General features: G+C 37.3%; 74 protein-coding genes, 3 pseudogenes and 3 riboswitches. Of the genes and pseudogenes, 43 read left to right on the plus strand and 34 right to left on the minus strand.

All coding sequences use genetic code 11. The annotated features are described in order from the left end of the window. The 4 genes and pseudogenes from CD118_RS03320 to CD118_RS12190 all read right to left on the minus strand — a co-directional run. Positions 1–563, minus strand: a pseudogene (locus tag CD118_RS03320) (hypothetical protein); the annotation flags it as partial. Between the two features lie 84 nt (positions 564–647). Further along, positions 648–1,196 carry a hypothetical protein gene (locus tag CD118_RS11900; protein WP_142380856.1) on the minus strand — a complete coding sequence of 183 codons (549 nt, stop codon included), beginning with the start codon at positions 1,194–1,196 and terminating at the stop codon, positions 648–650. Positions 1,197–1,385: 189 nt separating this feature from the next. After that, positions 1,386–1,736: a hypothetical protein gene (locus CD118_RS12185; RefSeq protein ID WP_142380857.1), complete on the minus strand. Its 351-nt coding sequence runs from the start codon at positions 1,734–1,736 to the stop codon at positions 1,386–1,388. 222 nt (positions 1,737–1,958) lie between these two features. Then, the gene (locus tag CD118_RS12190; protein ID WP_103356244.1) at positions 1,959–2,609 is read right to left on the minus strand and encodes a hypothetical protein; all 651 of its coding nucleotides are present in this window, start codon (positions 2,607–2,609) and stop codon (positions 1,959–1,961) included. Positions 2,610–2,619: 10 nt separating this feature from the next. On the opposite strand from CD118_RS12190, the gene CD118_RS12095 reads away from it, so the two are divergent. The 8 genes from CD118_RS12095 (at position 2,620) to gtfB (ending at position 15,494) form a co-directional block, all read left to right on the plus strand. After that, the gene (locus CD118_RS12095; protein WP_103356245.1) at positions 2,620–4,935 is read left to right on the plus strand and encodes an LPXTG cell wall anchor domain-containing protein; all 2,316 of its coding nucleotides are present in this window, start codon (positions 2,620–2,622) and stop codon (positions 4,933–4,935) included. A 106-nt stretch (positions 4,936–5,041) separates the two neighbouring features. Beyond that, positions 5,042–6,250: an accessory Sec system protein translocase subunit SecY2 gene (gene secY2 / locus CD118_RS03340; RefSeq protein WP_240621899.1), complete on the plus strand. Its 1,209-nt coding sequence runs from the start codon at positions 5,042–5,044 to the stop codon at positions 6,248–6,250. A gap of 10 nt (positions 6,251–6,260) precedes the next feature. Further along, complete coding sequence (asp1, locus tag CD118_RS03345) at positions 6,261–7,811, plus strand: accessory Sec system protein Asp1 (protein ID WP_103356247.1); 1,551 nt, start codon at positions 6,261–6,263, stop codon at positions 7,809–7,811. Beyond that, positions 7,801–9,348 (plus strand): accessory Sec system protein Asp2, encoded by a 1,548-nt coding sequence (gene asp2, locus CD118_RS03350; protein WP_103356248.1) that lies wholly within the window; start codon positions 7,801–7,803, stop codon positions 9,346–9,348. The genes asp1 and asp2 overlap by 11 nt, the downstream gene beginning before the upstream one ends. Beyond that, positions 9,332–10,243: an accessory Sec system protein Asp3 gene (gene asp3 / locus CD118_RS03355; RefSeq protein ID WP_060829320.1), complete on the plus strand. Its 912-nt coding sequence runs from the start codon at positions 9,332–9,334 to the stop codon at positions 10,241–10,243. The genes asp2 and asp3 overlap by 17 nt, the downstream gene beginning before the upstream one ends. Next, positions 10,243–12,627: an accessory Sec system translocase SecA2 gene (gene secA2, locus CD118_RS03360; RefSeq protein WP_103356277.1), complete on the plus strand. Its 2,385-nt coding sequence runs from the start codon at positions 10,243–10,245 to the stop codon at positions 12,625–12,627. The genes asp3 and secA2 overlap by 1 nt, the downstream gene beginning before the upstream one ends. Before the next feature lie 16 nt (positions 12,628–12,643). Continuing rightward, positions 12,644–14,152, plus strand: coding sequence for an accessory Sec system glycosyltransferase GtfA (gene gtfA, locus CD118_RS03365; RefSeq protein WP_060829321.1), 1,509 nt, complete (start codon positions 12,644–12,646; stop codon positions 14,150–14,152). Further along, positions 14,145–15,494 (plus strand): accessory Sec system glycosylation chaperone GtfB, encoded by a 1,350-nt coding sequence (gene gtfB, locus CD118_RS03370; protein ID WP_103356249.1) that lies wholly within the window; start codon positions 14,145–14,147, stop codon positions 15,492–15,494. The genes gtfA and gtfB overlap by 8 nt, the downstream gene beginning before the upstream one ends. Positions 15,495–15,613: 119 nt before the next feature. On the opposite strand, the gene CD118_RS03375 is transcribed toward gtfB, so the two are convergent. The 10 genes from CD118_RS03375 to CD118_RS03420 form a co-directional block, all read right to left on the minus strand. Then, positions 15,614–16,801: a thiolase family protein gene (locus CD118_RS03375; RefSeq protein ID WP_103356250.1), complete on the minus strand. Its 1,188-nt coding sequence runs from the start codon at positions 16,799–16,801 to the stop codon at positions 15,614–15,616. 24 nt (positions 16,802–16,825) lie between these two features. Further along, on the minus strand, positions 16,826–19,087 hold the full coding sequence (fadB, locus tag CD118_RS03380) for a 3-hydroxyacyl-CoA dehydrogenase/crotonase FadB (RefSeq protein WP_103356251.1): 2,262 nt from the start codon (positions 19,085–19,087) through the stop codon (positions 16,826–16,828). A gap of 81 nt (positions 19,088–19,168) precedes the next feature. Next, positions 19,169–20,380, minus strand: a complete 1,212-nt coding sequence (fadE, locus tag CD118_RS03385) for an acyl-CoA dehydrogenase FadE (RefSeq protein WP_103356252.1) — start codon at positions 20,378–20,380, stop codon at positions 19,169–19,171. A 39-nt stretch (positions 20,381–20,419) separates the two neighbouring features. Next, positions 20,420–21,949 (minus strand): long-chain-fatty-acid--CoA ligase FadD, encoded by a 1,530-nt coding sequence (gene fadD, locus CD118_RS03390; RefSeq protein WP_103356253.1) that lies wholly within the window; start codon positions 21,947–21,949, stop codon positions 20,420–20,422. 30 nt (positions 21,950–21,979) lie between these two features. Continuing rightward, on the minus strand, positions 21,980–23,545 hold the full coding sequence (gene fadX / locus CD118_RS03395; protein WP_060829327.1) for a fatty acid degradation protein FadX: 1,566 nt from the start codon (positions 23,543–23,545) through the stop codon (positions 21,980–21,982). Positions 23,546–23,885: 340 nt separating this feature from the next. Next, a complete protein-coding gene (locus tag CD118_RS03400) occupies positions 23,886–24,926 on the minus strand; it encodes an acyl-CoA dehydrogenase family protein (RefSeq protein ID WP_103356254.1) in 1,041 nt (346 codons plus the stop codon). A gap of 19 nt (positions 24,927–24,945) precedes the next feature. Further along, a complete protein-coding gene (locus CD118_RS03405; RefSeq protein WP_050345106.1) occupies positions 24,946–25,713 on the minus strand; it encodes an ABC transporter permease in 768 nt (255 codons plus the stop codon). A gap of 5 nt (positions 25,714–25,718) precedes the next feature. Next, positions 25,719–26,672, minus strand: a complete 954-nt coding sequence (locus CD118_RS03410; RefSeq protein ID WP_103356255.1) for an ABC transporter substrate-binding protein — start codon at positions 26,670–26,672, stop codon at positions 25,719–25,721. Between the two features lie 12 nt (positions 26,673–26,684). After that, positions 26,685–27,425, minus strand: coding sequence for an ABC transporter ATP-binding protein (locus tag CD118_RS03415; RefSeq protein ID WP_103356256.1), 741 nt, complete (start codon positions 27,423–27,425; stop codon positions 26,685–26,687). Between the two features lie 205 nt (positions 27,426–27,630). Further along, a complete protein-coding gene (locus CD118_RS03420; protein WP_050329836.1) occupies positions 27,631–28,143 on the minus strand; it encodes a DUF4242 domain-containing protein in 513 nt (170 codons plus the stop codon). 311 nt (positions 28,144–28,454) lie between these two features. Here CD118_RS03420 and CD118_RS03425 point away from each other — a divergent pair, with 311 nt between their 5' ends. Further along, on the plus strand, positions 28,455–28,910 hold the full coding sequence (locus CD118_RS03425; RefSeq protein ID WP_060829331.1) for a P-loop NTPase family protein: 456 nt from the start codon (positions 28,455–28,457) through the stop codon (positions 28,908–28,910). A 149-nt stretch (positions 28,911–29,059) separates the two neighbouring features. Here CD118_RS03425 and CD118_RS03430 read toward each other — a convergent pair whose 3' ends face one another. Next, on the minus strand, positions 29,060–29,575 hold the full coding sequence (locus CD118_RS03430) for a peroxiredoxin family protein (RefSeq protein WP_060829332.1): 516 nt from the start codon (positions 29,573–29,575) through the stop codon (positions 29,060–29,062). A 329-nt stretch (positions 29,576–29,904) separates the two neighbouring features. Between CD118_RS03430 and rbsK the strand changes: the two genes are divergently transcribed. The 19 genes from rbsK to adcA all read left to right on the plus strand — a co-directional run bounded on the left by rbsK (position 29,905) and on the right by adcA (position 50,624). Then, positions 29,905–30,789, plus strand: coding sequence for a ribokinase (gene rbsK / locus CD118_RS03435; RefSeq protein WP_103356257.1), 885 nt, complete (start codon positions 29,905–29,907; stop codon positions 30,787–30,789). A gap of 1,712 nt (positions 30,790–32,501) precedes the next feature. After that, the gene (locus CD118_RS03440; protein WP_016425999.1) at positions 32,502–32,936 is read left to right on the plus strand and encodes a DM13 domain-containing protein; all 435 of its coding nucleotides are present in this window, start codon (positions 32,502–32,504) and stop codon (positions 32,934–32,936) included. A 62-nt stretch (positions 32,937–32,998) separates the two neighbouring features. Further along, entirely contained in the window at positions 32,999–33,457 is a 459-nt protein-coding gene (locus tag CD118_RS03445) for a DoxX family membrane protein (protein ID WP_050329840.1), read from the plus strand. Next, positions 33,435–34,121 carry a response regulator transcription factor gene (locus CD118_RS03450; protein ID WP_016426001.1) on the plus strand — a complete coding sequence of 229 codons (687 nt, stop codon included), beginning with the start codon at positions 33,435–33,437 and terminating at the stop codon, positions 34,119–34,121. The genes CD118_RS03445 and CD118_RS03450 overlap by 23 nt, the downstream gene beginning before the upstream one ends. Further along, a complete protein-coding gene (locus tag CD118_RS03455; RefSeq protein ID WP_060829334.1) occupies positions 34,122–35,159 on the plus strand; it encodes a sensor histidine kinase in 1,038 nt (345 codons plus the stop codon). A 342-nt stretch (positions 35,160–35,501) separates the two neighbouring features. Then, positions 35,502–37,436, plus strand: a complete 1,935-nt coding sequence (locus CD118_RS03460) for a BglG family transcription antiterminator (protein ID WP_103356258.1) — start codon at positions 35,502–35,504, stop codon at positions 37,434–37,436. Positions 37,437–37,448: 12 nt separating this feature from the next. Further along, positions 37,449–37,895: a PTS sugar transporter subunit IIA gene (locus tag CD118_RS03465; RefSeq protein ID WP_103356259.1), complete on the plus strand. Its 447-nt coding sequence runs from the start codon at positions 37,449–37,451 to the stop codon at positions 37,893–37,895. Continuing rightward, complete coding sequence (locus tag CD118_RS03470) at positions 37,895–38,182, plus strand: PTS sugar transporter subunit IIB (protein WP_050329844.1); 288 nt, start codon at positions 37,895–37,897, stop codon at positions 38,180–38,182. The genes CD118_RS03465 and CD118_RS03470 overlap by 1 nt, the downstream gene beginning before the upstream one ends. 31 nt (positions 38,183–38,213) lie before the next feature. Further along, positions 38,214–39,560, plus strand: a complete 1,347-nt coding sequence (locus tag CD118_RS03475) for a PTS ascorbate transporter subunit IIC (RefSeq protein WP_050329845.1) — start codon at positions 38,214–38,216, stop codon at positions 39,558–39,560. 328 nt (positions 39,561–39,888) lie between these two features. After that, a complete protein-coding gene (nrdD, locus tag CD118_RS03480) occupies positions 39,889–41,739 on the plus strand; it encodes an anaerobic ribonucleoside-triphosphate reductase (RefSeq protein WP_060829337.1) in 1,851 nt (616 codons plus the stop codon). Continuing rightward, on the plus strand, positions 41,736–42,275 hold the full coding sequence (nrdG, locus tag CD118_RS03485) for an anaerobic ribonucleoside-triphosphate reductase activating protein (RefSeq protein WP_050345115.1): 540 nt from the start codon (positions 41,736–41,738) through the stop codon (positions 42,273–42,275). Before nrdD ends, nrdG begins: the two co-directional genes overlap by 4 nt. A gap of 195 nt (positions 42,276–42,470) precedes the next feature. After that, positions 42,471–42,569: riboswitch (SAM riboswitch) on the plus strand. A gap of 63 nt (positions 42,570–42,632) precedes the next feature. Further along, positions 42,633–43,910, plus strand: a complete 1,278-nt coding sequence (locus tag CD118_RS03490; protein ID WP_060829338.1) for an O-acetylhomoserine aminocarboxypropyltransferase/cysteine synthase family protein — start codon at positions 42,633–42,635, stop codon at positions 43,908–43,910. A gap of 163 nt (positions 43,911–44,073) precedes the next feature. Further along, a riboswitch (SAM riboswitch) is annotated at positions 44,074–44,173 on the plus strand. Between the two features lie 46 nt (positions 44,174–44,219). Continuing rightward, the gene (locus CD118_RS03495; RefSeq protein ID WP_103356260.1) at positions 44,220–45,599 is read left to right on the plus strand and encodes an LLM class flavin-dependent oxidoreductase; all 1,380 of its coding nucleotides are present in this window, start codon (positions 44,220–44,222) and stop codon (positions 45,597–45,599) included. A 10-nt stretch (positions 45,600–45,609) separates the two neighbouring features. Beyond that, positions 45,610–47,106 (plus strand): sodium:solute symporter family protein, encoded by a 1,497-nt coding sequence (locus tag CD118_RS03500; protein WP_060829340.1) that lies wholly within the window; start codon positions 45,610–45,612, stop codon positions 47,104–47,106. Beyond that, the gene (locus CD118_RS12295; protein WP_268768011.1) at positions 47,106–47,234 is read left to right on the plus strand and encodes a hypothetical protein; all 129 of its coding nucleotides are present in this window, start codon (positions 47,106–47,108) and stop codon (positions 47,232–47,234) included. The genes CD118_RS03500 and CD118_RS12295 overlap by 1 nt, the downstream gene beginning before the upstream one ends. Next, positions 47,221–47,610 carry a tautomerase family protein gene (locus CD118_RS03505; RefSeq protein ID WP_050329851.1) on the plus strand — a complete coding sequence of 130 codons (390 nt, stop codon included), beginning with the start codon at positions 47,221–47,223 and terminating at the stop codon, positions 47,608–47,610. The genes CD118_RS12295 and CD118_RS03505 overlap by 14 nt, the downstream gene beginning before the upstream one ends. A gap of 1 nt (position 47,611) precedes the next feature. After that, complete coding sequence (locus CD118_RS03510) at positions 47,612–47,794, plus strand: hypothetical protein (protein ID WP_142380859.1); 183 nt, start codon at positions 47,612–47,614, stop codon at positions 47,792–47,794. A gap of 190 nt (positions 47,795–47,984) precedes the next feature. Beyond that, positions 47,985–48,677 carry a type 1 glutamine amidotransferase domain-containing protein gene (locus CD118_RS03515; RefSeq protein WP_103356261.1) on the plus strand — a complete coding sequence of 231 codons (693 nt, stop codon included), beginning with the start codon at positions 47,985–47,987 and terminating at the stop codon, positions 48,675–48,677. A 291-nt stretch (positions 48,678–48,968) separates the two neighbouring features. Further along, positions 48,969–50,624 (plus strand): zinc ABC transporter substrate-binding lipoprotein AdcA, encoded by a 1,656-nt coding sequence (adcA, locus tag CD118_RS03520; RefSeq protein WP_103356262.1) that lies wholly within the window; start codon positions 48,969–48,971, stop codon positions 50,622–50,624. Positions 50,625–50,805: 181 nt separating this feature from the next. On the opposite strand, the gene CD118_RS03525 is transcribed toward adcA, so the two are convergent. Continuing rightward, entirely contained in the window at positions 50,806–51,702 is an 897-nt protein-coding gene (locus CD118_RS03525; protein ID WP_050329855.1) for a fructose bisphosphate aldolase, read from the minus strand. A 428-nt stretch (positions 51,703–52,130) separates the two neighbouring features. Between CD118_RS03525 and CD118_RS11955 the strand changes: the two genes are divergently transcribed. Further along, complete coding sequence (locus CD118_RS11955; RefSeq protein ID WP_158491199.1) at positions 52,131–52,277, plus strand: hypothetical protein; 147 nt, start codon at positions 52,131–52,133, stop codon at positions 52,275–52,277. Positions 52,278–52,617: 340 nt separating this feature from the next. Here the strand turns inward: CD118_RS11955 and CD118_RS03530 are convergent, their stop codons facing one another. Next, entirely contained in the window at positions 52,618–53,295 is a 678-nt protein-coding gene (locus tag CD118_RS03530) for an acetolactate decarboxylase (RefSeq protein ID WP_050345122.1), read from the minus strand. 508 nt (positions 53,296–53,803) lie between these two features. Beyond that, positions 53,804–54,739, minus strand: coding sequence for a ketopantoate reductase family protein (locus CD118_RS03535; protein ID WP_060829344.1), 936 nt, complete (start codon positions 54,737–54,739; stop codon positions 53,804–53,806). 317 nt (positions 54,740–55,056) lie between these two features. Between CD118_RS03535 and uhpT the strand changes: the two genes are divergently transcribed. Then, complete coding sequence (uhpT, locus tag CD118_RS03540) at positions 55,057–56,436, plus strand: hexose-6-phosphate:phosphate antiporter (protein ID WP_016426018.1); 1,380 nt, start codon at positions 55,057–55,059, stop codon at positions 56,434–56,436. Positions 56,437–56,530: 94 nt separating this feature from the next. Here uhpT and CD118_RS03545 read toward each other — a convergent pair whose 3' ends face one another. The 3 genes from CD118_RS03545 to CD118_RS03555 are packed head-to-tail and all read right to left on the minus strand — an operon-like array spanning position 56,531 to position 59,767. Beyond that, positions 56,531–57,268 (minus strand): response regulator transcription factor, encoded by a 738-nt coding sequence (locus tag CD118_RS03545; RefSeq protein ID WP_016426019.1) that lies wholly within the window; start codon positions 57,266–57,268, stop codon positions 56,531–56,533. After that, positions 57,261–58,817, minus strand: a complete 1,557-nt coding sequence (locus CD118_RS03550) for a sensor histidine kinase (protein ID WP_060829345.1) — start codon at positions 58,815–58,817, stop codon at positions 57,261–57,263. The genes CD118_RS03545 and CD118_RS03550 overlap by 8 nt, the downstream gene beginning before the upstream one ends. After that, positions 58,814–59,767 (minus strand): extracellular solute-binding protein, encoded by a 954-nt coding sequence (locus tag CD118_RS03555; RefSeq protein WP_060830493.1) that lies wholly within the window; start codon positions 59,765–59,767, stop codon positions 58,814–58,816. The genes CD118_RS03550 and CD118_RS03555 overlap by 4 nt, the downstream gene beginning before the upstream one ends. A gap of 649 nt (positions 59,768–60,416) precedes the next feature. On the opposite strand from CD118_RS03555, the gene galU reads away from it, so the two are divergent. From galU to melB, 3 genes are all read left to right on the plus strand, one after another. Next, entirely contained in the window at positions 60,417–61,280 is an 864-nt protein-coding gene (galU, locus tag CD118_RS03560) for a UTP--glucose-1-phosphate uridylyltransferase GalU (RefSeq protein ID WP_103356264.1), read from the plus strand. Between the two features lie 199 nt (positions 61,281–61,479). Then, the gene (locus CD118_RS03565; protein ID WP_060829348.1) at positions 61,480–62,787 is read left to right on the plus strand and encodes an anaerobic C4-dicarboxylate transporter family protein; all 1,308 of its coding nucleotides are present in this window, start codon (positions 61,480–61,482) and stop codon (positions 62,785–62,787) included. A gap of 208 nt (positions 62,788–62,995) precedes the next feature. Then, on the plus strand, positions 62,996–64,348 hold the full coding sequence (melB, locus tag CD118_RS03570) for a melibiose:sodium transporter MelB (protein WP_103356265.1): 1,353 nt from the start codon (positions 62,996–62,998) through the stop codon (positions 64,346–64,348). A 217-nt stretch (positions 64,349–64,565) separates the two neighbouring features. Here melB and CD118_RS03575 read toward each other — a convergent pair whose 3' ends face one another. Further along, positions 64,566–65,501, minus strand: coding sequence for a nucleoside hydrolase (locus tag CD118_RS03575; RefSeq protein WP_060829350.1), 936 nt, complete (start codon positions 65,499–65,501; stop codon positions 64,566–64,568). Positions 65,502–65,727: 226 nt separating this feature from the next. Next, complete coding sequence (locus CD118_RS03580; RefSeq protein WP_050329864.1) at positions 65,728–66,603, minus strand: alpha/beta hydrolase; 876 nt, start codon at positions 66,601–66,603, stop codon at positions 65,728–65,730. Positions 66,604–66,772: 169 nt separating this feature from the next. Here CD118_RS03580 and cls point away from each other — a divergent pair, with 169 nt between their 5' ends. The 3 genes and pseudogenes from cls to CD118_RS03595 all read left to right on the plus strand — a co-directional run bounded on the left by cls (position 66,773) and on the right by CD118_RS03595 (position 71,750). Continuing rightward, entirely contained in the window at positions 66,773–68,263 is a 1,491-nt protein-coding gene (cls, locus tag CD118_RS03585) for a cardiolipin synthase (RefSeq protein WP_060829352.1), read from the plus strand. A 119-nt stretch (positions 68,264–68,382) separates the two neighbouring features. Then, positions 68,383–68,485, plus strand: a riboswitch (TPP riboswitch). Positions 68,486–68,676: 191 nt separating this feature from the next. Further along, complete coding sequence (thiC, locus tag CD118_RS03590; protein ID WP_103356266.1) at positions 68,677–70,413, plus strand: phosphomethylpyrimidine synthase ThiC; 1,737 nt, start codon at positions 68,677–68,679, stop codon at positions 70,411–70,413. A 322-nt stretch (positions 70,414–70,735) separates the two neighbouring features. Then, positions 70,736–71,750: pseudogene (locus CD118_RS03595) on the plus strand (HoxN/HupN/NixA family nickel/cobalt transporter). Positions 71,751–71,884: 134 nt separating this feature from the next. On the opposite strand, the gene CD118_RS03600 reads toward CD118_RS03595, so the two are convergent. Next, positions 71,885–73,063 (minus strand): CynX/NimT family MFS transporter, encoded by a 1,179-nt coding sequence (locus tag CD118_RS03600; RefSeq protein WP_103356267.1) that lies wholly within the window; start codon positions 73,061–73,063, stop codon positions 71,885–71,887. A gap of 108 nt (positions 73,064–73,171) precedes the next feature. On the opposite strand from CD118_RS03600, the gene CD118_RS03605 reads away from it, so the two are divergent. The 4 genes from CD118_RS03605 (at position 73,172) to CD118_RS03620 (ending at position 78,398) form a co-directional block, all read left to right on the plus strand. Continuing rightward, a complete protein-coding gene (locus CD118_RS03605) occupies positions 73,172–73,720 on the plus strand; it encodes an XRE family transcriptional regulator (RefSeq protein ID WP_050329869.1) in 549 nt (182 codons plus the stop codon). A gap of 300 nt (positions 73,721–74,020) precedes the next feature. Further along, a complete protein-coding gene (locus CD118_RS03610; RefSeq protein WP_103356268.1) occupies positions 74,021–74,635 on the plus strand; it encodes a DedA family protein in 615 nt (204 codons plus the stop codon). 350 nt (positions 74,636–74,985) lie between these two features. Further along, positions 74,986–76,305 (plus strand): Nramp family divalent metal transporter, encoded by a 1,320-nt coding sequence (locus CD118_RS03615; RefSeq protein WP_060829357.1) that lies wholly within the window; start codon positions 74,986–74,988, stop codon positions 76,303–76,305. A 488-nt stretch (positions 76,306–76,793) separates the two neighbouring features. Beyond that, positions 76,794–78,398, plus strand: coding sequence for a BCCT family transporter (locus CD118_RS03620; protein WP_050331926.1), 1,605 nt, complete (start codon positions 76,794–76,796; stop codon positions 78,396–78,398). Positions 78,399–78,591: 193 nt separating this feature from the next. Here the strand turns inward: CD118_RS03620 and cudC are convergent, their stop codons facing one another. Next, positions 78,592–79,152, minus strand: coding sequence for a choline uptake/conversion transcriptional regulator CudC (gene cudC, locus CD118_RS03625; RefSeq protein WP_103356269.1), 561 nt, complete (start codon positions 79,150–79,152; stop codon positions 78,592–78,594). 221 nt (positions 79,153–79,373) lie between these two features. On the opposite strand from cudC, the gene betB reads away from it, so the two are divergent. Next, a complete protein-coding gene (betB, locus tag CD118_RS03630) occupies positions 79,374–80,873 on the plus strand; it encodes a betaine-aldehyde dehydrogenase (RefSeq protein WP_103356270.1) in 1,500 nt (499 codons plus the stop codon). A gap of 167 nt (positions 80,874–81,040) precedes the next feature. Next, complete coding sequence (gene betA, locus CD118_RS03635) at positions 81,041–82,735, plus strand: choline dehydrogenase (RefSeq protein WP_050329874.1); 1,695 nt, start codon at positions 81,041–81,043, stop codon at positions 82,733–82,735. Between the two features lie 146 nt (positions 82,736–82,881). Here betA and hisIE read toward each other — a convergent pair whose 3' ends face one another. From hisIE to CD118_RS03680, 9 genes are read right to left on the minus strand one after another with little or no spacing between them, the layout of a single operon-like run. Then, a complete protein-coding gene (gene hisIE / locus CD118_RS03640; RefSeq protein ID WP_103356271.1) occupies positions 82,882–83,511 on the minus strand; it encodes a bifunctional phosphoribosyl-AMP cyclohydrolase/phosphoribosyl-ATP diphosphatase HisIE in 630 nt (209 codons plus the stop codon). Continuing rightward, the gene (gene hisF / locus CD118_RS03645; RefSeq protein ID WP_060829361.1) at positions 83,502–84,266 is read right to left on the minus strand and encodes an imidazole glycerol phosphate synthase subunit HisF; all 765 of its coding nucleotides are present in this window, start codon (positions 84,264–84,266) and stop codon (positions 83,502–83,504) included. The genes hisIE and hisF overlap by 10 nt, the downstream gene beginning before the upstream one ends. Beyond that, positions 84,263–84,967, minus strand: a complete 705-nt coding sequence (gene hisA / locus CD118_RS03650; RefSeq protein WP_103356272.1) for a 1-(5-phosphoribosyl)-5-((5-phosphoribosylamino)methylideneamino)imidazole-4-carboxamide isomerase — start codon at positions 84,965–84,967, stop codon at positions 84,263–84,265. Before hisA ends, hisF begins: the two co-directional genes overlap by 4 nt. Further along, a complete protein-coding gene (hisH, locus tag CD118_RS03655; protein WP_142380860.1) occupies positions 84,960–85,535 on the minus strand; it encodes an imidazole glycerol phosphate synthase subunit HisH in 576 nt (191 codons plus the stop codon). Before hisH ends, hisA begins: the two co-directional genes overlap by 8 nt. Next, positions 85,535–86,113: an imidazoleglycerol-phosphate dehydratase HisB gene (gene hisB / locus CD118_RS03660; RefSeq protein WP_060829363.1), complete on the minus strand. Its 579-nt coding sequence runs from the start codon at positions 86,111–86,113 to the stop codon at positions 85,535–85,537. Before hisB ends, hisH begins: the two co-directional genes overlap by 1 nt. After that, positions 86,110–87,111, minus strand: a complete 1,002-nt coding sequence (locus tag CD118_RS03665; protein WP_103356274.1) for a pyridoxal phosphate-dependent aminotransferase — start codon at positions 87,109–87,111, stop codon at positions 86,110–86,112. Before CD118_RS03665 ends, hisB begins: the two co-directional genes overlap by 4 nt. Beyond that, on the minus strand, positions 87,108–88,364 hold the full coding sequence (gene hisD / locus CD118_RS03670; protein WP_425353200.1) for a histidinol dehydrogenase: 1,257 nt from the start codon (positions 88,362–88,364) through the stop codon (positions 87,108–87,110). Before hisD ends, CD118_RS03665 begins: the two co-directional genes overlap by 4 nt. Then, positions 88,357–88,971, minus strand: a complete 615-nt coding sequence (gene hisG / locus CD118_RS03675) for an ATP phosphoribosyltransferase (protein WP_103356276.1) — start codon at positions 88,969–88,971, stop codon at positions 88,357–88,359. Before hisG ends, hisD begins: the two co-directional genes overlap by 8 nt. 18 nt (positions 88,972–88,989) lie before the next feature. After that, entirely contained in the window at positions 88,990–89,799 is an 810-nt protein-coding gene (locus CD118_RS03680; protein ID WP_103356278.1) for an ATP phosphoribosyltransferase regulatory subunit, read from the minus strand. 310 nt (positions 89,800–90,109) lie between these two features. On the opposite strand from CD118_RS03680, the pseudogene CD118_RS03685 reads away from it, so the two are divergent. Continuing rightward, positions 90,110–90,206, plus strand: a pseudogene (locus CD118_RS03685) (deoxyribose-phosphate aldolase); the annotation flags it as partial.

Genomic DNA, 90,206 nt, shown 5'->3' on the forward strand with positions numbered 1-90,206 from the left:
GTTTCAAATTCAAATCGAGTAGCGAGCGAGTCAGCATCAACAAGTGACTCCGTATCAACATCAAATCGATTAGTTAGCGAGTCGACATCAGTGAGTGAATCAGCTTCTGCATCAGTAGCTAAGAGTGAATCAGCATCAACAAGCGAATCTGTATCAACATCAAATCGATTAGCGAGCGAGTCAACATCGACAAGTGAGTCCGACTCGGCATCAGTAGCTAATAGTGATTCAGTATCAACAAGTGAATCTGTGTCAAATTCAAATAGAGTAGCGAGCGAGTCGACGTCAACAAGTGCATCAACGTCAGTAAGTGAATCAGATTCAACATCTGTATCTAATAGTGATTCAGCATCAACAAGTGAATCGGTTTCAAATTCAAATAGAGTAGCGAGTGAGTCGACATCGACAAGTGACTCCGTATCAACATCAAATCGATTAGTTAGCGAGTCGACATCAGTAAGTGATTCAAACTCAGAATCAGTGGCTAATAGTGATTCCGTGTCTACGAGCGAATCGGTTTCAAATTCAAATCGAGTAGCAAGTGAGTCAACTTCTACAAGCACATCGACGTCAGTGAGTGACTCTGCTTCAATATCAGCAGTTAAGAGTGATTCAGTGTCAACGAGTGAATCAGATTCAACATCAAATCAAGTAGTGAGCGAGTCAACTTCAACAAGCACATCAAAAGCGGTGAGTGAATCAGATTCAACATCTGTATCTAATAGTGATTCAGCATCAACAAGTGAATCGGAATCAAATTCGAACAGAATAGCAAGTGAGTCTACTTCTACAAGCACATCAACGTCAGTAAGTGACTCAGCATCAACATCAGTGGCTAAGAGCGAATCGGTATCAACAAGCGATTCTGTTTCAAATTCAAATCGAGTAGCGAGTGAATCGACATCGACAAGCGATTCAACATCAGTGAGTGATTCAAATTCCGCATCAGTGGCTAATAGTGATTCCGTATCAACAAGCGAATCGGTTTCAAATTCAAATCGAGTAGCAAGCGAGTCGACGTCAACAAGTGAATCAACGTCGGTGAGTAAATCAGCTTCCGAGTCAGTAGTTAAGAGTGCGTCGACATCGACAAGTGAATCGGAATCAAATTCGAATCGAGTAGCAAGTGAGTCAACATCAACAAGTGCATCAACATCAGTGAGTGAATCAGCTTCCGTATCAGCAGCTAAGAGCACATCAACATCAGCAAGCGAATCGGTTTCAAATTCAAATCGATTAGAGAGCGAGTCAACATCGACAAGTGAGTCCGACTCGGCATCAGTAGCTAATAGTGATTCAGTATCAACAAGTGAATCTGTTTCAAATTCAAATAGAGTAGCGAGTGAGTCAACATCAGCAAGTGAATCAGACTCTGCATCAACAGCTCAGAGTGCATCGATTTCGACAAGTGACTCAACTTCAGTAAGTGAGTCAGACTCTGCATCAGTGAACAAAGCATCAGTAAGTGCATCAACATCTGAATCAGCGAGCACGTCAACGTCGGTGAGTGCGTCAGCATCTGAGTCGACGAACAAAACAAGCGAATCAGCATCAACGAGCACATCGACATCAGTAAGTGCATCAGCATCTGAATCAGTGAACAAAGCATCAGAAAGTACATCAACATCAATAAGTACATCTGAATCTGAATCGGCAAGCAAATCAAGCGGATCAACTTCTACAAGTGCATCAACATCGGTGAGTGAATCAGATTCCACATCAGTAGCTAAGAGCAATTCAGCGTCAACAAGTGAGTCAGTTTCTACATCGAATCAAGTAGCAAGCGAGTCCGAATCAACGAGCACATCGACATCAGTAAGTGCATCAGACTCTGAATCGGCAAGCAAATCAAGCGGATCAGCTTCAGTAAGCACATCAACATCGGTAAGTGAATCAGACTCTGCATCAGCAGTTAAGAGTGCATCGGTATCAACAAGTGAATCTGTATCAAATTCAGCTCAAGTAGCAAGCGAGTCGACATCAACAAGAACATCAGCATCAGAAAGTGCGTCAGCATCTGAGTCGGCGAATAAAGCAAGCGATTCAGTATCAGCGAGCACGTCGACATCAGTGAGTACTTCGACATCTGAATCGGCAAACAAAGCAAGTGAGTCGACATCAACAAGTACGTCAACGTCGGTGAGTGTGTCAACATCTGAATCAGTGAACAAAGCGAGCGAATCAGTATCAGTAAGCACATCAACATCAGAAAGTGCTTCGACATCTGAGTCGGCGAATAAAGCAAGCGCGTCAGCGTCCGTAAGTGAATTAACATCTGAATCAGCGAGTACGTCAACGTCGGTGAGTGTGTCAACATCTGAATCAGTAAACAAAGCGAGCGAATCCGTTTCAGTAAGCACATTGACATCAGTGAGCACATCAACGTCGGTGAGTGCGTCAACATCTGAATCGGCGAACAAAGCAAGCGGATTAGCGTCAGCGAGCACGTCAACGTCAGTAAGTGCGTCAGCATCTGAGTCGACGAACAAAGCAAGCGCGTCAGCGTCCGTAAGTGCATCAACATCTGAATCAGCGAGCACGTCAACGTCGGAAAGTGCATCAGCATCTGAGTCTGTAAATAAAGCAAGCGGATCAGCTTCAGAAAGCACATCAACATCGATGAGTGAGTCAACATCCGAATCAGTGAACAGAGCGAGCGAGTCAGCATCGACTTCAGCTCAAGTAGCAAGCGAATCAGCATCAACGAGCACATCGACATCAGTAAGTGCACCAACATCTGAGTCGGCAAACAAAGCGAGTGAAACTGCTTCAGTAAGTACTTCAACGTCAGTGAGTGCTTCGACATCTGAATCAGTGAACAAAGCGAGCGAATCAGCATCAGCAAGCACGTCAGCATCTGAATCTGCGACACATGTGATGACTTCAACAGGCAAATCATTAACAATAGATTTACCAATCGGTGTAATTAGTGAATCAATGAGTACGTCAACGTCTGATAAACTTCCTACTAATGTATCTGAGTTAATCAGTGAGTCTGTAAGTGTATCAACAAGCCAATCTACCGTTGATTCTATGTCAAACGCGTCTAGCGTGAGTCTTAAAGATCAACAATCATTGTCAGCTTCACGTTTGACTAGTGCGTCGATGCGTGCTATGAGCAGTAGTTCAACAAGTACATCCGCTTCTGATTCACAATCAACAGCGATGTCTACAAATCTTGAACTTAAGTCCACTGAACAGTTGAGTGAATCGACAAGTGTATCAGAGCGTAGTTCGTTAAGTCATGCTATGAGTGAGTCTGAATCAATGAGCATGTCAGCAGATCAATCTAATGAAACTGTTGCAACAATGAGTCAGTCTGCAAGTGCAGATAAGAGCACGTCAATCAGCACTTCAACTAGCAATTTGGCATCAATGGCTGCTTCTGAGTATGAAGCAAACTCTGTTTCAACATTAACAAGTGAATCGATGAATGCTTCTCTAAGTGATTCATTGTTTGCACAAATGTCAGAAAAACAATCATTGGCAGAATCTCAATCAGAAAGTGCGTCAGCAAGCACATCAGAATCGAATTCAAAAGTAGATGCTGATAAAACAAGTGTATCCACAAGCGTTTCTGAATTTGGTTTACAAATCCAATCATTATCAGTGAGTGCGTCAACAAGCGTGTCATTGATGTTTAATGACATCAGAAGTCTTTCAGCTAGTGCATCGATGAGCACATCGTTATCAACAAGCGCAATTGAAAGCCACAAAAATCACACACCAAGTGAGATGGCTTCAGCTGAGTCAGCATCATTATCAGCAAGGACTTCGACAAGTGATTCAACAGTCGCTTCTACATCAGCAAGTCAATCGGGTGTATTGAGAGCTTCTGAACAAGCATCCATGAGCCAACGAGTATCTGAAAGTACTTCGATGAAAAATGCGTCATCTCAATCACAAATTGCGTCGAAATCAGAACAAGCATCATTATCTAAGTCAGCGCATCAGTCGGTACAACATTCGACAAGTGATTCAGCATTACTTTCCAAATCAGCAAGCCTTTCAGAATATGAAAAAGCTTCACAAAAAGCTGCAGAAAGTGCATCAACTTCTACTTCAATCGTAGAACAAGCATCAGCAAGTGCATCGATGAGTACAGCTTCAAGTGTATCGATTTCAGTATCGAACTCTGACAAAGCATCGTTAAGTCATTCAGTAGAAGAAGCACGTTTGAATAGTCAATCTATGAGTGCATCATTGAGTGAAATAGCAAGTGCGGAAGCTTCAACATCAACAGATGCATCATTGTCAGCAAGTGTAAATCAAGCTGTATCTGAAGCAGCGAGCGCGTCAACAAGTGCATCGTTGAGTACTTCAACAAGTACATCTGTATCAGAAGCAATGTCTGTAAATGCAGATGAAAGTGCGTCATTATCAGCATCTCGTCATATGAGTGATTCAGTAAGTATGTCTACAAGCGCATCAGATAGCTTGTCAACATACGAAAGTGTATCAATGAGCCTTTCTGTTAAAGAATCACAATCTATGAGTACATCAACGTCCGAAAGTGAATCAGCAAGTACGTCAATGAGTACATCAGTGTCAGAAAGCGAATCAACAAGTATGTCAATGAGCACATCAGTGTCCGAAAGTGGATCAACAAGTATGTCAATGAGTGCATCAATGTCAGAAAGTGGATCAGCAAGTATGTCGATGAGTACATCAATGTCTCAAACTTCATCTGATAGCGAATCGTCTGCTATGAATGCAATGACAAATGCGACACCTTCGATGGATGCGCAAACAATGCAATCATCAGACACGCAAACGCAACAAGCAAAAGCATCGGAACAAACATTACCAGATACGGGTCAAACAACATCACAAAGTGGCTTGTTTGCAGCGATTGCAGCAATGTTTGCAGGTCTTGGATTGTTAAAAAAATCTAAAAAAGATAAAGAGGATGATCACCAATCATCTGAACAATAAAAATAAGTTCAAACATGGTAGAAGGGGCTAGAACAATAAAGTCAAAGGGATAGCCCCTTTGACCCCATGTTTTATATAAAAGAGGGTTAATGTGAGAGGTAATATCATTAAACGTATTTTTAAACAATATGAATACAAAATTCTACACAAAAGAATACTGTTCACAATTCTTATTTTATTGATATACATATTAGGAGGCCATGTTCCAATCATCAGTGCACATGCAATGAAATATCAGGGCAATGGGTTTTATAGGCTAGCTGTTTCTAATATGGGTGGAGATATTTCAAGATTGAATGTTTTTTCACTTGGACTCGGTCCATGGTTAACAGCATTGCTTATTATTAGCTTATGGTCTTACAAAAACATTGAGAAATCGATGAGACAAACACGAGCGGAAAAGCATTTTAAAGAAAAGTTTCTGACTTTAATTTTGAGTATTGTGCAAGGCTGCTTTGTTTTAAATCAATTCGTTTATCATAGTCATTTAAAACAATCCAATGCATTGCTTTTATTATTAATTTTAATTGCGGGCTCAATGATGCTCGTTTGGCTTGCCGATCAAAATGTAAGAAATGGCGTTGCCGGGCCAATGCCAATCGTTATGTTAAGCATTGTGAGATCTATATTTAATCAGCATGGACCTAAATTAAATATAGAAACATACGAAATCATCATTGTCACTGTATTGATTGTGGCAGCATTATTTACTTTATTGCTGATTGAATTAATAGAATACCGAACAAAATATCAAGATATTTTGGATGTTTCAAAAGAAAATACGGTGAATTATTTAGCATGGAAACTCAATCCAGGTGGAAGTCTATCCATCATGATTAGTTTATCTGTCTTTCTACTATTAAATAGTACGTTAAATCTAGCACTGAGTTTGACGATAGGACAGACTGCCCATATTAAAATTTTTTCTTTCGATAATTATATCGGCATCAGTACGTATTTATTGATACAGATCGTATTAGGGTATTTTCTGTCACGATTAATGATTAATACGAAGCAAAACTCGAAAAACTTCTTAAAAAATGGAAACTATTTTATAGGTGTGCGGCCTGGAAAAGAGACATCCGCTTATCTCAATCGTATGGCTACAAGAATATGTTGGTTTGGAACGTTTATTGTTGGGATTATCATTGGCATACCGTTGTATTGCTCATTATTTATCCCACATTTGTCTCAACAAATATATTTAGCCGTACAATTGATTATTTTAGTTTATATTGCGATTAATATTGCAGATACATTTAGAACCTATCTCTATTTCGATAAGTATCAACATGTTTTAAAACAATATTGGTGAGGAGACAATTATGAAATGTTTTATCCCGGCTTGGTATAGCGATGAGAATTGGTGGCAAAGCCATGCCAAACCCATCTTTTTTAAAAAATCTAAAACAGAATTTGATGATTTAATCAGTCTGATGGGCATGCATCTTAAAAATGAGCAGCCATTTGTACTTGTGCTATTAAATTATAGTCCTGATTTACGTACGTTTTTACATCGACATGACTTGTTTGATGCACATTATTGGTCATTATTTGATGAGATTCAAGGTTTTAAACATCAAACGCCGCAATCTGTGGACTATCGACAGCTCAATTGGCCTGAAGAGACAGAATTTATATATATGCCATTTTATATTCGTGCAATCACTTCGGAGTTTCAGTATTCAAATATCTATTTTAGTCAAGAGGGCTATCTCATTTGGATTGAGACATATGAAAACGATGTGAAACGCCGACGTTATATTTTTGATGATCGCGGTTTTCTATCTAGTGTGATGATTTATGACGATAAAGGACAAGTTGATCATCAACTTTATATGACATTTGATGGTGACTGGGTGATGAAAGAAGATGGTGCTACTGGAAAAGTTGAAATTCATCACAAATATCAACCTCTTTTTAATCAAATCACTTATGCACATATGACCGACATTATTCATGAATGGTTCCAACGGTATATAGACCGTGCGGACACACCTATTGAAGCGGCGATTGTTGCATCGGATATACGCCACAATCATTTGGTTGCGGCACACATTCCATGTGAACAGCTCTGTTTTTCCATATTTCAAGGCAGAAAAAGTGCAGAGCCTGAAAATGAGTTTGCTTCAATTAAAAAAGGACGTTATTGGCTTGTAGATACTATTGATAATGAGGGACGTCTTTCGCATTATCAAAAGCAATTTCAAAGTGACAATCAAATGATGCGTATTACGCCTTTTGATGTTCAAGTTCATGCAAATATCAGTAGTCAGCTTCATGAAATGAAGATAGGTGTATGGATAGACGGGATTGATCCGTTACTATTCGAATGCACAATGGCGCAATTGAAAGTGGAAATGCAACAGCATCCACAAGTCCGTGTGGAATTGTTGAGTAAAACACATGATGTGATACCCTCATGGATTAATGAAACGATGCAGCATATCAATCGTGAATTGAGTGGAAATAATTCAACACCTGAAATGATTCGCGATATTGTAGGCGATGAAGCAATCGAATATGTTGTGTTGAAAAAAGTGCCTTTTGAAAATCAACTTGTTGAAGCAATTGCGACGATGCGACTCATTATTGATCTAAGTGACGAGCCAGATTTGTTTCTACAAATTTGTTCAATTGGGGCAGGTTTACCACAGATTAATCTTAACCCCACAGACTATGTACAACATGGTGTGAATGGCTATCTCCTTCATCATATTGATGATTTGGCGATTGCGACAGATTACTTCTTAAATCATTTAAAAAATTGGAACCATGCTTTTGCTTATTCGATGAAGTTAGCCAAACATTATGCATCTCATCAAATCGTCAAACAATTAGCGCATTGGATAGTGGGTGATGAAAATGGCGCGTAAATATAAAGTCTTACAAATAGGTGGTAATGATTTGTCATCACACTTTTTAACGAAAGAGGATGTTGTTTTTCAATTTTTAACAACCCGTGCGTTAGAAGATAAAGTGACATACGATGAATATTTGAATGATAAAGCATATGATCTTATTTTTGTACAAACTGCTTATTCACAACCTTTAATGAAGGCTTTACAAAATATCACTGCACCGTACAACACTTATATTGATCAACAATTTTGGGGCTCAAAATTTAAATCAGAGCCACTGGTTCGTGAACGGATGATTCGTCCATTTCAATATAAGACTTCGGAAGAATGTATTCATAAATTGTTAGCCTTATCGTTCTCAGGACAGTATGGGGATAAAATTGCGCCTCACACTTGTATCGTCAATTCAAGATTTAAAGGTGACGCATACTATGATGGAAGTCATGCGATTGTGCTCACTGGAGATTTTGGGGAAGACTTTAAGCCCATTTTATCGTGGCAAAATTATTTAGTTTATGATCGTGAGAAAGTGATTCAAATATGGCCTGAGTATACTGTCACAGGCCGTGTTGAAGTTTTATTTACGCTTCGATTATTGGATTTTGGGACAGCTGGAAAATTTAGTCGAGAATTTGTCTTAAAAGGTGAAGAACTAAAACGTCCTTTAGAGATACCAGTGGCAGATGAGAATGCGTATATTCTTATTACTGCAAAGGCGAAAGGAACCGGAACTTTACGGGTAGGTGCGATACACAAAAGATGGTCTCGAATGGAAATGGGGCAATGTATTTTAGGTGGAGAACGCTATGTCGATGAAAATCGAGAAGAGTTTCTTCATTATTTTGATCCCGGTGATTTGAAGCCGCCCCTCAATGTCTATTTCAGTGGTTATCGGACTGCCGAAGGGTTTGAAGGATTTTATATGATGCGTAAATTTAAAACGCCATTCCTACTGATCGCTGATCCGAGAGTAGAAGGAGGCGCATTTTATTTAGGCTCAAAGTCTTTTGAATCCAACATTATTAAAGTGATTCAAGATAAGTTGAAATTTCTTGGTTTTAAAGATGATGATTTAATCTTATCTGGGCTTTCTATGGGATCATTTGGCGCTTTATATTATGGCGCACAGTTAAAACCAGCAGCAATCGTTGTTGGAAAGCCGCTGGTGAATATTGGGACTATCGCTGAATGTATGCGTTTAAAACGACCTGAAGAATTTGGAACTGCGATTGACGTATTGATGAAGAATGAAAAAGCAATGGATGCGGATTCAATTCAAAGGCTCAACCGGAGATTTTGGAATGTTTTAGAGCAGTCGAATATTAAAGAGACCACCGTTGCTGTCTCGTATATGGAAGATGATGACTATGACATCGAAGCATTCAATATGCTGTTGCCACTTTTATCCCGTCAGCATATCCGTGTGATGAGCCGCAGTATACCGGGGCGACATAATGATGATTCTGAAACGATTACAAACTGGTTTGTTAATTTTTACAATATGATTCTTGAGAGTCGATTTGGGAGAGTGACACATGAAAGAAAAGGATAGTTTTAATATTCGATGGACACAAATCACGTCCAATACATTTATGTATGGGACACAATTTCGATTTCATGCGTCAGAGACAGTCTTTCAAAATGAATTAATGCCGTCTGGAATCGTCATTCACCAATGGGAAATGATGACAAATTTTCAGAAAGATAAAACGATACCCACGTTGCCAATTTTAAAGAAAGATCAGACTTATCATTTCAAATTTGATTATGATGTGGAGCCCTCACATGGCATTTATTTTAAAATCATTTTTAAACATCGAGATAACACGGTCTGTGATGTTCAAATTATTCTTGGACATGAAGCGGAAGTACGAATGCCACAACAGGCATTTAATTATGAACTTCAAATGATTAATGCTGCTTCAAAAGTTGTGAAATTTCGTCAAATTTGTATTAAAGAAGGAGAAGATGCGCAACTGGATAATCAACTATACATCAGTGATATCCAAAATAAAGTGTCACATCTCCCTATAGTGAATATCGTATTTGTCGAAAAAAATGGAGTCAGCAACAGTGCGCTTCGCCAGTTCCCGAACTGTATCACAGTGCACAATTGGGACGTAGCATCTATGGCGCAAGTGGTATCAAATTTGACGGCACGGATCAATGCGTTAGGAAAGCAATGTTCACTTCATTTCATAGGTTATCATTCACGTTCCAATGTAATGGCGTGTGTCATGACATCGCATATGAAAGGCACAGCATTTGTGACACAACGACCAAATCATGAGGAAATCGAAATGAATACTGATGTCGCGCATGTTGTCGTTTATCAAACGGAGAACCATTTGGATACTGGAGCATTTCAGTTAGTCGAACCGCTATTGAATCCAAGTCGACATCTTGCCATGTTACAAACTGCCAAGGTGTGTGGAGGTGAGCAATGATGCCAAATCGCATTCATGAAACAATTAACCAAGTCCGTTTAAAAAAGCTTAAAAAAATATTGAACCGGATTAATCGCTATCAAGAAGCATATCGTGCTTTACCCGATGAGGCACTTCAACAAAAAACAATGGAATTTAAAAAGAAATTAGAGCAAGGGCTAACATTGGATGACCTCTTGCCAGAAGCCTATGCAGTTGTGAGAGAAGCAAGCTGGCGCGTATTAGGAATGTTTCCTAAAGATGTCCAAGTTTTGGGTGCGATTGTTTTGCATGAAGGTAATATCGCAGAAATGCAAACGGGAGAAGGTAAGACGCTTACAGCAACGTTACCTTTGTACTTGAATGCATTGTCTGGAAAAGGGGCTTACCTTATTACGACCAATGATTATTTGGCTAAGCGCGATTTTCTAGAGATGCAACCATTATTTGAATGGTTAGGGATCACTATCGCTTTAGGCTTTGTTGAAGATCCAGACCATCAATATGAAAAGGGCGAAAAGCAAGCGATTTATAATCATGACATTATCTATACGACAGGTGGACGGCTTGGCTTTGATTATTTAATTGATAATTTAGCAGATAGTAAAGAAGGTAAATTCCTACCCAAACTGAATTACGGCATTATCGATGAAGTGGATTCTATTATTTTAGATTCTGCACAAACACCACTCGTCATTTCTGGTGCGCCTCGTCTTCAATCGAACTTGTTTAAGGTGGTCAAAACGTTTGTAGAAACGCTTGTGGAAAAGCAACATTTCGAAATGAAGAAAACAAAAAAAGAAATTTGGTTGACAGATCAAGGTATTGATGCGGCGAATGCATACTTTGGTATTGAAAATATTTTTGATGCCCCTTATTTCGATTTAGTGCGCAATATTAACTTGGCTTTAAGAGCACGACATTTGTTTGAAAATAACTTTGACTACTTTGTTTTTCAAGGTGACATCGTATTAATAGATCGCATTACTGGACGCATGATGCCAGGTACGAAACTTCAATCAGGCTTACATCAATCGTTAGAGGCGAAAGAAAATGTTGAAATCACGATGGATAGAAGTGTGATGGCGACCATTACTTTTCAAAATTTATTTAAGCAATTTAATGTTTTTTCAGGGATGTCCGCAACAAGCAAACTCGGTGAAAAAGAGTTTTTGGATTTATATACGAAAGTGGTCGTCCAAATTCCAACTGACAAGCCGATTCAGAGACAAGACTTTCCAGACCGCGTTTTTAGAAATGCCGAAGATAAAAATATCGCCATTATCGAACGGGTTCAAGCGCTTTATCAAGAACAACGTCCTGTCCTTGTGATTACACGTACTGCAGAAATGGCAGAATATTTTTCAAGTGCATTTTTTGACCTAGATATACCGAACAATTTGTTGATTGCACAAAATGTTGCGAAAGAAGCACAAATGATTGCAGAAGCGGGGCAGTTAAAAGCAGTCACCGTAGCAACCAGTATGGCTGGTCGTGGGACAGACATTAAATTGGCTGAAGGTGTGAAAGCATTAGGGGGCTTAGCGGTCATAATAAGTGAGCATATGGAAAATAGTCGTGTAGATCGTCAGTTAAGAGGCCGCTCAGGTAGACAAGGGGATCCTGGGACGTCTCAAATTTACATTTCCATTGATGATTATTTGGTTAAGCGATGGGGAGATACAAAGTCTTTAAACATGGACAAACTGATGGAAATGGATACCGATACGCTTCAAAATAGTCTTGTTTTTCAACGACGCATTAAAAAAATTGTGCAACGTGCCCAAAGGGTGTCAGAAGAACAAGGGACACAAACACGAGAGACGTCCAATGAATTTGAAAAAAGTATTAGCGCGCAACGTGAATTGATTTATGAAGAGCGGAATCACATTTTGAATATGACCAAAATAGAGCATCAGCAACTTGAAAGCATTGCGCATGAAGTGTTTACCACACTTGTTAAAAAAGCGACTGTGTCTGAAAGGATGCTCATTGATTATATTTATAAAAATTTAAGCTTTCAGTTTACAAGTGAAATATCAGCACTGAATTTAAATAACCCGAATGAGGTCATTCAATATTTAATGCAATTATTTCAAGAGCAATTGCAATATCAACAAGCGAAATTAAATACGTATTTGTACACACAATTTGTACAAAAGGCGATTTTAAAAGCAGTGGATAGTAATTGGATTAAACAGGTGGATCATTTACAAAAATTAAAATCAAGTGTGAATGCACGTCAAAACGGGAAACGTAATCCTATTTTTGAGTATCATCGTGTCGCGCTCGAATCATTTGAGTTGATGAGAGAAGCAATCAAAAAAGACATCGTGAAATACCTTTGTCAAAGTATTACAAGTTTTGATGAGAAGGGCCGATTAATCGTGCATTTTCCGAATTAGAAGAGGTGATTTCAAATTGACAATTTATAACATTAATTTTGGTATTGGGTGGGCGAGTAGCGGTGTCGAGTATGCACAAATGTATCGTGCCAAATTGCTACGAGAACTAAAAATGCCTTTAAAATTTGTATTTTTAGAATTTATGAGTTCTGAAAATATACAAACCCTTACAGAAAATATAGGTTTTAAAGATGAGGAAGTAATCTGGCTTTATCAGTATTTTACAGATATTAAAATCGCACCGACTTCTTATACTTTAGAAGATATTAAATCAAGCATACATGCCAATGTGGTGAAAGAAGAGCAAGAAGGTAAGGTCAGATGGCTGACGTTGGGACAAGGGGATAGCTATGTCACTTGTTATTTAAAAAATGAACATGAGGATATTGTTGATTTTGCTGAATTTGTTATTAATGGCAAGCTCGTACGCAAAGATTATTATAGTTATGTGCGAACTTTCTCAGAATATTATGCGCCTTATGACAATAAAGCGAAACTTTTTATGCGCCAATTTTACAATGAAGATGGTTCAGTAGCTTATACAGAATATATTGATGGTGGCACGCATATTTATGCGATGAAAGATGCAAAACTTTATACTAAAGAAGCGTTTGTAGCCTATTTCTTCCAAAAATTAAATTTAACAGCTGACGATATTGTGATTTTTGATCGCGCGACTGAAGTAGGTCAAGCTATGATGCAAAATAGTGGCGACAGTAAGTTAGGGGTTGTTGTACACGCGGAACATTTCAGTGAAAATGCGACGGACGAGCATCATATTTTGTGGAACAACTATTATGAATATCAATTTACAAACCATAAAGAGGTTGATTTTTATATTACTGCAACAGAACGTCAAAAAGATATTTTGGCTCAGCAATTTAAGAAATATTTAAATGCAACGCCTAAAATTTTCACAATCCCAGTAGGCTGCTTAGATCAACTGCGGAAGCCAAACAAAAAGCGTAAACCTTATTCAATGATTACAGCGTCAAGATTAGCTAGTGAGAAACATATTGATTGGCTCGTGCGTGCAGCGGTCATTGCTAAAAAAGAAGTACCGAAACTCACATTTGATATCTATGGTGAAGGTGGCGAAAGAGCGCAGATTCAAGATTTAATTCAAAGTCATCAAGCAGAAGATTATATTCGCTTGTTAGGTCACGTTAAATTAGACGATGTTTATGCAGATTATAAGCTATTTGCGGCAGCTTCTACGAGTGAAGGATTTGGTTTAACGTTGATGGAAGCGGTTGGCTCTGGTTTAGGAATGATCGGCTTTGATGTGAATTACGGCAATCCTACGTTTATTCGAGATGGAAAAAATGGATATCTTATTCCGATTGATGTCAAAGAAGAAGGCAATGAGGCGATTATTCAGCGTCTTGCGGATGCGATGGTGCAATACTTTAATCATGGACCTAAAAAGCCACACGATACCTCTTATCGAATTGCACGTCCTTACTTATTAGAAAATATTCAACAAAATTGGAAAGATTTAGTAGAAGAGGTGCAACATGGTTAATTTGTTCGAACATTTTGATAGTGAAACAAAAGCATTATATGATTCTTTAAGTTTAGCTGATGAACAAGCGCCAACAATTGTGCTGGAAGATGATGGTTTTTTGCCTGAAGGAATGATAACACCGTACCAATTTTTCGCGAACTATCGTGCACCTAAAAATGGACGTCCGCTTTATTTCAATGAAATTCCTGTCCCTAGATTTTGGGAAATAGAAGGGAATAATGAAGAAGCATGGGTTAAAGATATGAGTCAAAAACGTGCGATGATTCAATATAGACCGGGTGAAAAACGCCGTCATGTGAGTCATGTTGAATGGTTGAATCAGCAAGGAAAGTTACAGTATGTGGATCATTATACGCAACACGGTGTGCTTTTTGCACAAACGGTTTATGATTTAAATAGAAACATAATTTTTAGACGCTATTTTGATCAAGACGGTAAAGATGTAATTTATTACAATTTCTTAGCGCAATCTGTCGTATTAAATTGGAAAGGTGAGCAGTACCACTTTGAAAGTCATATCGCATTTTTAACCTTTTTCTTAGAAGCATTGGAGATTGACTTAAACCACTTTGTGGTGAACTCATTAGGAACGCCTTTCTCAGTGCTGTATTATCTTAATCATAGAGGGCAAGATGTCCTCTATTGGCAAGAACATTGTAAAGGAAATGTCCCAGGTAATATGGAGTTAATTTTTAATAACGATACAGGCCAAAGAGATTTCCAAATTGTAGTGACACATAAAGAGGAATATGAAGCAATTACTGAAGCGGTTAATGAAGATGCATGTTCAGTTATTCATGAGGGTGGTTATTTGTATCAATATGAAAAGGCGAACACATATCAACCCCAAATTCTCACAATGACAAACACCGATCAAATTCATCATATCGCTTCAATCATAGAGGCATGCCCATTTGCGACATTCCATGTTGGTGCGGTCACTGAGATGTCGTCGGTACTCACTCAACTTGAGCGTTATAAAAATGTTCGATTATATCAAGCGATTGAATTAAGTACAGTCGAGAAGTTATATCAAAAGTGCGACATTTATTTGGATATTAATGAAGGTGGCGAAATTATCGATGCAGTTCGTAAAGCCTTCAATTACGATATGCTGATTTTAGGCTATGCAGCTATTGCACATAATCGCACGTATACGGCACCTCAAAACTTATTCTCAAAAGAGGATGAAGCAGCAGAATTAAAACAAGCATTGCGCGATGTGCATTTGAAAAAGCGTTACTTTAAAGTACGCCAAAATTATCAAAAAACACATGCTAACGAAATCACAGTTAAACAATTTAAAACAATCCATCAATTGGCATACGGGCAAAAGTAATTGCTTAGGCGTATGCAATAAACAAACGGAGTCAGACTTTATGCGATTGATACGCATAGCTTGTCCTGACTCCGTTTTATTTTTGTGTTTTCGGCTTTCTCCAATGTGATGAATGTGCTTTATTCACGTACCATTTCAAAGATACCAGCAGCACCCATGCCGACACCAATACACATCGTCACCATGCCGTAACGTGTGTCTGGTCGTTTTTTCATTTCAGAGAGTAAACGTGCGGTAAGCATCGCACCCGTTGCACCGAGTGGATGGCCTAATGCAATGGCACCACCATTAACATTCGTTTTATCAGCACTGAGTCCTGTTTCTCGCATAGAAGCTAAAGTTTGTGCTGCAAAGGCTTCATTCAATTCAACTAAATCAATATCATCAATCGTTAAGTTGGCAGATTTTAACACTTCAGGAATGGCGTAAACAGGGCCGATACCCATAAGTTTTGGATCTACGCCGACTGCTTTAAAACTAACAAATCGGGCGATAGGTTTGACATTGAGCGCTTTTACTTTTTCCCCAGACATGACGACGACAAAGCCTGTTCCATCAGAAAGTGGTGCAGAAGTTGCGGCTGTGACTGTTCCGTCTGATTTAAATACGGTTGGTAGTTGGCGCAACGTTTCAACGTTCGTATCAGGGCGTATAAATTCATCTTGATCAAACGTTTCTACATGTACCTCTGGACCATCAGCATGATATTCAACCTTGTGAATATCGATAGGTATAATTTCATCTTCAAATTTACCCTCTCGTTGCGCACGTGCAGCACGTTGATGACTTTGTACGGCATAGGCATCTTGGTCTTCTCGAGAAACTTTATATGTTTGTGCAACATTCTCGGCTGTAAGTCCCATAGGAGTTGAAACACCTACATTTTGATCCTCTAAGATGGGGTTGTTGGTCGGTTCATTGCCCCCCATAGGTACAGTACTCATCAGTTCTACGCCACCAGCGACAATAATATCCCCTTGTCCGGCTATAATCTGATTGGCTGCGAGCGCAATTGTTTGTAATCCAGATGAGCAATACCGATTGACGGTTTGACCAGGTACGGACTCCGGTAGACCTGCTCTTAATGCAATTGTTCTGGCGATGTTTTGACCTTGTAAACCTTCTGGAAAAGCATTTCCGACAATGACATCATCTACCATATCAAAGCGAAATTGGCCGCTAACCCGTTTTAAGACGCCTGATAAAACTTGAGCTGCTACTTCATCAGGTCTTTCGTGAAACATAGCACCGTTTTTTGATTTTGCTGCTGCCGACCGTCCGTATGCGACAATATAGGCTTCACGCATATTCATCATCCTTTCTCAACAAACTTAGTTTCTTAAAGGCTTCCCATTTTTTAACATATAACTGATACGGTCATATGTTGGTTCTGATTTTAAAAGTGCAATAAAATGTTGTTTTTCCAGTTTTTGCATATAGCGTTGATTGATATAAGTGTTGCGCGGTAAGTTTCCGCCCGACAGTACTGTTGCAATACGTACCGCGATATTATAGTCATGATCACTAATAAAATGGCCCTCACGTTGTGCGTCAAGTTGACCTTTAGCTAAGGCGAGAAAATCTTGACCTAACGCAATGTATTGACGCTTAGGTTCAGGTCTGTAATGTGCATCAGCCTCGAATTGTGCCCGTTTTAAAGCGACTTCTACACGTCGATCTTGATTGAAAATAATGCTGTCTGTCGGTTTTAAAAAGCCATAACGGCGTGCTTCAAAGGCATTGGTAGAAACTTTAGCAAGACCAATTGTTTGTAACAGTTGTAACATAGATGCTTGTTTATCATTAAACAGGTGGTCAGTTTGGAAAATACGTCCAGCCAATTCAGCAAGGCCTCCGCCACTTGGTAATAAACCTACGCCTGCCTCCACTAAGCCGATATATGTTTCACTGCTCGCGACGACAAATGGAGAATGAAGCACCAGTTCACAACCTCCGCCTAATGCCCGGCCTTGAACCGCAGTCACAATAGGTTTCGTACTATATTTTAAGCGATTGAAACTTGAATGAAGCTTTTCGATTGCAGGTGCGACCCATTCTTCTACTTTTTGAGCTTCATGTGCTTCTTTCATCGCATAGAGATTAGCGCCTACACTAAAGTGGGGTCCTTCTGCGTAGATCACCATACTTGAGTAGGCTTCGTTTTCTAATATGTCAATTGCTTCGACCAAATCATCATTAAAGTCATCAGTGATAACGTTATTTTTACTTTGCAGTTTAAATAAAAGTTGATGTCTGTTAACAATCGCTAATTGTGAATCCTCACGATTCCAAATGACTTCATCAATTATTTCTGAAACAGGTGTCACATGTGCAATCGTTTCGTCCTCTTGGTAGAAACCTTCTTCATGTGCTTCAATCCACTCTGGCAAGTCACCCAGTTCAGATTGTAGCCGTGCTTTCACACGCTCAAAGCCCATTAAATCCCAAAGCTGAAATGGGCCGAGTTTCCAGTTGAATCCCCATACAATAGCGCGATCGATATCACGGAAATCACTAGTGGCGTAAGGGACATTAATCGCAGCATAATAGAAATTGTTACGCAACGTTTCCCATAAAAATAGTCCGGCAGGGTCTTTCGCATTAAAGATGACATCTAAATTGTGCGCTAAGTCTTTGTTAAATTCTGCCAATATTGGGAGTTGAGGCGCTTCAACTTGAATATAATCTTGTTGTTTTGAATCGTAAACAAGTCTTTGATGCTGCTTTTTATCTTTCTTATAAAAGCCTTGCTTCGTTTTTCGACCCAGTGCGCCCGCTTCATAGAGTTGATTGACTAAAGTGACATCTTTGAAATAGGGTTTTTCTTTTTCTGATTGTTGCATACCACGCGTTACGGAAACGGCAATGTCCAACCCAACTAAGTCAGACAATGCATAAGTGCCTGTTTTTGGACGCCCGATAATCTGTCCTGTGAGAGTATCCACTTCAGGGATAGATAAATTTTGTTGTTCTGCGCGATACATAATATCATTCATCGTTTGTGTGCCGACACGGTTTGCGACAAATCCGGGTACATCATTCACGACAATGACGCCTTTACCTAAGACCTCTTCAGTGAAAGTATGCATCTCATCAATAATCTCTCTACGTGTTTGTTGATTTGGTATTAATTCGACCAATTTCATAATACGAGGTGGGTTAAAGAAGTGTAATCCCATAAAACGCGCTTTGTCTGCGTCATTAAAAACTTTTGAGATAGCCTCAATCGGTATTCCTGATGTGTTCGTTGCAAAGTAAGCATGATTAGGTGCAGACTGTGCGACGCTTTTCCATATCTCGTGTTTAACGCTTAAGTCTTCTTTAACAGCTTCTAAATACAAGTCAGCATCATCATTTTCTAAGTCATCGTTAAAGTTGCCATAAGAAAGATTTGAAGCAAAATCTAAATCGAATAACAACGGTTTCTTAGGGTGTGTGATTCGTTCATATGCTGCTTTAGAAATTTGATTGGGATCGGATTCGTCTAATACGATATCTAATAATTTAACTTTTAATCCTGCATTGACTAATACTGCGGCTAATTGTGCGCCCATTGTACCAGCACCAAGAATTGTAACTTTTCTGATCGTCATCATCATTCCTCCATTTCTAAGCAATTTCAAACTTAATTGATATGACATTGTGTGATAGATGGATTTTGAAGCATAAGCGATTTAAATAAATGCAGAAGTTCCCGTTAATGCGCGGCCAATGACCAGGGCATTAATCTCATGTGTCCCTTCGTACGTGTACATGGCTTCAGCGTCTGAGAAAAAGCGTGCAATGTCATAAGTGTCTGCTAAAATACCATTGCCTCCAGTTATCCCGCGCCCCATCGCTACGGACTCTCGAAGTCGTAACGTATTCATCATTTTGGCTGTGGATGTTGCGACCTCATCATATTCACCATTTTCTTGCATACGTGCCAGCTGTGCGCACATCGCCATCGCATGTGTGAGATTACCTTGAATCATCGCCAGTTTCTCTTGAACAAGTTGAAATTGACTAATTGATTTTCCGAATTGTTGACGTTCTTTTACATAGTCGAGTGTGGCGCGCAATGTCCCAGCAAGCGCGCCGGTAGCCATATATGAGACGCCTGCGCGTGTAGAGTAAAGAATTTTAGCGATATCTTTAAAGCTTGTAATGTTTTGTAAACGGTCAGACTCTTTCACCGTCACTTGATTAAGGTGGATAAGTGCATTAGGGACAATACGTAAGGCAATTTTATTTTCTAAGATTTCAATGTCGACGCCTTCTTGATCAGGTGTCACAATAAAGCAATGCGGCTTTCCTGTAGCTTTATTAATCGCAAATACAGGGATGACATCTGAAACATGTGCGCCACCAATCCACTTTTTAGCACCATTTAATACCCACTCATCACCACGTTGCTCAGCGACAGTTTCTAAACCACCCGCAACGTCAGAACCGTGATCAGGTTCAGTTAACGCAAAACAAGTTCTCAGTTCATGAGACTGTAATTTAGGAACATATTTGGCCACTTGTTCTTTGCTACCACCAAATAAAAACGTATTATGACCTAATCCTTGATGTACCCCTAATAAAGTAGCAAGTGAAACATCGAAGCGTGCAATTGTGTAAGACATGAAAAATTGGAACAGTTGGCTTGGTGTTTTTGCATTTTCACGATCTTTAAAGAGTAGGGGATGACTAAAATAATTCAAGTCACCGATGTCTTTAAAATAATCTTCTGGAACAGTTGCATTGACCCAATGTTGATTAATGTCTTTACGGTATTTGCTTTCTAACAGATGATTGAGCTCTTCAAGTAATGTTAATTCGCCATTGGTTAACATTTTGGAAATGCTTAAAATATCTTCAGGGTAAAGTTTTTTCAATCTTGCTTCTTTTTCAGTAGTCATTTGACATTCCTCCTCAAAATTGCGTATACGATGTTTCCCTTATGCATTGTGATTGGCTTCGGAAGATGCTTCTTTATTTACTTTTGAATTCATCATTTCACGAATCACGAGTTTGTCTGGCTTTTGTGTTGAATTCAGTGGCATATGTGTGACAGGTAAATACATCCGTGGTACTTTGTAGCCTGCAAGACGTTCCCGCATATGCTTGTCCAATTGTTCAACATAGTCAGGTACTTTTTCTCGTAAAATAATAGCCGCGGCGATAGATTCTCCATATTTTGGATGTTCATATCCTACGACGACGCAGCGATCAATTAATGGATGCTCAGCTAAGGCGTTTTCAACTTCTGATGGTAAGACATTTTCGCCACCAGTGATAATGAGTTCTTTCTTACGATCAATAATGTAAATATCGCCATCTTCATCTTTTTTAGCGAGATCCCCCGTTAAGAAGTACTGATTATAGAAAGATTTTTTCGTTTCTTCAGGCTGTCCCCAATACCCAGGTGTCACATTTTTAGAGCGAATGGCCAACTCCCCAATTTCGCCATCGCCCACTTCGTTTTTATCTTCATCCAACACTTTTGCGTCGACAAACATGACCGATTTACCAATGCTCATCGGTTTATGACGTGCATTTTCAGGTGTATTGACCATGACAAGAGGGGCTTCGGTTAAACCGTAGCCATTAATAATGTTAATGCCATATTTTTTGAATGCTTGTTGAATACTAGGTAAAGGTTGCGAGCCGCCTTGAATAACAAACTTGATGGCTCTAAAATCGTCAGGATTAAAGTTTTTTTGGTTCAATGTACTGTAATACATGGTTGGAATCATAATCAAAAAGTCTGGATGATATTGTGCGATGAGGTCATTGAGCGCCTCGCCATTGAAATAACGTTGTAAAACAAGCGTGCCACCGGACATTAAAGTAGGAAGAACTGTATCGTTAAAACCGAGCACATGAAACATAGGTGTTGAAATAATGGTTAAATACTCGGAGTTAAATTTATAAGTTAGTTCAATATTTGCGCCGTTATTGACGAACGATTCATATGAAAACATGACCCCCTTTGGAACACCTGTCGTACCACTTGTATAAATCAATGTAGCGAGATCTGTTGGCTCAACAGCTTTGGCTTTGTAAGCATGATGTTGAGAGGGGTCAACTATTTGATTGTATGCATCTGAATCTATGTCCATATGCAAATAATCAGGATTAATCTCATTAAGTGAACTCAAATGCTTTTCTGCGTAAAAAAGAATTTTTAAACCTGAATCTGACACAACACCGGCAATTTCTTTCGGATTAAGTCGCCAATTGATAGGAAGAAAGACTGCGCCCATTTTAAATGAGGCAAATAATAAATCCAATATGGCGACATCATTAGGTGCAAATATACCAATGACATCTCCTTGTTGAATCCCTTGTGATTCGAGATAATGTGCCATATTATCCGCACGAATATTGAGTTGTTGATATGTCCATTGTGTCTCTTTAAATGGATCGATGACAGCTGGTTTTTCAACATCAAAATCTGCGCGTGTTTTGATCCAGTCGAAATTCATAAATATACCCCCTTGTTTCATTTTTGATCGTCATGCTTCTGTCTGTATGCGATCTAAAAGTGCCCCCCATACGTGATGATAAATGGAAGTGTCGATGGTTTTCAGATTTTTGGAAACGAGCGGTCTAAAGCCCATTTGAGCAATGACATCTCGCTCTATATCTAGTCCTGGTGCGACTTCTATTAGCATCAATCCATCTCGAGTTAATTGAAAGACGGCACGTTCCGTCACATAATAGATTTCTTGCTGAAGTGACTTGGCGTAATCCGCATTAAAGTCAATATTGGATACGTTTGAGACAAATTTTTGCGTCTGTCCTTGTTGTTCAACATGTAAGGCTTGATTTGACACGCTCAGTTGACCCCTAGCAACTAATGTGCCAGAGAAAACAATTTTTTGGACAGACTGACTAATGTCGATGAAACCACCACAGCCATTCATTCGATGACCGAAATATGAGACATTGACATGACCGTATTGATCCACTTCTGCAAAACTCATAAATGCGATTGAAATACCACTGTTATAAATAAAATCCCAAGTTAAATCGTGGCGCATACGGGCATCAACGTTAAAATTCATACCGTAGTAGTCACGACTTCCGATAAAACCACCAAATATGCCAATATCCATAATCGGCTGGACTAGATGTTCCACACGTTCCTCATGCAGGAGGTTGGTGAGTTCGTTATTGATGCCAAAGCCAATGCTAATCGTATCGCCTGTTGTTAAAAATTGAGCCGCCCGACGTAAAATTAATTTTCGTATGCTGAACGGTAAGGGTGGCTCCGGCAAAGATTCAACACGCATTTGTCCAGATAGTGCAGGGCTATATTGTGTTTGAATCAATTGACGGTGATAGGCGATATCTTCTACAACATAAATATAATCAACGAGAGAACCTGGTATAAAAACATGATTTGGATTTTGTTGACGACTATCAACAATAGCTTTCACTTGAACAATGACTGTCCCGTGATGGGCTTTGGCATTTAATGCAACACTGTAACTTTCACCAAGATGCGCTTCTTCATCCATATAAATATTGCCTTTTTCATCAGCATAAGTGCCTCTTAAGAGTGCAATATTAACGGCTGGTAAATGATAATGAAGAAATTCCTCTCCTTCAATATTAATTAAAGAGACTAAAGATTCTTGTGTTTTTTCATTAGCTTTACCGCCTTTATATCGCGGGTCAATATGTGTATGAAGACCGATTTTAGTAATGATACCTGGTGTGAGATGATTGGTTTGACGGTAATGTGTGGCAATCACACCTTGTGGTAAAAAATACGCTTCAACTTGATTCGATTGAATCGCCTGCGCTGTCAAAGGGGAAGCCGTCATTATACTCATGATGATGCGATCGACCATATTGCGTTGAATGAAATGGTCTAAATCAATCGTATGGCCTCCTGTACTAATGTCATTTGCTAACATAAAAGTGAGATGCGCAGGTGAAGCTGTTTCATCATACTGCTCTGCTAATCCGTAAAGTAATGCTGTAGGAAGGTTAGAAACAGTGAGTGCAGCTAAACCAATCACATCGCCATCATGTATCAATGTTTTGAACGTTTCCAAAGTACATTGTTTCATTTACGACAGCTCCTTACACATAATGTAAACCCTTACATGAAATATAACATAGTTCACAAAATTGTAAAAAGAAAAAGACTTTATTTTCAGATATTAGTCACAGTATAGACATAAATAGAGTCGTTGAGCCTTTGTCAACGTTGGAATTCAGTAAGTGGGTTCGTGATAAAAATGTTTCTTAATCTATATACATTTATGAGGATAAAGAGATAAGAGTGATTTAAAAAGAATGACTCGGTTTACGTAAAGTAGAACATTATCCCATACGCAAACCGGTCAGTGATGGACATTCATCCATAGAGGAAGAAGCCGTTGACTTCAAATTGTTGATGAAGCGGTATTATTGTGATTGTAGCGTGGTTTCGAGTTTGCCTAAATGTCTTAATGTAGGCGTTAGTGCGGCAAAGAAAAAGCCTTCTTTGAGTTTACGTGCTTGTGGTGCTTTGGGTGAATAAGCACGAGAGCCACCATTGACCATGGAAGCTTGATTGACTTCTAATAAAAGATAGCCTAGTGCTTTTTTGAGTTGAATGAGTTCTAAAAGGTGTGTTTGTAACGTATCTTGATGGCTTTCAAGTAAGGTATAAAATTGTTGATGTAACTGACGATACCTTTGTTCATAAGCTCTAACGTCATATTCTAGATAAGCATTGATGCCGTTTTGTGCATTTGAAAATTGGCGGATTAAGTCCAATGAACTTTTAATCGCACCAAGTGCAATTGGAATTTGAAGTGCAATAAATTGCGGACGTATCGCTGAAGCAAATTGTTCGGCCTTTTTAGTAATGATTTGGTCTTTAGTCACGTTGACTTCATCAAAAGTAATGCGATATGTAGCAGAACCATTGACGCCAAAGAAATTTGATTTTTCTTCTAACGTGAGCCCTGCTGTATTGGCACGTATAATAAACATAATCAGTTCTCCGTTATTTTGATGTTGAGAAATCGCCCCAAAATAGTGGTCAGATCCAATATTACTTACGGCAGGTAGTTGTCCATTGACTACGATTGTATCGCCATGATCAACATGTGTTAAGTTAAAACTTTCAAGATCATTGAAAGATTTCATCGGATTAGATAAACCCGTAGCCCCCAATACTTCGCCTGATAAAATTTTCTGTTGCAAATCGCGATAGAGTGCGGGTTGTTTTGCTTGTTTTAAATAAGTAGAAAAGGCCAGTTGGCACCATAAACAAAAGCCCGTAGTCAGACAAGCTTCTGAGACTTTTTCGATAGACTGTGCATTTTTTATGAGATTGTCTTCTGAAAAATGGCCTTCTGCGAAAAGTTGTTGGATGAATGATTTAGCATAGTAATCACCGTAATCAATATCAATTAAATAAGGTTCTAGTTCATTTTCAATCAGTGTGTCGATAGACATGCGTGATGCCTCCTATAAATTAAGATTCCCCAAAGTGCTTGAGCATTAATTTTTCTAAATAACTAATGAGCCGATCGATTAAAAATCCAAAAAGCCCGATAAAAAAGATAGCTGATAAGACATCTTCTAAATTCAGCATGTTTCGTGAGTCTACAATCAAGAAGCCCAAACCAGACTGTGCTCCAATCATTTCTCCAGAGACTAAGAAAATCCAACTCGTTCCAACAGCGATATGTATCCCTGTCATCATGTACTTAAATGCGCCTGGAAAAATAATATTTTGATAGAGCTTCCATCCGGTTAAGTTCAAATTGCTAGCTATTTTTAAATAATGCGGATCAATTGTACGTACGCCTTTAATCGTATTAAAGACAATTGGAAAGAACGCAGCAATAAAAATAATTACAATCGCTGGCAAGTTTCCTATGCCAAACCATAGGACGATAAAAGGGGACCACGCAATAGGCGATATGGGCCTTACTAATTGGAGTAAAGGTTCAATCGCGTGAAAAGATGCATCATTGCGGCCTAATAAAATGCCAATAGGAATTGCCAACACAATCGCAAAGATAAACCCAATGACGAAGCGGTAGAGACTAATACCGAGATGGATGCCAATTTCCCCGGTTATAATGAATTTCCAAATGCTTGCTCCAACTTGTAAGGGACTTGGTAAGAGGATAGGGGGATAGTGACCTATCCAAATGACGAGTTGCCAAATAAAAAGAAAAAGTACAAAAGTAATTAAAGGGAGTATAAAGCGTTGAGATAACCGACTATTGCTCATAGGAACTAACCCTCCTTGTATAATGATGGATCTACAAAACTGTCAAAAGAAGGGGGTTCGAATAGATGATGTTCAGAGACGCTTTTAGCGATGTCACGATACCCCTTTTCCTTAATTGTTAAGTCGCCATAAGATGTCCATTGTGCCGATTGTTCAAGTATTTTACGATTTTGCTTATAATTTTTTTCCATCACATCGACACTTTTTTTAGTGTCCGTCATGTCGTACCCTGCTTGTTTGTAATCACGCATAAATTGGCGCACAGCTTTTTGATTATGCTGAATCAAACCTTCTTGAAGCACGAGTACGCAACAGTAAGCATCTGGAATAATATCACTGCCATGTTGCAAGAGTTGCCCTTTTCCTAACTTTTCACCTATTGCGCCAAAAGGTTCAGCAACGGAATAGCCAGATATACGTTTTTCACTCAAGGCGGCAGGCATTTCAGCAGGTGCCATTTCATGATAATGAAAGTGACCCGGTTGTATATTAAGTTTTTCTCTCATCCGTTCTAATAATAAATAGTGTGTCGAATATCGATGCGGAATCGCAAAGGAATAATCGTGATTGGATTTAAAATCATGTAAATGATGTCCTTTTTGACCGAGAACGACATTCCCTTCATGATGACCGAGCGCGACAGCTTTAATCGGCGCACCTTTCGACTTTGATTTCATTGCTAATTCGATTAATGTAGAAGCGCCATCAATACGTCCGCTGTTCAAAGCATCCATTAAGTCTGGCCAGTTATTAAAGCGGACGAGCTTTATTTTATAATTGCGCTGCTTATTTTTTTCGTTAATCTCTTTGGTCATCATTAGATTAGCTGCATGGGTAATCGGTAAATAGCCAATTTTTATTGCCTTTTGTGTATGTGTCGATGTCTGACTCTGCTGTTGAGGCGCACAAGCACTGACTAAGAGGGTACATATGAGTAAAAATAATATCATCTTTTTCATGGAAATCCCTCGCTATAAGTAATATTCAGGTTCAGCCATCTGATGGTTGATCGCAAAGTCTTCCATGATTTGATTACGTATTGCAAGCAGTTGATCATCATTGCGGCTTCTTGGGTGTGACTGTTGAATAGGGTATTGTTTGATAATTTGACAGCCCTCGCCTAACAAGATAACTTCGTCCGAAAGGTAAAGGGCCTCATCAATGTCATGTGTGACTAAAAGTAACGTGGCATGAGTATGTGTCCGTAAGGTAATCAATTCGTCTTGCAATTTATATCGTGTAAATGCATCTAGAGCACCAAGAGGCTCATCTAATAAAATCACTCGAGGTTGATGCACAAGGGCACGACAGATGGCAACCCGTTGTTGCATACCCCCAGATAATGCATCTGGAAACTGAGCCCCTGTGCCTTCTAAACCTACCGTCGCAAGATACGTATTCATTTCATCGGTTGGAATTTTATGTGCTAAACCTAATTGAATGTTGTCATGAATGGTTTTCCAAGGTAATAAATTATGATGTTGAAATAACATTAAACAGTCTGAAGAAGGGGATGTTTTATGTATACCATCAATCGTAACTTGGCCGGTGTGAGGGGGTAAAAAACCACCAATAAGGTTTAACAGTGTTGACTTTCCACACCCACTTTTACCGATAAAACTGATAATTTTACCTTTTGGAATCGTTAAATTAAAATCTCGAATCACATGATGTGCGCCAAAATAATGATTGAGTTCTTGAATTTGAATCATGAACACCCTCCTTAAATCATACAAGAGTACTATGTTTTGTAGTTAGAGTAGAGGGAGTGGGCTTGAATATGAAAACCATTGTCCCACTCCCTGAGAATGAAATGTCTATGAAGTTGAATTGTGTAAAGAGATTTTTAAGCGCACAAAACGAGAAAAAATAAGTCATGCGCAGATTAGCCGTCTTCGGCTGTAAGGAAATACATTTTTAAATTTTTTCAATATCATCAATAGGTGTATCGACTGCTTCGCGTGCACGACGAACAGCATCTTCATTTGGTGCGTTATATAAGCAGACGCATTTTGTCATATCTTCACAGACGTACGTTCTTTGAAATTGTACTTCAGGAACTTCTTCATAGTGAACAGAGTTTTTCTTTTTACGTTCTAAATATTGGTCCATTGTAATCCCTTCAGGAATATTCCAAGTCACGAGGTAATCTATAGAAACGTCTCCTTTTTTAATTTCATCTAAGTCTTTGCCGACAAGGCGGACTTCTTTAACAAGACTCACTTGAATGGATGCATCTTCTAGAAATTGCTTTGCTTCTGCCTCACTGTCACTTTCCACAATAAAATAACCATGTGACAGGTCTTCAGTCACTTGTACTTCAATCAGTTCTGGTCCTGGTTGTTCAGAAAGAAATTTGACCTTTTCATCTAATTCGACTGATGATTTTGCAAAAGATAAATTTTGTGTTTCTAATAAAAATAGTGCCATAAATAGAACCTCCATCAATTAAGATACAGTTATACTATAATAATTCCTATCAGAAAACAAGGTATTTCTGATAGATAAATCTGAATTTTTTGATAATAAAAAAGATAAGAAAATAATTGTACGGTTGTTAATTAAAACTTAAAATTTTTGTATTTAAAATAGGCATACCATCTTCTAAAGTCATTTTCCACCTGTACGTTTGCAATATGGCTTTGACTCGAAATTTCATCCCGAGTTATAATGATATGCGCATATAGGACGGGAAGTGTAATACAAAGGCGTTTATTGAAATGAAGATAGGAGTGGGAGAGATGTATCAAAGGATTGTCATTGTGGGTACACCGGGGTCTGGGAAGTCAACACTTGCTGAAAGAATAGGGGAGCGATTACATATTCCTGTAACGCATTTAGACCAATTTGCCTGGGAAGATGGGGAATTGGTAGCACCGCATATTTTAGAACAACGCATCGTTAATTTAGTTAAAAATGAAAAATGGATTTGTGACGGTACTTATTCGAAGACGCTTGAACTTCGGATTAAAAATGCGGATTTATTGATTTGGCTTACAGATTCAAGATGGAAATGTATTTTGCGCGTAATCTATCGTTACGTCAAAAATAAGTTTAGGCCTCAGATTGGTCATAACCCAGACATTATCAGTTTAGATTTTCTAATCTATATATGGAATTACAATAAAAAGTTTGAAGCATTAATAAACGAATGCTATGCACCTTACCACTCAAGCTGTCAACTATGGATGCGGTGAATTTTTTATGTATGTTAATGAGATTGTAATTAAGATACAAAAAGATCGAAAACAATAGAAAAACCGAGGCTGGGATGTCATTTCCAGCTTCGGTTCAATTGTTGTAGTGCAAATTTAAAAAGAACGCAACTACATACTTCAGCTATACTTTATGCTTGGCTTTGGTATGTTTTTTTAATATATTGAATTGTTTTACGAAGTTCAGTCATTGTTGGACGGCCGAATGGATTCGTTTGTTTTTGTTGATATAACAAACGATTGTCTTCAGATATTAAGAAATAAGCAGGCTCGTTATGTGAACCGTGATCATCATAAATAGAGTCATCTGGGTGTTTGAAAACGCCGTAAGTATCTGCAAATTTTGAGTCGTTATCTACTAAAACTGGATAAGGAACGCTTTTTTCTTCTACCATTTTTTGTAAGTTTTCAGCACTATCATCTGAAGTTAAGATAATTTTGATATCTTTTCCTTCAAAATAACCTTTATTTTTAATTAATTGATCCAATTCTTCCATACACACTGGACACCAAGAACCACGGAAATTAATCACAAAATACCATTGATTTGGATGGTCTTGTTGAAATTGATGGAAATTAAAAGTTGAATCGTCTGTTGCTTTAAGTTCAAAGTTAGGCATTTGTGCGCCAAGTTTAAATTCAGTCATACATGATAACTCCTTTCAAGTAGTCGTAATATAAATTCAATATATCATTATTGAATATAATATAAAAACGGAAAGCTTGAGTGCTGTAAAACTAAATGATGTTATGAATTTGTTTTTGGAAGTATGATGAAGGAAAAAACGCACTAGAATAGCGGAAACATAGGCGACGATACGATAACGCTTTCTAAAGATAATATAGATATCCGTTGTAGGAAAAACAAACCACGAGAATTGATTTGAAAATTAAATTTATAGGTATCGTTATATTAGCAAAATGATGGGCAAATGGATAAGATGGAATAGAAGAGAAACATCAAGGAGGAATCGTTATGCAACACATATATGTAATTGGAAGCGCTTCAATGGATTTGGTTGTGTCTTCAGAAATTGTACCTGAACAAGGAGAGACGGTTTTGGGTGAGCATTTTTTCACAACTCCAGGTGGTAAAGGCGCAAATCAAGCCGTCGCAGCAGCAAGGTTAGGAGATCATGTTCACATGATTGGATGCGTAGGTAATGACACATTCGGAACACAACTTAAAGAGAATTTTGAACAAAATGGCGTACAGATGGACGGCATTCAAGTGATTGATTCCGTGCCAACGGGAACCGCACATATCACACTTTCTCAAAATGATAACCGTATTATTGTTGTGCCTTCTGCGAACTATGAAGTGACACCACAGCGAATTCAACCTTTTTTAGAGCGTTTAAAACCGAAAGATATCGTGTTAATTCAACAAGAAATACCTGAAGAAACAGTGAAACATGTTATTGCGTATTGTTATCAACATGAAGTGATTTCTATTCTAAATCCAGCACCTTATCATGAGATTCCACAACAGATGGTTGAACAAGCGACATACTTAACACCTAATGAAACTGAAAGTGCCAAAATGTTCGATGGCGCGCCTATCGAAACAGCGCTTGAAAAATATCCTAATCAATTGATTGTGACATTAGGTTCAGCGGGTGCAATTTATCATAATGGAGATTCACTTGTGAAAGTGCCAAGTTTTAAAAGAACAGTCAAAGATACGACAGGTGCAGGCGATACTTTTAATGGTGCGCTAGCAGTCGGTTTACAAAAAGGATACACACTGACAAAAGCCATTGAATTTGCTAACTTAGCGGCAAGTCATTCAGTGACTGGCATGGGTGCACAAGGTGGTATGCCTTATCTTGATGATTTAAAAGAAGAATTTGAAATATAAATTTACGTTATATTAAAGAAGTGGGGCATGGCGTTTTTTAATGACTTCTGAAAATGAAGTTATGATCATGTGTCACTTCTTTTTTATACATGAAACAACACTATATAGCAGCGATTGAGATGTATTCAAAGGTTGTCGGTAGAATCGAGTCGCTTCTCACCGTGAAGTCTCTGTCATTAACAGGTGTAAAGTGAAAAGTCGGAATATCAAGAAGGCGACTCAATCAAATGGCGGATAAAATAAGGGACCCCAGATGTGAGATGAAGCACATCTGGGGTATAAAGGTTTTAAGATTTTAAGATGATTTTTAATTATCTAGAGTTGTAAAAATGATACTAGATGTTTCGAGACTATTGATATATACGAAAGGGAGTGTATCGATATACCAACAATCCGCGCTACTATAGAATCAAGTTGTAATTATTTGGAGGTGTTACGCTTATAGGGGTATGACGTAACGACCATCGTGTATCACTATGCTAAGGGCTATTTGACATAATGATACATGTGCTCTTAGTGACATTATCATATTGTCGGTAGAATCACATGTACTAGAGGGATGACATGCGATTTTGTTATGACAATTCACTAGGAGTTCATACCTGTTGTTTAATCTTACTTTAGCTATGGAGGATAAACATTTCTGTTGTAACAATCCGCCATCTGTTAATGGTCTAAAATTGTTCAACTTGGCTTTTACTTGTTAAGGGAATATTAATTCTTGCCTACTGTTGTCCTTTAAGGAATGACTGATATGTGTATGATTTTGACCCTTTGCTGAAGTGACCTATACGATAGAAAAATAAATCATGTCGAATTTGTAAGTCATGTTTAAAATGGCTTCAAATTGAATTGTGTGCACACATTCATTGTCATTACGACGACAAATTTAGATTTCTATAGCAATCGAGATAACTACCAACATAAAATATGAAAGTATGAATATCTCAATTGTCATGTTCAAAAGATTAACGTGATTTCATTAATTTATTCAAAACGTTCATACGGTCATCACAGAGTACGCATGAGACCATGCCTTTGAGACCAGATGAATCATTGTAAAAAAATGATAAGTGGACATTCACTTGTTATTCACGCATATCAATTTGAACACTTTTAAGATAGCATATAATTTTAGCTTTGTAAATAAAAAAGTTAGGTTAACCTAAAAATATTTATGAATGATGCTATTTTATAGGGTTTATTCGTATTTTGAAGAAATAAAATAGTGTCATTTTTAGCAATATATTTATATAAAATTCGAAGTGTATTATTGTGAGAAAGTAATCTATTAATATAAGAAGTAAAATGTTAAATAGCCTGATCGTGACGTGTAATGACTGATAGGGTGTTCTTTTCAGAAGTTTTTCATCATTACATTCAACGGTGAGGTTTGTTTTTTCTATAGTATAAAATATTTTGTCATAAGATAACTCTAATTAATAAGATAAATCAAAAATAAAATAGCTGAATATTATTGAGTGTATGTATTTGCATGGCAAATAAAGGGGGGAAACGCGGTATTTACACCACTTATAACCTTCATCATCTTATATTTTGTTTCATTCTTATATATATAAATAATTGTAAAATATAAAAGAAATGACTGTTAATAGTTATTTAAGAATTATTAATACATAGTTTATGTCAATCAACCATCGCGTTATTTACAATGATATATGTAATCTCAATTTAGAAAGAAGGAATTATTTATGAATATAAAAATGGCTTTAGTATCAGGTGCATTAGCGACAACATTTTTATTAGGTGCTTGTGGCAATGACAACATGGACAAAAAAGAAGACAACAAAGCTGAGACATCTATGCAAGATAAAAATGTAGATAACTCAAAAGTAATGAAATCAGGTACTTTTAAAGGCGAAAACAACGAAACAGTTAAAGGTAAAGCTGAAATCAAAGACGGTAAGTTAATGTTAACAGACTACGAATCATCAAAAGGTCCAGACTTACACGTTTACTTAACAAAAGGTAATGACATCAAAAAAGGTGAAAAATTAGACGAAGTTAAATATGACGAATCTACACAAACTTTTGATCTTAAAGGTGTTAAAGCAGAAGACTACGATACAGTAACTATCTACTGTGACAAAGCACACGTTATTTTCGGTTCTGCAAAACTTAAATAATCATCAAGATATAACATCAAGTAATCAACAAGAAGCAACATCAATAAGAAAGGAGTGAAGATATGTCGATAGCTTATAAAGTCTTAATTCTCCTTATTCGTTTAGGATCAGGTTTTTATATACTGATGCAAGGTTTTGAAAAGTTAACAGGTGGATTTGCAATTGACGGATTGGTTTCAGTTATACGTGACAACCAGGATTCCCCCCAATGGTTTAAGTCATTTTTCGAGTTCGGTGTTGCAAATCATTTAGAACTTTTCAAGTGGATGGTACAACTAGGTGAGATTGCAATTGGTTTAGGTCTCATTTTAGGTGTGTTATCTTACACTGCGAGTTTCTTTGGCGTGTTCATTATGTTAAATTATATTTTAGCTGATATGATTTTTACTTACCCAGTGCAACTTTTATTCTTTGTCATTTTATTAATGAATAAAGAAACGTTAGCAGCAATTAGTTTAAATCATTTCATCAAACGTAAAAATATAAGGAATGATGAAAATGGCGCACATACTCATAGTTGATGACGAGCAAGACATCAGAGAAATCTGTAAAACTTATTTCGAATATGAAGGTTATCACGTTTCAACCGCATCTAATGGCGTAGAAGCAATGGAATTGTTGGACACCCATGTGGATGTCATGGTAATTGATATCATGATGCCCGAGATGAATGGTTACGAAGTTGTACGTGAAATGAAGAATAAAGGACTCGACATCCCATATATTTATCTAACTGCTAAAACAAGCGAACATGACACCATCTTCGGCTTAATGTTGGGGGCTGATGACTATGTCAAAAAACCATTCAGCCCACGTGAATTAGTGATACGTGTTAAAAATCTTCTACACCGTGTCAACGTCACAAGTCCTTCCACACAAGACACGATTCGTTGTGGAAAACTCGTATTAAATAATTTAACTAAAACCGTAGAATTAGAGGGAGAACTTATCCCATTCCGTATCAAAGAGTTCGAATTGTTATGGCATTTTGCAAATAATGAATCAGTCGCATTGTCCAAGACAGATTTGTTAGAACAAGTTTGGGGTTACGAGTACTATGAAGATATGAACACGCTTAATGTTCATGTCCATCGTATTCGCGAAAAACTAGAAAAATATGGCTATGACGACTATATTATCGCAACGGTATGGGGTCTAGGCTATAAGTTTCAGAGGCAGATTTAAATGACGATACGTAAACAATTAATCTATTCGTTTATCGTTACGATTATTACAACGACATTTTTATTTTATACATTATACAAACTGATGTGGTTTGACGGACCACTTACCATTCTTTTGACATTGTGTTCATTCCTTTCCGGTATGATGACACTAATTATCGGTATCTTTTTTACAGTCCCCATGATAAAAAAGATTGAAAAGTTGAATGAAAAAACGCAAAAAATCGCAAAAGGCCAATTTGAAACGGAGAAACTCAAAATTAATGCCCCTAAAGAAATAAAAGAATTGAGTGAATCCTTTGATCAAATGGTCGATAAAATTCAAGAGCAAATGAATTTAATTAAAGAAGAGCAAGAAGAAAAAATGAATATGGTGCAAAACCTCGCGCACGACTTAAAAACGCCCTTAGCGAGTATTAAATCCTATTCAGAGGGATTACGAGATGGCATTATTCATAGTGAATCAGATACACAAAAGGCCTACAGTATCTTAATTAATCAGTCAGATCGACTATCAAGAATGTTTGATGATATCACAGACGTCATCACCGTTAACTACCAAGAAAATGAACTGACACAAATTCACATTGATCAACTATTAATCCCTATTTTTGAAGTCTACTCACAACGATTACAACATGAACAAAGAGAACTAGACGTAAAAATAGCAGAAAATATCAAACCTTTCACACAAGACCAGCGCGCAATAGAACGCATCATCATGAATTTCATCGACAATGCGCTTAAATTTTCAGAACACGGTTCGCCCTTAGCCGTAGAGGTCTTTGAAGTAGATGATGAAATCGCAATTTCGATTTCTGACTCAGGTATGGGTATTCCAGAATCAGATATTAAAAATATATTTGAAAGAACTTTCAGAGTCGAAAGTTCAAGACACAAAGATACAGGTGGTTCCGGACTTGGCTTGTACATTGCTCAAACATTGGCACATCAAATCGGTGGTCATATCGAAGTTGAGAGTACGTATGGTCAAGGAACGACAATCACTTTACGCTTCCCTCCACAAGATAGATTATAATTTCTCAATAACAATATTTCTCTAACCTTCCATAAATTTATAAATAGATAAAACGCTAGGATCCTCCACAAGTCCTAGCGTTTTTTATTATGTTCAACACTTTAGGAACTTTCTCCCAATCAAAAAGAAAAGATGAAACGTAATATAAACATGCATAACTTATACAAGTAGGCATAGGTTTTTCACTTTATACATAAGTAAGCATGACAGTCATCATATACAACTTATACTTTATAATATAAATTGCTTTGCATATGAAATTTTTCGTTTTATTTAAAGAAATAGATTGCACATCTACTGCAAAATGCAAACGTTTACAATAGATATATAGGAGGTTCGATTTTGCTTACTAATAGACAATATGAGATTTTAAATCGATTAATGAAAGCAGAGGATTATATTTCAATTGCAGATTTAGCAAAAGCCTTTGATCGATCTGAGCGTACAATCCAGTATGACTTGGAATATATCGAATTTATGGAAGATAAGTTGAAATTGCAAGTTCAGCGAAGCAAATCAAAAGGAATCAAAATCAAGTGCTTAGATGAAAATATGATAGCGCATATGAGTGAAACAATATTTCCAGAAGTGCACTATACAAAAGATGAGCGGCAGTTACAAATCTTATTATTCCTTTTTGAAGCTAATAGTCCTGTGAATTCTAGAATGCTTTCCACACTTGTGAATGTATCTAGACGTACGATTGTAGACGATCTGAAAAATGTGACCAAGTGGTTATATGCACACCATTTAAACTTGGCTTATTTAAAAAATAAAGGTTTTATCATTGAAGGTTCAGAAGCCAGTTATCGAAAAGCATATGGAGAAGTTATACACGCTTATTTTAAAACAACGAGTGAATTGATACGTAAAAATTTATTCGATGAAGAAGAGCTACAAGTAATTAGAGAAATTGTATTACGTGTGTTAGAAGAAGTCCATTATCCACTTTTTCAAATTGCAATTGACGGTTTAGTTATACATCTATTAATTGCCATACAACGCGTCAAAGCATCTTGTACAATATCAGGACCTCCAGACCTTTTGAAGGCTCATAAAGGCACAGACGCTTACGAGATTTCACAAGCGATTAAAAATGAAGTTGAAAAAACATTTGAAATTCATTTCCCTGAGTCAGAAACGCTTTTTATTGTACTACATTTATTAGGAGCCAAAAAAATTAAAATTGGTAATCAGGATGAACAAAATGACGAACTTAAAATATTGATTTATCAATTCGTCGAAAGAGTCGGAGCTGCACTGGGCGTAAATTTAATTAAAGACAGTAAATTACTTAATGGCTTATATATTCATCTTACACCTGCTTTGAATCGAATGACTTACAATTTGAAACAACAAAATCCACTTAAAAATGACATCTATACTCAATATCCTGAATTGATTGAAGTTATTACGCAGCATATATGGATTTTTGAAGCGCTCTATCATGTTTCATTTTCTGAGGATGAAATTGCATACTTAGTCATTCACTTTGCTTCATGTTTTGAAAGATTAACGAGTGAAAATGAACATAAAATCAGAGTAGTTTTGCTTTGTGGGTCAGGAATAGGGACTTCACAGTTGTTAAAGGCAAAATTGAGCAAAGTCTATCCAGAATTTGATATTTTAGACGCTTATTCTTTGTATCAAATTGATGAGTCGGAATTGCTAAGACGCGGTGTAGAATATGTCATCACAACAGTACCTATTGAATTAAGTTCGATTCAGTGTATAAAAGTGAGTCCTTTTCTAGATAAAAAGGATAGAGATCAATTGAACTTATTGATTAACCAAACAAGAGAACGATTAGTCGATGATATTTCAGAGCATGGTTTTTCTCTAAGAGAGGTTCTTAAACCTGAAAGATTGGGCGTCGTGAAAGAGAAATTTAATCGAAATGAAGCAATTTCGCATGTTATAGCTCCATTAGAAAAAAGCGGAATAGTGAATGATTCATATAAAAAAGAGATTATGAATCAATTAGATGCATTTGGTGCCTATATGGTTATAAGTCCTCATACTGCTTTAGTGCATGCAAGTTCTAAGCACGTCAAAAGTGGAATGGGAATGACATTATATTGTTTTCAGCAAGGTGTCGCTTTTCAACATGAACGTTATGATCCTGTGAAAATAGTGATTGGACTTGCAACGAGTCATCCACACATACATTTAAATGCACTAAAGGAGTTGAACGATATTTTATTACATTCTTCAATAAGAAATGAACTGCTGAATGGTAATTTAGAAGGGTTATATGCATATTTACAAAGAAATTAAAGGAGGCAAATAATGTCTTTAGAAAAGCTAACACAGGACAAGGTTGTCGTAAAAGAAAGAGTGAGCACTTGGGATGAAGCCATACGGGAGGCTTCACAGCCTTTATTAGAGCAAGGCTTTTTCAATGTTTCTTATGTGGATGCAATGATTGAAAGTGTCAAAAGTCTCGGGCCTTATATTGTTATAGCCCCTGAAATAGCGATTGCACATGCACGTCCAAGTAAGGATGTATATGACATTGGTATAAGCTTGTTGAAATTGAATCAGCCTATTAACTTTGGTGAAAATAGTCATTATGCGCGCTTAATATTTGTAATCAGTGCTATCGACCATCAAGCGCACCTTGGTATTTTACAAGATTTAGCTCATATATTAGGCGATACAGAAATAGTTAAAGAATTATTGGCTTGTCAAAACGCAGATGAAATATTAGGAACATTAAGAGGAGGAAATAAATAATGAAAATTTTAGTTGTTTGTGGTCATGGTTTAGGAAGCAGTTTTATGGTTGAGATGAATGTGCAGGATGTATTAAAAAACATAAGTGTTAATGAAAGCATTGAAGTTGAACATAGTGACATTATGACAGCCAGTCCAGAAATGGCAGACTTATTTATTTGTGGTAGAGATCTTGAAGAAAATGCTTCGCGTTTAGGAGAAGTATTGGTACTAGATAATATTCTTGATAAGCAAGAGCTAGAAGAAAAGCTACTTGAACGCTTAAAAGCTTTTAATTTAATTGATTAGGACCCTAAATATCATACAAGGAGTGTTTGAAATGAAAGCGATACTTGATTTTATTGTAGATGTTTTGAGTCAGCCAGCTATCTTAGTCGCGCTCATTGCTTTTATCGGTTTAGTAGTGCAAAAGAAACCCGCATCCGTTATTACGAGTGGAACGATAAAGACAATTTTAGGATTTTTGATTTTAAGTGCAGGCGCAGGTGTTGTTGTTCAATCACTAGAGCCATTCGGTAAGATATTCCAGCATGCTTTTGGTGTTCAAGGTGTTGTTCCTAATAATGAAGCGATTATATCAATTGCGCTTAAAAAATATGGAACGACAGCAGCACTAATTATGGTTTTTGGGATGTTAGTCAATATCTTAATTGCACGTTTTACAAATTTGAAATACATCTTCTTAACAGGCCATCATACATTTTATATGGCAGCATTTTTAGCTATACTCTTAACTGTTGGCCAAATTAAAGGGACATGGACGATTATTTTTGGTTCAATTATTTTAGGATTGATTATGGCAGTATTTCCAGCGTTGGCTCAACCAACGATGCGGAAAATCACAGGAAATGATCAAGTGGCATTAGGTCACTTTGGAACAGTGAGTTATTGGGCGGCAGGTGAAATTGGTAAATGCTTCCGTGGTAAATCAAAATCAACTGAAGAGATTAAGTTTCCAAAAGGACTAAGTTTTTTGAGAGAAAGTACAATTAGTATTTCACTTACAATGATTGCGTTATATTTAATTGCAAGTTTGTGTGCAGGTGTGGGATATGTTCATGATAAAGTAAGTGATGGACAAAATTTCTTAGTCTTTTCATTAATACAAGGGGTTACTTTTGCAGCTGGTGTATTTATCATTTTAACGGGTGTACGACTCATTCTCGCGGAGATTGTGCCAGCCTTTAAAGGTATCTCTGAAAAATTAGTTCCACATTCTAAGCCAGCGTTAGATTGCCCAATCGTCTTTCCGTATGCGCAAAATGCGGTATTAATTGGTTTTTTTGTTAGCTTTTTAACCGGGGTTTTAGGGATGTTTGTCATGTTTCTCATCGGTGGCGTGGTCATATTACCTGGCGTTGTTCCGCATTTCTTTTTGGGAGCAACTTCTGGGGTGTTTGGTAACGCGCGGGGCGGTGTTAAAGGTGCAGTTGCGGGCTCAATGGTGAATGGTATACTCATTACTTTTCTACCGCTACTTTTTTTACCGTTCTTAGGAGATCTTGGTTTAGCGTCGACAACTTTCTCAGATACAGACTTTTTAGTTGTTGGTATTGTTTTTGGTAATATTGTTAAATACTTGGGAGTTATTGGATTAACCATTGCAATAATTGCTATTGGTGCTATTGCGATGTTTTTCCAAAAACGTAAATCGGTTCATGAATGATAAATTCAACGTTAAGAAAACAATAAGATAGAAAAATAGTGATTCATCAAAAGTCGCATAAATTGTTTTAACCTCCGTACTAAAATCATTACGGAGGTTAAATTTCGTCTTTTCATACCGAGCTTTTGAAATAGCAGTTGGACTAGTAACTTGGGATCAGTTAAGCCCTTTGAAATATAATTTCCAATCCAATCTAACACAATATTTTGTTCACATAATGTTTGAAAAGAAATGACAAATTCGTAAATCCGTCAGTTATCATTTGAAAAGCACTATATATGGTGTTTATGATTATTTATAGATACTATATATAGAAAAGAGTGATATTTTGACACAACTGGAAAAAGAACTTACTGGTTTAATGACAAAAGATCCTACAATAGTAAATGAAAATGCAAACAAGGATAGTGAAACGTTTTCAACAATGCGTGATTTGACTGCAGGGGTAGTCTCAAAATCGTACGCTTTAGATTATTTATTGCCAAAACACGTGGCAGAGGCACATCGAAAAGGGGAAATACACTTTCATGATTTAGATTATCATCCATTTCAGCCATTAACAAATTGTTGTTTAATCGATGCTAAAGGGATGTTGGCGCAAGGCTTTCAAATTGGCAATGCGCAAGTCACATCTCCTAAATCGATACAAACAGCAGCCGCACAACTCGTTCAAATTATTGCGAATGTATCGAGCAGTCAATACGGGGGTTGCACGATTGATCGAGTGGATGAACTATTAAGTACATATGCGAAATATAACGAACAAAAACATCGCGATATTGCGCAACAATTTGTAGACAAAGCGCATATTGAAACTTATGTCGATCAACGTGTGACACAAGATATTAGTGATGCGATTGAAAGTCTAGAATATGAAATTAATACATTATATACATCTAATGGACAGACACCTTTTGTGACTTTAGGCTTTGGTCTTGGTACGGATGAACTTAGTCGCAAAGTCCAAACAGCAATTTTAAAAACACGGATTAAAGGGTTAGGTAAAGATCGAATTACAGCCATTTTCCCAAAACTTGTCTTTTCAATTAAAAAAGGAACGAATTTGGCACCGTCAGATCCAAACTATGACATTAAACAATTGGCTTTAAAATGTTCTATGAAACGCATGTATCCAGATATTTTAAATTACGACAAAACTGTAGAGTTGCTTGGTGATTTTAAAGCACCTATGGGTTGCCGCTCATTTTTACCGGCTTGGCAAAATGAGAATGGTGAATATGAAAATAGTGGTCGTTGTAATTTAGGTGTTGTCACTTTAAATGTGCCACGCATTGCGATTGAATCAGAAGGCGACATTGAACGTTTTTGGATTTTATTTGATGAACGGATGCAAGTGCTACACGATGCGTTGGCTTATCGTATTGAACGTGTGAAAGAAGCAGTGCCAAACAATGCGCCAATTTTATACAAACGCGGGGCTTTTAAATACCGTCTTGATGAAAACGATTCGGTGGACGCTTTATTTAATAAGCAACGTGCGACTGTCTCTATGGGGTACATTGGACTTTATGAAGCAGCGACAGTGTTCTTTGGGCCTAATTGGGAAACTAACGCAGATGCGAAAGCTTTTACACTTGAAATTTTAAAAAAGATGCAAGCTTATCAATATAGTTGGACTGAAGCGCATGACATTTGGTTTAGTATTTATAGCACACCAAGTGAGTCTTTGACAGATCGATTTTGCCGTTTAGACTATGAGGCGTTTGGCTCGATTCCTGATATTACAGATAAAGGTTATTATCAAAACTCGTTTCATTACGATGTACGAAAAGACGTGACACCGTTTGAAAAATTAGATTTTGAAAAAGATTATCCTCATTTTGCAAGCGGTGGTTATATTCATTATTGTGAGTACCCTAAATTAGACCATAATGTTAAAGCGCTTGAAGCGGTGTGGGATTATTCATACGATCGTGTGAGCTATTTAGGTACAAATATCCCAATCGATCGTTGTTATGACTGTGGTTTCGAAGGAGACTTTGAAACAACTGAAAAAGGTTATAGTTGCCCACATTGCGGAAACCATAATCCTGAAACGGTCGATGTTGTTAAACGGACATGCGGTTATTTAGGTAATCCTGTGCAACGGCCAATGATTGAAGGGCGTCATAAAGAAATGTGCGCACGTGTGAAACATATGAAAGCGAATCCCTCATGATTGCACAAAAAATAAAAAAGGGTGCAGGTTATATCGCTAAAATCGAATACCAAAGCTTCGTCGATGGAGAAGGTGTACGTTGCAGTGTCTATGTTTCAGGGTGCCCATTTTTATGCGAAGGTTGTTACAATGTGGCAGCCCAAAATTTTCGATATGGTGAACGGGCAACGGAAACATTGATATCGGAAGTGTTAGATGCGTGTGCACCGGAATATATTTCAGGATTAAGCATTTTAGGGGGCGAACCTTTTTGTAATTTAGATATTGTTATCCCATTAGTACATGCTTTTCGAGAACGCTACGGTAGCCGGAAATCAATTTGGGTTTGGACAGGCTTTTTATTTGAGTATTTATGGTTTGCAGATGATGAACGGACTGCGTTATTAAAACAAGTTGATGTCATTGTAGACGGTATGTTCATTCAAAAATTATATCAACCTAATTTGCCCTATAAAGGGTCATTAAATCAACGTGTCATTGATGTCCAACAGTTTATTAAAACCGAAATGATCAGCCAGTCGATTTACATTGAATAAACAGGCTACGTGTTGATACGAACAGACATTTTTCAAATTTTTTCAATTTGTAAGAAAATTCGGATTTGTGTATTGACATCGTTAAGGATGTTAGATAGACTTGTTGTATCATTAAAAGCCAATAAAACACCCGCACGGTTATTGTATTGGCCGTTCTATTTGCGCGATACATCTTGCATTTTAACAATTGAATAATACTTATCAAGATTGGTGGAGGGACAGGCCCTTTGAAACCAGGCAACCTATTCAGTTAGGTGCTAATTCCTGCAGGTGATTTAACCTGAGAGATAAGTCTTCTAGTAAAAGTCTATCTTTATCAGGTAGGCTTTTATTTTTTATTATTAGGGGGAATGTCAAATGACAAGTGATTTTAAATTTGAAACGTTGCAATTGCACTCAGGACAAGAAGTCGACGAAAGTAGCCATTCACGTGCTTTACCGATTTATCAAACGACATCTTTTACTTTTGATGATACGGCACATGCGGCGAATTTATTCGGCTTAGATGAACTTGGTAATATTTACACACGACTGATGAATCCTACCACAAACGTGCTTGAAACACGTGTGGCTGAACTTGAAGGGGGTGTGGCTGGTGTAGCAGTTGCTTCAGGTATGGCAGCCATCACGTATGCGATTCAAGCTGTAGCACAGAAGGGTGATCATATTGTAGCAAGTTCTACATTATATGGCGGAACACATACGCTTTTCACACATACGTTACCTAAATATGGGATTGATGTCACATTAGTAGATACGAAAGATGTCAGTAGTATAGAAAATGCGATTCAAGACAATACGAAGGCATTATTTGTAGAAACCATTGGGAACCCAGAAGGCAATGTTGAGGATTTCGATGCACTTGCAGCGATTACAAAAGCTCAAGGTATACCGCTTATTGTTGATAATACATTTGCAACGCCTTATCTTTTACGTCCGATTGAATATGGCGCGAACATTGTTGTTCATTCTGCGACCAAATTTATTGGTGGGCACGGAACATCAATGGGTGGTGTTATTGTTGATGCAGGTAACTTTAATTGGGATAATGGCAAGTTTCCAGGATTAAGTGAACCCGATCCGTCTTATCACGGCTTAGTGTTCAGTGAAAAATTTGGAGAAGCCGCACTTGCTTTTAAAATTCGTACAACAATTTTAAGAGATACAGGGGCAGCGATTTCACCATTCAATGCATTTTTACTAACGCAAGGCTTAGAGACACTTTCATTACGATTAGAACGTCATGTGGAAAATGCTGAAAAAGTTGCACAATATCTTGAAAAGCATGATAAAGTCGCATGGGTTAAATATGCTGGTTTACCTACGAGTGAATATTATGCGTTAAAAGAGAAGTATTTACCAAAAGGTGCAAGTTCCATCTTTACCTTTGGTGTTAAAGGTGGATACGAAGCAGGTAAAAAGTTTATTGAAGGCTTAGAATTATTTTCTTTATTAGCGAATGTAGGAGATGCAAAGTCACTTGTCATTCACCCCGCATCCACGACACATCAACAATTGACGGAAGCAGAACAAACAGCAGCAGGTATTGCCCCGGAGACGATTCGTCTTTCGATAGGCCTTGAGCATATCGATGATATTATCGCAGATTTGGAAAAAGGCTTTGCCAAAATTTAACTTTTAAGCGTCGCACAAAATGAAAATAAATGGAAATTCATGATCCGGTAGATTGACATGAGCGCTTTTAAAGCGTAAGCCGCCATGTGAAGGAAGTGATTATTCTACCGGTCAGTGCTTTACCTTTCACTTATTAAAAAGTACCCCATGAGTGTACATCATCGTCTTATCAAGAGAGATGGAGGGACTGGCCCGATGAAATCTCGGCAACAGGATTAATTCACTGTGCCAATTCCAGTAGCACAATTGCTAGAAGATAAGTCAACTACAGCTATGCCTTATCTTCCTATTTCTTAGGAGGTAATGTTCATGACACGAAAACAAATTCATTTTAACGGATTCGTCCAAAACTCTCCCTCTCCCCATGCTTCAGGTTTATGGAAACATCCAAAAGATAAAGGAGCGACACACCACAATTTAAAATATTGGACGGATATTGCTCAAACTTTAGAACGTGGTTTATTTGATGGTATTTTTATTGCTGATGTGTTGGGCACTTATAGTGTTTACAACCAATCTCATGACGCCGCAGTGAAACACGCAGTTCAACTCCCCGCACATGATCCTATTCCGCTCGTTTCTGCCATTGCAGCGGTAACTGAGCATATTGGTATTGCACCTACTGTCTCTACTACCTATGCCCATCCATATAAGTTGGCACGTCAATTATCTACACTTGATCATCTGACAAATGGCCGATTAGGTTGGAATGTTGTGACGTCTTATTTAGAAAGCGAAGCAGTGAACTTAGGCTTAAAAGAACGCTTGCCTAAAGCATTACGTTACAACCGTGCTGACGAATTTTTGCAAGTGAGCTATCAGCTGTGGGAAGACAGTTGGGAGGACGATGCAGTTGTTAAAGCGCGTGAGAAAGATACGTATGCTGATCCTTCTAAAGTTCATGCGATTCATCATAAAGGTACATTTTTCGATATACCCGGCCCGCATCTTGTAGAGCCTTCCCCTCAAAGAACGCCTGTTTTATTTCAAGCAGGTGCTTCCGAAAAAGGCAAAATATTTGCTGCAAAGCATGCAGAGGCTGTGTTTACAAAACACACCTCTATTGAATCGTTACGGGCATATGTCACAGACATTCGGACAAGAGCACAACAATTTGGCCGTGATGGAGAAGATATACTTGTTTTTCCAATGGTTTTACCTATTATCGGTGAAACTGAAGCAGAGGCTTATGAAAAATATGAAGCGCTTCAAAATGAAGTCAGCTATGAAGGTTCAGTCGCATTGTTAAGTGGACATACGGGTATTGATTTTTCTCAATATGATCCAGATGAATATATCGAAAATATCGAGACAGAAGCGATGCAAGGCAATCTCAATTTATATACAAAAGACCCACATCGAAAATGGACATTGCGAGAAGCGGTGAAAAATCACGGACTAGGTAATGGGACGGCTAAATTCATCGGAACACCCACACAAATTGCTGATCAATTGGAGTTATGGGTGAATGAAGGTGGTGCGGACGGTTTTAATATTGCGCAGGCTTATTCACCAGGTACATTTGAAGAATTTGTGGACTTAATCATTCCTGAATTACAAAAAAGAGGCATATATCGTACAGAATATGAAGGTGAAACTTTACGTGAAAATATGTTTGGCAAAGGCCATACGAAAGTGAAACCGACACATCCTGCACGAAATAAAAAAGCCAATTTAGTACAGATATAGGGGGATGATTATGAATGACGTTAAAGTGTACACATGGATAGGTTTTATTGTTTTCATGGCGTTCATGATTACGGTAGGCTTTGTCAGTTCTAGAAAGATGAACAGTATTTCAGATTTTGCGACTGGCTTTGGAAGGATTGGCCCCCGTACGCTAGGATTGTCTTTTGCAGCGACGTATTTAAGTGCTGCAACCTTTCTAGGTTATCCGGGATGGTCGTATGCGTGGGGACTCAATAATTTATGGTTGTTTTTAGCGATGTTTATCGGTGGTCCTACAGGTGTTTTAATGGTCGCTAAAAGAGTCAGATCATTAAATACAACGCAGCAATCCCTCTCGCTACCAGATTGGTTGGGCGATTTTTATGACAGTCCTATTTTACGTGTTGGGACGGCTTTGATCTTATTATTTAATATTTTCTATATCGCAAGTCAGCTTGTAGCAGGCGCTTTGATTTTCAAACATTTACTCGGTATGAGTTACTTTTCAAGTTTGATTGTAATCACAGTCATTGTTGTGCTTTATGTTTACGTAGGTGGTGCACTAGCAGATATTTATACCGATGCCATACAAGTCATCATTATGGCAGTAGCTGGACTTGCCATTTTTATCTCTGGCATTGTGCTATTTTGGAAAGGTAGCATCCATGATACGTTTTCAGGGATTGCACAAAACTTAGATCATCAAAATCATCACTTAGTCCAAGTGTTTAATCCTGAATCCGTTCACTTTCATTCTTTTACAATGATTATCGGTGCGATTATTATTCAATGGGCTTTTGCGTCAGCGCCGCACTTGTTTAATAAAATTTTAGGTCTAAAAAGTGAAAAAGATTTAGGGCGCATGATTCGTACTTATATCATTGTAATGGCTTTATGTTTACTTGTACTTTTTGGCGGTATTTATAGTCGCGTAGCATTGGGTGGGCAAGTCGCAAGTTCAGATTTAGCCTTACTACAATATATAGAGTGGGCGTTTCCTGCTGCCATTGTTGCTTTATTCGGTGTCGTTATATTAGCAGCGGCTATGTCAACGACAGATGGATTGTTTGTGTCTATTTCTACAGTGTTCGCGAATGATTTATTTTTAAAACTGATTGTCAAACAGAAGTGGGTGAATCTTGAAACAGAGAAAGCCAATCGAATTGCTTTTCGTATTAGTCGTGCTTCTGTACCGATTGTAGGGCTTTTATCGTTTTTATTAGTTTTGAAACCACCGCTCTATATGAGTGACCTCATGTGGATTGGGATTTCCGGTATTGCAGCCGGTACAATGGGTCCTATTTTACATGCGGTATATGCGAAACGAAAAGCACCTGCCCGTGCAGCAGAACTTTCGATGGTCGTTGGTTTAATATCCTATATTGTCATTTATTTTGGCGGTGTGATTCCAAGTACAATGTCTGCCGGTGCTGTTGCCACTATTTTGGGCATACTGACGATCACTGTAACTTCCTCTGTCATGCATTATCGAGCGCGCCAACTCTCTGTGGATAAGGGGGAAGCATAATGTTTGTAAATGAAATGTTATCCATCTGGCTTTATGGTTTTATAGGAACATTTGTTGGTCTACTTCTCGCATTAAAATGGGGTTACTCAAATCTTGATGAAAAGGGGAATGATAATGCCAATCATTAAAATAGATCTCATTAAAGGGAAAGATGAAGCTTATATTAAGGAAGTTTTAGATATCTCATATGAAGTGATGCTAGAAGCCTTTCATGCACCGGTGGGGGATCGCTATCAAATCGTGACGCAACACGAAGCGTATGAGATGCAAATTTTAGATACAGGTTTAGGCGTAGAACGGACGAAGGATGTGTTAGTTTTTACGCTTATCACGCGTCCAAGGACGGAAGAACAAAAAACGATTTTTTATCGCAAGTTGGTAGAAACATTACATCAAAAATTAGGTATTCGAAAAGAAGATGTACTGATTAGCCTTGTAGAAAATACAGATGCGAATTGGAGCTTTTTCAATGGGGAGGCGCAATTCTTGAATGGAGATTTATAATATGACAACAAAAACATCACCTAAAATCTCTCTGCTCTCTTTAGCTGTATTGATTGAAAAAAGAGCGGAGTGGGAAGCATATGAACCGGTCAATACTGCAGCTTATATGATTAAGCAAGAAAAACTAGCAGCTTACAACCAAGCAATCGCTAAATGCCAAAAAGCACATCCAGACAACACATAGCGATGAACGGTAAAATCTGATAATTAGAAAAAGATTTTGCCGTTCTTTTTTTGTGCTAAACAATGATTTATTGCGCTTATCACTGTCGGAAGGCGTTCTAATACCAAATAGCGCAATTGTTAAGCAACTCATTAAGTGTATCGAGAAATGTTCGTTATAATGGTGAAAAAAGACGAAAGATGTGTTCAAAATGAAAAAGATAATGATTGTAAATACGAGTTATGATCAATTTGATGGCTTTGATTTACCAACAGGATTATGGTTGAGCGAACTGGTGCATTTTTATGATGTATTCCAAAATAATCCGAATTATCAATTGGATATATATAATATCAATGGAGGCGAAACGCCACTAGATCCCGTGAGTATGAATAAAGTGACGTTAGATCGTTTGACTAAACAATATTATGAAGATGAAAGTTTTATGCAAAAACTGCATCATTCGCCTTCCATCGATGAAGCTGATGTGACACAGTATGATGCGATTTATTTTACCGGTGGTCATGGTGTGATGTATGATTTCCGAGGACATGATACGATTGCCCATGCAGTAAACGACATTTATGATCGTGGAGGTGTTATTTCTTCAGTTTGTCACGGTGCGAGTGCGTTACTTGAAGTTAAACGCCCGCACAATCATTTTCTTATAGAAGGGCAACGGTTGACAGGTTTTTCAAATCGAGAAGAAGGTTTAGCACGCCGCAAAAAACAAGTGCCGTATCAGTTAGAAACCGCATTAAAAGAAAAAGGCGCAGTTTATCAAAAAAGCTTAATACCATTAAAAAGTTTTGTCGTTGAAGCGGAACAATTAATTACAGGACAAAATCCAGCTTCAGCACGAGCTGTAGGGGAAGCGGTCAAACTCAGACTCGATGCAAAATGAAAGCAAGATAGAGAGAATCAGAAACAAAGTGTAAGGTGAATAGAGTAGAGGCGGTACAGACCATCAAATTGATTTCTGTTCCGTCTCTTTTTTTATGATTTTGTCAAAAAAGCAAGGTTATCCTTTACAGTAATGATAAAAGTGAAGCATTTCGGCGCATTAAAAGTAACAGATTTTGCAATTTGTCATTTTTAGAAAATAATGATTTTAAAAATGCATATTGCGCTTATGAAATGTTTAGCGTATAATTTTAAATCGAAATCATTACTATTTTTAGGAGGAGACCACATCATGAAAAAAAGTTTCAAGTTATTAGCGACAGTGGTATTGTCGGGTTCTGTGTTAGCGGCTTGTGGTCAAGGTGACGATAAAGCATCATCAAACGACCAATTAAAAGTAACAACAACGGTTTTCCCATTGCAATCGTTTGTTAAGCAAATTGGTGGTAAACATGTACAAGTAGATTCTATTTATCCGAAAGGGACGGATTTACATAGCTTTGAACCATCACAAAAAGATATTATAGATGCAAGTAAATCGGATCTATTTATTTATACGGGCGATAATTTAGATCCAGTTTCTAAAAAAATAGCTGGGGCAATTAAAAAAGATGATCACAAACTTTCATTAGAGGATCATTTAGACAGAGCAACTTTATTAACGGATCAACATGAACACGGGGAACATGATGAGCATGGTGATCACGATGAACATGGTGAAGAAGGACACGACCATGAGCATGGCGAAGAAGCACATGAACATGAAGGACATGATCATGAACATGGCGAAGAAGCACATGAACATGAAGGACATGATCATGAACATGGTGAAGAACATCATCATCATGGTGGCTATGACCCACACGTATGGTTAGATCCACAATTAGATAAAAAATTCGTATCTGCAATTCGTGATGATTTAGTAAAACGCGATCCAGATCATAAAGATGAATATAAGAAAAATGCAGATAAATTATTAAAAGATTTAGATGGCATTGATCAAGATATGAAAGATATTACAAAAGACCGTCAAGGTAATGCGGTATTCATTTCACATGAATCTTTAGGCTATTTAGCTGATCGTTACGGTTTTGTACAAAAAGGGGTTGAAGGTTTAAATGCGGAAGACCCATCACAAAAAGAATTAACTGAAATCGTTGATGAAATTAATGATACAGGTGCGAAATACATTCTTTATGAAGAAAATATTTCACATAAAGTGACAGATACAATTCGCAAAGAAACAAATGCGAAAACGTTGAAATTTAACAACATGGAAGCTGTTACAGATGATCAATCGAAAGATGCGACATATCAATCATTAATGAAAGAAAACGTGAAAAACCTTGAAAAAGCATTGAATGAAAAAATTAAAGTTAAAGATGATAAAGCAGCAAATAAACATACAAAAGCAATCCAAGATGGTTACTTCAAAGATAGCCAAGTGAAAGACCGCGAACTTTCTGATTATGCAGGTAACTGGCAATCTGTTTATCCTTTATTAAAAGATGGTACTTTAGATGAAGTCTTCAAACATAAAGCTGAAGATAAAGGCGATAAATCCGCGAAAGAATACAAATCGTATTATGAAAAAGGTTATAAAACAGATATAGAAAAAATTAAAATCTCAGGTGACCAAATCACCTTCACTAAAAATGGTAAGTCAATGACTGGCACATACCATTATGATGGTAAAGACATTTTAGATTACAAAGGCGGCAACCGTGGTGTTCGTTATACTTTCAAACTTGAAGGTGAAGCGTCTAAAGACTTACCAAAATATGTACAATTTAGCGACCATAATATTGCACCTAAAAAATCTGAACACTTCCATATTTTCATGGGCAATGATCGTGATAAAGTCTTAAAAGAGCTAGATAACTGGCCAACATATTACCCAGCTAACTTGTCAAAAGAAGAAGTAAAAGATGAAATGTTAGAACACTAAAAGAGTCGTTCGAACATACAACGCCTATCAGAGCGCACATTTAAATCGTGCCCTTCTGATAGGCGTTTTTTTCTTGATATAAAAAAAGTGGAAACACAATTGATTTGAAAAATTGTGTTTCCACACGATTTGCATTCATAGATTGAATGCGATTCGGTTTGCTTTTCTTAACGTTTTATTATTACGCTTGAACTTTGTTCACTGAAGCGTCGTAAATTGAATCGATTGTTTGGCCTAATAAGCGATCAAACTCTTCGTCAGATTGGCTTACACGTAAATCGTTAATTAATGCACGAGAGAAGCTCGCAATTAAGCCGTTATTTGTTTTTAAGAATTCATTTGCTTTTTCAAGGCTGTAGCCTCCTGATAAAGCAACCACACGAACAACGTTAGGGTGGTTAATTAATGATTCATATTGGTTCGCACGTGTTGGAATTGTTAATTTTAACATCACGTAATCATCTGAAGCTAAAGCATCTAAATGTTTTTGAATTAATTCTGTTAAGTAAGCTTCGATTTCAGCTTTGTTTTCTGCATCGATGTTCACTTCAGGTTCGATAATAGGTACAAGACCTTTATTGATAATTTGTTGTGCAACTTCAAATTGTTGCTTAATTACTGCGTCAATACCTTCTTTGTTAAATTCTAAGATGTTTGAACGCATTTTTGTACCAAAGATTTTATGGTCGTTTGCACGATCTAATAATTGATCAAGTTCAGGCATAGGTTTCATTAATTGAACACCATTTTCAACTTCTGCTAAACCTTTGTCAATTTTAAGGAATGGTACAATGCCTTTATCAGCAAGGTAGTCACCCGTATGTTTACCTTCAACTTCACGATCCATTGTTTGTTCGAATAAGATTGCACCAATTACTTTATCTGAAGTAAATGATGGTGATGTTACGATACGTGTACGCATCTCGTGAACCAATTTAAACATTTCGTCATCATTGTTATATTGGTCTTCTCCAACACCATAACCGCGTAATGCTTTAGGGGTACTACCACCGCTTTGGTCTAGTGCTGCAATAAAACCTTTACCATTCTTCATTTTTTCTAGTTGTTGTTGATTCATACTTCCTTTCACTCCTCGTAACGATATAATTACACCCTTAGTATGACGAATTTATTAAATAGTTTCAAATAAAAAGATAGTGGTAATCATTTAAAAATATCTCAAAAATCGTGGCAATTCAGTAATATTAAGGATTTTTAGATCTTTATTTTTAGGTGAGACTAAAAATTTCTAAATACCACCTATGTAACAAATGTATAAAAAGGTATAAAATGACGTCCCCTAAAATATAAGGTTAAGTCTTATATTAATAAAGCGTGTAAACGAAAGTGTATTAAAAAATATGTTTTTATATTAAATATTTAATTGTGAAATTATTTAGCAGATTTTAAGTTAAAGGCAAAATGGAACAAATCAAAAGCATCTGTTTGATATATTATTAATATGTGGTATAATAATTATACTTAAAAGTGAAAGAGGTGATATGAATGAGTAAATTGGTAAAAGGTTTAATGTCAACTGCTGCAGTAGCTGTTCTTTTATCAGCTGTTGGTAGCACATCTGATGCACACGCACTTACTCAAAAAGAATATCAACGCTTAGCATCACAATACGCAAACTATTCAAACAATTAATGCGTTCAATACCGATTCGTTTTTGAGTTTTCCCAGTAGTAATCATGGGAGGCACTTTCGCTGAATACAGATTGATGTATTTAGTGGGAGTGCTTTTTATTTTAATTTCTATATAAAGGGAACGCATAGGCCAAAAGTCATACTGCTAATAATTGTTAGTAACAGTATGACTTTTCTTTTAAAAGGCGGTCATTGACATTAAAATTCTTGAGCAAGTACCTCATCAAACGATATTTAATGGGTGAGTATTTTCAATTTTATAATCTGATTATGTACTCGCTATTTTCCAATATGTCCTTGCTTCACTTACGTTCCACAAATCATCAATAGAAAATATACGCTATAATGACAAATGCCTAATAAACAATGGCTCAGCAGCAGGACAGATCATTGTATATCCATCCAAATTTTGAAGTTGGGCTACAGCATTTGAAACTTTAAAGCTAAGGACCTTGCCTACAAGTTCATGATATTCCGAAACGAAATAGGCACTGAAACCCGGTGGATGAATACCAGTAAAATCATGAGGTGTATAAAGAATCAAAATTGTACCTTTAATTTGTCGCACTGCACGTTCAGTTTGAGGTATATGAAAGGGGCGTTTGAGCGTGTGAGGTGAATGATTTTTAGAATAAACACTTAAGTGAATATAATTAAAATCGCCTGTGAGTTTAGTCATTGAGAAAAGCTGTGTGTTTATTAGCCTTTCCTTGATATGTTGAAAAATATCAACATGTTCCACTTGTTTAACTACGAAGTCATGCTGGGGTCTAAATTGAACAACAGCGCCATACGGCACTTTCTCTTTACCATTTAATCCGTGATGTTCTCCATATTGATTCATATGAACGGGTTGCCCATCAATAATTACAAAATCACCATCAGTATGGTTCAATGTACCAAATCCATAATCACCGTAACGTAATAACTCAGCGATTGTCACTTCGCTTTCATGATGTCCCTCTAGTAAGGTTTTAATCGTGCCCACTTGATGTATGTAGTGACGATATTCTTTCATTTAAATCAACCCCTTTGAAGTTGGCGTCCAAAACGCTAAAGATGTAATCATTTTGATAGAATGTGCTTAGTGGTATTCATCTATCTTCAAAAACAGCAAAGCAAAATGAAAACAAAATAGAGTTATAAATAAACATTATTGCTTGCTATATAAAATTATAGAGTGGCTTCGTTAAAAAAGCAATATAATTATGTAAAAATCTTTATCTTAACGTATTGTGTTCATATGAATTATGCATACAATTTAAGTATATATGTAAAAATATGATATGAATATGTCTTTTTTAATAAGGATGAAGACAGTGTGAAAAAATGAAAGTGTCACATTTTTTAAAGTATAATAGTGAGTGATGACATGTATAAACGAAGTCATATCATAAAAAGAAAGCGCTAGGACGATTTTCTATTAAAAATCATCTTAGCGCTATTTATTTTGGGATATACATCCTGGCCTCTTAAGTTAATGCGTGTAATATGATGCAACTGTTAAATCATTAAGACATCAGTATTTATTGAACCCATTTCGTTTCTAATTGATGGATTAAGTGAGTCAATATATCATTATTCGGTGTTGGAATACCTAATTCACGACCATATTGACTGATTTGACCGTTAAGATAATCAACTTCAGTATAGCGACGATTATATAAGTCTTGATGCATTGAAGGATAATGGAGACCTTGTGTTTCTTTTGGATAAGAGTCTTCAATTTTTTGTAAGAGTACTTGTGCGTCTAATTCAACGCCACGGCCATGAGCCACAGCAACAATCTCATCAATAATGGGTTGAATCATGTCACGTGAATGAACATAACTGCCAAATTCATAAATGGTTTTGTTTAGGATAGTGCACAATGGATTTACAACACTGTTGACAGTCGCTTTACTCCAAATAGATTTGAACACATTATCACTGATTGTAGCGTTAAGTTTTGCATCATTGAAAATTCGATGAATCACTTCTGTACGGTGATCAGCTTGGCCATCTGCACGTTGAAACTCAATACTCCCTGTGCCTTCTAATAATAATTTTCCAGGACCACGCATGCCAGCAGTCCACATGGTAACGGCAAGGAAAATTTGAGTTTGTGGCACAATTTTAGAAAATCGTTCATCATGTCCAAGACCGTTCATCATAGTAAGTAAAGCAGTATCAGGGTGAAGGGCATTTCGATTGTATAACGTTTGAAGCATTTCTTCTGATTTCATAGATTTCGTTAAGATAATGATTAAGTCATATGCCTCATTTACATTTTGAGGTAATAGGGCAGGAATTTGAATCGTATAGGTATCTGTTTCTGTTTCGATTTCAAGACCGTGTTCATTTATTTGATTCACATGTTCTTTCCATGTATCAATCAGTGTCACATCGTATCCAGCCTTCTTAATTTGACTCCCAATCCGACCGCCCATTGCACCTGCACCTGCGATAGCAATTTTATTCATAATGACTCCCCCTTGTAAGCGTTTAATTTATAAATAAGTGTAAAATTCAAGTGAAACGATGTCAATTATCTTTCTATAAAAATTACTTAAAAATTTAATAGTAAACTTCTTATTTCGTGCAAGGATAAATTAACGTGCTAATAATACAAAATTGAATAAACTAGATGATACTTAATTTTAATTGTCTTAAATAAAATCCTTTTCCAAATATTAAAGTCTTTAGTTCAGTTTTTGGGATAAAACGATAATTTCTAGGATATTAAGCGCTTTCAGTTGGTGCTATAGTGAATTTAAAGTGAACACAAGAGGTGAAGGGCATGAACTTTTTTGATATTAAAAAGATTCCTAACAAAGGCATACCGTTATCGATGCAACGAAAATTATGGTTACGTAACTTTTTACAAGCCTTTTTCGTCGTATTTCTCGCATATATGGCTATGTACTTAATTCGAAACAACTTTAAAGCAGCTCAACCTTTATTAAAAGAAGAAATCGGGTTGTCTACATTAGAATTAGGTTATATTGGATTAGCATTTAGTATTACTTATGGCCTAGGGAAAACACTATTAGGTTACTTTGTTGATGGACGTAACACGAAAAAAATTATTTCATTTTTATTAATCCTTTCTGCGATAACTGTATTAATTATGGGCTTCGTGTTAAGTTATTTTGGTTCTGTTTTAGGTTTATTTATTGTACTTTGGGGACTCAACGGTATTTTTCAATCCGTCGGTGGACCTGCAAGTTACTCAACGATTTCTAGATGGGCACCGCGAACTAAACGAGGGCGTTATCTCGGCTTTTGGAATACGTCACATAATATCGGTGGTGCAATAGCAGGGGCGCTTGCACTATGGGGCGCAAATATGTTTTTCCATGGTAGCGTTGTGGGAATGTTTATTTTCCCAGCTGTTATAGCGTTAATTATTGGTGTTGTCACATTATTTATTGGTAAAGATGATCCAGAAGAATTAGGATGGAATCGTGCAGAAGAAATTTGGGAAGAACCTGTAGATCAAGAAAATATTGACGCACAAAGTATGACAAAATGGGAAATTTTCAAAAAGTATATCTTGAAAAATCCGGTTATCTGGATTTTATGTGTATCTAATGTGTTTGTATACATTGTGCGGATCGGTATTGATAACTGGGCACCACTTTATGTTTCTGAACAATTGCATTTTGGAAAAGAAGACGCAGTTAACACAATATTCTATTTTGAAATGGGTGCGCTTGTCGCAAGTTTATTATGGGGATACATCTCTGACTTGTTAAAAGGTCGTCGTGCTATCGTCGCAATTGGCTGTATGTTCTTAATTACGTTCGTGGTCTTATTCTATACGAATGCAACAAGTGTAACGATGGTTAACGTGTCACTCTTTGCATTAGGCGCATTGATTTTCGGTCCACAATTGTTAATTGGTGTATCGTTAACAGGATTTGTCCCTAAAAATGCGATTAGTGTAGCAAATGGAATGACGGGATCCTTTGCATATTTATTTGGCGATTCTATGGCTAAAGTAGGTTTAGCTGCCATTGCTGACCCGGAAAGAAACGGTTTAAATGTCTTTGGTTATACGTTAAGTGGATGGACAGACGTATTTATCGTTTTCTACGCTGCGTTATTTATTGGTATTATACTCCTTGGTATTGTCGCATATTTTGAAGAAAAGAAAATTAGAAGCTTACATTTATAAATGAAATTAATAGAGGCAACTCGATCACTAAAAGAAGCTAAATTTGGCTTTCTACACATCGAGTTGCCTTTTCTTTTTTGATAAACGAATACTTTTACTGTTGTTTCGCGTATTCGCTGGGTGTCATATTTAAATACTTTTTAAAGTGATAACTGAATGTTTTATACTCTGAAAAACCAACTTTGTCTGCAATTTCATAATGTTTATTTTGGCTTTGTAATAATGAAAGTGATTGATAAATTCGGTATCGATTTAAATAATCCAGAATTGTAATACCCACATGCTCTTTAAATGTACGCATCAAATAAGATTCGCTTACAGGTAAGGGAGCGATTAGATCAGAAACGTGACATTTTTGATGAAAACGCTGCTGTATTTGTTGAATCATCACATTAACATAATAATCACCATATTCAACTTTCATCAATGGTTGAAAAACTTCTAATTGTGCAGCAGGGTGTACAGGTTGGAATGCTGTTGCCCATTGCGCTAATAATTGGGTTAATTGTGAAGTGTCAATAGGCTTTAATAGATAATCTAAGACATGGTGCTGAATGCCAGCTTTCATATATTCAAAATCATCATAACTAGATAAAATAATCTTCTTACAATCATAATCTTTAATCGCATCTAACAATTTTACACCGTCCATGCGCGGCATCCGAATGTCGGTAATCACTAATTCTGGTTGATATTCACGAATCAGTGATAACCCTTCGATGCCATCTTTTGCTAGTAACACATGTGAAAAATGATATTCATTCCACGGAATGGCTTGTTTCAGCCCTTCTCTTATGATTCTTTCGTCGTCACAAATCACGACTTTATACATGAGATGTCGCCTCCCTTGGTAGTTGATAAGCGATGAGGGTGCCTTGATAAGGTGTTGAAAAAATACGTAATCGCGCTTGTTCTCCGTAACGAATACGTGCTTTGTGATTTAGATGATTTAAGCCCAAATGTTCAGTATCAAACACGCTTTCATTCAGTGAATGTCTTACCTCTTTGCATTTTTCTTTAGACATCCCTTGTCCATTATCTGAAACAAAGACACGAAGTGCGTGTTTGTTTTCAGTGATGCGAATACGTATCAAAAGTTTGTCATCCGTACGGCCATGTTTGATGGCATTTTCAACTAAAGGCTGAATCATCATTTTACCGATTTGTGCTGTATATAAATCACTTTGAATTTCAAATTCTAAGTTAATCAAATGATCAAATCGCACATTCTGAATTGCGACGTATTGTTGAATATAATCAAGTTCATCTTTGATTTGGACATAATCAGATTTTACGCGTAACGTATAACGAAGCATTTGCGATAATTGTTGCACCACTTGTTGAGCGAGTTGAGGGGATAGAGTAATCAAATATTGAATTGTTTGCATCGTATTGAACAGAAAATGCGGTTGGAACTGGCGCTCTATTTCTTTTAATTGTATTTCACGTAAACGTTGTTCCGTATTTTCGATAGAGCGTATCAATTTTTCATTCGATTCGAACAAATCATAAATATAGGTATTGATTTCTTCGAGTTCACTCGGCTGTGCTAATGGTTGATAGCGACCGAGATGACGATTTTTCGCATAGTAAATCCGTTGAATAATTGCTTCAATATCTTGAGTTTGTCTTTTCGCCATGTTATGTGCATTAAACAGACCAAATAAAATGAATAAAATCAACACAAGTCCCATAATAATGAGCAGTATGATTCCATCCTCTAAGGTGTCATGGATATTTTTAAATTGAATCAATCGATCGCCATTTTGATTGATTTTGACTACATCCGATATAAAACCAAATTGAGGAGGTTGCCATTTATCATCGAGACGAAAGTGTTCAGAGTTTGTAAATAAAATGTTATCAAAACGATCAACGATGACTGTAGATTGGCCAGAGTCTTTTAAAATTTCATCGATACGTGGCGTTTGTGCTAAATATATTTGGATAGATGCAGGACCATTTTTAAATGTAACGTTATGTGTGTTAAGCAGATAAAGTGTATTGAGTCGTTGGTCTTCATAATTGTTTGTCGTTACTTGTTTATGATGTTGTGTCACAACAAAATACAATGTTCCGGATTGTTCATGAATCATTTTAAATAATATACGGTTTAATTTCGTCAAATCTTGTGGGTCGCTCGTGTTGAGTTCTTTAAATGTGGTCTTCAATTTTGAAATATCTGATTCTGTCTGTTGTGATGCTTGAACAATGGCGTGTTGTGTTTGATTAACGTGCTGTTGTACCGTTCGATGCTCCACCCAAATATAGAGCGTATAGAAACTGATGATGCCAATGAGCATTACTAAAAAGACGGGCATGACCGTTGAGAGAAAGAAAGAGCGACGTAATTGTTGACGGTAAGGTTTGTAAGTTTTCATTTTAAACGCTCCAAAAAAGCTTGATGTGTGTCATGAGGCAATTCGTATTCAGAAATAGCAGGGATGTCTTTAAGTTTTAATGTGCCTGTTTCTGAAACTTCTGCCACGTCTTTACGAATCGGTTTGACACCAAATTCTTGCGCTAAACGGGTTTGAACTGCACGACCCGTTAAATATTTGACGAGTGCTTCTCTTTTTGAATTTGGATGTGCATTATGAACGAGTGCGATGCCATCTATATTAATCACAGTTCCCTCAGTAGGGTAGACTAATTTTAATGGATAACCTTTTTTCATCCATCTTCGAGCATCGAGTTCATAGCTTAAGCCTGCATAATAACGGCCCTTTGCGACCTGTTCTACGACTTGAGAAGACTTTTCCAATTGCACGGCATGGTGCTGAAACTGCTTAATTGTTTGCGTATTATGATGTAAGTGATATAAAGCGCGCATATGTTGGTAACCTGTCGTAGTGGTATAAGGGTTAGAATAAGCAACACGTGCATTTAGTGGAGGTTGCAATAAATCTTCATAACCTCTGACCGGAATGGACCCTATTAAATCTTTATTGACAACAATCACTGTAGGCATCAACATAAAAGGCGTAACTAAATGATTTTTGGATTCAAAATCATGAAATTTGTCTACATCAGATACTTGGTAGGGGACAAAATCATCTGAATGATCAATGGTTTCGCTTAATACGCCACCCACAAACACATCACCTCGCGCTTCTAACGGAGTTCGATGAATATCTGAAAGTAATACTTGTGTTGAACCTTCAATAAGATTTACTTTCACATCGTACTGCTGTTCAAAATCTTTCAAAAGTGGCCGAATTAATTCTTGTGGGTAGGGTGAATAAACAGTGAGTGCATCTTGAGATCGTGAAGTGTCCTGTTGACAACCAAAAAGTAAAAGCAACGCAAAGCAACATAGCCATTTTTTCATCATGAGACGTTCTTCCTTATATATGTATTAAAACTATTTTAACAATTTTTATTAAGATTGTAGAGCATTATGTTGAATGCATATGATTAAATAACCATATGATTTGATTGTTTTAAAGGATAATGTTGTAATTAAAATAATTCGTTTTAATTTGACTTTATAGAAAAGAGGTGCAAAATATGTCTGAAAAACAAACAGGTTCGATTACAGGTCGTGTCACTGATAATACAAAAAGTACAATTAAAGGCACAGTAAAGGATGAAACTAAAAAATAAACATACAATATTCATAAAAAGTATAAAGGTGCTTTTTTTAATGAATAATTATTGTGTTAAATTTATTTGTTCTAATTAAAGAGTTTTAAAAGTAGGTATAGATTATATTAGCTAAAATGATTGAACCCATATTGAGTTCCATTTTGCGTTCACTTATAAGTGCTAGATGCTATGTTCATTGAAAGAACTTTATAAATGCATAGCTACATGTGGAAAGAAACATTTTTATGTGAATTGTACATACGATCTGTCCATTTAAATCAGATATAACAGAATATAAGGGTAATTACAGCTTGATTTTGATGTTTATGATCGAAAGTCTGTTGAAGAGTTTGAATCTGTATTTAAATCATAGATGAGTGAAGGTGAAGAGGATGAAAAAAGTAAAAAAAGCGATTATTCCTGCGGCGGGGTTAGGTACACGTTTTTTACCTGCGACTAAAGCGATGCCGAAAGAAATGTTACCGATATTAGATAAGCCAACAATTCAATATATTGTTGAAGAAGCGGTACGTGCTGGCATTGAAGATATTATTATCGTGACAGGGAAACATAAACGTGCGATTGAAGACCATTTTGATCACCAATTGGAATTAGAAAATAACTTAGCTGAAAAAGGTAAAGATGCGTTATTGGAAAAAGTGCGTCATTCTACAAATTTAGCGAACATGTTTTATGTACGCCAAAAAGAGCAAAAAGGTTTAGGCCATGCAATTTGGACAGCCAAACAATTTATTGGAAACGAACCTTTTGCCGTGTTATTAGGTGATGATATTGTTGAATCTGACACGCCTGCTATTCAGCAATTGATTGAAGAGTACGACCGCACTGGTAAATCTGTCATTGGTGTTCAAGAAGTGCCTGAACAAGAAACGCACCGCTATGGGATTGTTGATCCAAAATCAAAAGACAATCGCTTATATGAAGTGACAAAATTTGTGGAAAAACCAGCGCCAGGTACAGCACCATCAAATTTAGCGATTATGGGAAGATATGTGCTAACACCAGACATTTTTGATTATCTTGAAAATCAAGAAACAGGTGCAGGCGGAGAGATTCAATTAACAGATGCGATTGAGCGTTTGAATCAATCTGAACAAGTTTTTGCTTATGATTTTGAAGGGGAACGTTTTGATGTCGGTGAAAAAATTGGCTTTGTCAAAACGACGATTCAGTATGCTTTGAAAGATGAGGAAATGTCAGAAGAAATTCGTCAGTTTATCCAAACTTTGAAGTAGAACATCCTATTACAACGTAAATAATACAATAAATGAGAAAACGTGAACGACGTTATCGACTTGATACCGTTGTTCACGTTCTCTTTTTATTTTTTCAATTGTTACAATTTAGCCATTTATCGCTTTATTTATATATTAAACTGCTCATTTAAATATGCTAAAATATTCACATGAAAATTTAGAAAAGAGGAAGAAAAGAATGCTTCTTTTTGCGATAGAAATATTGATTATGATACTCGCAATTGTTTTGGGCCTACGAACAGCAGGCGCATTGGGTTGTGGGATCTTTGCACTTTTTGCCCAATTAATTATGATTTTTGGGTTTGGTTTACCCCCAGGTTCTGCACCTGTTACAGCTGTGCTGATTATTTTATCCATTGGGATTGCAGGCGGTACACTTCAAGCAACAGGTGGGATTGATTATTTAGTTCAACTTGCTTCAAAAATGATTGAACGTTTTCCAAAATCAATTATCTTTATCGCACCGATGATTGTTTTTGTATTTGTGTTTGGTATTGGGACAACTAATATTGCGTTATCTTTAGAACCAATTATTGCTAAAACAGCATTGAAAGCGCGCATCCAGCCTAAAAAGGCACTTACCGCTTCCGTATTAACAGCAAATATTGCATTATTATGTAGTCCAGCGGCTTCAGCAACTGCCTATATGATTTCAGAGTTTGCAGGTCTAGGGATTACAATGGGACAATATCTCTCCATCGTTTTACCTACGGCGTTAATAAGTATGTTGATTCTCAGCTGTTTTAATACATTTGTGGGTCGAACAAAAATAAGTGAAGCGCAAGCGCAAACGATGTTACAACAAATGATTATTGAAGATAAACAAGAGGTTAAGACTTTTGATAAACGGGTTAAATGGGGTGTCTTCACATTTATACTGGCAGTCATCTGTATTTTAACTTTCGGTATTTTTCCGAAAATCGGACCTACATTCCATGTAGACGGCAAAACGGTTCATTTACAAATGACCGATCTTGTCCAACTATTTATGTATACGAGTGCAATGATTAATCTTCTTTTAGTGAAAGTTCAGCCGAATCAGATTTTAACCACACATATTGCGCAAGCTGCAATTGGTGCAATTTTTGCGGTATTAGGGCCAGGTTGGTTAGGGGCTACCATCTTTAGTGCACCTGCTAATCGAGAAATGATGGAAAATGGGATTGGGAGTCTCATTTCACAAGCGCCTTGGCTTATGATTATACTTGTTGCTTTAGTGGCGATGATTGTGATTTCTCAATCTGCGACCGCATCTATTGTCGTGCCAATCGTGTTGAGTCTAGGCATACCACCGACTTTCTTTATTGCAATTGCACAGACATTAAACGTGAACTTCGTTATTCCTGCACAACCAACGATTTTATTCGCTGTCGATGTTGATGAAACACGTACAACAAAAGTAACGAGTTTCTTAATTCCAGGATTCTTTTTAATTACGACGACGGTCATTGTCGGTCTGACAATCCGATCATTATTAGGAATGTAAAAATAGGATTGTTTCGTTTTTAATCGAATCATAACTTTCAACTTATAGATGAAGTAAGACAGAATACGTAGATTTTACGTGTTCAGGTCTTACTTCTTTTTTGGAAGCATAATCACTGATTGTGGCATCATAGCGCAATGGAACGGATGAAAGAATTATGCTATTTTTATTAATGCTTTTGCCTATAAACTGAAAAAGGGGATTCAATTTGAAAGTGCAATTAACCAAAAGTCAAAAATTATCATTTGGAGTAGGTGCCGTCGGTAAAGATGCTGTATTTAATTTAGTCAGTATTTATTTTATGTTTTATGTGACGGATATTATTAAACTATCCCCCGTTTTTGTGGGGTTTCTTTTTTTTATTGCAAGAATATGGGATGCCATCAACGATCCACTTATGGGGATGATGGTCGATCGAACGCAGCATCGCTTTGGCAAGTTTAAAATATGGCTAGGGATAGGAACAACGACAAATGCACTGTTTACACTCTTATTATTTACGAACTTTGAATTACCTCAATTCATGATGTATGTTTATGTGTCAGTGATGTATGTATTGTGGGGGATGACTTATACGATGATGGATATTCCTTATTGGGCATGGCTACCGAATTTGACACAAGATTCGCGAGAACGTGAGAAGATGTCTGTGATTCCACGCTTTTTTGCGAGTTTAGCTGCTTGTATGATTGGAACATGGGGGTTGTATTTGATTGACCGTTTGAGTCAAATTTTAGGTCATGGACATCTTTCAGTCGGTATGTTTATTGTGGCACTTTTTTGTAGCGTACTTTTTGTAGTGACAATTGGTGTGACGCTCATAGGTGTTCCAGAAAATCAGTCAGTTAAAGTTAAGCCGATTCCTCGATTACCTTTTAATAAAATCAAACAGATGCTTTTTCATCATCATGCTTTATTAGCTATGATGGGATTACTCTTATTTTTTAATTTAGGCATGCAGTTACTTAATGGCACACTTATTTATTATTTCAAGTATGTCATCAATATTGAACAATATTTTGTATATTTTAACAGTGTGATATTTATCGAAATGCTTGCGCTAGTATGTTTGCCTTTTTGGATAGGGCATGTAGGCCGTCAAAATGCGTTTAATAGTGCGATGTTATTCATCATTAGCGGTCTTGTTTTGATTTTATACTCAGGCTTTGTAGCACCGCATCAATTGGGATGGATTTTATTTGGAGGAATGGTTCTTAGAATCGGTACGGGTTTCATGCTAGGTATGGTGACAATTATGCTCGCGGATGTGATTGATGATGGGGAAATACAATTTGGACGACGCCACGATAGTTTAATTACTGCGACGTATACCTTTGTCACTAAAGCGTCACATGCATTATCCGGTCTCATGATTGGTGCCGGTATGTCGCTATTTCACTTTATTCCAAACCAGCATCAGCGTTTTGAAACGCAAATGGGGATACGTATATTAGGATTGATTTTGCCGATACTATGCATTGTAATCAGCACTTTTTTATATCATCAAACGTATCCATTAAAAGAGAGCAGTAAGATTAAAAGAGGGCAAATATCATCATAAAACTTTTAAAACATTTTTAAACATAATTGGATTCATTTGTATTTTGTTCAGTTTCTATCGTCAAAGATAACAAGGATTGCGCAGCACACAATATCAGCATATGCGCAATCCCAACCTCTACAATTCTTTTAATGAATTAAAAGCTTTTTTGTAAACTAAAATAAATTATATCTCAGGCGTGACGTATTATTGTGAATGTATTAGATCATCAATATATTTAGACTTTTTTAGCAAGCTCTGTAATGTATTTAAAGAATGCATCATGTTCAACATGATTGATCACTTGAATGAGACGTCCGTTTTGTTCATCTAAATAAGTTCGACCTTGGCTAGGCCCTTTTGTATAAACGGAAGCTTTTACTTCCTCTTTTTTAACAAGTGAAGGTTGACCGACATAAGCTGTCGTCAAAACATCCCATAAAAAATAAGTCGAATTCGTTTGAAAATGTGTTAAAGGTGGAACAGCTGCATAGCTGACGCCTAGGAAGTCAACACCCGGATAGTGACGTTCATCTGCCCACATTTGTCGGATATTGAGTGTTAGTGGCACTTGGTTTGTACTTTCAAGTGCGACCATATCGATTGGAATGGCGCTATCAAAAACGGTTTTTACCGCTTCTGGGTCCCAAAATGCGTTCCATTCTGCTGTTCCATCATGTTCAGGTTCTTCGACGTTACCACGTTCTAAAAATGTGCCGCCCATCCAAACGAGGCGTTCAATTTTTTCAGTAATATGAGGTGCGGTTTGTAATGCTTTCGCTAAATCAGTTAAAGGTCCTGTAAATAATAACGTCACGGATCTCTCAGAAGTTTCAAGACGCTCGATGATATCTTGATATGCAGGAACCGTTCTTAACTGTGATTGTACAGGAACCTGTTCATTTAAGATAGGCAAGGCATCCATGAAAAAGGCATGCATACGCCAGTCTTTTGGAAATGGATTTTTACCGCGTTCTTCTGAAGCGGCGACATCTAGAGGGTAACGAGAAAACCGATTAATAATTTTACGAGAGGCGCTCTCTGCAGGCTCAACATAGCTATCTGCACCAATCGCACTGACACCGATTAACTGAATATCCTCCATCTGTAAAAGTAAAAACAGTGAAATGAGATCATCTACACCGCCATCATGGTTAAAGTAAACGTGCTTCATAAATTTCTCCTTATATTGAAGTAGTTGTATAAATACGACTTATACTATGTTCAATGTACAACGCGTGCCGTGGAATGACAAGTGATGGGCTACTTTTTGTGTTGTAAGTCAGGATAGACAGTGGGAGATTGATAAAAAACGAGCCAGAAAGTAACGTGATGTTACTTCTGGCTCGCTTGCATGGTATAGCGATTTTAAAAATGCGTGATGTTTAAAGCGTAATCGTTTAAAACGTAGTGCCGCCTTGGCGTTCATCTGTAAAGTAAATCCATTGAACGATGTCTTGGAAAATAAGTTCATTGTAGCTAGATTCATTAAAAATTTCATGTTGTAAGTCTGAATAGATACGTATAGCTTTATGTTGTGAAGCAATCTCATCATAAAATTGTAACGAATCTTTTGGATTAACGATAGGATCCGCTTGACCGTGTAAAATCAAAACATCATCTACAAATGCGTCTGGGTTTTCTTTAAGTTCGATAACACCATCCACAACGGCATATGCAAGACCCATCGAAATTTCATTTGGAACGAGTGCATCGTGGATATAATCTCTAACCACATTGAGATCAGAGCAAATGCCTTCTGATAAAACATTTGGAACGTACGAATCTGGAGGTGTTTGTCTATCGCCGTATGCTTCTTCAAAGAAACGATTGTTATCTCGAGTGACACCGCCAGAAGTTATAATACCGTTCACACGTCCAGGGTAGCGTGTACCATAAAAGGCAACATTGTAACCGCCCATGCTGTGGCCGATTAAGTATATTTTATTACCGAAGTTGTCTTTTACATATTGAACGACTGCATCTAAGTCTTCTATAATTTGATCTTTATGATCATAGTATGTTTGTTTACCTTCAGAACGTCCATGTCCACGTTGATCATAGCGAATGACATTGATAGAATTTGAAACTAAAAAGTCAGTAATTTTATCATAACGGTCTAAATGTTCAGCTAAGCCATGAACAATAATGACATTAATTTGTTCATCAAGCGTTTCATCATCTGGTAGTTCAAAATCAAAAAGTCTTTCTGCGCGTGTGATTTTAGCATAAAGTTTTGTTCCATCTTTAGACGGGATATAATCGATATAGCTCATTATAAAACCTCCTTTGATGATTTCTTTTAGTTTATCCCAAATGAATTTAAAATGGAAAATTTTTGTCATAATTTATTTGGTTTAATTTATTCATTATTCAGTTAAATGCTAAAAAACAATAATTGCGTTATAATGATGACATTCAAAAATAGATAAGGGGGAGCCACCATTGCAACTCATATTTGATCCGAACGTCAATATGATATATAGAATTGTATCAGGTGCTTTTTTTCTGATAAATGTTGTTTTAGCATTGTTTATTATCTTTTTAGAGCGGGATCGACGAGAAGCAACAGCGACATGGGCTTGGCTGTTGTTATTATTTATTATGCCGATATTCGGTTTCTTGCTGTATTTATTTTTCGGGCGAGCAGTAAGATTGAAAAGCTCACGTTATGAACAAGGAAAAGAAATCGAGGATGCGCGAACGCGCGTCAAAAATCAAAAGCAGCAGTTCATTGATCACACTTTTAAAACGGAAAATCCTGTCGTGGAGAAGCAATCTGACTTAGTAGAAATGATGTTGACACGTGAAGTAAGTTTTTTGAGTGAAAATAATCATGTGAAGACGTTTACTGATGGACATGCACTTTTTGAAAAGATGAAGCAAGATTTAAAAGCAGCCAAAACCTATATACACATGGAATTTTATATTTTGAATTTAGATGGTCTTGGTAAGTCTATTCTTGAAATCTTAAAAGATAAAGCGAAGGAAGGGCTTGAAGTCAAACTTCTATATGATGCGGTAGGTTCAAAACAGTTAAGAAAGTCAAAATTAAAAGATTTAACTGAAGCAGGCGTAGAGGTTGAAGCGTTTTTCCATGCGAAAATTATTCCTTTCGTTAACTTTCGCGTCAATAATCGGAATCACCGCAAAAACGTAGTCATCGATGGCGATATCGGTTATGTGGGTGGCTTTAATGTAGGGGATGAATATTTAGGTTTAGATGAAAAAATGGGTTACTGGCGTGATACGCATCTACGTATACAAGGCGATGGTGTAGATGCGTTACAACTTGGTTTCATTCACGATTGGAACTCACAAGTTGCTGATGAATATCAACTTGATTATAGTGAACGTTATTTCCCAGAAAATGCACGAAAAGATGGCCAAGTTGCTATGCAGTTAGGTCTAAGTGGACCGAACAGAGATTGGCCACAACTCGAATTCGCATATTTAAAAATGATTATGAATGCGAAGTCTACCATTTATATGCAGTCGCCTTACTTTGTCCCTGATGTGGGCTTCGTAAATGCGTTGAGAATTGCTGCAAAATCAGGTGTCGATATTCATCTAATGATTCCGAATAAACCAGACCAACCTTTCGTTCATTGGGCGACATTGACAACGGTTGCATTGTTAATGTATGAAGGTGTCAATGTCTACACGTACGAAAATGGCTTTATTCATTCTAAAATGATGGTTATCGATGGAGAAGTGGCGTCCGTCGGTTCTGCTAATATGGATGCGCGAAGCTTTAAATTGAATTTTGAAGTGAATGCGTTGATTTACAATCAAGATATTGCTAAATCATTGATTTCTGCATTTAAAGAAGATTTAAAAGTCTCTAAACAATTAACACCTGAACGATATGAACAACGTTCAAATTGGGTTAAATTTAAGCAATCGATTGCCAAATTAGTATCACCGATTTTATAATTTGAGTTTTGTTTTTAAATAAATCGGTCCAACGATACGCATATGAAAAATAGCAATTTTATAAGTTGAATTGTCATTTTACATTTTTAATGTTACGATAAATTTGCAAAACTTAAATATGAACTTGCTAGGGGTGCTTTAATAAGCTGAAAGAGGTGCAAGCCTCAACCCTTTGAACCTGATCTAGATCATACTAGCGTAGGGAAGCAAACGAAATGATTTTAAGATAAAGTGGTTTTTGAAAAGCTGTCTATTTTGGTTTGTCTTTCATAATGAAACGAGCCATCTCAGAGCGCCTACCACTTCATAATATATTCGTTTCTTTAATGCGCACTCAATTTTTCTAGAGTGCGCATTTTCTTTGGTTTTCAGTTGAATTAAAGGCCTCGAGCATATATTAGGAGGCAAAGGGAATGAAACAAGAACAAATTGAATTGAAGAAAAATTTTCCGGCAAGTCAGCGTATTTACAAGGAAGGAGTAGATCCCGATATCCACGTCCCCTTCCGTAAAATTCAGTTATCTGACACAATCATGGACGCGGAAGTACGTCACAATGACCCAATCGTGGTGTATGATACAGCAGGCCCTTACCATGATGATCATTACGAAGTCGATGTTACGAAAGGAATTCCTGCATTGCGTGACAACTGGATTGAAGCACGTCATGATGTTGAACATTATGAAGGACGCCGTGTGCAATCGATTGATAATGGTTTTAAGACAGCGTCGCATCAAAATTTAGTGACACATCCTTTTCAATATCAACCTAGAAGAGCAAAAGCGGGTTATCAAGTTACCCAAATGCATTATGCTAAAAAAGGATGGATTACGAAAGAGATGAAATTTGTTGCATGTCGTGAAAATGTCAGTCCAGAATTTGTAAGAGACGAAATTGCTAAAGGTCGGGCGATTATTCCAAATAATGTCAATCATCCAGAGTCTGAACCGATGATTATTGGTAAAAATTTCCAAGTTAAAATTAATGCAAACATAGGGAACTCTGCAGTGTCTTCTTCTATTGAAGCAGAAATTGAAAAGCTCGTATGGGCAACACATTGGGGTGCGGATACGATTATGGACTTATCGACAGGTAAAAATATTCATGCGACACGTGAATATTTGATTCGTAATTCTCCGGTGCCAGTTGGAACAGTGCCAATCTATCAAGCGTTAGAAAAGGTAAATGGTGTTGCAGAAGATTTAACATGGGAAGTGTATCGAGATACATTAATTGAGCAAGCTGAACAAGGTGTAGATTACTTTACAATTCACGCAGGTGTATTATTGCGCTATATTCCATTGACTGTTAATCGTTTAACGGGAATCATTTCTCGTGGGGGCTCAATTATGGCACAATGGTGTCTAGCACATCATGAAGAAAGCTTTTTATATACGCATTTTGATGAGATTTGTCAAATTCTAAACCAATATGATATCGCAGTTTCTTTAGGGGATGGCTTAAGACCGGGCTCTATTTATGATGCCAATGATGAAAGTCAAATCGCTGAATTAAAGACACTAGGTGAATTGACTGAAATCGCTTGGGCACACGATGTCCAAGTAATGATTGAAGGACCAGGGCATATCCCGATGCATAAAATTAGAGAGAACCAAGAGCTCGCTGATTTTTACTGTAAAGAAGCACCGTTTTATACTTTAGGACCCCTTACCACTGATATTGCCCCTGCATATGATCATATCACTTCTGCAATTGGGGCAGCACAGATTGCGAGTCATGGGACAGCCATGTTATGTTACGTGACGCCGAAAGAACATTTGGGGTTGCCTAATAAAGAAGATGTGCGTGAAGGTGTAGTGACATATAAAATTGCAGCACATGCCGCAGACCTTGCAAAAGGCTTACCAGGGGCTACAGAACGTGACGATGCAATCAGTAAAGCGCGATTCGAATTTCGATGGGTTGACCAATTCAATTTGTCTTTAGATCCTGAACGTGCGAGATCCTATCATGATGAAACATTGCCAGCAGAATCTGCTAAAGTCGCACACTTCTGTAGTATGTGTGGCCCAAAATTCTGTTCAATGCGTATTTCACACAATATTCGAGATGCACATAAGGATCAATTAGAGGGCATGCAAGAAAAAGCAAAAGAATTTAAAGCACAAGGTAGCCGGATTTATCATTAAGCATGAACAACAAGTGGCGTATATGATGAAATAACAAAATGGATTGAGCCATCTATCTGATGTTTAAATCCTATATAAGCAATAGAGGTCGATGATTGGGCGACGCTTGAGTTAAATTTCAAGCGCCATTATCGTTGTCTCTATTGCTATTTTTGTGCGTAATATCAGTATTTGGTAAGATATTATATTTAAAACTGAAAATAATCATTCAATAAATATAATCATTAAAAGTTTATTTGTTAATAATTGTAAAAGCTTTTAATTGTGTTTAGTTCGTTGTATGATTTTATTATTATAAAATAAGAATTGAAGTGATGGAGATATGGAAAGAACTAAAGGCATTAAAGCTACTCTTCCTTATTTTGTGGTGATTCTGCTTTTACATATTTTAGGTGTTGTTTTTCTAATGATCGGCGGTGCAAGTCATCCGCTCATCATTGGGATGGGTGTGGTCGCCTATACATTAGGATTGAGACACGCATTTGATGCGGATCATATTGCTGCTATCGACAATACAGTGCGTAAACTTTTAGAACAACAGCGTCATTCTATGGGTGTAGGTTTTTATTTTTCACTCGGACATTCATCTGTGGTCTTTTTAATGGCAGTTATGTTAGGGTTAGCCGTTCATTGGGCGCAAAGCCATTTAGCAGGTTTTCAATCAACAGGTGGATTAATCGGCACATTGGTTTCTGGATTTTTCTTATTAATAATTGGGCTTTTAAACTTAGTTATACTGATTCAATTAATACAATTATCACGAAAATTGAAATATGAAGAAATTGGAGAGAGTCAAATCAATGAATTGATTGAATCAAGAGGCTTAATCATGCGCTTTGTAGGACCGCTTTTTCAATTAATTAATCAAAGTTGGCACGTTTTTTCCTTTAGGATTCTTATTTGGTTTAGGGTTCGACACAGCAAGTGAAGTCTCATTACTAGCATTATCAGCGGGTGCATCACAGCATACAGTGCCGTTTTTAGGTATCATTGCTTTGCCGATTTTATTTGCATCCGGCATGAGTTTACTCGATACACTAGATGGTGTGTTCATGACAAATGCCTATCACTGGGCATTTGAACGTCCTGCTAGAAAACTTTTTTACAATATCACGATGACCGCTATTTCAGTCATTGCTGCGATTATCATAGGTGGCATTGAAATTATTCAGCTTATTGGCGAAAAACAACATTGGGACCATGGCTTTTTAGGGTGGTTGACACAATTAGATTTTGGATGGTTAGGCTATATTTTAGTCATCGTACTTATACTATCATGGCTTATTGCACTACTTATCTGGAAAGTGGGACATTTTGAGGAAAGATGGCGAGCATAACGATAATAAAAAGAGGGAGCAAGCTGTCGTCTCAAAGATTAAGACGATTCAGCGGCTCCCTTTTTAGTATTCAAAAGTAAAATGCAATATGAAAAGCTTAACGGCATCGTTCATAGTCGTGAACGCATGAAAACTTATTTTCTTAATGAAGCTTCAATCGTTGTATTACGTCCAGCACGTGCGCCAATAATCATAACAGCGATGGCAGTTAACAGTAGGATCAGTAATGAGAATACCCAATGGCCTGTCACATCATGTAAGATACCGAAAAATAACGGTCCAATACATGCGAAGAGATAGCCGACTGCTTGAGACATCCCTGCCAACTTAGCTGCTGTAAGGCCACTTTCAGTTCGTAAACTAAAGAACGTATTTACAAGTCCAAATGCGATACCTAACGCTATCCCAATAATAATGAGCGATATAAGGGCAAGATGAGGTGAAAACATTAAGATTAAGATACCTATTGTAAACAGTGCCCCTGTAAATGCAGTTGGAATAACTTGTGAACGTAGTTTCGTGGCATATAAAGGTGTCACGAAAGTCAATGGAATGATTGCCAGTTGCAAAATAGATAAATAGAGCCCAGCATAAGTAACTGGTATCTCATAAGATAATAAGAATTCTGGTAACCAGTTGATTAAAGAATAGAAAATTAATGATTGCCCTCCCATTAGTAATGTAATCTGCCATGCGAGAGGAGATTTCCAAACGTTAACAGCATCTGTTGTATCCACGGTTACTTGTTGTTCATGATTACGGAGTTGGAAAGTCCAAACGATAAGTGCAATCAAAGTAACGACACCGATAAGACCTAAAGCAATATTATAGTTAAATGATTTGAGTAAAGGTGCTGCGCCATATGATGAAAGTGCGCCAAAAATATTCATAACAACGGTATAATACGCGGTCATAATACCGATACGCATTGGGAATTTTGATTTGATCATACCAGGTGCTAAGACATTACCAAATGCAATGCCGACACCGATTAAAATCGTACCAATATATAATAAGCTGACATTGGTCACACTGCGCATGATAACGCCTATAAAAATTAATGCAATGGCAAAGAACAATGAACGTTCCATACCGAAGCGGTGACTGACTTTAGCGACAAGAGATGAAATAATCGCAAATGCAAGTAATGGAATGATAGAAATGAAGCTGACTTCTGTATTTGTTAAATTTAATGTATCTTTAATGGTTGGTAAGACTACACCTACAGAGGTAATAGGGGCACGCAAATTTGCTGCAATCAGCATGATGCCAATAAAAAGCAACCAATTGATTCGATTAGTTTGTTGTTCCATCGTGTAAACGCCTGCCTTTTTTGATATAATTAACGAAACGTTCTATATAAAGAACACAACATATCGTACATCATGTTCAATATATTGTAAATAGAAGGGGCTTAAAAAATGGAGAATATTAATTCTGTTGTTGCTGAGAACCTCCAGCACTATAGACAAATCCATCGTTTGAGTTTAGATAAAGTAGCTCAAATGACGGGGATAAGTAAAACGATGATTAGCCAAATTGAAAAAGGAACAGGGAACCCAAGTATCAATACTTTATGGAAGCTTGCGAATGGATTGCATATTCCTTTGACGTCTCTGATTAGTCAAGATAATAAGCATATTCAGATTATTGATAAAGCAGACATTAAACCGATTTATAATGAGAATCACTCTGTCGTGGTTTATCCTTATTTTCCATATGATCATGCACACGCATTTGAAATGTTTTGTATGCGAATCGAAGCGGGAGGCGTGTTAGAATCTGATGCACATCAAGATGGTGCGAAAGAATTTATCATCGTCAATGAAGGTACGCTAACACTAACTGTAGGTACGACACATTATGAAATTCAGGCTGCACAAGCGATAAGTTTTAATGCGAATACCCCTCATGTTTATGAGAACAAAACAGATACACAATTAAGAGTTACAGCGACAATACAATATTAATAGAGTGCGGTTAGTCTGTCTGGCAGTGTCCGGGTAGACTGACCCGACAAAGATGAGTTGGATGACAAAGCTTGATATGGAGGCGTGTACAACATAGACATCTACTGTTAATCGTTTGAGGGGAAACCTTTTCTTAGATCAGGATGAGACTAAGATCTTGACTTATCATTTTGTGAGGGTGGCTTACATTATTCTACAAAAGCATAATAAAGCAGTGTAATAAGTTGAATATTGAAGAAATAGACTGTTAAACTTGATGAGTATAAAAGTTTTAACAATATAGGAATCAAAGGTGAAGATATGGAACAATGGATTGTTGATGTGATGGGGCATTATGGCTACATAGGAATCTTTTTATTAATATTTGTGGAGTATATTATCCATCCTTTTCCATCAGAGGTTGTTTTAACTTTTGCTGGTTTTATGACGACAAAGTCAAGTTTAAGTTTTGGAGTGGTATGTGCGGTAGCTGTTGTCGCGGCGACAGCGGGTTCGGTTGTCCTATACTATCTTGGAATATGGATTGGTGAAGAAAGATTATACCGCTGGATTGATCGATATGGTAAATATGTAAGGATTAAACGCAAAGATTTAGATAAAACCATTCATTGGTTTGAGCGTTATGGCCACTGGGCAATCTTCTTTGGCCGATTCGTACCTATTTTAAGAACTTTGATTTCAATCCCTGCTGGTATCACACGTATGAATTTACCCATATTTATTATATTTACAGCACTTGGGACAGGTGCGTGGAATATATTTCTGATCTTTTTAGGATCAGCATTAGGTGATCATATGCAAGAAGTGCTACAGTATGTAGGTCTTTATTCGAAGGTCATTATTGCTATTCTCGTAATCCTACTACTTTTCATGGTTTATCGATGGTGGAGACGTGCCAAAAGAGAAAATGGTTAATGTCTATCACATAGACAGATAATAGGGGCTGTTTCTATGAGTGGAAGCATGGTTATTTGCTGCCAAAATTGAAAAGTGACAGCTAGAGTTCCACATTTTCGACAAAGCTATATGATATGAAGATGAAAAAATGCGTTAAGTTGATTTATATTACAAAAGTCAGCTTAGCGCTTTTTCATTTTAGAGTGAAAGTTAAGTGATTATTATACAGATAATGTAAAAAGTGAAACGTGCTACTTTTCATTTTATGTTAAAGCATATATAATAATGTTATCAATTTAGGTAATCCTAAATTATTTTTTAAATAGAAAATGATTTAAAGGTAAGCCGTTCGAAAAGGGATGAGTCAAATGCGTAAGAGCTTAGAAGAAATTAATGGTACAGTTGTGTTTGATAACCAAGCTGCAAAATGGAAAAAAACATTAATGTATTTAGGACCAGGGGCGCTTGTCGCAGTGGGGTATATGGATCCCGGTAACTGGATTACGTCAATGGCAGGAGGCGCACAGTATGGCTACATCCTCCTGTCTGTTATTTTAATTTCAAGTTTAGCTGCAATGTTATTACAAAGTATGTGTGCACGACTCGGTATTGCAAGCGGGATGGACCTTGCACAAGTGACACGTGAAATGACGAATAGAAAAATAGCAGTCATTTTATGGATTATTACAGAAATGGCAATTATGGCCACTGATATTGCAGAAGTCATAGGTAGTGCCATAGCATTGAATTTACTTTTCCATATTCCTTTATGGCTTGGGGTAACGATTACTGTTTTTGATGTTTTGCTACTATTATTGATTATTAAGTTCGGTTTTAGAAAAATAGAGGCTATTGTCACGGTGCTTGTGTTGACCGTTTTTATTATCTTTGTGTTTGAAGTTTATTTATCGAACCCGTCATGGCCACTCGTCTTAAGTGGCTTTGTTCCGCAAAGTGGAGTGGTCACACAACCCGGTGCTTTATATATCGCACTCGGTATTATTGGTGCAACTATTATGCCGCATAACCTTTATTTGCACTCATCAATTGTACAATCACGTGCATATGGACGAGATTCAGTAGAAGAGAAAAAAGATGCGATTAAATATGCAACGATTGATTCGAATTTACAACTTTCGCTTGCATTTTTAGTCAACTGTTTACTTTTAATATTAGGTGCTGCTTTATTTTTTGGCAGTGGCAAAGCATTAGGTGGATTTTATGATTTACACCACGCATTATTAACTTCGCACGTCTCTGTCGCTTTTGGTGGGGCTGTAATGAGTACATTGTTTGCAGTCGCTTTATTAGCTTCAGGACAAAATTCTACCATTACAGGGACTTTGTCAGGACAAATTGTAATGGAAGGTTTTGTGAATTTACGCTTTCCACAATGGATTCGACGCCTTATCACGCGTGGTTTAGCAGTTATCCCGGTATTCATTTGTTTATGGCTTTATGGCTCTGATCCATCGACAATTGAAAATTTACTGATTTTCACCCAAGTATTTTTGAGTATTGCATTGCCGTTAAGCATTATTCCGTTAACGATTGCGACGAATAACCCAAAAATTATGGGTGAGGCATTCACTAATAAACGTTGGATCAACATCATCGCTTGGACACTGGCAATATTTTTAACGATTTTAAACTTTTACCTCATCATTGAAACGTTTAACTCGCTTTAATTAGAATTAGTTAAAGCCATTTTCATTAAAAGTTATATTGGATTAAAAAAAGATACGCAATGTTAAATGATATTTCAGCGTGTGTCTTATCATTTTAAGCCTTCAGAGGTTGAGACAAATGGAAAGTCTCAACCTTTTTTTATGCTGAGGCGCCTCTCCTTACAGCCTATTCAATAACAGACAAGCCAAAGAAATACAAATAAATATTTATTCACTTATATGGTATAAAAATACATAATTAGAAACGTTAAATTAATTCTTAACAATTTTAATGTACTTTATAAAGGCGTTTTGACAATATTTATAATCTCTAAAAGTTATATATATTCAAATTAAGCAACTTGTGATTATGTATGATATTTGCATTAACTATTATTTTTAGATAACCTATTTCTTGTATAAAAAACGTTTAGACATCGTAGATTGCACAACAAAGGGATCAAAAATTAAATAAGGGGTGCTTTAAAGTGCATAAAAAATATAAGCTAATGGACTGGGTTGTTTTTATTGGAACAGCAATCGTGTTATTAATGGCTGTTATTCCGATGATGGTCTTCCCAGAACAGAGTCGCTCAGTTGTAGTTGCGATGAATAATTTCGTCACTTCAAAACTCGGCGCGATTTATCTCGTATTGGGGTTAGCGATTTTTTGTTTTGTTTTATACATAGCATTTGGTAAATATGGGTCTGTGACTTTAGGTCGTGCGAGTGATAAACCCGAATTTAGTGACTTTGCATGGGCATCCATGTTATTTTGTGCGGGCATTGGCTCGGACATATTATATTGGGGTGTCATCGAGTGGGCATATTATTATCAAGGCCCGCCTCATGGTGCAAAACCTTTATCTGATGAAGCACTTAACTATGCGACGATGTATGGCATGTTTCATTGGGGACCGATTGCATGGGCAATATATGTACTCCCTGCCTTACCAATTGGGTATCTCGTATTTGTGAAAAAGCAACCTGTTTTTAAAATCAGTCAAGCTTGTCGACCAATATTGAAAGGTCAGACAGACAAATTTTTAGGAAAACTCGTTGATATTTTATTCATCTTTGGACTTATTGGAGGAACAGCGACATCACTGGCTTTAGGGGTACCTATGATTTCAGCCGGTCTTGAAAAGTTATTTGGTATAGATGGAACAAGTATGGTCGTAAAGAGTATCGTGCTCTTATGTATTACAATTGTATTTGCATATAGTTCATACCAAGGTTTGAAAAAGGGAATTCAAGTTTTAAGTGACTTGAACGTTTGGCTTTCCTTCATTTTACTTGGCTTTATTTTTATCGTTGGACCAACGATTTTTATTATGGAAACGACGGTAACTGGCTTTGGGAATATGTTGAAAAACTTTTTCCAAATGGCCACTTGGTTGGAGCCGTTCGGTGGCATTGGCGGACGTGAAGAAACGAAATTCCCACAACAATGGACGATTTTCTATTGGTCATGGTGGATTGTTTATGCGCCATTTATCGGTCTGTTTATTGCGCGAATCTCAAAAGGTCGTACTTTAAAAGAAGTAATATTAGGAACAATTGTTTACGGTACATTTGGTTGTGTGCTGTTCTTCGGTATTTTTGGCAACTATGCTGTTTATTTACAAATTTCAGGTCAATTTGATGTGATTCATTATTTAAATGCACATGGTACGGAGGCAACGATTATTGAAGTGATTAGTCATTTGCCGTTCCCACAAATTGTTATTGGCTTGTTTATTATTTCAGCCTTTTTATTCTTGGTTACAACCTTTGACTCTGCGTCGTATATTGTCGCAGCGGCAACACAAAAACGTGTTAAAGGAGAACCGATTAAAGCCAATCGATTATTTTGGGCGTTTGCTTTATGTTTACTTCCATTCTCGTTGATGCTTGTCGGTGGTGAAAAGGCACTTGAAATACTACAAACCGCTTCTATTGTTGCGGGTGTACCTTTAATTGTCATTTTTATCATTATTATGATTTCGTTTATGATGATTCTAGCAGGGGATCGGATTGCGCTACAATCACGTGCCGATCGTTTTAAACGTATTGAACGCCGATCGTTGAGAATTTTAAGAGTAGGCGAAGATGAAGAGGATGACAACTTATAAAAAATAGGAAAAGCTTTATGACGTCTTAACGGGCGCCATAAAGCTTTTTTGATGAGGTATCAAACTTTGTTATTGAAATAAAATATGATTTGCAGTCTTTAGCTCACCGATTGTAGCTATTGAAAAAGGCTAGGTTATTCGGTTTTGAATTTGTCTGATCTACATCTCTTCATGAGAAAATACTGAAACAGCTTTATTTTTTTATGTCTTTAGGTTCAGGAATAGGGAAGTGTTCAAATATTTCTCCCGATTTTAATGCATCACTAATTGATTCTAACCAATAGTAATAAATCCGAGAATGCTCTAAATGGGCTTTTATTTCTATCGCTTCTTCTCTCGTTGCTTCATCTACATCTTCAGCTGCAATAATCTTATCAATCATTGCTTCTGATTCTCTGAGTGCAGCCATATTGATTGAAATTTCTCGGTTCCATTTTCTAGTGAAAAAGTTACAGAAAAACTCAAAGAAATCTTTTTCAGCTTCAAAATGTTGTTTGCGACTGCCTCGAGTGAAGCGTTGCTTAACAATGTCATATTCTTGCAATTTCTTAACGCCCGAACTCATGCTTGGCTTACTCATTTGTAATTCTTGACGCATTTCATCCAATGTCATGCTGTCTTTGAATAACATAATACCGTAGAGATTTCCGACACTACGATTAATCCCATATAAATCCATAGTTTCAGCAATTGAATTAATAACAATATCTTTCGCGACTTCGAGTTGTGCTTCGTGTGATTTTGGTCGTGCCACGACATCTCACCTCCCTATAAATTAACTCGTTAATAGCGTTAACGCTCTAAATTTTAATCTTTAATTAAATATAAATCAAATGTTCATTAATAATTTAACGGTTTTTTTGGCACACTGCAAATCCAAGCGATGTCGATTGACATGGCACTTTTCCTTATGATAAAGTTAAATTTGTGAAATTCGTTAAATAAAAACTTAACAAACTTAACGGAGGTATATGCATGGAATTTGTAAACCAATTATCTCGTCGTCAATATATTGATGGGGAATGGGTAGAAAGTAGCAATCAAGCGACACGTCAAATTCTCAATCCTTATAACCAAGAAGTGATTATAGAAGTAGCAGAAGGAACGAATGAAGATGTAGAACGTGCAATTCTAGCAGCGAGACGTTCATTTGATGAAGGTGTGTATGCACTTGAAACAGGTGAGAACAAAGGTAAAAAGGTTCGTGCAATTGCGGATCAAATCAAAGCGCATCGTGAAGAGTTGGCGCATTTAGAAACATTAGATACAGGTAAAACTTTAGAAGAATCTCTTGCAGATATGGATGATATACACAATGTATTTATGTATTTTGCAGGTTTAGCAGATAAAGACGGGGGCGAATTAATTAATTCACCTATTACAAATACAGAAAGTAAAATCGTCAAAGAGCCAATCGGAGTTGTGACTCAGATTACTCCTTGGAACTATCCGCTATTACAAGCTTCATGGAAAATTGCGCCAGCACTTGCAACAGGTTGTTCTATTGTCATGAAGCCGAGTGAAATCACACCTTTAACAACTATTCGTGTGTTTGAGCTTATGGAAGAGGTAGGTTTCCCTAAAGGCGTTATTAATTTAGTTTTAGGTGCAGGCTCTGAAATCGGTGACATCATGTCTACGCATCCTGAAGTGGATTTAGTGTCATTTACAGGCGGTATCCAAACAGGTAAACGTATTATGAAACAAGCCGCAGAGCATGTTACGAATATTGCACTTGAACTTGGTGGTAAAAATCCAAACGTGATTTTTGAAGATGCTGATTTTGATTTAGCTGTTGATCAAGCATTAAATGGTGGCTTTTTCCATGCAGGTCAAGTATGTTCGGCAGGTTCTCGTATTATTGTTCATCATTCTATTAAAGATAAATTTGAAAAAGCATTAATTGAGCGTGTTCAAAATATCAAATTAGGTAATGGATTTGATGAAGATACAGAAATGGGACCACTTATTTCTGAACAGCATCGTGACAAAGTTGAAAAATATATGACAATTGCGCAAGAAGAAGGCGCAAAGATTGCTATCGGTGGTAAGCGACCTTCTAGAGAAGATTTAAAAAATGGTTATTTCTTTGAGCCGACAATCATCACAAACTGTGACACGTCTATGCGTATCGTACAAGAAGAAGTGTTTGGTCCTGTTGTAACGATAGAAGGTTTTGACACAGAAGAAGAAGCTATCAAATTAGCTAATGACTCTATCTATGGTCTTGCAGGTGGTGTCTTTACGAAAGATATCGGAAAAGCGCAACGCGTGGCATCAAAAATGAGAATGGGTACAGTATGGATCAATGATTTCCATCCTTATTTTGCACAAGCACCATGGGGCGGCTATAAACAATCAGGTATCGGTCGCGAACTTGGACATCACGGTTTAGAAGAATATTTAGAAACAAAACACATCTTAATGAATACAAGCCCTGAGCCAGTTCACTGGTTTGGCCAATCAGAATCATAAATTGAACAATTGAATGAGCGTTTGTCTTTTATATGACAGACTTCTTTCAAAGTAAAAAGGTGTGAAAGAATGACGTAAATGCAACGATAAGTGCTAAACGTTTCTTTCACATCTGTACATAGTTTGAAATAGCGCGTCAGTATACAACTACGAGGAGGATTTTTGTTATGAGTAAAGCGTACGACAAAATGTATGATTATATCATTATCGGTGGTGGGAGTGCTGGATCTGTATTAGGTGCTCGCCTCAGTGAAGATAAAGACAAAAAAGTCTTAGTACTTGAAGCAGGACGCAGTGATTACCCTTGGGATTTGTTAATTCAAATGCCAGCTGCTTTAATGTATCCATCAGGTAACCGCCTTTACGATTGGAAATATGAAACAGATGGCGAACCACATATGGGCGGACGTAAAGTTTTCCATACACGTGGTAAAGTGTTAGGTGGATCAAGTTCAATCAATGGGATGATTTATCAACGTGGTAACCCACTAGACTATGAAAAATGGGGTAAACCTGAAGGCATGGATACTTGGGATTATGCCCACTGTTTACCTTACTTCAAACGTTTGGAAACGACTTTTGGTGCAGATGCAGATGATCCAATACGTGGTTTAAATGGTCCTATTAAATTACGTCGTGGTCCTGCTGATAACCCGTTATTCCATGCATTTTTCGATGCCGCTGTCGAAGCGGGTTATAAAAAAACGAAAGATGTGAATGGTTTCCGTCAAGAAGGGTTTGGTCCATTTGATAGTCAAATTCATAATGGTCGCCGTGTTTCTGCTTCACGTGCCTATTTACGTCCAGCAATGAAACGTCAAAACTTAACGGTTAAAACACGTGCATTCGTTGAAAAACTTCATTTTGATGGTAATACCGTTACAGGTGTGACTTATAAACGAAATGGTCGTTTACACAAAGTGCTCGCAAAAGAAGTTATCTTATCTGGTGGTGCATTTAACACACCACAATTGCTACAATTGTCAGGTATCGGTGATTCTGAGCATTTACGTTCATTAGGTATCGAACCTCGTATTCACTTACCGGGTGTAGGTGAAAACTTTGAAGACCACTTAGAAGTGTACATTCAACACACTTGTAAAGAGCCTGTCTCATTACAACCGAGCTTGAATATTTTCAAAATGCCATTTATTGGTTTGGAATGGTTAACACGTCGTACAGGTGCGGCATCAAGTAACCACTTTGAAGGTGGGGGATTCGTTCGCTCAAATAATGATGTGAAATATCCAAACTTAATGTTCCATTTCTTGCCACTTGCAGTACGCTATGATGGACAAAAAGCAGATACAGCGCATGGTTACCAAGTTCATGTTGGACCAATGTATTCAAATTCAAGAGGTAGCTTGAAAATCACATCAACGAACCCATATGTTAAACCAAAATTTGTATTTAACTATTTATCTACAGATGAAGATAAACGCGAATGGGTTGAAGCTATCCGTGTCGCACGTAACATTTTAAAACAACCTGCACTTGATCCTTATAATGGTGGAGAAATTTCACCAGGACCTTCTGTTCAAACAGACGAAGAAATTTTAGATTGGGTACGTCGAGACGCTGAAACAGCATTGCACCCATCTTGTAGTGCAAAAATGGGTCCTGCTTCAGATCCAATGGCAGTAGTGGATCCATTAACAATGAAAGTTCACGGCATGGAAAATCTACGTGTAGTAGATGCGTCAGTCATGCCAACAACAACAAATGGTAATATTCACGCACCTGTATTAATGCTTGCTGAAAAAGCGGCAGATATTATTCGTGGTGTTCAACCGCTTGAGCCTGAACATGTTGATTATTATGTTCATGGTAAACATGATGAAAATGCAGGCGCTATCGATTAAGCTAAAAATAAATTTAAATATCAGATGATTGAAGTTGACTTCTAATTTAAAACAACCCTTTCCTAGTTCAATGTGATACAAGGAGAGGGTTGTTTTTATGTTTGAAATCATAATGATTATTTTTATGGCGCATCATATCAAAGGACTTACCATTTTTCAATCTTTTGACGTTCACCTTTAAAATTATTTTGAATACGATGTCTTTTCTCTAACTCGTGTTCTATTGTATTGAAAGTGATGTTTTGTGATTCGAGTAAAACAAAGAGATGATAGAGTAAATCAGCACTTTCAGAAATGACTTCAGAAATGTTTTGTTTCATAGCAGCAATCACGACTTCGAAAGCTTCTTCGCCCAACTTTTTACTGATTTTTTCAATGCCTTCATTGAAAAGGTATTGCGTATAAGAGTTGGAATCATCTGCATTCAACCGTTGGCGAATAGTGCTTTCAAGTTGTTGAAGTTGAAAAGTCGGAGTCGTATTGAAACAGCTTTGTGAACCTGTATGACAAGTCGGTCCCATTGGTTCCACAAACAGCAATAACGTATCTTGATCGCAATCTAAATACATGTCTTTGACTCGTTGTATGTTGCCTGATGACTCTCCTTTTTTCCAAAGTCGTTGCTTCGAGCGAGAGTAAAACCATGCGACTTGTTCTTGCACTGTTCTATGGAAAGCTTCTTCGTTCATATAGCCCAACATGAGCACTTGTTGCGTCTTGCTATCTTGCAAAATGACTGGAATTAAGCCTTTTGAAAAATCGGGTTTTAAGACCATCTTACGGGGACACCTCCTTGATTCAGTTCACGTTTGATTGCTGCAACGGTTGTTTCTTTATCGTGTAAAATGCTTGCCGCTAATCCAGCAGACACAGGAGTTTGTGTGAATAATTCTTTGAAGTGTTGTGCATCACCACCGCCACCTGAAGCGATAATCGGGATATTGACTAATTTAGAAATTTGATTCAGGTGCGCAATATCAAAGCCTTGTTTCGTTCCATCATGTGCCATACTTGTGACGAGAAGCTCTCCAGCACCTAAAGCCTCTACTTTCAGTACCCAATCGTAGACGCGAATAGGCGTTTGCCGTTTACCTCCATGGGTACAACAATAATAATCATTCGTATTTTGATCGTATAAGCTATCGATTGCGATACATATGCACTGTTTTCCAAATTTTTGACTTGCTTGCTGTATGAGATCGGGATTATTGAGTGCTGCTGAATTGAGAGACACTTTATCTGCACCATGTCTTAAAAGTTGGGATATCTCTTCCAAAGATGAAATGCCGCCACCCACTGTTAATGGAATAAAAAGCTGGGAGGCAGTTTGTTGGATGATATCGAGTGTCAGTGCGTGTCCTTGTTCCGTTTTTGAGATATCTAAAAAGACAAGCTCATCGGCTCCAGCTTGATTATAGTATAGCGCAAGATCAACTGGGTGACCGATGTCTCTGAGTCCTTTAAACTGTATCCCTTTGACAACACGGCCATCTTTAACATCTAGACAAGGAATAATTCTTTTTTTAATCAAGTTAAACCCTCCCAAAATGAGGCTTGATTCGCTGCTTTACCGACGATTGCTGCTGAAACACCGAGCTTATCTAACTGCTGTATGTCTGCTTGATGTCGAATGCCACCAGAAGCTATAATCGGTAATTTACTATTCTTAGCGAGTTGAGCTGTTGTATCAAAATTAGGCCCACTCATTTTACCGTCCTTCGTGATGTCGGTATAGATGATGCCATTTAAAGGAAGGTGTTGGATTTGGGAGACATAATCAAAGACATCGAGGACAGTTTCTTCCGTCCAACCATTAATTTGAATCGCAGTTTGCTTTGCATCGACAGATACCAATATTTTCCCGGGAAATAAATGGCTCATTTTAGTCAGCCAGGCTTGATCTATTATGGCTTGAGTACCGACAATGCAGTAATCCACACCGGATGATAAATAGGCTTGAATCGTCTCTTTGTTACGGATACCGCCGCCCACTTCAATCGGTTTTTGACTCATTTGAACTAACCGTTGAATAGCATTCATCTCGATAGAGCGTTGTGATTTGGCACCTATTAAATCGACGATGTGAATACGATCAACGCTATCGAACTGGTTGTAAAATTCGATACTCTTCTCAGCACTGCGCATCATAACTTCAGTTGTTTGATAGTCTCCCTCTGTGAGGCGTACACTTTTACCTTCTATTAAATCAATCGCAGGCCAAAGTTTAATCATGTTGCCAACCTCCTTTTAACGCTTGTTTTAAAATCTGTAAACCGTAATCGCCACTTTTTTCTGGATGAAATTGAATACCAATACAATCATCTTGTTGAACGATGCCCGGAATAGACGTGCCATAGTCACTATAGGCGATGACTGCAGGTGACATTGGTGCTTGATAAGTATGAACATAATAGACATCTTTGTTTAACGCGGGTATTTCACTTTTTAACTGATTCCAACCAAGATGTGGAACCGTATAAGGGGTCTGAATTTCTTGAATTTTCCCTTTGATTAAATCAAGACCCGACACATAACCTTCATCACTATAAGAGTACAGAAGTTGCATACCTAGACAAATACCGATAATGGGTTGTTGGTGCTGTCTTAATACATCGTATAGACCGTATTGATGAATGGCGCGCATTGCATCTTTGAAATGGCCTACACCTGGCAGAATCAAGACGTCTGCATGTTCTATCATTTCTGGTTCGCGCGTTACGATAGACGGATAGCCAAGATGGTTCACTGCGCGTTGCACATTAAAAATATTGCCAAGTCCATAATCTATGATTGCAATCATCATTCAATCACACCTTTAGATGAAGGAATACGTCGGTCTTCTGAATCGCGCAGCGCTTGTTTTAAAGCATGTGCAAATGCTTTGAAAATCGCTTCAATTTCGTGGTGCGTATTTCCTTGATGAAGTAAGTCGATGTGAACCGTTAAATGGGCATTGATCACTAAAGCTCTAAAAAATTCTTTGACGAGTTCTGTATCAAACTGGCCCACTTTTTCCTTGCTAAAGTTCGCTTGAAAGTTGAGGTAAGGGCGTCCACTTATATCGACAACAGCACGTGCTAATGTTTCGTCCATCGGAATATATTGGGTACCATAACGGGTGTAATGAACTTTATCTTTAATCAACTGTCGTAACAGTTGTCCAAGAACGATACCGATATCTTCGGTCGTATGATGATCATCGACGCATGTATCACCTTCAACGTCAATTTGTAACGCTAAGTCACTATGAAAGCTCCATAATGAGAGCATGTGGTCTAAAAATCCGACACCAGTATGAATTTGACTCTCTTTTTCGGATACGCTGAGTTTAATGTCAATTTTGGTTTCTGTCGTTTCACGGCGAATTTGATATGTCACTGTTGTTCACTCCATTCTTTCACGACTTTTTCAAATTGATTTAAATGTGGCTGATCAATGATGGAATAACGTACGCATTCAGCTAACATTTTTTCATCTTTTGAATGATAAAAGCGTGGTAGAAAGCCACGTGCTTTAACGTAATGTCCGAGTGATAAGGCTTGAGGCCCTGATGTTAAAACAAAATTAGTATCACTTGGAAAGACATGCATATGGGGACTAGCATATTTCATCAAGATTTCTTTTAAGCGCTGACTCAATTGACGTTGGTGTTGGATGAACACTTTTGTTTGTTCCATATGTTCAAATAGATAAATACCGATAGATAGGGTAAATGCACTTAAAGGATAAGGGTGTTCAATTTGGCGTACAGTTGAAATGGTTTTTTCTGTACTGATTAAGACACCGAGTCGTAACCCCGCCATGGCAAAAGCTTTGGAAAGTGTACGCATGATTAGGATATGATCTTCTAATTCGATTTGTAACGGTATTGAAAAGTCAACATAGGCCTCATCAACGATTAAATAGCCTCCTATCATTTTCATTTGATTTGCGATAGTGATTAATTCATTTTCAGTAAAACGGTGACCCGTTGGATTGTGTGGATTACTGAGAATGAAAAAACGAGGTTGTACTTCATCGATGCGATCAAGTATCGTTTCAAGTGAAAATGTTAAATCGGGTGATGCATCAACAAAACGAATTTGACGCTTCACCTGCCGTGCATAATCTTGATACATAAAAAAATCGGGATTGAGCGTTAAACAGGGACCTTCTGGCATAATAAGCATCAATTTTTGTATTAATTCGTCAGAACCATTGCCACAGCATAGTTGTTGACTACTGAATTGCTGGCCATAATAATTCGCATAAGCTTGGCGAAAGCGGTCATAATCAGTATCTGGATATAAATGATAGTCACAATTTTTGATAAGATTCATCAATGTTTCATCATTAAGCGGCTTTATCGGGCTTTCATTCTTATTCATGCGAATCATTGTGTATCACCTCTATTTCGAATCTCTAGTGATTTTTTATGATTGATTAATTGTTCGTCACCCGCTATTCGAGCAGCATCAGCATAGGTGCGTTGGTACGTTGATGCGCTCAGATGAATGACCGTATGTTTAGTTAAAAAATCGTTCACAGACAGACCATGTTGAAAGCGTGCTGTTCGTTGTGTAGGCAGCACATGACTCGGCCCAGCGATATAATCTCCAATGGCTTCTGGTGCATAGCGCCCTATAAACAAGCTACCTACATAATGGATGAAAGGGATGTATCGTTCTGGATGCGCAGTTTGAACTGAAGCATGTTCAGGTGCAATGGCATTCATAACTTTACAATTATCATTAAAATCTAAAGTGTGAATTAAATAGTGATGATGTTTTAAACTTTTTGCTAATATTTCTGAGCGCTGTGCATTTTTAAGTTCAGCTTGGATACGTTGTTCAAGCGCCTTAAGGACGGATTTATCGTTTGAAAGGACATAAGTTCTTGCCATTTCATCATGCTCAGCTTGGGCGAAAACATCATAGACAATGGCCTCTATATCGCTATGGTTATCTATAATGAGTGCAATCTCACTCGGACCTGCAATTTGATCGATACCTACTTCTCCGTACAAATATTTTTTCGCATACGCCACATATTGATTGCCTGGCCCAACGATTTTATCTACTTTAGGGATAGTTTCTGTGCCATAGGCTAATGCGGCGATACTTTGGGCGCCACCGACTTGATACACGTGATCGACACCGGCAATTGCACAAGCAGCAAGAACGCTTTGGGCAATACCATTGGTTTGGGGTGGTGTGACAACAATGATATTTTTAACATTTGCCACTTTCGCGAGTGTCGCGGTCATTAAGACAGTAGATGGATAACTTGCTTTACCTCCAGGCACATATACCCCTACACTTTCGATAGGATGATAGACTTCGTAGAGTTCTTGTGTTGAACTTTGTTGCTGATATTTAATTTGTCTCTGATAATGTTCGATTCTTTGATGACTATGCTGAAGTGCTGCTTTTAATTCAGGCTCCAAATTTGTAAAAGCTTGTTTCAGCTCTGAACTAGGTATTTCTAGTGATTGTACTTGTACGTGATCAAATTGCTTGTTGTAGTCGAATAATGCACGGTCACCTTCATTTTTGACACGTTCACAGATGGCGGCCACTTGTTCGTGAAGGTGTTGGTTAAACTGGGCTTCAGATTGTAATTGCTGTAAAAATGCTGTGCTATTAATCATCAATGAGTGACACCCCTAACATTTGAATAAATGCATCAATTTCTGATGCGGTAGTGAAAAAACTTTGACGGTTCGTAATTAATTGCGCTTGTATACTGGAAATCTGCTCCTTTTCGACAAGACCATTAGAGCGAAGTGTGCTTCCGGTTTGTACGATATCAACGATGCCATCAACCATGCCAATGACACAAGCTAACTCGATAGAGCCCGAAAGTTCGATTAACTCAATGTCACGGCCTGTGGATTTAAAATAATCGCGGGCTGTTTTCGGATAAGAAGTTGCGATTTTGTGATATGCTTCTGTCGATTCAAAAGCGGCCACAGAAAAATGACATTGTCCAAAAGGAAGGGCGATAAGTTGATTAACGTCATATTTCTGCTCGTTTAAAATATCACTTCCTGTAATACCGATATCCGCAATCCCTTGTTCTACATATATAGGAACGTCATTTCCTTTAACGAAAAGAAAACGAAAATTTTCAGTTTTGATTTGAAGTTGTCGGGATCGCGACTGAAGCTGTGAAGCCAATTCAACCTGCTCCTGTTGTTCTAAGTAGGCAATCAAACTTTTAAGCAAACGTCCTTTTGCTAATGCAATGGTTAACACAATAGTCACTCCTTCTCGTTATAATGTGAGTCCTAAACCAAATCCTTCTAAAGTATCTTTGTAATAACCGCCTGTTAAAGTCAGATTGCTTTTTTTCAGATGTGCATGAATAAAGGCACCTTTATAATACGACCGCGGAGGTTGGGGTGTCATATCGAGATGGATAGGGGTGATACCTAACGATTTGAAATAGGTATCCCAACGATTCAAACTCCGCAAAATATAGTGGTCGCTCGGGAATAAGGTGTTCAGTAAACTGAGTTGTTGATGTGTCGGTGTTAACAACAATTGAACAACTGGATGACTGAGTCCTAAAGCGGATTTCAATTCAGAAATGTTACGTTGTGCAATCCATGTCAATAGTTGTGTGTCGTGTGGCACATCGCTTAATAATAAATCCGTTAATTGGTAATGACCGATTACGACATATTGAATTTGATCTTCTAAGCATTGTTCAATGTACAACTTGAATGTTTCAAATGTATCGTGAATCTCTTGAATACTCGGTTGATAATATTCTAGGCCAAGTTGTATACAGGCATGCTGATTTCGGACAATTGAACCAGCATATGCAACTGCGCGATGTTGTAAAGGATAGTCTTGGTAATAGCGCACTAGTTGATCAGTAAAATCATTGCGCAAAGCATAAAGCTGTGAGCCAGATTGCCAAACACTTCTTTCAGACATTTGTTTAAGATCGTCAGAAGAGAGTGTTTCCCAAACTAATGTTTCGATAAAAGGTGTATCTATGAGCTCGAAGTTACGAGATTCCGCAATCTTTAAAAACCGAAGCTCTTTTTCTTTGTCTAAAATTAAAGGATGCATGATCATATCGCCTCGCTTTCGTTCTCTACCGAGTTAAAGTATTTTTGAGAGAATATGAGTATGTTAGCATATGAATATTCAGATTTCAACAAAAAATTCTGAAAAATAAAAAATGAATGGTCTTATAGGCTTTAATAGTGGGTAATTAGAAAATAAAAAACTTGAAAAAAATACAACTGAAATGTACACGAGAATGGTGTGCATTGCTAAATGCTTAGCAATTTTATCTGATATAAAACAATCGTATTTTGAGCGACCAAATTGTATAATTGAGTAAGATATTAAAAATATATACGATGAGGGAGCATGCTATATGAAATTTGAAAAATATATCGATCATACGTTGTTAAAACCAGAATCAACACGTCAACAAATTGATCAAATCATTGAAGAGGCCAAAACGTATCACT

The sequence above is a fragment of the Staphylococcus coagulans genome, assembly GCF_002901995.1.
GTDB classification, from domain to species: domain Bacteria; phylum Bacillota; class Bacilli; order Staphylococcales; family Staphylococcaceae; genus Staphylococcus; species Staphylococcus coagulans.

What these genes read in the sequence shown, in the direction of transcription:
- CD118_RS03470 (WP_050329844.1), top strand. Translation starts at nt 37,895, where the DNA reads ATGAAAATTTTAGTTGTTTGTGGTCATGGTTTAGGAAGCAGTTTTATG.
- fadD (WP_103356253.1), bottom strand. Translation starts at nt 21,949, where the DNA reads ATGAATTTCGACTGGATCAAAACACGCGCAGATTTTGATGTTGAAAAA.
- uhpT (WP_016426018.1), top strand. Translation starts at nt 55,057, where the DNA reads ATGAACTTTTTTGATATTAAAAAGATTCCTAACAAAGGCATACCGTTA.
- CD118_RS03545 (WP_016426019.1), bottom strand. Translation starts at nt 57,268, where the DNA reads ATGTATAAAGTCGTGATTTGTGACGACGAAAGAATCATAAGAGAAGGG.
- CD118_RS03440 (WP_016425999.1), top strand. Translation starts at nt 32,502, where the DNA reads ATGAATATAAAAATGGCTTTAGTATCAGGTGCATTAGCGACAACATTT.
- CD118_RS03425 (WP_060829331.1), top strand. Translation starts at nt 28,455, where the DNA reads ATGTATCAAAGGATTGTCATTGTGGGTACACCGGGGTCTGGGAAGTCA.
- CD118_RS03505 (WP_050329851.1), top strand. Translation starts at nt 47,221, where the DNA reads ATGCCAATCATTAAAATAGATCTCATTAAAGGGAAAGATGAAGCTTAT.
- CD118_RS03375 (WP_103356250.1), bottom strand. Translation starts at nt 16,801, where the DNA reads ATGCGTGAAGCCTATATTGTCGCATACGGACGGTCGGCAGCAGCAAAA.
- CD118_RS11955 (WP_158491199.1), top strand. Translation starts at nt 52,131, where the DNA reads ATGAGTAAATTGGTAAAAGGTTTAATGTCAACTGCTGCAGTAGCTGTT.
- CD118_RS03400 (WP_103356254.1), bottom strand. Translation starts at nt 24,926, where the DNA reads ATGTCTATCGACACACTGATTGAAAATGAACTAGAACCTTATTTAATT.
- CD118_RS03665 (WP_103356274.1), bottom strand. Translation starts at nt 87,111, where the DNA reads ATGATTCGCATGAATAAGAATGAAAGCCCGATAAAGCCGCTTAATGAT.
- CD118_RS03430 (WP_060829332.1), bottom strand. Translation starts at nt 29,575, where the DNA reads ATGACTGAATTTAAACTTGGCGCACAAATGCCTAACTTTGAACTTAAA.
- CD118_RS03410 (WP_103356255.1), bottom strand. Translation starts at nt 26,672, where the DNA reads ATGAAAAAGATGATATTATTTTTACTCATATGTACCCTCTTAGTCAGT.
- CD118_RS03605 (WP_050329869.1), top strand. Translation starts at nt 73,172, where the DNA reads ATGGAGAATATTAATTCTGTTGTTGCTGAGAACCTCCAGCACTATAGA.
- CD118_RS03465 (WP_103356259.1), top strand. Translation starts at nt 37,449, where the DNA reads ATGTCTTTAGAAAAGCTAACACAGGACAAGGTTGTCGTAAAAGAAAGA.
- asp1 (WP_103356247.1), top strand. Translation starts at nt 6,261, where the DNA reads ATGAAATGTTTTATCCCGGCTTGGTATAGCGATGAGAATTGGTGGCAA.
- nrdG (WP_050345115.1), top strand. Translation starts at nt 41,736, where the DNA reads ATGATTGCACAAAAAATAAAAAAGGGTGCAGGTTATATCGCTAAAATC.
- asp3 (WP_060829320.1), top strand. Translation starts at nt 9,332, where the DNA reads ATGAAAGAAAAGGATAGTTTTAATATTCGATGGACACAAATCACGTCC.
- CD118_RS03455 (WP_060829334.1), top strand. Translation starts at nt 34,122, where the DNA reads ATGACGATACGTAAACAATTAATCTATTCGTTTATCGTTACGATTATT.
- fadX (WP_060829327.1), bottom strand. Translation starts at nt 23,545, where the DNA reads ATGAAACAATGTACTTTGGAAACGTTCAAAACATTGATACATGATGGC.
- rbsK (WP_103356257.1), top strand. Translation starts at nt 29,905, where the DNA reads ATGCAACACATATATGTAATTGGAAGCGCTTCAATGGATTTGGTTGTG.
- asp2 (WP_103356248.1), top strand. Translation starts at nt 7,801, where the DNA reads ATGGCGCGTAAATATAAAGTCTTACAAATAGGTGGTAATGATTTGTCA.
- CD118_RS03580 (WP_050329864.1), bottom strand. Translation starts at nt 66,603, where the DNA reads ATGAGCTATATCGATTATATCCCGTCTAAAGATGGAACAAAACTTTAT.
- CD118_RS03600 (WP_103356267.1), bottom strand. Translation starts at nt 73,063, where the DNA reads ATGGAACAACAAACTAATCGAATCAATTGGTTGCTTTTTATTGGCATC.
- CD118_RS03500 (WP_060829340.1), top strand. Translation starts at nt 45,610, where the DNA reads ATGAATGACGTTAAAGTGTACACATGGATAGGTTTTATTGTTTTCATG.
- fadE (WP_103356252.1), bottom strand. Translation starts at nt 20,380, where the DNA reads ATGACTACTGAAAAAGAAGCAAGATTGAAAAAACTTTACCCTGAAGAT.
- CD118_RS03420 (WP_050329836.1), bottom strand. Translation starts at nt 28,143, where the DNA reads ATGGCACTATTTTTATTAGAAACACAAAATTTATCTTTTGCAAAATCA.
- CD118_RS03550 (WP_060829345.1), bottom strand. Translation starts at nt 58,817, where the DNA reads ATGAAAACTTACAAACCTTACCGTCAACAATTACGTCGCTCTTTCTTT.
- fadB (WP_103356251.1), bottom strand. Translation starts at nt 19,087, where the DNA reads ATGACGATCAGAAAAGTTACAATTCTTGGTGCTGGTACAATGGGCGCA.
- hisIE (WP_103356271.1), bottom strand. Translation starts at nt 83,511, where the DNA reads ATGGTCTTAAAACCCGATTTTTCAAAAGGCTTAATTCCAGTCATTTTG.
- CD118_RS03415 (WP_103356256.1), bottom strand. Translation starts at nt 27,425, where the DNA reads ATGATTCAAATTCAAGAACTCAATCATTATTTTGGCGCACATCATGTG.
- thiC (WP_103356266.1), top strand. Translation starts at nt 68,677, where the DNA reads ATGAAACAAGAACAAATTGAATTGAAGAAAAATTTTCCGGCAAGTCAG.
- CD118_RS03475 (WP_050329845.1), top strand. Translation starts at nt 38,214, where the DNA reads ATGAAAGCGATACTTGATTTTATTGTAGATGTTTTGAGTCAGCCAGCT.
- adcA (WP_103356262.1), top strand. Translation starts at nt 48,969, where the DNA reads ATGAAAAAAAGTTTCAAGTTATTAGCGACAGTGGTATTGTCGGGTTCT.
- hisH (WP_142380860.1), bottom strand. Translation starts at nt 85,535, where the DNA reads ATGATTGCAATCATAGATTATGGACTTGGCAATATTTTTAATGTGCAA.
- betB (WP_103356270.1), top strand. Translation starts at nt 79,374, where the DNA reads ATGGAATTTGTAAACCAATTATCTCGTCGTCAATATATTGATGGGGAA.
- CD118_RS03575 (WP_060829350.1), bottom strand. Translation starts at nt 65,501, where the DNA reads ATGAAGCACGTTTACTTTAACCATGATGGCGGTGTAGATGATCTCATT.
- CD118_RS03565 (WP_060829348.1), top strand. Translation starts at nt 61,480, where the DNA reads ATGCTTCTTTTTGCGATAGAAATATTGATTATGATACTCGCAATTGTT.
- CD118_RS03615 (WP_060829357.1), top strand. Translation starts at nt 74,986, where the DNA reads ATGCGTAAGAGCTTAGAAGAAATTAATGGTACAGTTGTGTTTGATAAC.
- CD118_RS12095 (WP_103356245.1), top strand. Translation starts at nt 2,620, where the DNA reads ATGAGTGAGTCAACATCCGAATCAGTGAACAGAGCGAGCGAGTCAGCA.
- CD118_RS03490 (WP_060829338.1), top strand. Translation starts at nt 42,633, where the DNA reads ATGACAAGTGATTTTAAATTTGAAACGTTGCAATTGCACTCAGGACAA.
- hisD (WP_425353200.1), bottom strand. Translation starts at nt 88,364, where the DNA reads ATGATTAATAGCACAGCATTTTTACAGCAATTACAATCTGAAGCCCAG.
- gtfB (WP_103356249.1), top strand. Translation starts at nt 14,145, where the DNA reads ATGGTTAATTTGTTCGAACATTTTGATAGTGAAACAAAAGCATTATAT.
- CD118_RS03530 (WP_050345122.1), bottom strand. Translation starts at nt 53,295, where the DNA reads ATGAAAGAATATCGTCACTACATACATCAAGTGGGCACGATTAAAACC.
- CD118_RS03495 (WP_103356260.1), top strand. Translation starts at nt 44,220, where the DNA reads ATGACACGAAAACAAATTCATTTTAACGGATTCGTCCAAAACTCTCCC.
- betA (WP_050329874.1), top strand. Translation starts at nt 81,041, where the DNA reads ATGAGTAAAGCGTACGACAAAATGTATGATTATATCATTATCGGTGGT.
- CD118_RS03450 (WP_016426001.1), top strand. Translation starts at nt 33,435, where the DNA reads ATGGCGCACATACTCATAGTTGATGACGAGCAAGACATCAGAGAAATC.
- CD118_RS03535 (WP_060829344.1), bottom strand. Translation starts at nt 54,739, where the DNA reads ATGAATAAAATTGCTATCGCAGGTGCAGGTGCAATGGGCGGTCGGATT.
- CD118_RS03515 (WP_103356261.1), top strand. Translation starts at nt 47,985, where the DNA reads ATGAAAAAGATAATGATTGTAAATACGAGTTATGATCAATTTGATGGC.
- CD118_RS03620 (WP_050331926.1), top strand. Translation starts at nt 76,794, where the DNA reads ATGGACTGGGTTGTTTTTATTGGAACAGCAATCGTGTTATTAATGGCT.
- CD118_RS03405 (WP_050345106.1), bottom strand. Translation starts at nt 25,713, where the DNA reads ATGAGCAATAGTCGGTTATCTCAACGCTTTATACTCCCTTTAATTACT.
- hisA (WP_103356272.1), bottom strand. Translation starts at nt 84,967, where the DNA reads ATGATTAAACTTTGGCCTGCGATTGATTTAATAGAAGGTAAAAGTGTA.
- CD118_RS03555 (WP_060830493.1), bottom strand. Translation starts at nt 59,767, where the DNA reads ATGAAAAAATGGCTATGTTGCTTTGCGTTGCTTTTACTTTTTGGTTGT.
- CD118_RS12295 (WP_268768011.1), top strand. Translation starts at nt 47,106, where the DNA reads ATGTTTGTAAATGAAATGTTATCCATCTGGCTTTATGGTTTTATAGGA.
- CD118_RS03510 (WP_142380859.1), top strand. Translation starts at nt 47,612, where the DNA reads ATGACAACAAAAACATCACCTAAAATCTCTCTGCTCTCTTTAGCTGTA.
- galU (WP_103356264.1), top strand. Translation starts at nt 60,417, where the DNA reads ATGAAAAAAGTAAAAAAAGCGATTATTCCTGCGGCGGGGTTAGGTACA.
- secA2 (WP_103356277.1), top strand. Translation starts at nt 10,243, where the DNA reads ATGCCAAATCGCATTCATGAAACAATTAACCAAGTCCGTTTAAAAAAG.
- CD118_RS03610 (WP_103356268.1), top strand. Translation starts at nt 74,021, where the DNA reads ATGGAACAATGGATTGTTGATGTGATGGGGCATTATGGCTACATAGGA.
- CD118_RS03525 (WP_050329855.1), bottom strand. Translation starts at nt 51,702, where the DNA reads ATGAATCAACAACAACTAGAAAAAATGAAGAATGGTAAAGGTTTTATT.
- CD118_RS03445 (WP_050329840.1), top strand. Translation starts at nt 32,999, where the DNA reads ATGTCGATAGCTTATAAAGTCTTAATTCTCCTTATTCGTTTAGGATCA.